The 115,033-nt window shown below is 67.3% G+C and carries 100 protein-coding genes, 2 tRNA genes and 1 pseudogene (2 of these 103 only partly in view); 33 read left to right on the forward strand and 70 right to left on the reverse strand.

Translation table 11 applies throughout. The annotated features are described in order from the left end of the window. The 8 genes from ETO60_RS07025 to ETO60_RS07060 all read right to left on the reverse strand — a co-directional run. Positions 1-250 carry the start of a thioesterase family protein gene (locus tag ETO60_RS07025; protein ID WP_130004057.1) on the reverse strand. 536 nt of this gene lie to the left of the window's left edge, so only the first 250 of its 786 coding nucleotides appear in the window; the start codon lies at positions 248-250; its stop codon lies off the left edge, out of view. Further along, entirely contained in the window at positions 247-2,265 is a 2,019-nt protein-coding gene (locus tag ETO60_RS07030; protein ID WP_130004059.1) for an acetyl-CoA carboxylase biotin carboxylase subunit, read from the reverse strand. The genes ETO60_RS07025 and ETO60_RS07030 overlap by 4 nt, the downstream gene beginning before the upstream one ends. A 329-nt stretch (positions 2,266-2,594) precedes the next feature. Beyond that, a complete protein-coding gene (gene bioB / locus ETO60_RS07035) occupies positions 2,595-3,623 on the reverse strand; it encodes a biotin synthase BioB (protein WP_130004061.1) in 1,029 nt (342 codons plus the stop codon). Positions 3,624-3,705: 82 nt separating this feature from the next. Then, the gene (scpA, locus tag ETO60_RS07040; RefSeq protein ID WP_130004063.1) at positions 3,706-5,859 is read right to left on the reverse strand and encodes a methylmalonyl-CoA mutase; all 2,154 of its coding nucleotides are present in this window, start codon (positions 5,857-5,859) and stop codon (positions 3,706-3,708) included. A 113-nt stretch (positions 5,860-5,972) separates the two neighbouring features. Then, positions 5,973-6,422, reverse strand: coding sequence for a methylmalonyl-CoA epimerase (gene mce, locus ETO60_RS07045; protein ID WP_130004092.1), 450 nt, complete (start codon positions 6,420-6,422; stop codon positions 5,973-5,975). A gap of 11 nt (positions 6,423-6,433) precedes the next feature. After that, a complete protein-coding gene (locus tag ETO60_RS07050) occupies positions 6,434-7,099 on the reverse strand; it encodes a hypothetical protein (protein ID WP_130004094.1) in 666 nt (221 codons plus the stop codon). Further along, a complete protein-coding gene (locus ETO60_RS07055; RefSeq protein ID WP_130004096.1) occupies positions 7,096-8,628 on the reverse strand; it encodes an acyl-CoA carboxylase subunit beta in 1,533 nt (510 codons plus the stop codon). Before ETO60_RS07055 ends, ETO60_RS07050 begins: the two co-directional genes overlap by 4 nt. A gap of 52 nt (positions 8,629-8,680) precedes the next feature. Continuing rightward, entirely contained in the window at positions 8,681-9,424 is a 744-nt protein-coding gene (locus ETO60_RS07060) for a TlyA family RNA methyltransferase (protein WP_130004098.1), read from the reverse strand. A 29-nt stretch (positions 9,425-9,453) separates the two neighbouring features. On the opposite strand from ETO60_RS07060, the gene ETO60_RS07065 reads away from it, so the two are divergent. Continuing rightward, positions 9,454-9,999, forward strand: coding sequence for a hypothetical protein (locus tag ETO60_RS07065; protein ID WP_130004100.1), 546 nt, complete (start codon positions 9,454-9,456; stop codon positions 9,997-9,999). A 385-nt stretch (positions 10,000-10,384) separates the two neighbouring features. Further along, on the forward strand, positions 10,385-11,479 hold the full coding sequence (locus ETO60_RS07070) for a branched-chain amino acid aminotransferase (protein ID WP_130004661.1): 1,095 nt from the start codon (positions 10,385-10,387) through the stop codon (positions 11,477-11,479). On the opposite strand, the gene ETO60_RS07075 is transcribed toward ETO60_RS07070, so the two are convergent. Genes ETO60_RS07075 through ETO60_RS07100 form a run of 6 tightly spaced genes read right to left on the reverse strand, consistent with a single transcriptional unit; the run spans position 11,452 to position 17,982 of the window. After that, positions 11,452-12,567 carry an NAD(P)/FAD-dependent oxidoreductase gene (locus ETO60_RS07075; RefSeq protein ID WP_315850273.1) on the reverse strand — a complete coding sequence of 372 codons (1,116 nt, stop codon included), beginning with the start codon at positions 12,565-12,567 and terminating at the stop codon, positions 11,452-11,454. The genes ETO60_RS07070 and ETO60_RS07075 overlap by 28 nt on opposite strands. Continuing rightward, a complete protein-coding gene (locus tag ETO60_RS07080) occupies positions 12,546-13,232 on the reverse strand; it encodes a methyltransferase domain-containing protein (RefSeq protein ID WP_130004104.1) in 687 nt (228 codons plus the stop codon). The genes ETO60_RS07075 and ETO60_RS07080 overlap by 22 nt, the downstream gene beginning before the upstream one ends. A 4-nt stretch (positions 13,233-13,236) precedes the next feature. Then, positions 13,237-14,286, reverse strand: coding sequence for a type III polyketide synthase (locus tag ETO60_RS07085; RefSeq protein WP_130004662.1), 1,050 nt, complete (start codon positions 14,284-14,286; stop codon positions 13,237-13,239). Positions 14,287-14,346: 60 nt separating this feature from the next. Then, positions 14,347-16,398: an NAD(+) synthase gene (locus ETO60_RS07090; protein WP_130004106.1), complete on the reverse strand. Its 2,052-nt coding sequence runs from the start codon at positions 16,396-16,398 to the stop codon at positions 14,347-14,349. A 7-nt stretch (positions 16,399-16,405) separates the two neighbouring features. After that, on the reverse strand, positions 16,406-16,942 hold the full coding sequence (locus tag ETO60_RS07095; protein WP_234026377.1) for a CinA family protein: 537 nt from the start codon (positions 16,940-16,942) through the stop codon (positions 16,406-16,408). Between the two features lie 23 nt (positions 16,943-16,965). Then, positions 16,966-17,982: a DNA topoisomerase IB gene (locus ETO60_RS07100; protein ID WP_130004664.1), complete on the reverse strand. Its 1,017-nt coding sequence runs from the start codon at positions 17,980-17,982 to the stop codon at positions 16,966-16,968. Positions 17,983-18,083: 101 nt separating this feature from the next. Here ETO60_RS07100 and yghU point away from each other — a divergent pair, with 101 nt between their 5' ends. Continuing rightward, positions 18,084-18,935, forward strand: a complete 852-nt coding sequence (yghU, locus tag ETO60_RS07105; protein ID WP_130004110.1) for a glutathione-dependent disulfide-bond oxidoreductase — start codon at positions 18,084-18,086, stop codon at positions 18,933-18,935. 73 nt (positions 18,936-19,008) lie between these two features. Then, positions 19,009-19,083 (forward strand) — tRNA-Gln (locus ETO60_RS07110). Positions 19,084-19,112: 29 nt separating this feature from the next. Here the strand turns inward: ETO60_RS07110 and ETO60_RS07115 are convergent. The 6 genes from ETO60_RS07115 to ETO60_RS07140 form a co-directional block, all read right to left on the reverse strand. Beyond that, positions 19,113-20,606 (reverse strand): tryptophan halogenase family protein, encoded by a 1,494-nt coding sequence (locus ETO60_RS07115; RefSeq protein ID WP_130004112.1) that lies wholly within the window; start codon positions 20,604-20,606, stop codon positions 19,113-19,115. Beyond that, positions 20,603-22,645 (reverse strand): glycoside hydrolase family 97 protein, encoded by a 2,043-nt coding sequence (locus tag ETO60_RS07120; protein WP_130004666.1) that lies wholly within the window; start codon positions 22,643-22,645, stop codon positions 20,603-20,605. Before ETO60_RS07120 ends, ETO60_RS07115 begins: the two co-directional genes overlap by 4 nt. After that, on the reverse strand, positions 22,642-24,282 hold the full coding sequence (locus ETO60_RS07125) for an alpha-amylase family glycosyl hydrolase (protein ID WP_130004114.1): 1,641 nt from the start codon (positions 24,280-24,282) through the stop codon (positions 22,642-22,644). The genes ETO60_RS07120 and ETO60_RS07125 overlap by 4 nt, the downstream gene beginning before the upstream one ends. Next, positions 24,279-26,099, reverse strand: coding sequence for an alpha-amylase family glycosyl hydrolase (locus tag ETO60_RS07130; RefSeq protein ID WP_199798852.1), 1,821 nt, complete (start codon positions 26,097-26,099; stop codon positions 24,279-24,281). The genes ETO60_RS07125 and ETO60_RS07130 overlap by 4 nt, the downstream gene beginning before the upstream one ends. Before the next feature lie 38 nt (positions 26,100-26,137). Next, positions 26,138-27,664 (reverse strand): tryptophan halogenase family protein, encoded by a 1,527-nt coding sequence (locus tag ETO60_RS07135; protein ID WP_315850280.1) that lies wholly within the window; start codon positions 27,662-27,664, stop codon positions 26,138-26,140. Positions 27,665-27,742: 78 nt separating this feature from the next. Then, positions 27,743-30,517 (reverse strand): TonB-dependent receptor, encoded by a 2,775-nt coding sequence (locus ETO60_RS07140; protein WP_315850274.1) that lies wholly within the window; start codon positions 30,515-30,517, stop codon positions 27,743-27,745. A gap of 212 nt (positions 30,518-30,729) precedes the next feature. On the opposite strand from ETO60_RS07140, the gene ETO60_RS07145 reads away from it, so the two are divergent. Beyond that, positions 30,730-31,770, forward strand: a complete 1,041-nt coding sequence (locus ETO60_RS07145) for a LacI family DNA-binding transcriptional regulator (protein WP_130004122.1) — start codon at positions 30,730-30,732, stop codon at positions 31,768-31,770. Between the two features lie 124 nt (positions 31,771-31,894). Next, positions 31,895-33,339, forward strand: a pseudogene (locus tag ETO60_RS07150) (MFS transporter). On the opposite strand, the gene ETO60_RS07155 reads toward ETO60_RS07150, so the two are convergent. From ETO60_RS07155 to ETO60_RS07180, 6 genes are read right to left on the reverse strand one after another with little or no spacing between them, the layout of a single operon-like run. After that, positions 33,324-34,313 carry a Gfo/Idh/MocA family protein gene (locus ETO60_RS07155; RefSeq protein ID WP_130004124.1) on the reverse strand — a complete coding sequence of 330 codons (990 nt, stop codon included), beginning with the start codon at positions 34,311-34,313 and terminating at the stop codon, positions 33,324-33,326. The pseudogene ETO60_RS07150 and the gene ETO60_RS07155 sit on opposite strands and share 16 nt — an antisense overlap. Continuing rightward, the gene (locus ETO60_RS07160; RefSeq protein WP_199798845.1) at positions 34,310-35,287 is read right to left on the reverse strand and encodes an MDR/zinc-dependent alcohol dehydrogenase-like family protein; all 978 of its coding nucleotides are present in this window, start codon (positions 35,285-35,287) and stop codon (positions 34,310-34,312) included. The genes ETO60_RS07155 and ETO60_RS07160 overlap by 4 nt, the downstream gene beginning before the upstream one ends. Then, a complete protein-coding gene (locus ETO60_RS07165; RefSeq protein ID WP_130004126.1) occupies positions 35,284-36,390 on the reverse strand; it encodes an inositol-3-phosphate synthase in 1,107 nt (368 codons plus the stop codon). The genes ETO60_RS07160 and ETO60_RS07165 overlap by 4 nt, the downstream gene beginning before the upstream one ends. Beyond that, complete coding sequence (locus tag ETO60_RS07170; protein WP_130004128.1) at positions 36,390-37,319, reverse strand: glycoside hydrolase 5 family protein; 930 nt, start codon at positions 37,317-37,319, stop codon at positions 36,390-36,392. The genes ETO60_RS07165 and ETO60_RS07170 overlap by 1 nt, the downstream gene beginning before the upstream one ends. Further along, positions 37,316-38,116: a TIGR04290 family methyltransferase gene (locus tag ETO60_RS07175; protein ID WP_130004131.1), complete on the reverse strand. Its 801-nt coding sequence runs from the start codon at positions 38,114-38,116 to the stop codon at positions 37,316-37,318. The genes ETO60_RS07170 and ETO60_RS07175 overlap by 4 nt, the downstream gene beginning before the upstream one ends. Continuing rightward, positions 38,113-38,709 (reverse strand): histidine phosphatase family protein, encoded by a 597-nt coding sequence (locus ETO60_RS07180; RefSeq protein WP_130004133.1) that lies wholly within the window; start codon positions 38,707-38,709, stop codon positions 38,113-38,115. The genes ETO60_RS07175 and ETO60_RS07180 overlap by 4 nt, the downstream gene beginning before the upstream one ends. A gap of 227 nt (positions 38,710-38,936) precedes the next feature. On the opposite strand from ETO60_RS07180, the gene ETO60_RS07185 reads away from it, so the two are divergent. Genes ETO60_RS07185 through ETO60_RS07215 form a run of 7 tightly spaced genes read left to right on the forward strand, consistent with a single transcriptional unit; the run spans position 38,937 to position 46,619 of the window. Beyond that, the gene (locus ETO60_RS07185; RefSeq protein WP_130004135.1) at positions 38,937-40,052 is read left to right on the forward strand and encodes an NAD-dependent epimerase/dehydratase family protein; all 1,116 of its coding nucleotides are present in this window, start codon (positions 38,937-38,939) and stop codon (positions 40,050-40,052) included. After that, entirely contained in the window at positions 40,049-41,125 is a 1,077-nt protein-coding gene (locus ETO60_RS07190; protein WP_130004137.1) for an NAD-dependent epimerase/dehydratase family protein, read from the forward strand. Before ETO60_RS07185 ends, ETO60_RS07190 begins: the two co-directional genes overlap by 4 nt. A 26-nt stretch (positions 41,126-41,151) precedes the next feature. Next, positions 41,152-42,225: a glycosyltransferase family 4 protein gene (locus ETO60_RS07195; protein ID WP_130004139.1), complete on the forward strand. Its 1,074-nt coding sequence runs from the start codon at positions 41,152-41,154 to the stop codon at positions 42,223-42,225. Further along, positions 42,222-43,334, forward strand: coding sequence for a CgeB family protein (locus tag ETO60_RS07200; RefSeq protein ID WP_130004141.1), 1,113 nt, complete (start codon positions 42,222-42,224; stop codon positions 43,332-43,334). The genes ETO60_RS07195 and ETO60_RS07200 overlap by 4 nt, the downstream gene beginning before the upstream one ends. After that, positions 43,331-44,419 (forward strand): CgeB family protein, encoded by a 1,089-nt coding sequence (locus tag ETO60_RS07205; protein ID WP_130004143.1) that lies wholly within the window; start codon positions 43,331-43,333, stop codon positions 44,417-44,419. Before ETO60_RS07200 ends, ETO60_RS07205 begins: the two co-directional genes overlap by 4 nt. Next, complete coding sequence (locus ETO60_RS07210; protein WP_130004145.1) at positions 44,416-45,543, forward strand: CgeB family protein; 1,128 nt, start codon at positions 44,416-44,418, stop codon at positions 45,541-45,543. The genes ETO60_RS07205 and ETO60_RS07210 overlap by 4 nt, the downstream gene beginning before the upstream one ends. Further along, positions 45,540-46,619, forward strand: coding sequence for an AI-2E family transporter (locus ETO60_RS07215; RefSeq protein WP_130004147.1), 1,080 nt, complete (start codon positions 45,540-45,542; stop codon positions 46,617-46,619). The genes ETO60_RS07210 and ETO60_RS07215 overlap by 4 nt, the downstream gene beginning before the upstream one ends. 24 nt (positions 46,620-46,643) lie before the next feature. On the opposite strand, the gene ETO60_RS07220 is transcribed toward ETO60_RS07215, so the two are convergent. The 7 genes from ETO60_RS07220 to tpiA all read right to left on the reverse strand — a co-directional run bounded on the left by ETO60_RS07220 (position 46,644) and on the right by tpiA (position 51,650). Beyond that, positions 46,644-46,717, reverse strand: a tRNA-Arg gene (locus ETO60_RS07220). Between the two features lie 57 nt (positions 46,718-46,774). After that, complete coding sequence (locus ETO60_RS07225; protein WP_130004149.1) at positions 46,775-47,254, reverse strand: DUF1178 family protein; 480 nt, start codon at positions 47,252-47,254, stop codon at positions 46,775-46,777. A 7-nt stretch (positions 47,255-47,261) separates the two neighbouring features. Continuing rightward, complete coding sequence (locus ETO60_RS07230) at positions 47,262-48,080, reverse strand: carbon-nitrogen hydrolase family protein (RefSeq protein ID WP_130004152.1); 819 nt, start codon at positions 48,078-48,080, stop codon at positions 47,262-47,264. A gap of 4 nt (positions 48,081-48,084) precedes the next feature. Beyond that, a complete protein-coding gene (gene grxC / locus ETO60_RS07235; RefSeq protein ID WP_130004154.1) occupies positions 48,085-48,342 on the reverse strand; it encodes a glutaredoxin 3 in 258 nt (85 codons plus the stop codon). Between the two features lie 328 nt (positions 48,343-48,670). Beyond that, entirely contained in the window at positions 48,671-50,302 is a 1,632-nt protein-coding gene (locus ETO60_RS07240; protein WP_130004156.1) for a CTP synthase, read from the reverse strand. Between the two features lie 76 nt (positions 50,303-50,378). Continuing rightward, positions 50,379-50,762 carry a preprotein translocase subunit SecG gene (gene secG / locus ETO60_RS07245; RefSeq protein ID WP_130004158.1) on the reverse strand — a complete coding sequence of 128 codons (384 nt, stop codon included), beginning with the start codon at positions 50,760-50,762 and terminating at the stop codon, positions 50,379-50,381. Positions 50,763-50,876: 114 nt separating this feature from the next. Further along, entirely contained in the window at positions 50,877-51,650 is a 774-nt protein-coding gene (tpiA, locus tag ETO60_RS07250; RefSeq protein ID WP_130004160.1) for a triose-phosphate isomerase, read from the reverse strand. A gap of 230 nt (positions 51,651-51,880) precedes the next feature. Between tpiA and ETO60_RS11470 the strand changes: the two genes are divergently transcribed. The 7 genes from ETO60_RS11470 to lexA all read left to right on the forward strand — a co-directional run bounded on the left by ETO60_RS11470 (position 51,881) and on the right by lexA (position 59,465). Further along, entirely contained in the window at positions 51,881-53,815 is a 1,935-nt protein-coding gene (locus ETO60_RS11470; protein WP_130004162.1) for a peptidylprolyl isomerase, read from the forward strand. Positions 53,816-53,832: 17 nt separating this feature from the next. Beyond that, positions 53,833-55,344, forward strand: a complete 1,512-nt coding sequence (locus ETO60_RS07260; RefSeq protein ID WP_130004164.1) for an anthranilate synthase component I family protein — start codon at positions 53,833-53,835, stop codon at positions 55,342-55,344. Between the two features lie 109 nt (positions 55,345-55,453). Then, the gene (locus ETO60_RS07265; protein ID WP_234026380.1) at positions 55,454-56,233 is read left to right on the forward strand and encodes a phosphodiester glycosidase family protein; all 780 of its coding nucleotides are present in this window, start codon (positions 55,454-55,456) and stop codon (positions 56,231-56,233) included. Next, a complete protein-coding gene (locus ETO60_RS07270; RefSeq protein WP_130004168.1) occupies positions 56,230-56,832 on the forward strand; it encodes an anthranilate synthase component II in 603 nt (200 codons plus the stop codon). The genes ETO60_RS07265 and ETO60_RS07270 overlap by 4 nt, the downstream gene beginning before the upstream one ends. Continuing rightward, complete coding sequence (gene trpD, locus ETO60_RS07275; RefSeq protein ID WP_130004170.1) at positions 56,829-57,836, forward strand: anthranilate phosphoribosyltransferase; 1,008 nt, start codon at positions 56,829-56,831, stop codon at positions 57,834-57,836. Before ETO60_RS07270 ends, trpD begins: the two co-directional genes overlap by 4 nt. Further along, positions 57,833-58,618: an indole-3-glycerol phosphate synthase TrpC gene (gene trpC / locus ETO60_RS07280; protein WP_130004173.1), complete on the forward strand. Its 786-nt coding sequence runs from the start codon at positions 57,833-57,835 to the stop codon at positions 58,616-58,618. The genes trpD and trpC overlap by 4 nt, the downstream gene beginning before the upstream one ends. Positions 58,619-58,793: 175 nt before the next feature. Beyond that, entirely contained in the window at positions 58,794-59,465 is a 672-nt protein-coding gene (gene lexA / locus ETO60_RS07285) for a transcriptional repressor LexA (protein ID WP_130004175.1), read from the forward strand. Here lexA and ETO60_RS07290 read toward each other — a convergent pair. Further along, positions 59,456-61,558, reverse strand: coding sequence for a ComEC/Rec2 family competence protein (locus ETO60_RS07290; protein ID WP_234026381.1), 2,103 nt, complete (start codon positions 61,556-61,558; stop codon positions 59,456-59,458). The two genes, lexA and ETO60_RS07290, sit on opposite strands and share 10 nt — an antisense overlap. 126 nt (positions 61,559-61,684) lie before the next feature. Here ETO60_RS07290 and gltX point away from each other — a divergent pair, with 126 nt between their 5' ends. Together gltX and ETO60_RS07300 are read left to right on the forward strand one after the other, a co-directional pair. Continuing rightward, positions 61,685-63,145, forward strand: a complete 1,461-nt coding sequence (gene gltX, locus ETO60_RS07295) for a glutamate--tRNA ligase (RefSeq protein ID WP_390612646.1) — start codon at positions 61,685-61,687, stop codon at positions 63,143-63,145. Then, on the forward strand, positions 63,132-64,424 hold the full coding sequence (locus tag ETO60_RS07300; RefSeq protein ID WP_130004672.1) for a citrate synthase: 1,293 nt from the start codon (positions 63,132-63,134) through the stop codon (positions 64,422-64,424). The genes gltX and ETO60_RS07300 overlap by 14 nt, the downstream gene beginning before the upstream one ends. 27 nt (positions 64,425-64,451) lie before the next feature. Here ETO60_RS07300 and ETO60_RS07305 read toward each other — a convergent pair whose 3' ends face one another. The 4 genes from ETO60_RS07305 to ETO60_RS07320 form a co-directional block, all read right to left on the reverse strand. After that, positions 64,452-65,819 carry a sensor histidine kinase gene (locus tag ETO60_RS07305; RefSeq protein ID WP_130004179.1) on the reverse strand — a complete coding sequence of 456 codons (1,368 nt, stop codon included), beginning with the start codon at positions 65,817-65,819 and terminating at the stop codon, positions 64,452-64,454. Between the two features lie 4 nt (positions 65,820-65,823). After that, on the reverse strand, positions 65,824-66,690 hold the full coding sequence (locus ETO60_RS07310) for a hypothetical protein (RefSeq protein ID WP_130004181.1): 867 nt from the start codon (positions 66,688-66,690) through the stop codon (positions 65,824-65,826). Continuing rightward, complete coding sequence (locus tag ETO60_RS07315) at positions 66,653-67,888, reverse strand: hypothetical protein (protein ID WP_130004183.1); 1,236 nt, start codon at positions 67,886-67,888, stop codon at positions 66,653-66,655. Before ETO60_RS07315 ends, ETO60_RS07310 begins: the two co-directional genes overlap by 38 nt. 61 nt (positions 67,889-67,949) lie before the next feature. Further along, positions 67,950-68,258 carry an Hpt domain-containing protein gene (locus tag ETO60_RS07320; RefSeq protein ID WP_234026382.1) on the reverse strand — a complete coding sequence of 103 codons (309 nt, stop codon included), beginning with the start codon at positions 68,256-68,258 and terminating at the stop codon, positions 67,950-67,952. Between the two features lie 75 nt (positions 68,259-68,333). On the opposite strand from ETO60_RS07320, the gene ETO60_RS07325 reads away from it, so the two are divergent. Next, positions 68,334-70,976: a coiled-coil domain-containing protein gene (locus tag ETO60_RS07325; RefSeq protein WP_130004187.1), complete on the forward strand. Its 2,643-nt coding sequence runs from the start codon at positions 68,334-68,336 to the stop codon at positions 70,974-70,976. Between the two features lie 29 nt (positions 70,977-71,005). Here the strand turns inward: ETO60_RS07325 and ETO60_RS07330 are convergent, their stop codons facing one another. The 22 genes from ETO60_RS07330 to ETO60_RS07430 form a co-directional block, all read right to left on the reverse strand. After that, positions 71,006-71,281: a DUF1467 family protein gene (locus ETO60_RS07330; protein WP_130004189.1), complete on the reverse strand. Its 276-nt coding sequence runs from the start codon at positions 71,279-71,281 to the stop codon at positions 71,006-71,008. A gap of 13 nt (positions 71,282-71,294) precedes the next feature. Beyond that, entirely contained in the window at positions 71,295-72,932 is a 1,638-nt protein-coding gene (locus ETO60_RS07335) for a ribonuclease J (protein WP_130004191.1), read from the reverse strand. Next, on the reverse strand, positions 72,929-73,720 hold the full coding sequence (locus ETO60_RS07340) for a type III pantothenate kinase (protein WP_130004193.1): 792 nt from the start codon (positions 73,718-73,720) through the stop codon (positions 72,929-72,931). Before ETO60_RS07340 ends, ETO60_RS07335 begins: the two co-directional genes overlap by 4 nt. Before the next feature lie 3 nt (positions 73,721-73,723). Beyond that, positions 73,724-74,467, reverse strand: coding sequence for a biotin--[acetyl-CoA-carboxylase] ligase (locus ETO60_RS07345; protein ID WP_130004195.1), 744 nt, complete (start codon positions 74,465-74,467; stop codon positions 73,724-73,726). Then, positions 74,464-75,939: an NADH-quinone oxidoreductase subunit NuoN gene (gene nuoN, locus ETO60_RS07350; RefSeq protein ID WP_130004197.1), complete on the reverse strand. Its 1,476-nt coding sequence runs from the start codon at positions 75,937-75,939 to the stop codon at positions 74,464-74,466. The genes ETO60_RS07345 and nuoN overlap by 4 nt, the downstream gene beginning before the upstream one ends. Beyond that, entirely contained in the window at positions 75,939-77,489 is a 1,551-nt protein-coding gene (locus ETO60_RS07355; RefSeq protein ID WP_130004199.1) for an NADH-quinone oxidoreductase subunit M, read from the reverse strand. Before ETO60_RS07355 ends, nuoN begins: the two co-directional genes overlap by 1 nt. Beyond that, entirely contained in the window at positions 77,486-79,546 is a 2,061-nt protein-coding gene (nuoL, locus tag ETO60_RS07360; protein WP_130004202.1) for an NADH-quinone oxidoreductase subunit L, read from the reverse strand. Before nuoL ends, ETO60_RS07355 begins: the two co-directional genes overlap by 4 nt. Positions 79,547-79,553: 7 nt before the next feature. After that, positions 79,554-79,868 carry an NADH-quinone oxidoreductase subunit NuoK gene (gene nuoK / locus ETO60_RS07365; protein ID WP_390612649.1) on the reverse strand — a complete coding sequence of 105 codons (315 nt, stop codon included), beginning with the start codon at positions 79,866-79,868 and terminating at the stop codon, positions 79,554-79,556. Positions 79,869-79,911: 43 nt separating this feature from the next. Beyond that, on the reverse strand, positions 79,912-80,532 hold the full coding sequence (locus tag ETO60_RS07370; RefSeq protein ID WP_130004206.1) for an NADH-quinone oxidoreductase subunit J: 621 nt from the start codon (positions 80,530-80,532) through the stop codon (positions 79,912-79,914). 126 nt (positions 80,533-80,658) lie between these two features. Next, a complete protein-coding gene (gene nuoI / locus ETO60_RS07375; protein WP_130004208.1) occupies positions 80,659-81,144 on the reverse strand; it encodes an NADH-quinone oxidoreductase subunit NuoI in 486 nt (161 codons plus the stop codon). Then, on the reverse strand, positions 81,141-82,196 hold the full coding sequence (gene nuoH / locus ETO60_RS07380) for an NADH-quinone oxidoreductase subunit NuoH (protein WP_130004210.1): 1,056 nt from the start codon (positions 82,194-82,196) through the stop codon (positions 81,141-81,143). The genes nuoI and nuoH overlap by 4 nt, the downstream gene beginning before the upstream one ends. 84 nt (positions 82,197-82,280) lie before the next feature. Continuing rightward, positions 82,281-84,287, reverse strand: coding sequence for an NADH-quinone oxidoreductase subunit NuoG (gene nuoG, locus ETO60_RS07385; protein WP_130004212.1), 2,007 nt, complete (start codon positions 84,285-84,287; stop codon positions 82,281-82,283). A 1-nt stretch (position 84,288) separates the two neighbouring features. Next, positions 84,289-84,909, reverse strand: coding sequence for a hypothetical protein (locus tag ETO60_RS07390; RefSeq protein ID WP_130004214.1), 621 nt, complete (start codon positions 84,907-84,909; stop codon positions 84,289-84,291). After that, positions 84,906-86,198, reverse strand: coding sequence for an NADH-quinone oxidoreductase subunit NuoF (gene nuoF / locus ETO60_RS07395; RefSeq protein ID WP_130004216.1), 1,293 nt, complete (start codon positions 86,196-86,198; stop codon positions 84,906-84,908). The genes ETO60_RS07390 and nuoF overlap by 4 nt, the downstream gene beginning before the upstream one ends. Beyond that, positions 86,198-86,341 carry a hypothetical protein gene (locus ETO60_RS11245; RefSeq protein ID WP_165362137.1) on the reverse strand — a complete coding sequence of 48 codons (144 nt, stop codon included), beginning with the start codon at positions 86,339-86,341 and terminating at the stop codon, positions 86,198-86,200. The genes nuoF and ETO60_RS11245 overlap by 1 nt, the downstream gene beginning before the upstream one ends. Then, complete coding sequence (nuoE, locus tag ETO60_RS07400) at positions 86,341-87,009, reverse strand: NADH-quinone oxidoreductase subunit NuoE (protein WP_130004218.1); 669 nt, start codon at positions 87,007-87,009, stop codon at positions 86,341-86,343. The genes ETO60_RS11245 and nuoE overlap by 1 nt, the downstream gene beginning before the upstream one ends. Continuing rightward, on the reverse strand, positions 87,002-87,184 hold the full coding sequence (locus ETO60_RS07405) for a hypothetical protein (RefSeq protein ID WP_130004220.1): 183 nt from the start codon (positions 87,182-87,184) through the stop codon (positions 87,002-87,004). The genes nuoE and ETO60_RS07405 overlap by 8 nt, the downstream gene beginning before the upstream one ends. Beyond that, complete coding sequence (locus ETO60_RS07410; protein WP_130004222.1) at positions 87,181-88,395, reverse strand: NADH-quinone oxidoreductase subunit D; 1,215 nt, start codon at positions 88,393-88,395, stop codon at positions 87,181-87,183. The genes ETO60_RS07405 and ETO60_RS07410 overlap by 4 nt, the downstream gene beginning before the upstream one ends. After that, entirely contained in the window at positions 88,396-89,313 is a 918-nt protein-coding gene (locus ETO60_RS07415; RefSeq protein WP_130004224.1) for an NADH-quinone oxidoreductase subunit C, read from the reverse strand. Continuing rightward, a complete protein-coding gene (locus tag ETO60_RS07420; protein WP_234026383.1) occupies positions 89,310-89,900 on the reverse strand; it encodes a NuoB/complex I 20 kDa subunit family protein in 591 nt (196 codons plus the stop codon). The genes ETO60_RS07415 and ETO60_RS07420 overlap by 4 nt, the downstream gene beginning before the upstream one ends. Position 89,901: 1 nt before the next feature. Further along, entirely contained in the window at positions 89,902-90,276 is a 375-nt protein-coding gene (gene ndhC / locus ETO60_RS07425; RefSeq protein ID WP_130004676.1) for an NADH-quinone oxidoreductase subunit A, read from the reverse strand. A 108-nt stretch (positions 90,277-90,384) separates the two neighbouring features. Then, on the reverse strand, positions 90,385-91,851 hold the full coding sequence (locus ETO60_RS07430; RefSeq protein WP_390612650.1) for a coniferyl aldehyde dehydrogenase: 1,467 nt from the start codon (positions 91,849-91,851) through the stop codon (positions 90,385-90,387). A gap of 54 nt (positions 91,852-91,905) precedes the next feature. On the opposite strand from ETO60_RS07430, the gene ETO60_RS07435 reads away from it, so the two are divergent. Then, a complete protein-coding gene (locus ETO60_RS07435; protein ID WP_130004228.1) occupies positions 91,906-93,102 on the forward strand; it encodes a thiolase family protein in 1,197 nt (398 codons plus the stop codon). Between the two features lie 78 nt (positions 93,103-93,180). Continuing rightward, on the forward strand, positions 93,181-93,582 hold the full coding sequence (locus tag ETO60_RS07440) for a hypothetical protein (protein WP_130004230.1): 402 nt from the start codon (positions 93,181-93,183) through the stop codon (positions 93,580-93,582). A 58-nt stretch (positions 93,583-93,640) separates the two neighbouring features. Here ETO60_RS07440 and ETO60_RS07445 read toward each other — a convergent pair whose 3' ends face one another. The 7 genes from ETO60_RS07445 to ETO60_RS07475 all read right to left on the reverse strand — a co-directional run bounded on the left by ETO60_RS07445 (position 93,641) and on the right by ETO60_RS07475 (position 102,545). Continuing rightward, complete coding sequence (locus ETO60_RS07445; RefSeq protein WP_130004232.1) at positions 93,641-94,102, reverse strand: SH3 domain-containing protein; 462 nt, start codon at positions 94,100-94,102, stop codon at positions 93,641-93,643. Positions 94,103-94,198: 96 nt separating this feature from the next. Beyond that, a complete protein-coding gene (gene uvsE, locus ETO60_RS07450; RefSeq protein ID WP_130004234.1) occupies positions 94,199-95,362 on the reverse strand; it encodes a UV DNA damage repair endonuclease UvsE in 1,164 nt (387 codons plus the stop codon). Positions 95,363-95,666: 304 nt separating this feature from the next. After that, positions 95,667-97,073, reverse strand: a complete 1,407-nt coding sequence (locus ETO60_RS07455; RefSeq protein ID WP_130004236.1) for an NAD(P)H-dependent flavin oxidoreductase — start codon at positions 97,071-97,073, stop codon at positions 95,667-95,669. Continuing rightward, entirely contained in the window at positions 97,063-97,839 is a 777-nt protein-coding gene (locus ETO60_RS07460) for a class I SAM-dependent methyltransferase (RefSeq protein WP_130004238.1), read from the reverse strand. The genes ETO60_RS07455 and ETO60_RS07460 overlap by 11 nt, the downstream gene beginning before the upstream one ends. Continuing rightward, positions 97,836-98,963 (reverse strand): peptide chain release factor 2, encoded by a 1,128-nt coding sequence (gene prfB, locus ETO60_RS07465; RefSeq protein ID WP_130004240.1) that lies wholly within the window; start codon positions 98,961-98,963, stop codon positions 97,836-97,838. The genes ETO60_RS07460 and prfB overlap by 4 nt, the downstream gene beginning before the upstream one ends. A 109-nt stretch (positions 98,964-99,072) precedes the next feature. After that, entirely contained in the window at positions 99,073-101,595 is a 2,523-nt protein-coding gene (locus ETO60_RS07470; protein ID WP_234026384.1) for a penicillin-binding protein 1A, read from the reverse strand. Positions 101,596-101,669: 74 nt separating this feature from the next. Beyond that, positions 101,670-102,545: an N-acetylmuramoyl-L-alanine amidase family protein gene (locus ETO60_RS07475; RefSeq protein WP_130004242.1), complete on the reverse strand. Its 876-nt coding sequence runs from the start codon at positions 102,543-102,545 to the stop codon at positions 101,670-101,672. A gap of 439 nt (positions 102,546-102,984) precedes the next feature. On the opposite strand from ETO60_RS07475, the gene ETO60_RS07480 reads away from it, so the two are divergent. The 7 genes from ETO60_RS07480 (at position 102,985) to zapE (ending at position 111,254) form a co-directional block, all read left to right on the forward strand. Continuing rightward, entirely contained in the window at positions 102,985-105,750 is a 2,766-nt protein-coding gene (locus ETO60_RS07480) for an Rne/Rng family ribonuclease (protein ID WP_130004244.1), read from the forward strand. Beyond that, complete coding sequence (locus ETO60_RS07485) at positions 105,743-106,579, forward strand: NTP transferase domain-containing protein (protein WP_234026385.1); 837 nt, start codon at positions 105,743-105,745, stop codon at positions 106,577-106,579. The genes ETO60_RS07480 and ETO60_RS07485 overlap by 8 nt, the downstream gene beginning before the upstream one ends. An 18-nt stretch (positions 106,580-106,597) precedes the next feature. After that, on the forward strand, positions 106,598-107,794 hold the full coding sequence (locus ETO60_RS07490; RefSeq protein ID WP_130004681.1) for a sugar-transfer associated ATP-grasp domain-containing protein: 1,197 nt from the start codon (positions 106,598-106,600) through the stop codon (positions 107,792-107,794). A gap of 4 nt (positions 107,795-107,798) precedes the next feature. Next, on the forward strand, positions 107,799-108,809 hold the full coding sequence (locus ETO60_RS07495; protein WP_130004246.1) for a D-alanine--D-alanine ligase family protein: 1,011 nt from the start codon (positions 107,799-107,801) through the stop codon (positions 108,807-108,809). 88 nt (positions 108,810-108,897) lie between these two features. After that, entirely contained in the window at positions 108,898-109,683 is a 786-nt protein-coding gene (locus tag ETO60_RS07500) for a succinate dehydrogenase iron-sulfur subunit (RefSeq protein WP_130004248.1), read from the forward strand. A gap of 6 nt (positions 109,684-109,689) precedes the next feature. Then, positions 109,690-110,145, forward strand: a complete 456-nt coding sequence (locus ETO60_RS07505) for a PaaI family thioesterase (protein WP_130004250.1) — start codon at positions 109,690-109,692, stop codon at positions 110,143-110,145. Further along, entirely contained in the window at positions 110,142-111,254 is a 1,113-nt protein-coding gene (zapE, locus tag ETO60_RS07510; protein WP_130004252.1) for a cell division protein ZapE, read from the forward strand. Before ETO60_RS07505 ends, zapE begins: the two co-directional genes overlap by 4 nt. A 10-nt stretch (positions 111,255-111,264) precedes the next feature. On the opposite strand, the gene ETO60_RS07515 is transcribed toward zapE, so the two are convergent. Both ETO60_RS07515 and ETO60_RS07520 read right to left on the reverse strand, forming a co-directional pair. Then, a complete protein-coding gene (locus tag ETO60_RS07515; protein WP_130004254.1) occupies positions 111,265-112,509 on the reverse strand; it encodes a pyridoxal-dependent decarboxylase, exosortase A system-associated in 1,245 nt (414 codons plus the stop codon). Further along, the gene (locus ETO60_RS07520; RefSeq protein WP_130004256.1) at positions 112,502-114,043 is read right to left on the reverse strand and encodes an AMP-binding protein; all 1,542 of its coding nucleotides are present in this window, start codon (positions 114,041-114,043) and stop codon (positions 112,502-112,504) included. Before ETO60_RS07520 ends, ETO60_RS07515 begins: the two co-directional genes overlap by 8 nt. Positions 114,044-114,166: 123 nt before the next feature. On the opposite strand from ETO60_RS07520, the gene ETO60_RS07525 reads away from it, so the two are divergent. Then, on the forward strand, positions 114,167-114,493 hold the full coding sequence (locus ETO60_RS07525) for an acyl carrier protein (RefSeq protein WP_130004258.1): 327 nt from the start codon (positions 114,167-114,169) through the stop codon (positions 114,491-114,493). Here the strand turns inward: ETO60_RS07525 and ETO60_RS07530 are convergent. Beyond that, positions 114,490-115,033, reverse strand: partial view of a class I SAM-dependent RNA methyltransferase gene (locus tag ETO60_RS07530; RefSeq protein WP_199798846.1) — the 3' portion only. It continues 659 nt past the right edge of the window; 544 of the gene's 1,203 nt are visible here — the last part of the coding sequence; the start codon falls outside the window, past its right edge; it ends in the stop codon at positions 114,490-114,492. The genes ETO60_RS07525 and ETO60_RS07530 overlap by 4 nt on opposite strands.

The raw sequence follows: 115,033 nt of genomic DNA on the forward strand, positions 1-115,033 counted from the left end.
GTGCGTTGCGCCCTTGCCGCAGGATCCGCGGCTTTGCCGTGACGGCGCCTGTGACCGGTCCGACAAAGGCGATCTGCGCCGAGCGCAGCGGCGCGACCTGAGGCAGGAGACAACGCGCCGCCTCGAGCGCCAAGGCCGCGGACAGGCCGCCATAGGCGGTGCGTCCCTGCAGCCAGGTCTCCGGCACCGTCACATCAAGAGCGCCATCATGTCCCCGACGGGCTGACGCGAGAAGCTCGCCGAGGCTCATGCAAGCTCCAGAATGACCGTGTCCACCGCCAGGCTCTCGCCCTCGCCGGCGTTGATCCGCGCCACGGTGCCGCTTTTCTCGGCGCGAAGGATGTTCTCCATCTTCATCGCCTCCACCGTGGCAAGCGGCTGGCCCGGCTGAACGTCCTCGCCTTCGGACACGTGCAGCTTCACCAGCAGGCCGGGCATGGGGCAGATCAGCAACTTGGACGTGTCGGGCGGCGCCTTCTCGATCATGTGCTGCGCCAAGGAGGCCACATGCGCCGGCAGGACACGCGCCGTGTGCCGCGCGCCGCGTGTGGTCAGCGCATATCCGGTGTGGCTCCGCTCCAGCTGAAGCGTCATTTGTTCATCGCCCCACTCCACGGCGACCATCCGGTCACCCGGAGTGTAGGCGAAGCTGATGTCCACCGGATCGCCGTCGACGCAGACGGCCTCCTCTTCCAGACTGACGGCATGATCCGTCTCGCCAAGCCGCACCACCCAGTCACCATTGGGCAGAGTCGGGCTGCCCAGCTGCTGGTCGATCCTCCGTGCCCTGTCCGCGTCCGCCGTGGCGATCACCGCCGCCACCGCGGCGAGCGCCCGTGTCAGTCCGGCGTCAACCGGCGCACCCGCGAAACCTTCGGGGTATTCTTCGGCAATGAACCCCGTCGTCAGATCACCGGCGAGGAAGCGGGGATGCTGCATGATCGCGCTGAGGAAGTCGACATTGTGCCCAAGTCCCGCGATCCGGAACTGGTCCAGCGCCTGCACTTGCAACGCGGCCGCTTCACCGCGGGTCGGCGCCCAGGTGATCAGCTTGGCGATCATCGGGTCGTAGAACATCGACACCTCGCCGCCTTCGGCAACCCCGTCGTCGAGGCGCACATAGGCCTCGTCGGGCGTGGACAGCAGCGGCTCCTGATGCGTGAGGGCCGGCGGCGGCTGATAATGGACCAGCCGCCCCGTGCTGGGCAGGAAGCCGCGATAGGGATCCTCGGCATAGACGCGGTTTTCGATGGACCAGCCGTTGATGCCGATGTCGTCCTGCTTGAACGAGAGCTCCTCGCCAGCCGCCACGCGGATCATCTGTTCGACGAGGTCAACGCCGGTGATGCATTCCGTCACCGGATGCTCCACCTGCAGCCGGGTGTTCATCTCCAGGAAGTAGAAGCTTTCGCCGGTGGGATCCGCGCCGCTGACGATCAGTTCCACCGTGCCGGCGCTGTAGTACCCGACCGCATTCGCCAGCGCGACACACTGCTCGCCCATCGCCTGCCGCATCTTGGGCGTCACGAAGGGCGACGGCGCTTCCTCCACCACCTTCTGGTGCCGGCGCTGGATCGAACATTCGCGCTCATTGAGATAGAGGATATTGCCGTGTCGATCACCGAGGATCTGGATCTCGATGTGACGTGGGTTCAGGATGAACTTCTCGATGAACACGCGGTCATCGCCGAAGGAGTTCAGCCCTTCGCGCTTTACCGCCTCGAACCCTTCGCGCACGTCCTGCTCGGTGTAGGCGAGCCGCATCCCCTTGCCCCCGCCCCCCGCCGACGCCTTCATCATCACGGGGTAGCCGATCTCGGAGGCGATGCGGACGGCGTGTTCGGTATCCTCGATCTCGCCGACGAAGCCGGGGACGACGTTGACGCCCGCCTGCTTGGCGAGCTTCTTGGATTCGATCTTGTCGCCCATCGCCGCGATCGCGCCGACCGGCGGGCCGATGAAGGCGATGCCCTCGCGCTCCAGCGCCTCGGCGAAGCTGGTGCGTTCGGAGAGGAAGCCGTAGCCCGGATGCACGGCCTCGGCCCCGGTCTGCTTGCAAGCGGCGATGATCTTGTCCGCGATCAGGTAGCTTTCAGCGGCGGGGGAAGGCCCGATATGCACCGCCTCATCCGCCATCCGCACGAAAGGCGCGCGGGCGTCGGCGTCGGAATAGACGGCGACCGTCCGGATACCCATGCGGCGCGCGGTACGGATGATGCGGCAGGCGATCTCGCCGCGATTGGCGATGAGGATTTTGGAGAACATTTTAGCCTTTCAAGACGGAATTCCACTCGAGCAGGCGTCGGGTGCCGTGATCACATGGGGACGGCGCACCGCAGGTAATCTAAGGCTTTTCTTCAAGTATCGATCTAACCACGCCTTAGTACCCACTTTTTTGATCTCTAGCTCTATCCATTGTGGTGTACCGGGAGGAAGCATCAAAGTTGAGCGGACCGATTCTTGAATCTTCGGTGCCCAGAAAGACCTTACCTTCCCTTTGTCAATCTTCAACTTGCGCCGCTTAAACTTCACGCGCGGCGTGACATCGAACCCTAAGCCTTTATTCATATTTCGAGAGGTCGTTTTGTACATAGCTAAAGAGCCTCGCTAGAAGTTCTACCAGCATGCATCGGCTCCTCGCCCTTAAGCGCCGTCAGCCCCAACTTTGCGAACAGCGCCGCATCGCTGTCGTCACCCGCGTTCGGCGCCGTCAGCAGCTTGTCGCCGGTGAAGATCGAGTTCGCCCCGGCCAGGAAGCACAGCGCCTGCGTCGCCTCGCTCATGCTCTCACGTCCGGCCGACAGGCGCACCATGCTCATCGGCATGGTGATCCGCGCCGCCGCCACGGTGCGGACGAACTCGATGTCGTCGATCTTGGCGAGCGGGGTGTCGGCCAGCATGTCGCCCAGCACCGTGCCCCTGACCGGCACCAGCGCGTTGACCGGCACGCTTTCGGGATGGCGCGGCAGAGTGGCGAGGGTGTGAATGAAGCCGACGCGGTCGTCCCGCGTCTCGCCCATCCCGACGATGCCGCCGCTGCACACGTTGATCCCCGCCGCACGGACGTTGGCCAGCGTGTCCAGCCGGTCCTCGTAACGGCGGGTGGTGATGACCCGCTCGTAATACTCAGGCCCGGTGTCGATGTTGTGGTTGTAGTAGTCCAGCCCCGCCTCGGCCAGCATATCCGCCTGGCGCGGCGTCAGCATACCCAGCGTCATGCAGGTTTCCAGCCCCATCGCGCGGACGCCTTTCACGATTTCGATGATCGCAGGCATGTCGCGGTCCTTGGGGTTGCGCCAGGCGGCGCCCATGCAGAAACGCTGTGATCCCGCGTCCTTCGCCTGCGCCGCGCGTTGCAGCACCTGCTGCACCTCCATCAGCTTGGTCGCCTGAACCCCGCTGTCGGCCTTCACCGACTGCGAGCAATAGCCGCAATCCTCCGGACAGCCGCCCGTTTTGATGGACAGCAGTGTGCAGAGCTGAACCTGGTCTGGCGGATGGTTCGCGCGGTGAACAGTGGCGGCCTGGAACAGCAGTTCGGTGAACGGGAGGTCGAAGAGCGCGGCGATCTCCTCGCGTGTCCAGTCGGTGCGCACCGCGTCATGCTGAACTTGTTTCAGCATCCATGTATCCCCTCAACCCTCGTTCTCGGCCGTAACATGGACCCTGAAACACGTTCAGGGTGACGATGGTGGATGTCGGCGGTCACTCCGCCGCCTCCCCCATCGTCTCACCCGCAGGCGGCATGTTGTGACCCAGCAGGCGCAGCATGTCCGCCGCGCATTCCACCACGTTGGAACCCGGTCCGTAAATTCCCTGCACCCCAGCCTCGCGCAGGAAGTCGTAGTCCTGCGGCGGAATGACTCCGCCCGCGACCACCTTGATGTCGGCCCGCCCCGCGTCGCGCAAGCGCTGGATCAGTTCGGGGATCAGCGTCTTGTGCCCCGCCGCCAGGCTGCTCGCGCCGACGGCGTCCACACCGTTCGCCAGCGCCATGTCGCAAGTTTCGGCCGGTGTCTGGAACAGCGGGCCTGACAGCACATCGAAGCCCATGTCGGCAAAAGCGGAGGCGATGACGTTGGCACCCCGGTCGTGTCCGTCCTGTCCCATCTTGGCGACCATGATCTTCGGCTTGCGGCCCAGCCGGCGCTCGACCGCCTGCACGCCCTCAACCACCTGGGCATAGCGGGCGTCGGTCGCATACGCCTCGGCATAGATGCCGCGTACGGGCCGGGGCAGCGTGTCGTAGCGGCCGAACACGTCCTCCAGCGCGCTGCTGATCTCGCCCAAGGTCGCGTCGCGGCGGGCTGCCTCGACGGACAGGGCGAGGAGGTTGCCGCCGCTCCGCGCGCCTTCGCGCAAGGCGTCCAGCGCAGCCCGGCAGCCCGCCTCGTCCCGCCCGGCGCGCACCTGCTCCAGCCGCGCGATCTGGCTTTGCCGCACGGCGTGATTGTCAATGTCGAGCGTGTCGATCCGCGCTTCTTCGGGCAGGCGGTACTTGTTGACCCCGACCACCACCGTATCGCCCCTGTCGACGCTCGCCTGCTTGGCCGCCGCCGCACGCTCGATCGCGGCCTTGGGAGCGCCGCTGGCGACGTAAGACGTCATCCCGCCTGCCGCATCCACCTCGGCGATCAGCGCCTCGGCCTGTTCCACCAGCGCGGCGGTCAGGGCTTCGACATAGTAAGACCCGCCCAGCGGATCGGCCACGCGGGTGATGCCGGTCTCCTGCTGCAAAACCAGCTGCGTGTTGCGGGCGATGCGGGCGGAGAAGTCGGTGGGCAGCGCGATCGCCTCGTCCAGCGCGTTGGTGTGCAGGCTCTGCGTACCGCCCAGCACCGCCGCCATCGCCTCCACCGTGGTGCGGATGACGTTGTTGTAGGGGTCCTGTTCCTGCAAGGACACGCCGCTGGTCTGGCAGTGGGTGCGCAGCATCTTGGACTTGGGGTTCTGCGCGCCAAGGTCCGTCATTACATCGTGCCAGATCTGGCGCGACGCGCGCATCTTGGCGATCTCCATGAAGAAGTTCATGCCGATGCCCCAGAAGAAGGACAGGCGCGGCGCGAAATCGTCGAGCGCCAGCCCGGCGGCCATGGCGCGCTTCGCGTATTCCTTCCCGTCGGCAATGGTGAAGGCGAGTTCCTGCACCGCGGTCGCTCCGGCCTCGTGCATGTGGTAGCCGGAGATGGAGATGCTGTTGAACCTGGGCATGTGCGCGGAGGTGTAGGCGATGATGTCCGACACGATCCGCATGCTGGGTTCGGGCGGGTAGATGTAGGTGTTGCGGACCATGAACTCCTTCAGAATGTCGTTCTGAATGGTTCCCGACAGCCTGTCCTGAGACACTCCCTGCCGTTCCGCCGCGACGATGAAGAAGGCCAGCACCGGCAGCACCGCGCCGTTCATCGTCATGCTGACGCTCATCTGGTCGAGCGGGATCTGGTCGAACAGGATCTCCATGTCGCGCACCGTGTCGATGGCGACCCCTGCCTTGCCGACGTCGCCCACGACGCGCGGATGATCGGAGTCATAGCCGCGATGGGTGGCGAGGTCGAAGGCGACGGACAGCCCCTTCTGCCCGGCTGCAAGGTTGCGGCGGTAGAAGGCGTTGGACTCCTCGGCGGTGGAGAAGCCGGCGTACTGCCGGATCGTCCACGGCCGCCCGGTGTACATCGAGGCATAAGGTCCGCGCGTGAACGGCGCGAAGCCCGGCAGGCCGGGGTCGAGGTCGGCGACATCCTCGGCTGTGTAGAGCGGCTTGACGGCGATCCCCTCCGGTGTGTGCCAGGTGAGGTCGCGGCCTTTCACTTCCTTTGCGGCGGCGGTTTGCCAGTCGGCGGGGGTCGGTTTGTCGGTCATGCTATCCCACTACCGTCATGCTGAACTCGTTTCGGCATCCGTTCATGCGGAGACGCAGGTTCCTGCGGCGAATTGGATCCTGAAACAAGTTCAGGATAACGAAGTTTGCACGGTCAGTTCGACCAGTCCGATCCTTCGCGCGGAGTTTCCATGATTTCGGTCAGCACGCCCATCATGTCCTTAGGATGCAGGAAGAAGATCGGCGTCCCGTGCGCCCCGATGCGGGTCGGGCCGAGAATGTGCTTGCCGAGCCCCTCGAACCATGCGCGCGCCTCGTTGATGTCGGTCACCTCGTAGCAGACATGATGCTGCCCCCCGAGCGGGTTCCTGGCGAGAAAGCCGCTCAGCGTGCTTTCCGGCCCCAGAGGCTCAATCAGCTCGATCTGCGTTCCTTCGGTGCCGCTCTGACCCGGCGTGTCGATGAAGCACACCTTCACCCCCTGCTCCGGCAGATCAAACGGCTCGCCGACTGTAGTGGCACCCATGATATCGCGGTAGTAGGCGATGCTGTCCGCGATGGAGGGCGTCGCAACGCCGATGTGATTGAGCCGACCGAGTTTCATAGGCTTCGTTCCTAAGTCACACTGTTGCCAAAGCGGCATCTCTTGCTTTCTTCAGCACTGAGTTCTTCGCCCCAGTGATAAAAAGAAAAATTTGTAACGTGGCTCTTACCAAATACATCGTCGTATCTTATCATGCCATAATGAACAATAGCGGCTTTTCTACTACCAATAGCAGTTCTATGTTCACGCAAACAATCATCTGAGTAGGTTGCGTAAACAAATTGATTGATTCCGGGGCCGATCATTGTTTCCGAAGGTAAGGAGTGATCTTCGCTCCGCCCATATTGCTTAGGATCAAATTCACGCGGTTCACCTTCCACGACTAGAAAATCGCTGACGAACTCAATAGCCGAGGCGGGGGTTGCACCATGATTTATTACATTCAAAGGAAATGTAATACGATTTTTCTCCGGAACGGTAACTCCCATCGGTTCGACCGACAGGTATGCTCTGAGTTGCTTCTCAGCGGAATCAGAAGCAATTTTATTCGCAAGCGTGGCTCTCTTCAAAGCCATTCGCCCTTGTAAAATAGTGGCCAATAGAGCGAACAAGGCAAGTACGCTTAACCCTATCGAAATAATAGATGCATCGACTGCCCGTTTGGCCTGAAGGGCAGACGCTTCTGCAGCTTCAACAGCTCGCACCTCGAGCGCTCGTTGTACTCGAATGACACTCATAGCGGGATATTGTCATGCTTCTTCCAAGGGTTCTCCAGCACCTTGCCCCGTAGCTTCCGCAATCCCAGAGCAATCCGCCGCCGGGTGGAGTGAGGATAGATCACCTCGTCGATGTATCCTCGACTGGCGGCCACGAAGGGGTTGGCGAACCGTTCCTCGTACTCCCGCGTCTTTTCCGCGATCTTGTCCGGATCGCCCCGGTCGGAGCGGAAGATGATCTCCACCGCCCCCTTCGCGCCCATCACGGCGATCTCAGCGGTGGGCCAAGCGTAGTTGAGGTCACCACGCAGGTGCTTGGACGCCATGACGTCGTAGGCGCCGCCATAGGCCTTGCGGGTGATGACGGTGATCTTGGGCGCGGTCGCCTCGGCATAGGCGAACAGCAGCTTGGCGCCGTGCTTGATGATGCCGCCGAGCTCCTGCGCGGTGCCGGGAAGGAAGCCGGGCACGTCGACGAAGGTGATGATCGGGATCTCGAACGCGTCGCAGAAGCGCACGAACCGCGCTGCCTTCTTCGACGAATTGATGTCGAGGACGCCCGCCAGCACCATCGGCTGGTTCGCGACGACTCCGACCGTGCGCCCCTCCACCCGGCCAAAACCGCAGATGATGTTGGCGGCGTGCTTGGGCTGCACTTCGAAGAAGTCGCCTTCGTCCAGCGTCTTCCGAATGACTTCGTGCATGTCGTAGGGCTGATTGGCGTTGTCCGGGATCAGCGTGTCGAGCGACGGCTCCTCCCGGTCCCACGGATCGGCGGTCGGCCGCTCCGGCACGCCTTCCCGGTTGGACAGCGGCAGGAAGTCGAAGAAGTCGCGGGTGGCGAGCAGAGTCTCGATGTCGTTTTCGAACGCGACATCGGCGACGCTGGTCTTGGTGGTGTGCGTCACCGCCCCGCCTAGTTCCTCTTGCGTCACCACCTCGTTGGTGACGGTTTTCACCACGTCTGGGCCGGTGACGAACATGTAGGAGCTGTCCTTCACCATGAAGATGAAGTCGGTCATCGCCGGGGAATAGACCGCGCCGCCCGCGCACGGCCCCATGATCAGGCTGATCTGCGGCACCACCCCGCTGGCCAGCACGTTGCGCTGGAACACCTCGGCATAGCCGCCCAAGGAGGCCACGCCTTCCTGGATGCGCGCGCCGCCGGAGTCGTTGAGGCCGATGACCGGCGCGCCGACCTTCATCGCCATGTCCATCACCTTGCAGATCTTCTCCGCGTGGCGTTTCGACAAGGAGCCGCCGAAGACGGTGAAATCCTGCGAAAAGACGAACACCAGCCGGCCGTTAATCGTGCCCGAGCCGGTGACGACGCCGTCGCCCGGGATCTTCTGCGCGTCCATGCCGAAATCGATGCAGTCGTGCTCGACATAGCGGTCGAGTTCCTCAAACGAACCCGGATCGAGCAGCACGTCCAGCCGCTCGCGGGCCGTCAGCTTGCCTTTGGCATGCTGGGCCGCGATCCGCTGCGTGCCGCCGCCCAGTTCGGCAGCGGCGCGGCGGCGTTCCATTTCGGCGATGTTCGCGGACATCCCGCTCTCCCTCATGTGTTTGCGGGCGGTTACGCGCCGCACCGCCGCGGCGTCAATCGCGCAGCGCCGAGAGCAGGAATTCGCGGTTGCCTTCCGGCCCGGTGATCGGACTTTCGATCACGCCCTGAACAGCCAGCCCCGCCTGCTCCACCCACGCGCAGACTTCCTCGCACACCCGCCGATGGAGCGCAGGGTCGCGCACGACGCCGCCCTTGCCCACTTCGTCCCGTCCTACCTCGAACTGCGGCTTGATCAACGCCACCAGGCGGCAGCGGGCGGCGGCCAGCTGCAACGGCCTCTCCAGCACCTTGGCAAGCGCGATGAAGCTGGCATCGCACACGATCCAGTCGCACGGCCGATCGATCTGTTCAGGCGTCAGCACGCGCGCGCTGGTCTGCTCCAGCACGGTGACGCGCGGATCCTGCCGCAGCTTCCAAGCCAGCTGGTTCGTTCCGCTGTCGACGGCGAAGACGTGCGCCGCCCCGCGCGTCAGCAGAACGTCAGTGAAGCCGCCGGTCGAACTGCCGATGTCCATGGCGGTCGCCCCCGAAGGGTCGAGCGCGAAGTGGTCGAGCGCATGCGCAAGCTTCACCCCGCCACGACTGACCCACGGATGTTCCCGTCCTCGCACCTCGAGCGGCGCGTCTCGCGGCAGGAGCTGTCCCGGCTTGGCGATCCTTTGTCCGGCAGAATGCACGAGCCCCGCCATGACCAGCGCCTGCGCGCGGGTGCGGCTTTCCACCAGACCGCGTGTGACCAGCAGGTGATCGACGCGCTGCTTCGAAGCCGTGGACATGAGGCCGGTTTAGCGCGCATGGTGAGGCCATGAAACCGATTTGCCTGCGCGCCTGCGCTGCCATTGCCCTGAGCTTCTCCATTGCCGCCTGCGTTCCGCGGACAGCGCCGCCGCCACCTGCGCCGCCCGCTCCGCCGCCGCCGGTCGCGGCGCCGGCCCCGCCACAGGCTCCGCCCCCTGCGACCAACTGGATCGACAACCCCGCCACCGCCGGCGACTGGACCTACAGCGCCCGGCCCGTGCCGACGGCGGTGTTCGCCGACTCTTCGGGCGCGGCGCTGTTCACGATGCGCTGCGACCCCGCCTCGCGGCAGATGGCGCTTGAGCGCGCGGCGACACCCGCCGGCGCCGGTCCGCTGGTCATCCGCACCGGCACGCAGGACCGCACCCTCGCGACGCAGGACGTTGCGGCGGCACGCAGCACCCTCGCCGCACAGGTGAGCGCGAGGGACCCGCTGCTCGATGCCATGGCGTTCAGCCGAGGCCGGTTCGCCGTCGAGGCGCGCGGGGCGGCTCCGCTGTATCTTCCCTCCTGGCCCGAGATCACGCGCGTTATCGAAGCGTGCCGCGGATGATCGCGCATCCGGGGAAAACCGCGCCGCCATCTTGCAAACCCCGCGCCCACACCGCAGATTGCGGGACGAGGTCAGCGGTGAACGCTGTCCTTGACCCCCGGTGAATCGGTGCGGGTCTTGGCTCACGAGCGCGAAAGGAGGTGATCCGATGTCTCATGGTTCAGCAGAGGGGTCGGCGAGTTTCCGCGCGAGGCATTACGGGTAGGTTCCAGACAGTCCGTAGAGGCTTCGTAAGCGGCACTTCCGGCCGCTGACCATGCGAAAGGCGGTTTCCGGCAACAGCCGGGGCCGCCTTTCTCATATCCAGATCGCCTCCGATCGGCGCAAACTTGCCCTCGCGCCCGATGCGCCATAACGGCTCGGAGCGAAGGAGCAGGCTTTGACCATCACCGCACCCCTGTCGTTCACGCGCGAGCTCAACCCAGATCCCTTGCCTACGGAACAGCGCGAAGCCGCGCTGGCCTCTCCCGGCTTCGGCAAGGTGTTCACCGATCACATGATCGTCATCGATTTTGACGAGGCGCGCGGGGGCTGGCACACCGCACGCCTCTGTCCGCGTGGGCCACTGCGGCTCGACCCGGCAGCGGCCGTGCTCCACTACGCTCAGGAGATCTTCGAGGGACTGAAGGTCTATCGCCACGACAGCGGCAGGCTGGCCCTGTTCCGCCCGGAGGCGAACGCCGCGCGGCTGAATGCGAGCGCCCGCCGCATGGCGATGCCCACCCTGCCCGAACACCTGTTCCTCCAGGCCTTGGGCGAATTGATGGAGGTCGACGGACACTGGTTCCCCGCCGTGTCCGGCGGCTCGATCTACCTTCGGCCGTTCATGATCGCGACGGAAGCGTTTCTCGGCGTCCGGCCCGCGCGCCAGTACAAGTTCATCGTGATCGCCTCGCCCGTCGGAGGCTACTTCAAGTCGGACGCACCGGCCGTCAGCCTGTGGGTCAGCCGCCAGCATGTGCGCGCCGCACCCGGCGGAACCGGCGCGGCCAAGACGGGCGGCAACTATGCGGCGAGCCTCATTCCCATCGCCGAGGCGACCGAGCACGGCTGTGACCAGGTCGTCTTCCTCGATGCCGTGGAGCGGACATGGGTGGAGGAGCTTGGCGGCATGAACCTGTTCTTCGTGCTGGCGGATGGCCGGGTCATAACGCCGCCCCTCACAGGCACGATCCTGCCGGGGATCACCCGCGACAGCCTCATCACCCTGCTGCGCGACGAGGGAGTGGCCGTTGCCGAAGAGCCGTATTCGATCGACCGCTGGCGTGCCGACGCCGGGAGCGGCGTCCTGTCAGAGTGTTTCGCGTGCGGCACCGCAGCCGTGGTCACGCCGGTCGGGTCGGTGCTGGATGGCGAGCAACGCTTCACCATCGGCGATGGTGCGCCCGGCCCGCTGACGAAGCGGCTCCGCGAGCGGCTGACCCGCATCCAGTCGGGCAGCGCACCGGACCCTTACGGCTGGGTCACCCAGCTCGGCTGAGACACGCGGCTGGCGTTCATCGCCATCGGCAGGAGCCAGGGAAACAGGCGCGCGACCCTTTCGGCAACGACGCCGTGTTCACGCAGCTCGCTTACCCGCCAGAGCAGGGCGGCTGCCCCGACTGGCCGACGGACAAGACGGGCGAAACGCCGCTGAAAGGCGGGCGCGGCTTCGGGGCCACCGCGCAGGTAGGCGGACGCCGCGGCGATGCCGCTGGTCAGGGCGATGGACACCCCTTCGCCGGCGAGCGAAGGGATCACGGCGGCCTGGTCCCCGAGGCGGAAAAGGCCGCAGGATGTCTCGCGCGCGATGAAGCCGTAGGGTACGGCGCCGATGGACTGGATTGCCTCGTGCGCCGGAACATGGTCGAGGCGACGGCCGAGTTGCGGGTTCTGGACTGCGAGCTGGGCAAACAGGCGGTGCAGGTCGCCGCCCGCTCCCGCCAGCCTCGATTTGTGGACCGCCATGCAGATGTTCACGGTGCCATTTTCCTGCCTGACAATTCCGGCATAGCCGCCGGCAAAGCAGTGCAGCTCGACGGCATCCCCGATCACGCGCTGCAATTCGGGGTCGCCGCACAGCCTGACCCGGCATCCCAGCACCGGATCGTCGGCTAGGCGCGGCCTCGGCTGCCCGCGCACATCGTGCTTGCCGGACGCAAGGAAGATGGCCCCGGGCGTGTGCTCGCCGGCACGGGTGCGAACCCGCCCCGGCGCCACGTCGAGCGCGTGGTCGATCCTCTCCTGCGCGCCCGCAGCGATCGCGGCCCGCCGCAGCGCGCTGTCGAGCGCGTGGCGGGACAGGCCCAGGCCCGGTTCCGGCAAGGCGGCCTCGATCGGCTCGCCGTGTCCGAAATAGCGCAGGCGCGTGACGCGGACGGCCCCCGCCCCTTCGGCGTCGACCCCCAGCGCCTGAAGATTGCGCACCGTCCGCCAGCTCAGAAAGCCGCCGCACAGCGCATCGCCGGGCGTTCGGGAGCGGTCCATGAGCACCGGCGCTGCCCCTCCGCGCGCAAGGACGATGGCGGCGGCGCAGCCGGCCGGCCCGGCACCAAGCACGAGGGGCCTCACACCACCTTCTCCACGCACAGGCGGAACGGGAAGATGCGCCGCACACGCGCCCCGGCGACGCCGGCCGTGTCCAGCTGAGCCGCCCAGTCGGACCGGCGGAACGCGCGCGCGATCGACACATGCCCGTCATGCCGGACGATCGGGTGGACTCTCAGGAGGCGCGCGAGCCACGGATAGGCACGGTAGGCGAAGTTGTGGCGATGAAGGTCGTTGACGAACCAGCCCGCCTGCGCCTCGGCATCCATGAAGCGCAGGAACGCGCTCAGCTGCGCCGGGTTCATGTGGTGTGCAACGAGGCTGGAGATGATGCAGTCCCACCCCTCGCCCGCCAGATCGGCGTAGTCACCATGGCGAAAGTCGATGGCGGTGTGCAGCGGGGTCGCCGCCCGCGCCGCGGCGATGCTGTTGCGGTTGAGATCGACGCCGACCAGTCGAACGGCTTGACCCCGCGCGCGCGCGAAGGCGGCGATCCTTCGCAGCATGTCTCCCTGCCCGAACCCCACGTCCAGAACGGAAAAAGCACGTCGGCGACCCACGGCACGTTTCAGGAACTGCAGGGTGGGCCGATAAGCCCACGTGGCCCGGTTCACCCGTGCGAGATCCGCCAGCACGGCTTCATAGGTTTCAGCCGGCAGATCCGGATCGTCCATCAGCTCATCGGCGAAGGCGCGATCCTGAAGCATGGGGTTACGCGTCGTGCCAGCCGAAGACGAACCCCTCGACGGCCAGGCCGGGGCCGAATGCCAGCGCAATCCCGCGCGTCGGCTTGTCCTGCATCAGCCGTTCGAGCACGAACATCAGGGTCGAGGAACTGATGTTCCCGCACTCGCGCAGGACCGCGCGCGACGCAGCAAGGGCGCCGGGCGGCAGGTGGAGGCCCCGCTCGACGGCATCGAGGATGGAGCGCCCGCCGGCATGGACGGCGTAGCTAACGGGTTGGTCGGTGCCGACAAGCGCCGCGATCCGTGCGCCCAGTCCGCCTTCGCCAAGCGCGGCGGCGATGCGCGCGGGGACGGCGCCCGACAGGTGCATGCGAAAGCCCGTGTCGGCGATCTCCCAGGTGATCAGGTCGTCGCTTCCGTCCAGCGTCGCCGACAGGCCGGCCCCGATTTCCAAGCCACGGCCGCAGCCTTCGACCAGTGCCGCGGCGGCGCCGTCACCGAACTGGGCGCCGGCGAGCATCGGCTCGATCTCCGGCTCGTCCTGATGATGCAGGGTCGAGAGCTCCACCGTGACCACGAGCACGCGCGCGCCTGGATCGGAACGCACGATGTGCCGCGCGGTGCGCAGGGCCGTGACCGCTGCGTAACAGCCCATGAACCCGATCAGCACGCGCTCCACCGCGCCGTCCAGCCCGAGCCTGCGGGCGATGATCTGATCGATGCCGGGTGCGACGAATCCGGTGCAGCTGGCGACGACAAGATGCGTGACCGGTGGCAGGGGGCCGAGCTTGCGGATCGCCTGCAGCGCGAGTTCCGGCGCTTCGCGGGCATAGATGCGCATCCGTGCGGAGGTGGACGGCGGCGTGTCGCCGCCGTAGAAGCCCTGCCCTTGGTCGAGCCGCGCGTCTTCGGCTTCGAGGACGGACCATCGATGCTCGATGCCCGACCGTTCCGCCATGCGGGCGTAAAGGCCCGCTCGGCCAGACGGCGCCAGACGCGCGCAAGCCCAGCGCCGGTAGTCGGCCTCGAAGTCCAGCGCGGGAACGGCGCCAGCCAGACCCGTGATGATGGCCATGCTCATCGGCCTTTCATGCACCATGCCGCGCGCCAATGCGACAGCGCATGGGCGCGGGGATCACAGATCGGGCAGGCTGGAGCGCAGGTTGTCCACCCACACCGCCGCCACGGCATCGGATGGCGCCCGCCAGTCGCCGCGCGGACTGAGTGCGCCGCCGGCCGAAACTTTCGGCCCGTTCGGCAATGCCGAGCGCTTGAACTGGCTCGTTTCGAAGAAGCGCACGAGGAACTTCTCGAGCCAGCCGGCGATGGTGGGCAGATCGTAGGCGACCCGCGCGGCCTGCGGAATGGTGTCCGGCCAGCGGCCTGCCGCCGCATCGCGCCAGGCATGCCAGCACAGGAAGGCGACCTTGGCGGGAGAATGGCCGAACCGGACGATGTGGTGAAGGAAGAAGTCGTTGAGCGCGAAAGGGCCGATGATGTCCTGCGTGCTCTGCATCCCCCCGTCCGCGTCTGCGGGCACGAGCTCGGGACTGATTTCCGTCTCGAGGATCGCTTCGAGAACCGCGTCCGTCTGCGGATCGAAGAGATCGGTGCGGGTGGCCCAGCGGATGAGATGCTGGATCAGCGTCTTGGGCACGCCGGCATTGACGGCGTAGTGGCTCATCTGATCGCCCACACCGTAGGTGCACCAGCCGAGCGCCAGTTCGCTCAGATCGCCCGTCCCGATCACGAAGCCGCGATGATGCCCGGCGAGCCGGAACAGGTAATCGGTGCGAAGGCCCGCCTGCACGTTCTCGAACGTGACATCGTGCACCGGTTCGCCGCGCGCAAACGGATGATCGATATCGGCCAGCATCTGCCGCGCGGCAGGCCGAATGTCGATTTCCTCCGCAGTGATGCCGAGCGCGCGCATCAGCTCCCACGCGTTGCTCTTCGTGCCTTCGGAAGTGCCGAAGCCCGGCATGGTGTAGCCGCGGATGGTTGTCCGCGGCAGATCCAGCCGGTCGCACACCTTGGCCGCCACGATCAGAGCATGGGTGGAATCGATCCCGCCAGACACGCCGATCACCATGCTGTCGCCGCTTGTGGCCTGAAACCGGCGCAGAAGCCCGTCGACCTGGATGTTGAACGCTTCGTAGCAGTCGTCGTCCAGCCGGTCTGGACGGTCCGGCACGAAGGGAAAGCGGCGCAGCGGCCGCCGCAGGCCGACGTCGCCGGAAGGCTCGTGGTCGAACAACACGGTGCGGTGGGTGTCGGCGGGATTTCCGGCCGCCTCCGCCGCGTCGGCAAAGGTCTGCATCCGCATCCGGTCGAGCAGCACCCGTTCGGCGTCGACATCCGCCACACACAGGCTCGGGGTCAGGGTGAACCGCTCGCTCTCCACGAGCAGGTCGCCAAGCTCGTAGATCATCCCCTGCCCGTCCCAGGCCACGTCGGTTGTGCTCTCGCCATGGCCGCTGGCCGAATACACGTAGGCGGCCGCGGCGCGGGCGCTTTGCGACCGGCACAGCAGATGCCGCTCGTCGGCCTTGCCGATGGTGATGTTCGAGGCCGAGAGGTTCGCCAGGATGGTCGCTCCTGCCAGAGCGCCATAGGTCGACGGCGGCACCGGTGCCCAGAAATCCTCGCAGATCTCGACGAAGACCTTGAAGCCGCGATGGGTGCGGGCGGCAAAGATGAGGTCAACGCCGAACGGGACGTCGTGCCCCGCAACAGTGATGCGTCCACCCCGGCGGCTCCGCCCGTGGGCGAACCACCGCTTCTCGTAGAACTCACGGTAATTGGGCAGGAAGCTCTTGGGCACGACACCAAGAAGCTGGCCGCCCTTGATGGCCAGCGCGCAGTTGTACACCCTCCCCTGACACCGCAGCGGTGCGCCCACCAGCAACAGCGGCCTCAGCCCGGCGCTCTGCTCAATCAGTTGTCCCGCCGCCGCCTCGACCGCGTCGAGAAGCGCCGCCTGCAGATGAAGATCGTCGATGGCATAGGCGGAAAGACACAGCTCGGGAAAGACGACCAGGTCGACTGCCTGCTCATGCGCCCGATGCGCGTCGGCGAGAATGGCCTCGGCGTTGAAGGAGACGTCCGCTGTCCGCACCTGCGGCGTAGCGGCCGCACAGCGCACGAAGCCATGCGTGTGAAGCGCATAGAACGGGTGACTGCTCATCCCCTGCTCAGGCTCGCCGCTGCTGCAATGCAGCGGTCGCCTCCGCGATCATCTCGAAAGCGGCTGCCAGGGCCTTGGCCCGGACCGCGGCGCGGCCAATCTCTCCGAAATGCTCTTCGCGAACCTGCGTCTCGCGATCCTGCGCGGCACAGCCAATGAAGACCAGACCTTCCTCCTGATCCTCCTCGCACGGCCCAGCGAATCCGGTGATGCCGATCGCGATGTGCGCCTCCGACCTGGCAAGAGTCCTTTCCGCCATCAGCCGGGCGACCGCCTCGTTCACGGCGGCGTTGTGCTGCACGATCTCCTCGGGAAGGTCGAGCATGTCGCACTTTGCCGTCAGCTCGTAGGTGACGAACCCGCGATCGAAGACATGGCCGCACCCCTCCACATCGGTAAGCACGGCCGCGAGCAACCCGGCGGTGCAGCTTTCCGCCGTCGCGAGGCGAAGCTCCGCATCACGCACGCGCTCAATCACGCGTTGCGCCTGTTCACGCGCGCCGGGCTCGAGAACCGCGTCGAGCACCTCAGCCATGTCCGACATTCCCTTGCATTGCGTGTCTTCTCCTACGCGGCGCTCAGCAGTTCCATGGCATCCGGTGACTCTTCGAGCAACGCGATCAATCCCCGCTCGTGGCGACTGAGCCAGCGCGTCGCGCGCGGAAGCCTGAGCTGCGCGCGCCACTCCTCCTGCTGCTCGACCACGCTGAAAACGGCCGGATGGATGTAGCTGCGCCGGGTCACGGCGGGCGTGTTGCCCAGCCGGTCCGCGACGCTCTGCGTGAGTTCCTTGATGGTCAGGACGCGGGTCGACGAGGCCAGCGTCTCGAAGCCAATCACACTTCCGTGCCACGTGCGGAACATCTTGGCGGTGAAGCCTTCTCCCATCGTTTCGCGCAGGTACTCGTTGACGTCCGAGGAATCCACGTCGTGGCAGTTCTGCTCCTCGTCGAGGTAGCGGAACAGACGCTGGCCCGGCAGATCCTGCAGGCCGCGCACCACCTTCGCCAGCCGACGGTCCGTCAGCTGCAGGTCGCGCAGCACGCCATGCTTGCCCTTGAAGCGGATGCGAAGCGTATCGCCCACCACCTTCGCGTGCCGGCCCCTCAGCGTCGTGGCGCCGAAGCTCTTGTTGCTTTGCGCATAGCATTCGTTCCCGACGCGCAGCGCGCCAAGGTCCAGAAGCCGGACCACCCCCGCGATCGCCCGCTCGCGCGTGATCCGTCGCTGGGCCAGATCCTTTTCGACGCGCATGCGCACGAGCGGCAGAAGCTTGCCGAAGGTCGCGCACCCGTCATACTTGACGCTCTCGCGGTGAGCGCGAAACTCGGGGTGGTAGCGGTACTGCTTGCGCCCTTTCGCGTCGATCCCGGTGGCGAGGATATGCCCGTTGGGCGCCGGACAGAACCACGCGTCGCGATAGGCCGGCGGCAGCGCAATCCGGTTCAGCCGCTCGCGCTCGCGGCGGTCGGAGATGAGCCGGCCCTCGGCGTCAAAATAGGCCCAACCCTTGCCGGATCGGCGTCTCGTGATCCCCGGAAGCTCGTCATCCACGAAGATCAGCGGTGCCTTGTCGACGTCCATGGTGTGAGGAACCTCGCGCCCGCCCTTGTTGTTCCTGCTCTCGTCCATCGGATGTGGGTCCGGCGGAAGGGTGGCGCAAATCGAGCACGAAAGGCACGGATGTGAGCGACGATTACCAGCCGCCTGAGGTCTGGGCCTTCGACGACGGGCATGGCGGCCGATTCTCAGCCATTAACCGGCCCACGGCCGGGGCGCGAACGACGACCCCGCTGCCCCGCGGCGAGCACGCGCTGCAACTGTATTCGCTCGCAACGCCCAACGGGGTCAAGGCGACGATCATGCTCGAGGAACTCCTTGAGGCCGGACACGGCGACGCCGAATACGACGCCTGGCCGATCGACATTTCTGCGGGCGAGCAATTCGGCAGCGGCTTCGTCGACATCAATCCAAATTCGAAGATCCCTGCGCTCGTCGACTGGTCGGAAGGAACGCCGCTTCGGGTCTTCGAGAGCGGGTCGATCCTTCTGCATCTGGCGGAGCGGTTCGGCCGTTTCCTCCCGGCGCGCGGATCGGCGCGGACGGAGACTCTGAACTGGCTGTTCTGGCAGGTGGGCAGCGCCCCGTTCATCGGCGGCGGGTTCGGACATTTCTATGCGTACGCTCCGGTCAAGATCAAATACGCCATCGACCGCTACGCCATGGAAACGAAGCGGCTGTTTGACGTGGCCGACCAACGCCTTGGCCAGACGCGCTATCTCGCCGGCGACGAATACACGATTGCCGACATCGCCGCCTTCCCGTGGCTGGCACCGTTCGTGGAAGGGTCGATCTACGGCTCGGCACGCGAATTTCTCTCGATCGCAGAATACGGCCACGTGGCCCGCTGGGTGGCGGAGATTGCCGCCCGCCCGGCCGTGCGCCGCGGCCGCATCGTGAACAAGACTTCCGGCCCGCCCGAGACGCGGCTGGAGACGCGCCACTGCGCGGCCGATTTCGCCGGCAAGGACGTCTGACAGCAGGCAGCGGCGGCGCGCCGTGCTCGCCACTTGGCAAACAGGCGCCGGGCGCTATAGCGCCTGCAGGCCTTGGGGCGTAGCCAAGCGGTAAGGCAGCGGTTTTTGGTACCGCCATGCGCAGGTTCGAATCCTGCCGCCCCAGCCACCTTTAGACCTCCTCGGAGACCCCCTGCGTCAAGACGCCTCAAGAGGGCCGAAGTTGCGGGCGCAGGCGGCGAGCATGGTTTGAACCGTCGCCAGCGCCTCGCCCGCCATGGTCATGTCGTGCGGCACCGGCTGGGGTCGCGTCGGAAAGGTGCCATAGCCCGCGAACAGACAATGCCAGCTGGCGCTGCTGTAGGCGGAATGTGGCCCGTAGATCTCGGCCAGCCGCTGCCGGAGATCGGCGTGGGTGAACCAAGCCGTGATGACCTGCTTCAGCGGTTCGGACAGCGAATGGTTGCTGGCGTTGGCACGCCAGAAGTTGCCTTCCCGCTGATTGAGCCGGTAATGCGCGACGATGTAGTCCCGGATGCCGTCATAGCGGGTGGCAACGGCTTCGTTGAAGGCCCGGAGGCGATCCGGTCCGGCATCGGGCGCCCAGGCGGCGATGAAGCGTTCGACAGTGTGGATGACGATGTGCAGCGCCGTAGCCTCGAGCGGTTCGATGAACCCTTGCGCGAGTCCGACGGCGAGACAATTGCCGCGCCAGCTCTGGCGAACGCGTCCGACCTTCATCCTCAGGCGGCGCGTCTCGCCAGCGGAGAGCATGCCCAAGGCCTGCCTCAATTCGTGCTCGGCCTCGTCATCCGACACGAATGCGGAGGAGTAGACGTAGCCGTTGCCGCACCGCGACTGGAGCGGGATGCGCCAGCGCCAGCCGGCCCGCATGGCAATCGCCTCGGTCAGCGGCGTTGCCTGCCCCGGCGGCGGTGTCGCCATCACCACCGCCCGATCGACGAACAGGTTGTCGTCAAAGGCGATGAAGGGTTCGCCGAGCGTCTTCTGCATCAGCTCCGAGCGGAAGCCCGAACAATCCACGAACATGTCGGCGGTCAGCCGCGTGCCATCGGCACACACGAGCGCGCCGATCCGCTCGTCTCCCGCGCACTCCACCGCCGCCACTTCGGCGCGGACATGGCGAACCCCCCGAGACGTCGCCCAGCCGCGCAGATAGGCGCCCAGCTTGTACGCATCGAAGTGATAGCCATGGGACGGTGCGAAGGGAAAGGAATCGGCCGCGTGCGGCGATAGCCCCGCGAGCGCGAGACGGGAGGCCAGAAACCAGTCGTCAGGATGGGCGAAGTCGACCGCAGCGCCGCGGCGGGCAGCGGCGCAGACGCGGGTGTACGGCGGCTCGGTGTGGAGATCGACCGGCGACGGGAAGGGGTGGATGTAGTGCGAAAAGCCCGGCCGCTTGCTCCACCCGTGGAAGCGAATGCCCAGCTTGAAGGTGGCATCGCACGCGGCCATCCACTCCGCCTCGTCCACGCCGAGACGATCGAAGAACGCCTTGAGCTGCGGCGTGGAGCCTTCGCCGACGCCGATGATCCCGATCTCAGGGTTCTCGACGAGCGTGACCGTGGCGCCGCGCCCGGCGAAGGCTTGGTGCAGCAGACAGGCGGCGATCCATCCGGCGCTCCCTCCGCCGAGGACCACGCAGTCCGGCGCGCGCACTCCGTCAGTCATCTGCGCTCCGGTGTCAGCCGGATTGCCAGCCCGCCCCCCGGCGCAAGCTCGAACGTCCGGGTGTCGCCCGCGCGCAGGGTGATCGTCTCGTAGGCGATGGTGTGGCGGCTCTCGTTCTCGTAGGTCGCGCCCGGCGCATCCTTGAAGACGGTGGCTTCGTATGTCCGGCGCGGGTCGAGGAACGCGAACTGGACCGTAACGTCGCGCCGGGTGGCGTCGTTGACCCCGCCGACATACCAGTCCGCGCTGTTGCGGTCCTTGCGGGCGAAGATCGCGTAGTCGCCCACTTCTCCGGCAACAAGCCGGCTGTCCTCCCAGTCCGCCGGCACCTGCTTGATGAAGGCGAGTTCGCGCGGATGCGCCTCAAGGTTCTCGATGAAGTCGGCCGCCATCTGGATGGGCGAGTAGATGGCGAGGTACAGCCCCAGCTGCTTGGCGAGGGTCGAGGAGAACGGCATGCCGCGGTCTCCCACCAGGCTCAGCACGCCCGGCGTATAGTCCATCGGCCCGGCCAGCATGCGGGTGTAGACAAGCGTCGGATCGTGATCGGGGCCGTTGCCGAAGCGCGACCAGGCGTTGTACTCTTGACCCCGGGCGCCCTCGCGCGCCACCCAGCTCGGATAGGTCCGCCGCAGGCCGGTGTCCTTGACAGGCTCATGGGGGTTGATCGCGATCCGGTGCCGGGCGGCAGCCTCGACAACGCGCAGATGGTGCTGGACCTGCCGTTGGCCGTCGTGCCACTCGAACACCTCTCCCCGGCACGGATCGGCCGCATCGGCATTGCAGGCGATGATCCCGCCGGCGTCCGCCACATAGCCCGTCTTGACCACGCGGACGTTCAGCCGGTCGTACAGCGCCAGAGCGTCATCGAGCTGTTTTTCGTAGTTGGCGATGTTGCCGCCGGTCTCGTGATGGCCGACGAGCTGCACGCCCCGGCTGCGGGCATAGGCGGCAACCTGCTCGAGATCGAAATCCGGATAAGGCTGCGTGAAGCTGTATTCCCGGCCGTTGCCGAACCAGTTGCCGTCCCAGCCGATGTTCCATCCCTCGATCAGGACGCCGGCAAAGCCGTGCCGCGCCGCGAAATCGATGTACTGCTTGGCGCGTGCGGTCGTGGCGCCATGCCGCGGACCCTGGGCCCAGGTCCAGTCGCCGCGGATCATGCCCCACCAGATGCCGATGTACTTCTGCGGCCGGAACCAGCTTGAGATGTCACCGAGCCGGTTCGGCTCGTTGAGGTTCAGTTCGAGATCGCTTTCGACCAGCCCCGCCGCACTGTCGGCGATGCGGATCGCCCGCCACGGCGTCACGAAGCCGCCGCGCCGCACGACCTTGGGTCCGCGGCTTGAAGGAGACAGATGGGTGCGGAAGCGCTGTCCATCGAACCGCTTGAACCAGTAGCCGGCATAGTCCACCAGCGCCGCCTCATGGAACGACAGGTGCGTCCCGTCGTCGAGGCGCATGGTGATCGGGGTGTGGGCCGTGCTGACGCTCCCGATGTCGGTCTTCTGATACAGGTATTCGTATCGGTTCCAGTCGCCACCCTGGATCCACCAGGCGGTTCCCTTCGGCGCGACCACGAATTCGGTCAGTTCCTCGGCGATGTTGACGAGGCCGCCATTCGTGTTCTCGGGAAAGTCGTAGCGGAAGCCGACCCCATCGTCGAACACGCGGAACTGCACCGCCAGGCTGCGCTGTGCCCCGCCCTTCTCCCGGAACGTCACTGTCATCGCGTTGTGGCGATCGGTTACAAACCGGCGTTCGCCCCAGGGCTGTTCCCAGCGCGCATCGGCGCTGCCACGCTCAACGCCGGAAAGGGCGAAGTTGCGGCGCATGGGATCGGCGTCGGTGAACAGGAAGCCAAGCTGGCTGGGCGCGATGAGAACCTGCCCGTCGCGGCTGATCTCGTAGTAGGGAACCCCCTCGCCATCGGTGTTGGCCGTCACCGTGATCCGGCCGTCCGGCGACGAGACCCGCTCCTGAGCCAGCAATGCTGCAGGCGCCGCGCCTGACAGCGCGACAAGGAGAAGCGCCCTCAGAGCTGCACGAGCAGGCCGCCAAGCGGAGGCAGCCCCTCGGGCGAGGCGCCGTTGACCGCCATCAGAACGCGTGCCTCCGGCGGGAGAGACGCGAGGCCACGGGTGTGATGAAGCGACAGGTTGAACAGGCATCGGATCCTCGCGTCTTTCCACAATCGGTCGAAACTGAGCAGGTCGTCGTCGCCGCTGCACCCTTCGAAGGCGCCAAGGCGAAGCGCCGGATGCGAGCGGCGGAGGCGAAGGAGCGCGCGGACGAGATTCAGCACCGACCCCTCGTCCTGCTCCTGTCTGTCGATGGCGCGGACACGGTTGCCCGCGCCGAGCGGCAGCCACGGCGTGCCGGTGGTGAACCCGGCCTGCGGCTTGTCGGCCCGCCATGGGAGCGGCGTCCGCACCCCGTCCCGTGACAGCGTCAGGGGCCAGTTGGCGATCGCCTCCGGATCGCGCAGATCCTCGAAGGCGATCTCGTCCTGATGCAGTCCGAGTTCCTCACCCTGGAACAGGATGATGTTGCCGCGCAGCGCTGTGAGCAGCAGCAGCTTCAGCCGCACTCCCGCTTCGTGATGCTGCTCGTCCCACCAGCGCGAAGCGGCGCGGGGGGCGTCATGGTTCTCGAATGCCCAGCTGGGCCATCCTTCGTCACCCTCCCCGCTCCATGCGGAAAGGGCATCGCAGACGAGCGCGGGCGTGAGGTTCCGCGCATATAGGAAGTCGAACCCGTAGGCTGAGTCCAGACGCCGGGGACCGGCTGTGAACGCGCGCATTTCGGCAAGAGCGTTGTCTCCCCCCACCTCCGCCACAGTGAAAATCGCGCCATAGCGGTCGGTCAGCGCGCGGATCCGTTCGATGAAGGCGATGATGCCCGGATGCGACTGGTTGAAGAGGTGCTGCTGAAAGTCGAACGGCCGGGTTCGCGGGCGTCCGTCGTCGGGCGCGGGCGGATTGTCGCGCAGGCGCGGATCGTGCATGGCGAAGTTCAGCGCGTCGATGCGGAAGCCGTCGACGCCGCGATCAAGCCAGAACTGCGCGACCGAGAGCAGCGCGTCCTGCACCTGCGGGTTGTGCCCGTTCAGCTGCGGTTGCTGAGGCAGGAAGTTGTGCAGATAATACTGGCCGCGGCGCGCGTCCCAGGTCCATGCCGGCCCGCCGAAAACGGATTGCCAGTTGCTTGGCGGCGACCCGTCCGCCTTCGCGTCGGCCCAGACGAACCAGTCCGCTTTCGGGTTTGTCCGGTCCGCCCGGCTTTGGGTGAACCACGGGTGCTGATCCGAGCAGTGCGAGTAGATCTGATCGATCAGCACCCGCAGGCCCAGCTCGTGCGCGCGGGCCACCAACGTGTCGAAGTCGGAAAGCGTTCCGAAGATCGGGTCGACATCGGTGTAGTCGCTGACGTCGTAGCCGAAATCGGCTTGGGGAGAGCGGTAGAACGGGCTGATCCAGATCGCATCCACGCCCAGTGAGGCGATGTGCGGCAAACCACGGGTAATGCCGGGCAGATCGCCAATTCCGTCTCCGTTGGTGTCGCGGAAACTGCGCGGATAGACCTGGTAGATGGCCGCGCCGCGCCACCATGGCTGCGCCTCCGCGCGCTCTTCTGACACCGGGTTTTCGCGGACCGGCAAGGCGGCGTTGGTCATCCCTGGAGTTCGCAGACCAGATGCCCGAACGGCGCGATGGTCACACGCACGCTGCCAGGTGCCGCCACAGCGGGTGGACAGGCGCCGGCAATGGGGCGGAGCCGGCTCGCCAGCCCGTGAACGGCGACGGTGCGCGTGATCGGCTGCGCAGAGGTGTTGAAGGCGACGAGCACCCGCTGACCGCTTTCGGCGTCGAAACGCTCCACGGCGAGCAGCCCCTGGCCCTCGTGGTCGGCCGCACGCACGGTGCTCAGCCCCCGCCTCAAAGCGGGATGCGCGCGCCGGATCTGCGCCAGGTCGCCGATTGCGCGATAGAGCGGGTGGTTGATGTCGAAGTTCGAATCCGCGGGCGTGGCGGTCGTGCCCAGCAGCTCGTTATCGTTGTAAACCGCCGTCCGGCTCGGAAACATCGGTTCGCGGGCAAGCTGGTCGTGGCCGTCCGACACGAACCCCTGTTCGTCACCGTAATAGATGGTGGGCACTCCCCGCAGCGTCAGCATCATGGCATGGCCCAGCATGGTGCGGGCCAGCAGTTCGTCGGCGCCGGCTTCGGGATTGGCGCGCCGGACGAACATGCTGAAGCGGCCGAAGTCGTGATTGCCGAGAAATGTCGGCAGGCTCAACGCCGCCTGTGCACCGCCGGGGTAGATCACGTCCTGCTCGAGCAGATCGGCAAGCGTGCGTGGCGACGCGCGCCCTCCGACGACCCGCTGCGCGGCGCTTGCAAACCCCATGTCGAGGGCCGACGGCAGCCCGCTCTCCCACATGATCTGCGCGGCCAGCGTAGCGGACGGCTCGTCGAAGGCGATCTCGCCGAAAATGTGGAAGTTGGGGATGCCCCGGGCCTGTGCCCGGGCCTGCATGGCCGGGACGAAACGTTGCCAGAAGCTCGAATTGACGTGCTTGGCGGTGTCGATCCGGAACCCGTCGATGCCAAAACGGTCGATCCAGCCGCCGTAGATCTCGATCATCCCTTCAAGCACCCGCGGATGCTCCGTGAAAAGATCGTCCAGCCCGACGAAATCGCCATGGCGGGAGCTTTCCCCGACCCAGTAGGTGTCCCCGCGATTGTGGTAGTAGATCGGGTCGTTCAGCCACGCCGGGACCTTCACGCCGCGCTCGTCCTCCGGCACCACCGGCGTGTAGGCCCAGCGCGGATCGTTGAGGCGGGCGAAGTTCTCCGGGCTCTCGTCCTCGTCACCTGCGAAGCCCACGTTGATCGGCGGACCTTCCACTCCGCCCCGGCGGGTGTACGGGTAGTCGGCCTTGCTGCGATAGGCATAGCCGTTCGCATCGCCCTCGGCGTAGCGGATCACGTCGGCGGTGTGATTGGTGATGATGTCCATGTAGACCTTCATCCCCCGCGCGTGCGCCGCGTCGACGAAGGCGCGGAACTCTTCGTTCGTGCCGAAATGCGGGTCGACCTGGGTGAAGTCTGTGACCCAGTAGCCGTGATAGCCTGCGCTGCGGTTGTCCGGCGGCCCCTGGACCGGCTTGTTCTTGAAGATCGGCGCGAACCAGATGGCGGTGACGCCCAGTCCCTGGATGTAATCGAGCCGCTGGGTCAGACCCTTGAGGTCACCGCCCTGGAAGAACGCCTGGCTTGTGGGATCGAAGCCGGTCACCTCGCGATCGCCCGTCAGACCGCCGCGATCGTTGGTCGGGTCTCCGTTCTCGAACCGGTCGGGAAGGACGAAGTAGATGATCTCGTCCTGCGGCAGGCGTTCGCGCATTGCCCTTGTCACGGAGGTTGCCGGCGCCTGCGCCCCAGACAGACGTTCCTCCCCGGCCGCCCATGTCGGCGTCGCCGCCAGCATCATTCCGGCGGTGAGGAGTGCGGCGAATACTCCACTGGTCATGCGCGTTTCCTCTGCGGTTCAGTCATCATCGCTTGGCGAAGAGCGGCCGCATGGGTCGGCATGCGTTCAACCGCGGCGGCATGGCGGGCGAGAATGGCGTCGAGCCGGGCGCGCAAGGCCTCCGGTTCCGCCCCGGCGGCGAGCGGATGCACGCACGCGGGCAGGATGTTCTGGCCGATCAGCACCTGCGACCACCCTTCCAGCGTGAAGAGATCCTCGTCGCGGCGCGAGACAGTCGCGGTGTGACGCCAGAGTTCGAGTTGCTCCACCAGCGTGTCGGGCAGTGCCGCTGCGCGCCGTTCATCCCAGAACGGTTCTCCCTGCCGCCCGTTGGCATGGTAGTGGAGGATCAGGAAGTCGCGGATCCGGCACCACTCCGACTGCGCCTGCCGATTGAACTCAACCGCACAGCAGGTCGCGCGCGGGTCCGAGGGCAGCAGTTGGAGCAACCGCGCGATTGAGGATTGCACCAGATGGATGCTGGTGGATTCGAGCGGCTCCATGAAACCGGCCGCCAGCCCGAGCGCGACGCAGTTGCCGACCCAGTGGCGGCGGCGCGTGCCGGTGGTGAACGAGAGCAGTCTGGGGTCCGACTCCGGCTCGCCATCAAGGTTGGCGAGCAGCACGCGACGCGCGTCCTCCTCGTCGCAGAAGCGGCTGCAGAAGACGTAACCGTTGCCGATGCGGTGCTGCAGCGGGATGCGCCACTGCCATCCGGCCTGCCGCGCCGTGGCGCGGGTATAGGGCGTGAAGTCGCCGGCAGCCGCACACGGCACCGCCCATGCCCGGTCGCACGGCAGCCAGTGCGACCAGTTGTCGAACTCGCGGGGTGCGAGTGCCTCCAGCAGCACGGCCCTGAACCCGGTGCAGTCGACGAAGAAATCCGCTGGGATGCGGCTACCGGATGCCAGGACAAGAGCCTCGACCGCCTCGCCGTCGGAGGAGAGAACCACATCGACGATCCGCCCCTCGACCCGGCGCACCCCGGCAGCCTCGGCATGGGCGCGCAGCAGCTTGGCGTAGAGTGCGGCATCGAAATGGTAGGCATAGGGGCTTTGCGGCTCGTCACCCCTGCCAAGTGGAGACGGCACGCGCCCTGCGGTAGCGGCAACCCGATTGAGCGAGTAGGCGCCGAAATCCCGCGCAAGGCCGGCGGAGCGGGCGTGGAGCCAGTGGTGGTGAAACGGCAGGACGCCATGCGCCGCGCCGGTGGGGCCGAAGGCATGCATGTAGCGTGACCCCTCGCCGCTCCAGCCCTCGAACATGATGCCGAGCTTGTAGCTCCCTCGCGTCGCGCGGAAGAACTCGCCTTCGTCAAGGCCCACCGCGGCGTTGAACAGGCGGATCTGCGGGATCGTCGCCTCACCCACCCCGACGGTGCCGATCTCCTCGCTCTCGATCAGGGTGACTTCAAGATCGGAGAGCACGCCGAGCGCGGCCGCAGCCATCCATCCGGCGGTGCCACCACCGGCAATCACGACATGTCGCAAGCCGCGCTCGCTCACCCCCGCACCCCTTCGCACCCAGCTACCGTGATTGCACCGGGGAGACGCGGCGACGCCGGCCCGCACGTTGCGGGACGGCGCCATGCCCGCCAGACCTCAGAAACGATAGGTGAACCCTGCAAGAAACCGGCGTCCGAATGTCTGATAGTCGAGCACCTGCCGGGTGAGACCCTCCCCCGCGATCGACACGAACGGTTCATTGGTCAGGTTCTGCCCCTGAACGTAAATGTTCAAACCCTGCAACGCCGTTCCCTGGGGGAATTCATAGCCGATCTGCGCGTCGACGATCGTCTCCCCGCGCGCCACGCGCCGGGTGGGCGATCCCCCGAACCCGGTGAAGTCGCCAAGGAAACTGGACCTGTGACGCACGCTGGCGCGGGCGTTCAGACCGAACGCTTCGTAGAACAGGGTGCCGTTGGCAACCCACTTCGAGTAGCCGGGAATGCGTGTCTCGTTGCCCGACGCGTCGGTGACGGAGGTTTCGGTATAGCTCACCCCGCCCGTGATCCCGAACCCGCTCAACAGGCTCGAGATGGTGTCGAAGGGCAAGGTGGCGGCGAGTTCCGCACCGTAAAGGTCGCCGCCGCCGGTGTTCACCGGCGCATCGAGATTGCCGATCGTGGTGACCGGCGCCGGTCCGGGCGGCAGGGGCAGGCCCGCATAGTCGAAGACGAAGCGACCGCCGAAGATGAAGCTCTTGATGTCCTTGTAGAACAGCTGGAGCGCCAGCACGCCGGCATTGCCGAAATACTTCTCGATGTTGAAATCGACGGCGTTGGCCCGGTACGGGCGAAGGAACGGGTTGCCGCCCCCGCCGCTGATGAAGGGCGCCTGACCCGTCGGACTTTCGGCCGGGTTGTTGTTGATGCCGTAGCCGAGCGCGATGCGCATGTCGTCAAGACGCGGGCGCATGATCTGTCGCGACGCCGCGAACCGCAGCACCAGGTCACTGTCGAAGCGCATCGACAGGTTCAGGCTCGGCAGCACATCCCAATAGGACGCGCCCCGCGTGATCACCTGCGGACCGGTGGGCGTGAAGGCGAAACCGGTCGATTCCTGGTCGGTGCTCACGGCCTGCACGCCGATGTTGCCGGTCAGGACGCCCCCACCAAGCCGCTGCTCGATGTCGGCCTGAAGATAGAGCGTCATCAGGTCTTCGCGCACCGAGAACTGCTTGGCGAGCACGTCCTGGTCGCCGCCCCCCGTGCCGTCGCGGAACTGAAGCACCAGCGCGCCGGCATCGATCAATTGCCGAGGATCGTAGCTGACGATCGGTCCGAGCCCCAGATAGGCGAGGTTCGTGGGCGCGAGCAGAAGTTCCGAAGGCACGCGCGCGGTTCTGGCTCCGCCGGGCAGCCGCACGAACGCCTCGTTCGGCGTGAGCGACTTGTCCCGGTTGGTGTAGTTCATGCCGAACTTGACGGCCGAAATGAACGAATCGATCTCCCGCTCGACATGCACCCGGTACTGCATCAGCTCGTCATCGATGATGCGGTTGTTGTAGTAACCGGCCTGAACGCTGTCGCCGCCCCAGCCGAGCGGATCGGTGAGCAGCACCAGTGACGGGTCGCTGTAGTTCAGCGACGGGCTGAACACCGTGCCGCGCTCGCCGGTTCGGAAGCCGATGGTGGCGGCGGCACCGATGCCGGTGTCGTCACCGTTGTAGCCCGTGCCGGCATAGCTTTCGAGATTGAGTTCGTTGCGGTCGGTGCGCGAGTAGCCGAAATCGAAATAGGCCTTCCACCCGTCGGCGCCGTCCCACTTCGCGTTGAACCCTCCGGCGACGAGTTCGGCCTGCCGCTGGAACACATCGTTGCGCACCACGCCGCGCACATTGGTGAACTGTCCGGCGGTAATCACGCCGTTCTCCACCGTCGCACCGGCGGGATTGAAGGCAACGCCAAAGCCCCCGCCAAAGCCGAGCGGAAGCTCGATCCCGCGCCGCAGCTGGTCATCGTCGAAGTCGGAGTAGAACCCGTCGACCGTAAGTGTGAGACCGGGCGTCGGCTCCCACTGCACCGTTCCGGCAAGACCCAGCCGCTTCAGGTTGGTCGACTGCACGAAGCTCTTGTTGCCGCCGATGACCGCATTGCCGCCCACGTCGGCATAGCCCCACGCGTTGAACTCCTGGACCTGGTACGGCTCGTCGACATAGGAAGCCGCCAGCGAAATCCCGATCGTGTCGTCGGCGAACTGGTCGACGAAGGTGGCGCTGGCGCGGTAGCCGAATTCCTCGGAACCCGCGTTCAGCCGACCGAGATCCGTGTAGGAGCCGCGCCCGCCAATCGCCAAGACGCGCCGGCCGTAGTCGAGCGGCCGGATGGTGCGGATGTCAATGGTTCCGACCAGCCCCTGTCCGACCAGCTCGGCGCTGGGAGATTTGTACACGACAACCTGGTTCACCAGCTCGCCGGGATATTGGTCGAACTCGACCGCGCGGTTGTCTCCGAGCGACGTCTGCTCGCGTCCGTTCAGCAGCGTCTGCGAGAAGTCGGGGCCAAAGCCGCGGATCGACACCACGTTCGCACGGCCGTTCAGGCGCTGCGCCGTCAGGCCCGGCAGGCGCGCGATCGCCTCGCCGATCGAGTTGTCAGGAAGACGTCCGATGTCTTCCGCAGTCACCGACTCGACGATGAGGTTCTGGGTGCGCTTCTCCGCCACCGCGCTTTGCAGGCTGGCGCGGAAGCCCGTCACGACGATCGCCTCCGCCCCCTCTTCCACCGGCTGCGCCGCGTCCGCTTCACCAGCGGGCGGGGTTGCAGCCGGGGGCTGCGGCGTGGCGCCCTGCTGGGCGAAAGCGGCGGCCGGCATCAGTGCCAACGCCATCGCGGAGCCGGCGAACAGCGCTGCGCCGCGGGTGCGCTTGATCATGGTCATCTCCCCCTCGCACGCCGGCAATCCGGGCGTGCCGTTTTCATCGCCTGACAATGAACTGAAACAATTCACCCGCCCAGTTCGCATACGTATGCCCGGCTGCCTGGGAACAGCCTCGCCCGGAATCCGCCTGAGGCGATCACCGGCGATGACGGATGCGCAGCGATGCGTTAGGCAGGCGGGACGCAACCTCTGGGCAGTGCCGCGCTATGCCTTCACGACCGCCGGACAAGGTGACAAGCTTCGACATCGCGTACCGCGCCGGCGTGTCGCAGCCCACGGTCAGCCGCGCCCTGCGCGGCGACCGGGCCGTGAGCCGCGAAACCCGCGAACGCATCCAGCAGATTGCGCGCGAGCTGAACTACACCGTCGACAAGAACGCCTCTGCGCTCCGCAGCCAGCGCGCCAACACCCTGGCTCTGCTGTTCTTCGACGAGGCGGCCACGGCCGGCAGCCGCATCAACCCGTTCTTCCTCACCATGCTCGCCGCGATCACCCAGGCGTCCGGTGCCCGCGGCTTCGACCTGCTGGTGTCCTTCCAACGCCCCGACGACGACTGGCTCAGCCGCTACGAGGACAGCCACCGCGCCGACGGGCTCATCCTGCTCGGATATGGCGACAACCGCACCTATGCCCGCTGTCTCGAGCACCTTGCGCGGCAGCAGAGCCACTTCGTGCGCTGGGGCCCGATTGGCGACACCGTGGCCGGCGCGGTGGTCGGCTCGGACAACGAGCATGCCGGGTTTCTCGTCGGGCGGCATCTGGCCGCCGCCGGACGCCGCTCCGTGGTGTTCTGCGGATGCGCGGACTCCGGCTACCCGGAGTTCAGCGACCGCTGCCGGGGGCTGATCCGCGGCTTCGTCTCTCCGCCCGGAGGCGTGCCCGTCCGCACGATTGACGCGCTGAGCAGCGAGGCGGACGGCGAGAAGGCCATCGATCAGCTGCTGTCGGCGGGAGCCAGCTTCGATGCCGTGTTCGCCGGCAGCGACCTCATCGCGATCGGCGTTCTTCGTCGCCTCAAGGCGGCCGGTTTGAGAGTTCCGGAGGATGTCCATGTTGTCGGGTTCGACGACATTCCGGCGGCGGCACTCACGTCTCCGGCGCTGACCACCGTGGCGCAGGACACGGAAGCAGCCGCCGTGCTCCTCGTCGATCTTCTGGTGCGGCAGATCGAGGGAGAGAAAGTTGAGAACGCCGTTCTGCCCCCTCGCCTGGTGATCCGCCAAAGCTCGCCCGCAGCAGCGGGTTGAGCTGCGCCCGCTGACCGTCGGCCGCATTCGTATGCAGCTTGCGCGCAGCGGTCCCGGGGTGGCACTCCGCAGGCACAACGACAAGCCGGATGCAGGCGGCGACCGCATTCGGCAGGGAGCAGGGATGGACAAACCGCGGCAGAGTGCGGCCGGGCTGTGGAATATCAGCTTCGGCTTTTTCGGTATCCAGATCGGCTTTGCCCTGCAGAACGCCAACATGAGCCGCGTCTTCCAGTCGCTCGGCAGTGCCATCGATGATCTGCCGGTGCTGTGGATCGCCGCCCCGCTCACCGGCCTTCTCGTCCAGCCCATTGTCGGCCACCTGTCCGACCGGACGTGGCTCGGCCGACTGGGATGGCGGCGATGCTGCTGTGGGTGCTGGACGCCTCGCTGAACATCAGCATGGAGCCGTTCCGCGCCTTTGTCGGCGACATGCTGCCCAAGTCTCAGCACACGGCCGGCTATGCCGTGCAGACCGCCTTCATCGGCAGCGGCGCAGTCGTCGGCTCCATCTTTCCGTGGCTGCTGGACCATTTCGGGGTCGCCAATGTCGCGCCCGATGGCGGCATTCCCGACACGGTGCGATTCAGCTTCTGGGCCGGGGCGGCGGCGCTGTTCGCGGCGGTTCTGTGGACGGTGCTGACGACGCGGGAATATTCTCCCGAACAGATGGCGCGGTTCCACAGCGATACCGCCCAGCCGGACCCGGCAGGTTTGACGCGTGCACTGGCAAGCCGTCCCTTCACGGCGCCAATCGTCTGGCTGGTTGCGGGCGTGACCGTGATGCTCGCGGTGCGGGTGTTCGCCTTCAAGCAGGAAGTGCTGCTGCTCGGCGCGCTGATGATGACCTACGGGCTTCTGAGCGCCTATGTCATTGGCCGCGCCCGCGGAGGGGCTGCGCCGGGCATGCTGGGCAGCATCATTGGCGACTTCTCAGCCATGCCGGAGGTGATGAAGCGGCTGGCGCTGGTGCAGTTCCTCAGCTGGGCCGCCCTCTTCATCATGTGGATCCACACCACGCCGGTCGTGAGCCAGTACTTCTTCGGTTCGGACGATCCCGCCAGCGCCGCCTACCAGAATGGCGCCAACTGGGTCGGCATCCTCTTCGCCATCTACAACGGTGTCGCCGCGGTCGCTGCGCTGACACTTCTGCCATGGCTGGCGCGGCGGATCGGCAAGGCGGCAACGCATGCCGCCTGTCTGCTGTGCGGAGCCGCAGGGTTCGCCGGCTTCTTCGTGCACCGCGACCCGCATTGGCTCATTGCCAGCGAGATCGGCGTGGGAATCGCCTGGGCGTCCATCCTGGCGATGCCGTATGCCATTCTCGCCTCCAGCCTGCCGGCCGGCAAGCTTGGCGTGTACATGGGCCTGTTCAACGTGTTCATCGTGGTGCCGCAGCTGCTGGTCGCGACAGTCATGGGCACGATCATGGTGTCCCTGTTCCCGACGGAGCCGATCTGGACGATGGCATTTGCCGCCGGCGCGCTGATCCTCGCGGCGGTGGCGACCCTGCGCGTGCAGACCGAGCCTGATCCGCTGCCGACAGGCGCGTCTCAGGCGGCGGCGTAGATCCTGTCGAGGACGTGCGCGACGGTCCCGACGCCATCCACGGCGGGATCGAAGCGATTGTCCTGCGCGAGGCGCAGCGCCCAGTCCGCAGCAACCCGTCCTCCCCACGCATCGGGCGCCGAGGCGATAATCTCGCGCGATGTGCCGCGGTCAACGAAGGCTTCGAAGTCGTAGAAGCTGCCGCCCACGTTACGAAAACCGGCGCTGGCCTCTGTGCCGTAGAAGGTTGCCGAAATGACCGCATCGGCGCCGGCGTTGAGGTTCCAGGAACAGGCCAGGTTCAATGCCGCTCCGGAGTCGAGATCGATGCGGGCAACCGCATAATCCTCGACCCGCACATCGTCTCTGGCCAGCGGCTGGCCACCGGCGAAGAGCCGCGCGCTCACTTGCCGAACCTCGAGCTGCTCGAGCAGGAAAAGCGCAAGGTCGACGAGGTGCACGCCAAGATCCATGACGCAGCCGCCGCCGGACTGTGCCCGGTCGAAGAACCACTCCCGCCCCGGCCCGTAGGCATTGTGGAAGACGAGATCGACAGCGAAGACGGTGCCGAGGCTGCCCTTGCGGATCGCATCACCGATCGCCTCCACCGCCCGGGTGCGGCGGTACGAGAAGTCGACGGCCAGCAGCCGGTCAGCCCGCCGGGCGGCGGCAATCGCGGCTTGCGCCTCGTCCGCGTTTCGTCCGAGCGGCTTCTGGCAGAACACCGCAGCGCCTTGATCCAGCGCCGCGATCGTCTGCGCGGCGTGGTGCGCGCTCGGGGTGGCAACAACGATTCCGTCCAGACCCATGGCGAGCATGGCGCCCAAGCCGTCCACGCGCGCCGCCTGCGGCGCCAGGAGCAGCGCTTCGCGGGCACTGGCATCGTCCGGGTCGCACACCGCCGCCGCCTCGACCACTCGCGTGGCGAGCATGGCCTCCATGCGGTGCCGGCCAATCCAGCCGGTGCCGAGGAAGCCGAGCCGGGGACGAGTCACGAGAACGCGACCAGCGCCTTGACGAAGCCGCCGGGCTTGTCCCGCGTGGCAATCAGCGCCTCGTCCAGCTGTTCCAGCGGATAGGTGGCTGAAAAGAGGGGTGAGGGATCCAGTCGCCCGCTGGCCACGGCATCGATTGCCTCGCGCAGGCCACGCATCTGGACGGCAGGATCGCGCTCGTGCGCGTTGACCACGTCGATGCCCTTCCAGTTCCAACCCTGCATGTTGACCTGTCGGGGGCCATCCTGATGATAGCCGGCGACCGCCAGCACCCCGCCCGTGCCGACGAGTTCGCCGGCGAGGTCCAGCGGCCACTGCTTGCCGACACACTCGATAACCCGTTCGCACATGGCGCCGTCGGTCGGTCCGCTCACCTGTGCGATGATGGCGTGGTGGTCGTGCATGGCGATGGTGTGCGTCGCCCCGAACCGGCGCGCCAGGGCGAGCGATTCCTCCCGGCGCGAGATGGCGATGACCCGCGCGCCCGCCTCGCTGGCCAGACGGCACAGCACTGCGCCAAGGAAGCCGATGCCGATGATCGCCACCGTCTGCCCCGCTTCGATGCGGCTGCGCCGGAAGATGTTAAAGGCACAACCCAGCGGTTCGCCCGGAAAGGGCGTGCCCGCCAGCGCGGGCGGCAGCACCGCGGTGGCGGCGGCAGGAACAACCTCGTACTCGGCGAACGACTGCGCGCCGAGAAAGGCAACGCGGTTTCCGGCCGCTGGCGCAGCAACGCCGGCTCCGACCGCATCGACCACGCCCCAGCCTTCATGCCCCAGACCGCCCGGAGCCGTGGGGAAGCGCATCCATTCCGGTCCTTCCCAAGGCTCGATGTTCGAGGCGCAAACGCCGCAGCCCTCGAGACGGACCCGCACCTCGCCCTCGCCCGGCTCGGGAACGGCAACCGATGTGACCGCGAAGCGGCGCGGGCCGGTCAGAACCGCCGCGCGCATGGCACCGTGAGCAACCGTCATGCCGCGCCTATAAACCTCTGAAGTTCCGCGTGCGCGTAGTCGTCGCTCACCTGCCGCGGCGGATGCTTGCAGAAGTAGGCCGAGGCCGGGTTGATCACCCCCCCGATCTTCCTGTCGAGCGCCAGCTTGGCGCAGCGGATCATGTCGATCGCCACCCCGGCCGAGTTCGGGCTGTCCTCGACCGAGAGGCGGAGTTCGAGGTTCATCGGCACGCCCCCGAACAGCTGCCCCTCCATGCGCAGGAAGCACACCTTGTTGTCGTTCTGCCAGGCCACATAGTCGGAAGGCCCGACATGGATGTTCTCGCTTTCGAGCCGCCGCGCCGCCACCGACTGCACCGCTTCGGTCTTGGATCGCTTCTTGGACGCCAGCCGGGTCCGTTCAAGCATGTTGAGGAAGTCGGTGTTGCCGCCCGTGTTCAGCTGGTAGGTACGTTCAAGGCGCACGCCGCGCTTGGCAAACAGGTCCGTCAGCACGCGGTGAACGATCGTCGCCCCAAGCTGCGCCTTGATGTCATCGCCGATGATCGGCACGCCGGCCTCCTCGAAGCGGCTCGCCCACGCCGGATCGCTGGCGATGAACACCGGGATCGCGTTCACGAACGCAGCACCGGCCCTTAATGCGCATTCCGCATAGAACTCCGTCGCGGCCTGCGAGCCGACCGGGAGATAGTTGACCAGCACCTCGACACGGGCCTCGCGCAGATGCTCCACCACCTCGTCCATCGACGGCTCGGCCGCCTCCGCGACGACGAAGCTCCGCTCGGGCGGATGGGCGCGCATGTGTTCGGCGACGCCGTCGAGCACGCGGCCCATGCGCACCCTGGCTCCCGTCGGCTTGACCGCATCGCAGAAGCGGGTCGTGCAGTTCGGGCTGGCGAAGATGGCCTCGCTGACATCCGTGTCCAGCTTGCGCTTGTCCACGTCCCACGCGGCAACCACCCGGATGTCGCCGGGAGCGTAGCCGCCGATGTCTGCGTGCATCAGGCCCGTGTGATCGTTCGACCCCCGCCCGTAGAGCGACAGGCCCTGAACAAGCGAGCTTGCGCAGTTGCCCACGCCGACAAGGCCCACCCTGATTTCGCGTGCGGCGCTTCCGCCCATCACTGCACCCCTCGCGCGGCAGTCCGGACCTGAGCACTGGGCGGAGCGTAGCGGTCCGTCATCCAGGCGCAGAAGTCGGCAAAGGCCTGAGGCTCCCTGGCAAGGCTGGTATGATGCGCTTCGAGGCCGAGATGTTCGGGCGTGAAGCAATACGTCACCAGCAGTTCGAAATCCTGCAACGCCTCCATCTGCCGGTCGAACCAGTCGAGCGCGCCCTCGCGGAAGCTGTCCGCCCAGCTCAGCCCGGTGCGCAGCTTGCGCACGCCCAGATCCTTCATCCACCGCACGGCATCGTCCAGGCGCGGATCCTCGAAATGGAACCATTGCATGATGCCCATTTGGGCCGCATGCCGGCGATAGTGTTCGAGCGCGAGCTTGGGCGTGCCGTCCTCGCGGATCAGTCCCATGTAGAAATGCCGGTAATAGCTGGATCCCTCCGCCTCGCGGTGCCGTGTTTCAGCGCCCCAGCTCTGCGGCAGGTCGAAGAGGGAATACCAGTACACCTGCGGCACGCGCCCGATGAGCAACTCGGCCGTCCGGTTCAGCCCGAATACCTGCACCTCCTCGGCGCCGAACGAGCCGACACCGACCTCGGTCGCCCAGACGGGCTTGTCAGGGACAACGGCTTCGATCTCGGCGATACGGTCGGGCCAGGAGTGGATCGGCCACAGGTTCCAGTCGAGCGGAAACCCGTGCACCGCGACCACGTCGACGGCTTCCAGCGCCCCCTGGTCGCGCATCCGGCTCACCCAGTGCGGATCGATGGGCGACATCCCGCCAAGGACGCGGGTCAAGCCGGGCCGCACGGACTGAACGGCGGCACCCGCCCGGATCACGGTGTCGGCATAGCCCGCCCATTCTGGATCAAGTTCGGGGTTCCAGTGCGACTTGTTGTTCGGCTCGTTCCAGAGCATCACCGCTTCGATCATGCCGCCCCCTCTTTCGCGGGATAGACCGCCATCGGCCCCATGTCCGCAAACGGGACCGGCGCGGTCCGGCACAGGTAGACTTCCGCTTCGATCTGCGCCTCCACGCGGAACCCGGCGGCGCGCAGCATTGCCTGGCTGCAGGCGCTGTTGGGTGCCCACCAGTTCGTCCAGTCGTCGGCGTATTCATGCTCGATGAAATGCATCTTGGGGTAGCCCGGTTCGTCGAAATAGTCCGGCGGGTCGAAGGTGCCCGGCTTGTGAAACGGATGATTACGCGGCGGATCGAAGACGTGCTCGCTGCCGCGCTGCATCGTCTGGAACAGCAGCCAGTCCCCGGCCACATGTTCGCGAATGAGGTCAAGCGCCAGCAGCGGGTGGCGCAGGTGATAGAGCACTCCCATGAAGATGACCCAGTCGAACGTCTCGCGAAGAGCCGCGACGTCGTAGACCGACAAGTTGCGAAACTCGACGTCGCCGACCCCGCGCGCATCCGCCGCGAGCCGCGCCTGCGCCAGATAGCGGTCGTCGGTGTCGATCCCGAGCACGCGCCCCGCACCTCTCGCCTTCATCTCGAGCGCGTAAAAGCCGGCGTTGCAGCCGATGTCGAGAACCGACCGGCCCTCCAGATCAGCCGGAAGGCTGCCGGCGAAGCGGGCGAACTTGAACGCCGGATAATCGCCGAGGAAATGTTCGGGCGCGGTCCGGATGCCGCCGCCAAGGTCGATGTTCTGAAACCATGGTGCGAGTTCCCGCACCCGTTCCTCGAGATCGGTCACGGTTCCTGATGCGGGTTTCATGCCGGAGTCTCGTTCAGGCTGATCACTCTTGCTCCCCAAGTCCCGACGGCGAGGCGGCTGATGGACGCAGGATCGATATCGAACCGGAGAAGATGGTCGAGCGAGAGCCCGAGCGCCTTGGCGACGACTGCCCGGATGACGTCGCAATGGCTGACCATCACCGCCAACCCGCCATCATGGACGGTCGCGGCGGCTTCGACCGCCCGCCAGGCGCGACCCTGAACCTCCGTCATGCTTTCGCCGCCCGGAGGCCGCGCGGTCGCGCGGCGCTCGTTCCAGGCGCGCCAGTCCGGCTCATGATCGAGCTCCGCGAAAGACCTGCCGCGCCACGCGCCGAAGTCCACCTCATCCAGAGCTTCCACCACATCGACCGTGCACGATGCGGCCTCGGCGATGGCGGCTGCGGTCCGCCGCGTGCGAAGCGATGGGCTGGCGAGCACGCGACGAGGTTCCAGCCGGGCCACGCACTTCGCCAACGCCTGCGCCTCGCGCGTTCCCTCCGCGGAAAGGTCGGCACTGTCGCTTCGCCCCGTCAGCACGCGGCCGTAATCCGCATGGCGCGCGTGCCGGATCAGCAGAAGGGTGATGCTCATCGGCCATCGCTCGGCGCATAAGCTATGTAGAAGCAAGGAACAACCCCGGAACGGTCGGCCAAGCGTGCCCTGCGCGCGACAAGCCGTTCAACTGCTTGCTGTCGAGAGGGATCACGACCCTGTGCAAGCCTTCAAGAGCTGCGGGAAACCTTTCGTTGAAAGAGCGTTCATCTTCATCTACTTGCCTTCTGCGGCAAGACGACGACCATCTGCTTGGGGGGAAGCCATTGTCAGAAACCGTTTTGGTCACCGGCGGAGCCGGGTTCATCGGCCGGCGCGTCTGCCGCGAACTGCTTGATCGGGGTCATCGGGTGCGGGTGCTCGACGCCCTGATCCCTCAGGTGCACGGCGACGGCAGCCGCCCCGCGGACCTGCCCGCGGACGTCGACCTGGTCCGCGCCGACATTCGCGACGGCGACGCAGTTGCGGATGCGCTGCGTCAGGTCGACAGCGTGGTCCACCTTGCCGCCGAGGTCGGTGTCGGACAGTCGATGTACGAGGTGGAACGCTACACCTCCGTCAACGACGTCGGCACCGCCGTTCTCTTCGAACGGCTGATCGACCATCCGGTGCGCCGCGTGGTGACCGCATCGTCGATGAGCATCTATGGCGAAGGGCTGTACCGGAACGCCGACGGCGAACTGGTCCAAGATGCCGCCCGGGCCCCGCTGCGCGACGGGCAGGCGCAGTGGGAGCCGACAGACGCGCAGGGACGCGCGCTGGAGCCGGTGGCTACGCCCGAATGGAAGCGGCCTTCGCTCTCGTCCATCTACGCCCTCAACAAGTACGTGCAGGAGCGCACGACACACATCATGGGCGCCCCGTACGGCATCGAGTCCGTCTGCCTGCGGCTGTTCAACGTGTTCGGACCCGGCCAGGCGCTGTCGAACCCCTATACGGGCGTGCTGGCCATCTTCGCCTCCCGCCTCCTCAACAAGCAACCGCCCCTCATCTTCGAGGACGGTCAGCAGCGGCGCGACTTCGTCCATGTGGATGATGTGGCGCGTGCCTTCGTGGCGGCGCTGTTCCTGCCGCAGGCCGCCGGTCAGACCTTCAACGTCGGCTCCGGACAGGACCGATCCGTGTCGGAGGTGGCGCGGGAACTCGCCCGGGCGATGGGATGCGAGGGGCTGGACGCGCAGATCGTCGGCAAGGCGCGCACGGGCGACATCCGCCACTGCTTCTGCGACCCCCGACTGGCCCGCGAGCAGCTTGGCTTCACCGCCACGGAGAATTTCGCCGAGCGCCTGCAGGAGCTTGCCGAATGGGTGGCGACGCAGACGGCCGACGACCGGGTCGAGACCGCCCGCCGCGAACTGGAACAGCGGGGGCTGGTGGCATGACGCTGGGTGCGGGTGATCACGTTCTCGTCACCGGGGGAGCGGGCTTCGTCGGCAGCAACCTTGCCGACCGCCTCGCCACCCTTGGCTGCACGGTGCGGGTGTTCGACTGGCTGAAGCGGCCGGGCGTCGACGCCAATCTTCGCTGGCTTCTCGCCCGTCATGGCGAACGCATCCAACCGATCATCGCGGACATCCGCGATGCCGCGACGCTCAGCACAGCCGTTCAGGGTGCGGCAGCGGTGTTCCACTTCGCGGCACAGGTGGCCGTCACCACCAGTCTCGACTCGCCGGGCGACGATTTTGGCATCAATCTGCACGCCACGTTCGGGCTGCTCGAGACGATCCGCAAGCACAACCCCGCCGCGGCCCTGCTCTTTGCCTCGACGAACAAGGTGTACGGCGATCTTCTCGACCTCGAGATGCCGCTCAGCGACGGTCGCTATGCGCCGGCGGATGCGGCGCTCGCCCGGCACGGAATCAGCGAGGCAAGGCCGCTCGACTTCCACACACCCTACGGCTGCTCCAAGGGGGCGGCGGATCAGTATGTGCTCGACTACGCCCGCAGCTTCGGCCTCAAGGCGGCGGTGATGCGCATGAGCTGCATCTACGGTCAGCGCCAGTGCGGATCGGAGGATCAGGGCTGGGTCGCCCATTTTCTCATCCGCGCCTTGCGCAAGGAGCCGATCACCCTGTTCGGAGACGGGCGCCAGGTCCGCGACGTCTGTCTCGTGACCGACACCTGCGATGCCTACCTCGCGCTGCACGACCGGATCGGCACCCTCAGCGGTCAGGCCTTCAACTGGGGCGGCGGTCCGGCTAACGCGGTGAGCCTGCTCGAGGTGGTGGAGGAGATCGGCCGCCTGACGGGTGTTCCTCCTCAGGTCGAGTTTGCCGACTGGCGGCCGGGTGACCAGCGGTGGTTCGTCGCCGACACGCGGCGGGCGGATGCCGCTCTGGGTCTGGCACCGCGCACGTCATGGCGCGAAGGCCTCAAGCAGTTGCACCGGTGGCTGACCGAGGAGGTCGGTGAAGGCGCCAGCGAGGCTCTGCCGCGATCCACGGCCGCCGCTTGAGCAGCGGTCCGCCACGAGTTCTGTTCATGACGGCGGACGCCGTCGGCGGCGTCTGGCGCTACGCTCTGGAGCTCGCCACGGCGATGAAGCCGCTTGGCTGGCACACGGTGCTTGCAATCATCGGCCCGGTGCCGGACTCCGCGGCGGCGGAGGCGGCTGCGGCATTCGCCGGCATCGACCTTCGCCTGACTGACCGCCCGCTCGACTGGCTGGCGCGCACGTCGGACGAGGTGACACACACGGCGACGGCGCTCGCCAGTCTGGCTGCCGACTGCGGCGCGGACGCAATCCTGTGCAACAGCCCTGCCCTTGCAGGTTGTGCGCGCTGGCCCGCTCCGGTCATTGCCGTTGCCCATGGCTGTGTCACGACATGGTGGGCGGCCGTTCGCCAGCAGCCGCTGCCGCCGGAATGGCAGTGGCACCACCGCCAGATGCGGCGCGGCCTCCTGCAGGCGGATGCAGTCGTCGCGCCCTCGCACGCCTTTGCCCTCGCCCTGCAGGCGGCCTATGCCCTCCCCGCCTTGCCGCAGGTCGTGCACAACGGACTGGCAGGCGCGCGCACGCGCGATGTCGAGGCGTCAGGCGTGCAGGTCGTGACCATCGGCCGGCTTTGGGACGAGGCCAAAGGAGCCGCGGTGCTCGACCGGGCCGCGGGCGAGGCGGGCGCTCGCCTCACGGCGATCGGCGCCCTCGACGGACCGGGCGGCGAGCATTTTCGCCCCCGCCACCTCCGGCCCGCCGGCGTTCTCTCCAACACCGAGGTGCAGGCTCGGCTGCGCGCCCGGCCCGTGTTCGTCTCGGCCGCATCGTTCGAGCCGTTCGGGCTGGCTGTCCTCGAAGCGGCCATGGCGGGGTGTCCGCTCATCCTGTCCGACATTCCCACATTCCGCGAATTGTGGGACGAAGCCGCGCTGTTCGTCGCCAGCGACGACGCGGCTGGCTTCGCAAGGGCGATCGACCTTCTTGCGGGGCGACCAGACCTGCGCCGGCACTGGGGTGAGGCCGCCGCCGAACGCAGCGGGCGCTACACTCCGGAACGCTGCGCGTCGGGCATGCAAGCCGTCATCGGGCGGGCGGTGGCTTCAAGGGCGGCGGCATGAAGATCGTCTACTTCACCCATTCGCTGCGCTCGTGCTGGAACCACGGCAACGCCCATTTCCTGCGTGGTCTGCTGCGGGTGTTGCAGAGACGCGGCCACGAGGTTGTCGCGGCCGAGCCGCGGGCGCCTTGGTCCTATACGAACCTCGTCGCCGATCACGGCGCGACGGGCGCTGCGGCCTCTTTTGCCCAACACACCGACCTGCGCATCGCCCACAGCGACAGCCCGCAGGACCGCGAGGCGCTGCTCGATGGCGCCGATCTCGTCATCGTGCACGAATGGAACGAGCCGGCTCTGGTCGCCGCCGTGGGTGCCGCGAGGCGCGCGGGAGCGGGCTTCACCCTGCTGTTCCATGACACGCATCACCGGGCGGTGAGCGCGCCCGAAGAGATGCGCGCCTTCGATCTTGACGGCTATGACGGCATTCTGGCCTTCGGCGAGACGCTGGCCGAGGTGTATCGTGGCTGGGGCTGGAACGGCCGCGTGTGGACGTTCCACGAAGCCGCTGACGTGTCCCATTTCCGCCCACCGTCCGCGCCTCAGCAGAGGCACGGCCTGGTGTGGATCGGCAACTGGGGCGAGGACGAGCGCAGCGCGGAACTCGAAGCCTTCCTGCTTGCGCCGGCACAGGCGACGGGTCTGCCATTGACCATCCATGGCGTCCGCTATCCGGCACGGGCGCAGGCGCTGCTGGAGCGTTACGGCGCGCGCTACGCCGGCTGGGTGCCCAATGTCGAAGCGCCGGGAATCTTCGCCCGGCATCTTGCCACCGTTCACGTGCCGCGGCGGTTCTACACGACGGTGCTGCCCGGAATTCCGACCATCCGCGTGTTCGAGGCGCTGGCCTGCGGGATCCCGCTTGTTTCCGCGCCCTGGAGCGACACGGAGGGACTGTTCCGCGTGGGCACCGATTTCCTCATGGCGGAGACGGGCGACGCCATGCGGCAACACCTCGCCGCCATCCGCGAGGACGCCGGCCTCCGCGACGCGCTGGTCGCCCACGGCCTCGAAACGATCCGGCGGAGCCACACCTGCGAGCATCGTGCTGGCCAGCTGTTGCAGATCGCCGCGCAGCTCGGCACGTCCCGAACGATGAAGGAAACCGCGTGAAGATCGCCTTTTACGGATCGAGCCTCCTGTCCGCCTACTGGAACGGCGCGGCCACCTATTACCGCGGGATCATCCGTGCCCTTGCCGCGCGGGGCTGCACCGTCACCTTTTACGAGCCGGACGCCTTCGACCGGCAGAGCCACCGCGACATCGAACCGCCATCCTGGGCCAGGAGCGTGGTCTATCCCGCCACCGAGGCCGGCCTGCGCGAGGCCCTTGCCGGAGCGGGCGAAGCCGATGTCGTCGTCAAGGCGAGCGGGGTCGGCGTGTTCGACCATGCGCTGCTCGAAGGCCTGCTCCGCCATGCCCGACCGGGTGCGCTGCGCATCTTCTGGGATGTCGATGCCGCCGCAACGCTGGACGAAGTCGACGACCACGCCGAGCACCCGATGCGCGCGGCGATCCCCCGTTACGATCTGGTGTTCACCTACGGCGGCGGCGAACCGGTGGTAAGGGCCTACGAGGCGCTGGGGGCGCGTCGCTGCGTGCCGATCTACAACGCCCTCGATCCGTCAACCCACCATCCAGTGCCGCGGGAGGACGCCTTTGCCGCTGACCTCGCGCTGCTCGCCAATCGTCTGCCCGACCGGGAGGAGAGGATCGCCGAGTTCTTCCTGCGCCCGGCGGCCATGCTCTCGCAGAGGAGCTTCCTGCTCGGCGGAAACGGCTGGCCCGGCGCCGATCTGCCGGAGAACGTGCGCGCCATCGGCCATGTCGCGACCGAGCATCACAACGCCTTCAACTGTTCGCCGCTGGCGGTGCTCAATGTGGCGCGCGACTCCATGGCGAAGGTCGGCTTCTCGCCCGCGACGCGCGTGTTCGAGGCGGCCGGAGCCGCAGCCTGTCTGGTGACCGACGCGTGGGAAGGGATCGAGCTGTTCCTGCGTCCGGACGAGGAGGTTCTGGTTGCCCGCGACGGGCAGGATGTCGCCGAAATCCTCCGCTCCCTCACGCCCGATCGGGCGCGCCGCATCGGCGAGGCGGCACGGCGGCGCGTGCTGGCCGAGCACACCTATGACCTGCGCGCCGAGACGGTCATGCAGGTGCTCAACGAGCACCGGCAGAAGGGCACGGTGACGGCATGAGGCTCGTCGTCCTTGGCCTCAGCCTGTCGTCCTCATGGGGCAATGGCCACGCGACCACTTACCGCGCCCTGCTGTCGGCCTTCGCGGCGCGGGGTCACGACATCGTGTTCCTCGAACGCGACCAGCCCTGGTACGCCGCGAACCGCGACCTCGCCGTCCCCGATTTCTGCGCCCTGCATCTTTACCCGGACGTGCCGTCGCTCGACGCCTGGCGGGACGAGGTCGCCGCCGCCGATGCGGTGATCGTCGGCTCCTATGTCGCGGGCGGTGTGGCGGTCGCTGAATGGGTGCATCGCCATGCCCGCGGCGTGACCGCATTCTACGACATCGACACGCCTGTCACCCTCGCCAAGCTGGCACAGGGGGACCACGAATATCTGTCGCCCGCCACGATCCCGCTGTTCGACCTCTATTTCTCGTTCACCGGGGGACCGACGCTCCGCCAGCTCGAGCGGGACTACGGCGCGGCCTCCGCCCTGCCACTCTACTGCTCGGTCGATGCGTCGCATTATCAGCCGCTGGACGTGCCCAAGCGCTGGGATCTCACCTATCTCGGCACCTACAGCGACGATCGCCAGCCAACGGTTCAGGAACTCCTGATCAAGCCGGCCCGTGCGCGCCCCCACCTGCGGTTCGCGGTGGCCGGGCCGCAATACCCGGCCGGGATCGACTGGCCCGCGAATGTGGAGCGGATCGAGCATCTTCCGCCCGCCGACCATCCCGCCTTCTACGCCGCGTCGCGGGCGACCCTCAATGTCACGCGCGCCGACATGATCCGGGCGGGCTGGTCCCCGTCGGTGCGCCTGTTCGAGGCGGCGGCCTGCGGCACGCCCATCATCTCGGATCACTGGCCGGGTCTTGACGAGCTGTTCGCGCCCGGCCGGGAAATCGTGATCGCCCGCACGCGCGACGACGTGATGCGCGCGCTTGGGGATGACCTGAGCTCGATCGGCAAGGGCGGACGAAAGGTCGTGCTGAGAGGTCACACGGCGAAGCACCGCGCCGCCGAGCTCGAGCGCGACCTGCGCGCGGCTGCGGGCCGGAAGCAGACGCGTTCCCCGCACACCGCCGCACAGGCCAGCGGGGCTGAACCAAAGCACGCCTCGGACATTTTGGCAGGATGATCCCGCCGCGTCCGCAACCGCTTCCCGCCAGCATCGTCCTGCGCAACGCAGCGATCTGGATCGGCCTCGTCATCTTCGTCCTGCTCGTCTGGCAGATCCGTCACGTGCTTCTGCTGGTGTTCGCGTCGATCCTGTTCGCGCTGCTGTTCCGCGCGGGAGGCTCGTCGCTGTGCCGGGCGACGGGAATGCCGTACAAGGCGGGCGTCAGCATCGTCATCGTGCTGTTTCTTGGCGTCATCGGGCTGTTCGGCTTCCTGTTCGGGAGCGAGGTCAGCCGGCAGGTGCGCGAGATCGAGTTCAGCCTTCCCCTCGCGTGGCGGACGATCGAAAACCTCATCGGCGACTACAGTTTCGGTGAACAGCTCCTCGCCCAGATCGAGGATGCGCTTCCCTCCGGCTCGGCCATATTCAACACCTTCAGCAGCATCGTGGCACAGGTCGTCGGCGCCCTGTCGACGCTGCTCCTCGTCCTCGTCGGCGGCATCTTTCTTGCCCTTCAGCCCCGGATGTACCGCGCGGGCATGCTCAAGCTCGTCCCGCGACCGCAGCGCGAACTGGCGGGGGACGCGGTTGAGAACGCCGGCAATGCGCTCAAGCTGTGGCTGCTGGCGCAGCTCGGCGTCATGGTGATCGTCGGGGTTCTGACCGGCCTTGGCCTGTGGCTGCTCGGCGTGCCGGGCGCCCTGGTCCTCGGTCTGCTGGCGGGGGTGCTCGAGTTCGTTCCCTATGCCGGCCCCATCCTTGCCGCCATTCCGGGACTGCTGATCGCCTCGACGCAAGGGTGGGACACCTTGCTGTGGACGCTCGGCCTCTACGTCGTCATCCAGCAGCTGGAAGGCAACGTCATCATGCCCTTGATCCAGAAATGGGCCGTGGAGCTGCCGCCGGCGCTCACCCTGTTCTCGCTGGTCGCTTTTGGCGGCATCTTCGGCGTGGCCGGGCTGCTGCTGGCGGTGCCGCTGACCGTGCTGCTTTTCGTGTTCGTCAAGCAGCTTTACGTGCGTGAAACGCTGAACGAGGAAACCGAAATCCCGGGCGAGGACACGGAACCGGACGCCGCCGAGCCCGCCGGCTGAGCGGACGGCGTGGAGAAAAGGACGTGCGCCCGACAGGATTCGAACCTGTGGCCCCCAGATTAGGAATCTGGTGCTCTATCCTGCTGAGCTACGGGCGCCTGCGGCATCCTTAGAGCGCGGTCACGCGCAAGACAATGTGCCCGACACCGCCTTCGCTACTGAAGTTCGTCCGGGGGAGCGACGGGGCAAGGAAGCGGCAACACGGCAATCCCCTCCTCGTGCAGGGCGCGCGCGTCGTCGAGGCTCGCCGTGCCGTGGATCGGTTCCGCTTCGGTCTCGCCATAGTGCATCTGCCGCGCCGTTTCGGAAAACGCCGTGCCGACCCAGCGGCTTTGCGCCAGCAGCGCCTGTTGTGCCGCGACAAGGCGCTGCCACGCCTCCGCCGCTGCCCGCACCTCGGTCGCTTCGCGTCTCCTCCGGCCACCTTCCGCCGACGCTGGCCTCGCCTCGGCGTGAGACGGCTGTGAAGACCGGGTTCTTACCGCGGGTGCCATCGGCGCCTTGGCGATGTTGCGGGAGTTGCACACCGGACAGACGAGCAGCCCCTCCTGCTGCTGCGTGTCGAAGGAAGCGGCGGACGCGAACCACCCGTCGAAGGGATGCGCGCGCTCGCAGTGAAGGGCATACACGATCATGGCGCGTCTATGTCGGGATTGTTCGCCGGTTGGCAAGGCTCGGCAGGCGGCGCCTGACAGCCGCGACCCGCCCGAGATCGATGTCGATGACGGCAAGCCGCGCCTCCTCCCCGCCCATGTCGAGCAGGACCTCGCCCCACGGGTCCACCACCAGCGAATGTCCATAGGTCCGGCGACCATCTTCATGAGTGCCGACTTGCGCCGCGGCGAACACGAAAGCGGTCGCCTCGACTGCCCGCGCCCGCAGCAGCAGGTGCCAGTGAGCCGCACCGGTCTCCAAGGTGAAGGCGGACGGTATCGCCAGAGCATCGCATGCACGTCGTCCCAGCGCCTCGAACAGCGCGGGGAAACGGACGTCGTAGCAGATGGTCAGACCGAGGCGGCCGACCGGCGTGTCATCGGCGTGCACGACCGCGTCGCCGGGTGTGAAGGCCGCGGACTCCTGCCAGGTTTCCGCCGACGACAGCTCGACGTCGAACATGTGCATCTTGTCGTATGTCACTGGAGGCCGACGGTCCGGAGCGAACAGGAAAGACCGGTTCGCAAGCCGCCCGTCCGGCCGTTGCACCGCAGCCGATCCGAGAGCAAGCCAGATGCCGTGCCGCGCGGCGCATTCGCGCAGACGTCTCTCGTATCGCCGGTCCTTCGCCTGCTCGAGCGCTGACGCCGCGCGGGAACGATCGCGGTCGAGCATCAACGCCATTTCCGGCGTGAACAGCAGGCGCGCACCTTGCGCCGACGCGTCCATGATGGCGCGCTCGATGATGCCGCAGTTCGCCTCCGGATCGACCCCGGAGGTCATCTGCAGCATGGCCACCGCGACCACGCGATCAGCCTTCGAGCAAGGCGTCCAACCGGCCTGAACGTTCAAGAGCAGCAAGGTCGTCCGAACCGCCCACGTGCCGATCGCCGATGAAGATCTGGGGAACCGTGCGCGCGCCGGGCGCACGGCTGAGCATCTCGTCGCGCCGTTCGCCGCCGAACGTCACGTCGTGCTCCACGAAGGGAACGCCCTTCTGCTCGAGCAGACGCTTGGCGCGCACGCAGTACCCGCAGCCCATTTTCGTGTAGATGACGACCTCTTGCATGCGACTACTCCCGGAAGCAGCGGATAAAAGCCCGCTCTCGCGTGCGTGTGTAGACAGCACGCACCTCACCCCGCCAGAGGTTGCGGCGCTTTCCCGGCAAAAAAGGGGACAGGCCATCGCTGGCCTGTCCCCGCGACGCCGAAGCATCGCCAATCCGGAAACGACGACCAGGGTCGCAGTGGATCGCCGCCTGCCGGATCAGCCGGGCCACCTTCGCCGGTGTTCCGGAAAAGGCGGAAGCTGAGGCGGCAAGCGCTATCGCAGAGGTGAACGCGCAGCCATGGCGCTCTGGCGCATGTGTCAGCGCGGGACGCGCGGAGCGGCGATGCTAAACGAGCCGCGCCTGCTCGAGCGCCGCGCCGATGAACCCGGCGAACAGGGGATGCGGGGCGAAGGGACGCGACTTGAGTTCAGGATGGAACTGCACGCCGACGAACCAGGGATGGTCCGGACGCTCGACGATTTCCGGCAGCAGGCCATCGGGGGACAATCCGGAAAAGATCAGCCCCGCGCTCTCCAGCCGCTCGCGATAGGCGACATTGACCTCGTAACGATGACGGTGCCGCTCCGAGATGCGGGTCGTGCCGTAGATCGCGGCCGCGTGGCTGTTGCCGAGTAGCTGCGCCTCGTAGGCGCCGAGACGCATGGTCCCGCCAAGATCGCCCGCCGCGGCGCGCGTCTCCAGCCCTTCCCGCCCCAGCCATTCGGTGATGAGGCCCACGACGGGTTCAGGGGTGTCGCCGAACTCGGATGACGATGCGTGAACCAGCCCGGCGGCGCGGGCGCCTTCGATGCAGGCCATCTGCATGCCGAGACAGATGCCAAAGAAGGGGATCGAACGCTCGCGCGCGAAGCGGATGCTGGCGATCTTGCCTTCCGATCCGCGCTCGCCGAAGCCGCCAGGCACGAGAATGCCGTGGAGCGGCTCCAGCTCTGCCACGATGTCGCCGTGCGGCTGCTCGAACATTTCGGCGTCGATCCAGCGGACATTCACCCGCACCCGGTTGGCGAGGCCTCCGTGGACCAGCGCCTCGTTCAGCGACTTGTAGGCGTCCTGCAGACCCACATACTTGCCCACGACACCGATCGTCACCTCGCCTTCCGGGTTGAAGTAGCGCTGGGTCACATCCCGCCACGCATCGAGCACGGGCGCCGGCGGCTCGTCGATGCCGAAGCCGCGCAGGACCTCGCGATCGAGCCCCTCGGCATGGTACTGGAGAGGGACGCTGTAAATGCTTGGCGCGTCGAGTGCCTGGATGACCGCGCTCTCCCGCACATTGCAGAACTGGGCGATCTTGCGCCGGTCGCTTGCGGGCAGCGGGTGCTCGCACCGGCAGAGCAGGATGTCCGGCTGGATTCCCAAGGACGCCAGCTCGCGGACCGAATGCTGCGTCGGCTTGGTCTTCAGCTCACCGGCCGCCGCGATGTAGGGCACCAGAGTGACATGAACGCTGAGGGTTTGTCCCGGGTCCATCTCGTTGCGCATCTGGCGGATGGCTTCCATGAAGGGCAGCGACTCGATGTCCCCCACCGTTCCGCCGATCTCGCACAGAATGAAATCGTGCTCATCCTCTCCGACCCGGGCGAACTGCTTGATGGCGTCGGTCACATGCGGGATGACCTGGACCGTCGCGCCGAGATACTCTCCCCGCCGCTCGCGCGCGATGATCTGCTGGTAGATGCGCCCCGAGGTGATGTTGTCGGACTGCTGCGCGCTGACGCCCGTGAACCGTTCGTAATGCCCGAGGTCGAGGTCCGTCTCGGCGCCGTCGTCGGTGACGAACACCTCGCCGTGCTGATACGGGCTCATCGTGCCCGGATCGACGTTGAGGTAGGGGTCGAACTTGCGGATCCTGACGGTGTAGCCGCGTGACTGAAGAAGCGCGCCCAGACTGGCGGCCATCAGGCCTTTGCCAAGGGATGAGACCACGCCGCCGGTGATGAAGATGAACCGCGCCATGGGAGCCGGCCCTTAAAGAACCGGCGGGATTCGGAGCAAGCGCTAATCTCTGGCGGGAGGCCGCGACCCTTGCCGCTTAGCGCTGCGGAGCGGCGCCGTCTGCGAGCGGATCCGCGGCGGCATTGCTCGGCGACGCAGGTGCAGGAGCTGTGGCGGCCGGCGCCGCCAGCGGATCGGCCGGGGCACCCGCCGGCGCCACGTTCCGGTCCAGCGTCGTGTCGATCGCCTGATCTCCCGTCACGTTGACCGCCAGTCCCGCCAGGACAATCGACAGACCAACGAACAGAATGGCCAGGATCCGGGTCGTGCGGGTCAGGAAATCGGCCGCACCCCGGGCGCTCAGCATGCCCGTCGGGCTGCCGCCGATGCCCAGTCCCCCGCCTTCGGACCGCTGCATGAGAATGACACCGACAAGCGCGGCGGCGACGATGGCCTGGACGACGGTCAGGAAGAAGAACATGGAACGGTCCGGTGCAGCGAGGGCAGAACAGCCCAGCCCCTTAGCGGTGCGCCGCGCGTCCCGCAAGCGCTGGCACGCGCGCTCTGCCCGGGATCAGTGCCTCGGACGCCACCGTCATCCCGCGTCGTCTGCACCGGCCGCCAGCACGATGCTCATGAAGCTTTGCGAGGTCAGGCTCGCTCCGCCGACCAGCGCGCCGTTGACCTCCGGCAGCGCGAGGATCTCCCGCGCATTCGTGCCGTTGACCGATCCGCCGTACAGGATCCGCACGGAACGGCCGCCCGCCTCTCCGTAGCGCCGGACCAGCAAGTCGCGGATCACCCGGTGCATGGCGCTGATCTCCGGCGCGCTCGCCGACCGGCCGGTGCCGATCGCCCACACCGGCTCGTACGCCACGGTCACCACCTCGCCAATTTCCGGACCAGTTGCCGCCATGTCGGGAAGCACGGCGTCGAGCTGGGCGAGAACATAGGGTTCGGCTTCGGCGGCATCGCGCACGTCGAGCGGCTCGCCCACGCACAGGATCACCGACAGCCCGGCATCAACGGCGCGCCCGCACTTCGCGACGAGCGCCGCATCGTCTTCGCCATGGCGGCTGCGCCGTTCGCTGTGGCCGATGATGACGAACTGCGCTCCGGCGTCCGCCAGCATCGACGCCGACACTTCGCCGGTGAAGGCGCCGCATTCCTCCGTGCTGAGATCCTGGGCGCCCACCCGGATGTGCTCCACCTCGGCGTGGACGGGGTACAGCAGGGTGAAGGGAGGCGCGAGGGCCACGTCCGCCCACGCGAGGCGCTGCGCCGCGCGGTCGATGGCGCGCGCCTCCGAAAGCGAGGCGCGGGTGCCGTTCATCTTCCAGTTACCGACAATCAGGGGCCGCAATGACATGATCGATCCTGCATGGTGACAGCCGCGGCGGTGCCCGCCGCGTCAGGGGCGCTCCGCTAGCGAAGCTTTGCCCGAGCGTCAAAAGTTGATGTGGCGAGGTTGCCGATTTGGGGCAGGCTGGTTATGCCGCCGCCGACCCTCCCGCCGCGCTCTGCCCTGCTGTTGCCGGGACAGCGGCCCGTGCGGGACCGCACCGACAGGCGCAGCGCAGCAGGACAGTGGCCCCGGACATGAAGTTTTTCAGAACCTTCTTCAAATCCAAGGTCGGGCTGGGCATCACGCTGGGATTTCTCGCGCTCATCGCGTTCGCCTTCACCACCAGCGATGTGGCCAACACCTCGTTCTTCGGCGGCGTTGCCGGCGGAGACCGCGTGGCGGTGGTCGGGGACCGTCGCATCAGCACCAGCGATCTCACGCGCGCAGCCAATGACGCCTTGCAGCAGCGGCGACAGGAGGAGCCCACCGCGTCGATGCCCGCCTTCATCGAGCGCGGCGGCCTTGAGCAGGTGCTGGAGCAGCTGCTCAGCCGCGCCGCCATCGGCGAGTATGCGCGCAGGCTGGGGCTCAGGGCTGGCGACAACCTCGTCAACAGCGAGATCAGGCAGATCGGCGCCTTTCGGGGTCCGGACGGACAGTTCAGCGAGTCGGTTTATCGGCAGGCGCTCGCCGCTCAGGGGCTGTCGGACGCCACGGTCCGCGAGGATCTGCGCACGGGACTGCTGGCCCGGCAGCTGCTGATCCCGGCAACCTTCGGTGTGACCACTCCCGAGGCGCTCGCACGGCGGTATGCCGGCCTGTTCAAGGAACGCCGCCAAGGGGCCATCGCCTTCGTGCCCAGCGCTGCGCTGGCGCCGGCAGGACAGCCGTCCGAGGATCAGCTTGCCGCCTTCTACCAGGCCAACCGCGCGCAGTTCATCCGGCCCGAGCGGCGGGTGATCCGCTACGCCTTCTTCGACGAGGGCGCCGTCGCCGCGCAGGTGGAACCCACTGCCGAAGCCGTAGCCGCCTTCTACCGCGACAATTCTGCCCGCTTCGGCCCCGTCGAACGTCGATCGCTGAACCAGTTGATCGTCCCGACCCAGCAACAGGCCGAAGCCGTCGCCCGTGCGGTGGCGGGTGGACAGACGCTCCAGGCTGCTGCGGGAGCGAGCGGACTGCGCACCAGCGCGCTGACCCGGCTGACCCGGGACGAGCTTGCCAGCCAGACCTCGGCCGCAGTCGCGGATGCGGTCTTCGCCACCCAGCAGGGTCAGGTGAGCAGACCGGCGCGCGGTGTGCTGGGCTGGCACGTGGCACAGGTGACTGCAATCGAACGCACCCCTGGCCGCTCGCTGGAGCAGGCCCGGCCCGAGATCGTCACCGCGCTTCGCGAACAGAACCGCGCACGGGCGCTCGAAACGCTTAGCCAGGAGGTCGACGACACGCTGAACGATGGCGGCTCGCTGGCACAGGTGGCGCAGACACTCGGCGTCCAGGTGCAGACCACGCCGCCGCTGACGACCGACGGGCGGATCTACGGCGGCGCCGGAGGAGAGGTCGACGCCCGCCTCCGGCCTGCCCTGCCGACCGCGTTCCAGATGGACGAAAGCGCGCCGCAACTGGCCGAGATCGAGGCAGGACGGACGTTCCTGATCTTCGATGTCGCCCGGATCGAGGAAAGCGCTGCCGCGCCGCTGGCGGAGGTGCGGGATGACGTCGTGGCGGCGTGGCGGCTGGCACAGGGGCTGGCTGCGGCCTCGCGTGCCGCCGACGCCATCGCCGCACAGGCGCGTGGCGGACGTGACCTTCGCGAGGCGGTCCGTCTCGCAGGCGTGGCGAACGTGCAGATCGAGACGATCGACCTGACGCGCGAGCAGCTTGCCCAGACCGCGGGACAGCGAGTTCCGCCGCCCCTGGCGCTGCTGTTCAGCATGGCGCAGGGCACCGCCAAGAAGCTTGAGGCGGAGCGCCGGCTCGGTTTCTACATCGTCGATCTTCAGCGGATCGAGGCCGGAACGGTCGAGGCGAACGACCCGCTGCTCGCGCAGGCGCGCACCGCCCTGGCGCCGGTCGCCGGCGAGGAATACGCCCAGCAGCTCGTCACGGCCATGCGTGCGGCAGTCGGCACGTCGCGCAACGAGGCGGCCATCGCCGCCGTGCGGCGACAGCTAGCCGGCGACAACTGAGTCGATCCGGCAAGGCAATGGACCTTCAGGGGGCTGCACACGCCGCGTCCGAACTCGCCGGCGGACGGTCAAGCTGCGTCTGGCTCCAGATCGTGGCCGACACGCTGACCCCGGTGGCCGCCGCGCAACGTCTGCTGCGGCCGAACAGGGGCGATTTCCTGCTCGAATCTGTGGTCGGCGGCGAGCAGCGGGGTCGTTACTCTGTGCTGGGTCTCGATCCGGACCTGTGCTTCCGCGCCAAGGGCGACCGGGCGCAGATCAACTCCCGCTGGCAGGTCGATGACGCGGCCTTCGAGGAGTGCAACGCGCCGGTCCTTGCCGCCTTTGAACGGCTTCAGGCCCAGTGCCGCTTTGCCCGGCCGGAGGAATTGCCCGCGGCGCTGGCCACGCTGGTCGGGTATTTCGGGTTTGAAACCATAAGGCTCGTCGAGCGCATTCCTTCTTCGGGACCGGATCCGCTCGGCCTTCCCGACGTGCTGTTCTTCCGCCCTTCGGTCGTGCTGATCTTCGATCATCTGCGCGACGATCTGTTTCTCGTGGCGCCTGTCTGGCAGGACCGGCTCGGCGACTTCGGGAGCAGCGAGGCCGCCCTTGCGGCCGCGGAGGCTCGCCTGCGCGCCTGTGTGGAGGCCCTGCGAGCGGCGCCCGTCCCACACGCGATCACAAACACGGCCGGCGCCGCTCCGCTCGTGAAGCAGGCGGTCATGGAGCCTGACCACTACCAGTCTCTCGTGCGGCGCGCGCAGGCGATGATCGCCGCCGGCGACATCTTCCAAGTCGTGCTCGCCCAGCGTTTCGTGGCGGCCCTGTCCTGTTCGGCCTTCGCGCTCTACCGCGCCTTGCGGCGCGTCAATCCCTCGCCATTCCTGTTCTTCCTCGACTGTCCCGGCTTTGCCCTTGCGGGTTCGAGCCCGGAGATTCTCGTGCGCCTGCGTGACGGGAGGGTGACGATCCGCCCCATCGCCGGCACCCGGCCGCGCGGCCGCGATCCGGACGCGGACATCGCGGCGGAACGCGCCCTGCTGGCCGATCCGAAGGAACGTGCCGAGCACCTCATGCTGCTCGACCTGGGACGCAATGACCTGACCCGCATCGCGGCACCCGGCAGCGTGGAGGTGACGGAAAGCTTCGTCGTCGAGCGCTACAGCCACGTCATGCACATCGTCAGCAATGTGTCCGGCCGCGCCGCGGACGGTCTGAGGGCCTTGCGCGCGCTGCTTGCCGGCTTTCCGGCCGGCACGGTCAGCGGAGCGCCCAAGATCCGCGCCTGCCAGATCATTGCCGCGCTTGAACCCGAGGCGCGGGGGCCATACGGAGGCGCAGTCGGCTACTTCGGTCCGGACGGAGCGATGGATAGCTGTATCGTGTTGAGAACGGCGGTGGTAAAGGACGGCATGATGCACGTCACGGCGGGAGCGGGGGTTGTGGCCGACAGTGATCCTGACGCCGAACAGCGGGAGTGCGAGGCCAAGGCCGACGCCCTGTTCGCGGCCGCACGCGTCGCCTGCGAAGAGACCACCCTTTTCTGACCCGAGACGCGACACCATGGTGATCGGACCCGTCGGCCGTCGAACACTCCTTCTTGCGGCATTGTGCGCTGTCTCTGCCTGCGAGCAGCAGCCGGCCGGCGACCCGCTGGTGAGGACCACGATCCGCGCCGACGCGGAAGGCGCCGTTTCGTCGAGCGAGCCGGCGAACGACGTGCCGCCCCCCCTCAACGCGCAGGTCGAATCCTCGTGCCGGCCGATCATCTTCGAAAACACGCCGTTCACCCATTGTCTGGCGGTGCCGGACCGGCATCGCATCACCACCGCCCTCAACGGCCCTGCCGGCCCGTTGCGCGGGTTCGAGGCGCTGGCGGCGAGCCGCGCGCCGGACGCGCCGCCGGTCGCCTTTGCCATCAACGGCGGCAGTTTCGACGACCAGGGCGTCCCCGTCGGCTACTTCGTCGAAGCCTCGCAGCGACTCCAGCCGCTCAACACCGAAACGGGAGAAGGCGACTTTTTCATGACGCCCAACGGGGTGTTCTTCGGGTCCGGCGAGAAGTGGGAGGTGCGCACGACGACCGATTTCCTCGCCAACGTGTCGCAAAGGCCCGAGTTCGGCACCCAGTCAGGACCGATGCTCGTCATCGCCGGCCGCCTGCACCCGCGCATGGCGGCGGACGGCCCCGACCGCCTCGTGCGCAGCGCGGTGGGCACGGACAAGGACGGACGCGCGCATTTCGTCATCAGCAACGCTCCGGTCAGCTTCGGCAAGCTTGCCCGTCTTTACCGCGACAAGCTCGCGGTGAGCGATGCTCTCCATCTCGACGGCCCGGTTTCGGCCTTGTGGAGCCCCGCCAACGGGCGTCTCGACGCCGGCGCGCCGCTCGGCCCCATGATCGTGGTCGAGCGCCGGCAGGAAAGCGGCGAATGATCCTGGTCATCGACAATTACGACAGCTTCACCTTCAACCTCATCCACTACCTTCAGGAACTGGGCGCGGCCGTCGAGGTCGCGCGCAACGACGCGCTCACCGCGGCGCAGGCGCTGGGCAGCGGGGCTGCGGGCATCCTCATCTCTCCTGGGCCCGGTACACCCGACGATGCCGGCATCACGCTGGATGTCGTGGCCGCCTGCGCCCAGGAGTCCCGCCCGCTCCTGGGCGTGTGCCTCGGGCATCAGGCCATCGGCCAGGCGTTCGGCGGCACCGTCGTGCGCGGGGCGCTCATGCACGGCAAGACAAGCGCCATCGCCCATGACGGGACCGGTCTTTTTGCAGGGCTGCCGAACGGCTTCACCGCAACGCGCTACCACTCGCTTGTCGTCGATGCCGTTCCCGACGAGCTGGTGGTCAACGCGACGAGCACCACGCCCGGCCTTCCCGGCGAAGCCGTAATGGGGCTTCGTCACCGCACCCTGCCGATCCACGGGGTGCAGTTCCACCCGGAAAGCATTGCCTCCGAGCACGGCCATCAGCTGCTCGCCAACTTCCTCGCCCTGTGCGGCGAGCAGCCTTGTGGCGTCTCGGGGTGAGCAGTCTCCCCGATCCTGGCGAGCACTTGGACGTGGAGCAGGCGGAGGATGTCTTCGGCCGCCTGCTGGACGACGAGTCGATCCCCGAGGACGAGATCGGCGCCTTTCTGATCGGTCTGACCGAGCGAAGCGAGACCGCCGCCGAGATCGCCGGCGCAGCCCGGGCGCTGCGGGCACGCATGATCCGCATCGCTGCGCCGAGCGGGACCATCGATGTCTGCGGGACGGGTGGCGACGGACACCACACCCTGAACGTGTCGACCGGGGTGAGTCTCGCCGTGGCGGCGGCGGGCGTGCCGGTGGCCAAGCACGGCAACCGGGCTGCCTCGTCGCGATCGGGCGCGGCGGACACTCTCGAGCAGCTTGGTCTGGACATGGATGCCGCCGGTCGCTCTGCCGAACAGTCGCTGGCCAGCCTCGGCATCTGCTTCCTGTTCGCCGCCAACCATCACCCCGCGATGCGCCGCATCCAGCCGATCCGCCGCCGGCTGGGCCGCAGGACGATCTTCAATCTCATGGGTCCCTTGTCCAACCCGGCCGGGGTCGAGCGGCAGCTGATCGGCATCGCGCGCCCGGCCTATGTGCCCATCTACGCCGAAGCGCAGGCGCAACTGAACAGCGCCTTCACCATGATCGTGTCGGGCGACGAGGGGCTGGACGAATTGAGCCTTGCCGGTGGCAACGAGGTTGCCGAGGTCCGCGGCTCCTCGTTCGAGATGCGACGCCTCGACGCCGGCGTCGTCGGCCTGCCCCGAACGCCGGTCACGGCCATCAGGGGCGGCGATCCACGTCACAACGCCGAGCGGCTGCGCGCGGTTCTGGCCGGAACGAAGGATGCCTTTCGCGACGCCATCGTCTTCAACGGCGCGGCCGCCCTCGCCGTCGCCGGACGCGGAGACGGCTGGACCGAGCGGCGCAGCATGATCGAGGACGCTCTCGACAGCGGAAGAGCCGCCCGGCTGCTTGACCAGTGGATCGATCTGGCGCGGGATGTCGCGCCATGAACATGCTGCGCGAAATCTGTGCGACCAAGCGCGAGGAGGTTGTGCAAGCCAGAGCGCGGCAGCCATACGGCGAACTCGCTCGGCGGTGTGCGGACGCCGATCCGCCGCGGGGGTTTGCCAGGAGGCTCCGGGCGGCTGCGCAGGACGGCTACGGCCTCATTGCCGAGATCAAGCACAAGAGCCCTTCGAAGGGCGTAATCCGCGAGCGTTTCGACCCCGCAGCGCATGCAAGGGAGTATGAACGGGGCGGAGCGGCCTGCCTTTCGGTGCTGACCGACCGTTCCTACTTCGGGGGCGCGGACGACCACCTGCGCGGGGCGCGGGCGGCATGCGGTCTGCCGGTTCTGCGGAAGGACTTCCTCGTCGATCCGTGGCAGGTGGCGCAAAGCCGCGCCCTCGGCGCGGACGCGGTCCTCATCATCGTCGCCGCTCTCGACCAGACGACCATGCACGAGATCGAAGATGCGGCGGAAGAGCATGGGATGGACGTGCTTGTCGAGGTGCACGATGCGGACGAGCTTGCCCGCGCGCTTGATCTGCGCAGCCCGCTGATCGGCGTCAACAACCGCGACCTGCGCACGTTCAAGACGGATCTCTGCGTGACGGAGCGGCTGGCGCCTCTGGTTCCATCCACCCGCACTGTGGTCGCGGAGAGCGGCATCGACGCGCACACCGACCTCAAACGCCTGGAAAATGCGGGTGTCCGCACCTTCCTCGTCGGGGAAGCGCTGATGCGCCAAGCGGATTTGGCAGCCGCAACCACCCGCCTGCTGCGCGGCTAAGGACGCACGGCAGCACGCGAGGCCAATGCAGCCGATCTTTGGCTGCGGCAGTCCGGCCCCGTTTCGTTGCTTTGTCTTGACCTCACGCCGATGGTTGCTTAGTTGTTCTTCATTCGTTCGCATGATGGTGCGTGTGGGCGCACAGTCCTGGCCGGACGACTGGAGATCACGACTGATGTTGACCGCCAAACAGCACCAACTTCTCCTCTTCATCCAGCGTCGCCTAGACGCGACCGGCGTGTCGCCGTCGTTCGAGGAGATGAAGGAGGCGCTCGACCTCAAGAGCAAGTCGGGAGTTCACCGCCTCATCACCGCCTTGGTGGAGCGCGGATTCATCAGACGGTTGCCGAACCGGGCGCGCGCGCTCGAGGTGCTCAGGATGCCGGAGATGTCCCGCGCCGGAGCGGCCACCCCTGCGGCCGTGCTGAAGGGTGCAAGGGACATCCGCCACGAGCCGGCGAACGACACCATCGAACTGCCGCTGCACGGGCGGATCGCGGCCGGCGTGCCGATCGAGGCGATCGAGGACCGCCAGAGTCTGAGCGTTCCGGCAGCGCTGCTCGGCCCCGGCGAGCATTTCGCCCTTGAAGTCGCCGGAGATTCCATGGTCGAGGCCGGCATTCTCGACGGTGACTATGCTCTCATCCGGCGCACCGACACCGCGCGCGACGGTGAAATCGTTGTGGCGCTGGTGAACGACGAGGAAGCGACGTTGAAGTATCTTCGCCGCGAACGGGGCCGGATCCGGCTTGATCCCGCCAACGCCAGCTATTCTCCGCAGGTCTACGAACCGCATCAGGTGAAGGTGCAGGGACGGCTGGCAGGGTTGCTGCGGCGCTACAATTGACCTTGTGCGCTTGGGGGCGCACTCCATCCGTGAGCGGCGCCGGGCGTGCGGACCTGAACGATCCGCTTCTGCGCGAGGTGCACGGCCACGCCGCCGGTGCGCTCAAGCATGCGCCGGTCGATCGTCAGCCAGCGGGCCTGGCAGGAGCGCGGCAGGCGTCGGGGCGCGACAACGATGTCCGCTGCGCCGCAGGCGGCGGCAAGCGCGTCGGCGTCGACGCGGTGGTCCGAGCGGGCGAGCAGCATCGTCCACACGCGTCCGTCGCGGCGCAGCTCGGCGGCACAGAAATCCGCATTGCACCGCGCGCCCGGCCACTGCGTCAGGGACGACATCGTGCCGTCCACAGCCGCGAGACGGGTCAGATGCTCGGCAACGTAGTCGGACCGCGTGTTCCGCAGCGTAAGGAGTTCCCCTGTGTCGCTCCGCACCGCGACGTGGCGGCCATCGCCCGTGACCACCAGGTCGGGCGGCGACATCATCACGGTCGCTGTGGCAGCCAGCGCCACCGGCAGCAGACCGAACAGCCGGACCTTCCCCTGCCACAGGGCAAGCCACGCCAGCCCTGCCGCGAAGGTCAGGGCCACACCAACGCCCATGTGCGGGTGCAGGCGGGCGGCGCCAGGCTGCGCGGCGGTGAAATGCGCGAGTCCGAGCAGCGTGTCGAGCGACCACTGCACGAGCGGCCATGTCACCCCGCCCAGCCCCGCGACGTCGAGCAGCAGCGAGAGCGCGATGAACGGCATGGCGCAGAATGTCACCAGCGGGATCGCCACGACGTTTGCCAGCGCGCCGTAAAGGCCGGCGCGCTGGAAATGGAACAGCACGATCGGCATTAGTGCCAGTTCGATCACGAGGCCGGTGGTGAACAGCGCGACCATGTTGCGCCCCGCCCGATGATGCAGCGGCTCGGCCCGCGGCGCGAGCCATGCCCGGGCGGGAGCGGATCCGTGCAGGGCGACGATCGCAATCACCGCGGCAAAGCTCATCTGGAAGCTCGGCGTGACCACCTGTTCGGGCCACAGCACCATGACGACGGCGGCGGCCATGGCCACCATGCGCATCGACAGCGCCTGCCGCCCCAGGATCAGCGCGACCAGCACCAGCAGGGCGGCAAGGCAGCTGCGCACCGTGGGCACCTCGGCTCCGGTGAGCAGGGTGTATCCCACGCCGCTCACCGCGCCCCCGAACGCCGCCACAAGCGGAACCCTGATGCGCAGCGCAAGCGGCGGCACCGCCGCCAGGACACGCGCGATCACGAAGTAGGCGGCCGCGATGGTGGCGCTGACGTGAAGGCCGCTGATCGAGAGCAGATGCGTCAGGCCGGCGTCGCGCATGGCCTCGTCATCGGCAGCGGCGATGCTGCCGCGGTCCCCGCTGGCGAAGGCGGCGGCGATCGCGCCGGACGAACCCTCGACCCGGCTTCGCACATGGGCCGACAGGGCGCGCTGCGTTTCCGCCAGTCTCCTCGCCTGTCGGACTGGGGGCGGCTGCACCTCCATGATCTCCAGCGCGGTGCCGGTTGCGGCCAGCCCCGCAAACCACGCCGCGCGGGCGAAGTCGTACGCACCGGGGAGCATCGGCTCGGCGGGCGGCATGAGGCGCGCCCGGACAGTGACGCGCGCGCCTTCGCGCAGGAGTGGCTGATCCATCGCCTCCGGAACATTCAGCCGGACCTTGATCAGCCGCCCGTCGCGTGCGTCTCTCGTCGCCAGGGTCAGCCGGACGCGTTGCTGCGCCGGCTGCTCTTCGCGGGTCAGGACGCTGGCCGCATAGATGCCCACCTGCGGAGCCCCGATAGGTGCGGCGCCGACCACCTCCGAACGCAGCCACATGAGACCCGTTCCCGCGGCACAGAGAAGCGGCGCGCTGACCCCGGCGAGCAGCAGCGCGCGGCGGTTCTCGCGCCCGCGCCAGTGCAGCCACGCCGCACCTGCACCCCCTGCAAGGGCCGCACACCACAGCAGCCACGCGGCGCGGTCCGGCAGGAGAAACCACGCGGCGATGCCCGCCGCCACCATCAGCACCAGCCATGGTCCCCGCGCCGTGTCCTGCCTGAGGAGGAAGTCGTCGACCGCGTCGGCGCATCTGGACAAAGAGTCCGGCGTCGGCCAAGAGCGCTGCAATGCAGCATGATGCCCCGCTTCCGCCGATTGGATCATGACCATGACCGGGGTTCTGAACTGTCGCGGACGAACAGACGGTAAAGATTGGCGCCCATCGTGACACTCTCGTCCCGCAGGGTGGTGACGCGGTTTGCCCCGTCACCCACCGGCTTTCTCCACATCGGCGGCGCGCGGACGGCGCTCTTCAACTGGCTCTTTGCGCGCCATCACGCGGGCACGGCGCTGTTGAGGATCGAGGACACCGATCAGAAGCGTTCGACGCCCGAGGCGGTCGACGCCATCATCAACGGTCTGGCATGGCTCGGCCTCGACCACGACGGGCCGGTCGTGTTCCAGTCGACGCGCAGCGAGCGGCACCGGGAGGTGGCGCTGAAGCTGCTGGAGCATGGTCACGCCTACCGCTGCTATGCCACGCCCGAGGAGCTGGCCGAAATGCGCGAGCAGCAGCGCGCGGCCCGGCAACCGATCCGTTATGACGGCCGCTGGCGCGACGCCGACAGCGCGCATGTCGCCCCGGACACCCCGTTCACCGTGCGGATCAGGATGCCGCGCTCGGGCTGCACCACCATCGCCGACGCCGTGCAGGGCGAGGTCACGGTCGCCAACAGCGAACTGGACGACTTCGTGCTGCTCCGCGCGGACGGGACGGCGACCTACATGCTGGCCGTCGTGGTCGATGATCACGACATGGGCGTGACCCACGTCATCCGCGGCGACGACCACCTCAACAACGCGTTCCGCCAGCTGCCGCTGTTCAGGGCCATGGACGCGGTCGAGGGCGGCTGGCCCGATCCGGTCTTCGCCCACATCCCGCTGATCCACGGCAGTGACGGTGCCAAGCTGTCGAAGCGTCATGGCGCCCTGAGTGTCGAAGCCTATCGCGACGAGTTCGGCATCCTTCCGGAGGCGCTCTTCAACTACCTTCTGCGACTTGGCTGGGGGCATGGCGACACCGAGGAGATCAGCCGCGAGGACGCGATCCGCCTGTTTGATCTCTCGGGTGTCGGCCGCAGCCCGTCACGCTTCGACCTGCGCAAGCTCGAACATCTCAACGGGCATTACCTGCGCGAGGCCGACGATGCCCGGCTAGCCGCGCTCGTGGCAGAGCGGCTCGAGCTGCCGGTGGCCCGTGACCTGCTGGTGCAGGCCATGCCGTTCATCAAGGTGCGCGCTAGGAACCTCAACGAACTCGCCGAAGGCGCCCGCTTCCTTGCAGCCGGCGAGCCGCGCGACCTGACCGACAAGGCTGAGGCGCTGCTCTCGGGCGACGGTCGGCGGCATCTCGGCATCGCCGCGGAGGCGCTCGCCAGCACGCACTGGGACGGCGCTTCGCTCGAGGCGGCGCTCGTCGCGGCGGCCGCCGGAGCCGGCCTCAAGCTCGGCCAGCTGGCGCAGCCGCTGCGCGCGGCGCTGACCGGCACGACGTCCTCGCCCGGCATCTTCGATGTCCTCGTCCTGCTGGGCCGCGAGGAGTCGATGCGCCGCATCCGCGCGCATCTTGCGCCGGGCGCCCCACAGAACCACCTCGCAACGGATGGAGGAGATGCTCGTGTCTGAGAACAAGGCCACGCTGACTGTCGGCGGCAAGGAACGCACATACGACGTTCTGTCGGGCAGTTGCGGCCCCGACGTGATCGACATCCGAAAACTGTACGGCGACACGGGCTGCTTCACCTACGATCCCGGCTACAAGTCGACGGCGAGCTGTGAAAGCGCCCTCACCTACATCGACGGCGAGCAGGGGGTGCTGCTGCATCGCGGTTATCCCATCGGCCAGTTGGCCGAGCATTCCTCCTTCATGGAAGTCGCCTATCTGCTGCTGAACGGCGAACTGCCGTCGCAGCAGGAGCTGGACGAGTTCACCTGGACCATCACCCGCCACACCATGCTGCACGAGCAGCTGGCGACCTTCTACCGGGGTTTCCGCCGCGACGCGCACCCGATGGCGATCATGTGCGGGGTTGTCGGCGCGCTGAGCGCCTTCTACCACGACAGCACCGACATCTCCGATCCCGAGCACCGGATCATCAGTTCGCACCGGCTGATCGCCAAGATGCCGACCATCGCCGCGATGGCGTACAAGTACTCGATCGGACAGCCGTTCCTCTATCCCGACAACTCGCTGAGCTACACCGGCAACTTCCTCCGGATGACGTTCGGCGTGCCCGCAGAGGAGTACGACCTGCACCCGGCGGTGGAGAAGGCGGTGGACCGCATCTTCATCCTGCACGCCGACCACGAACAGAACGCCTCGACATCGACGGTGCGGCTGGCCGGTTCCTCCGGCGCCAATCCCTTCGCCTGCATCGCGGCGGGCATCGCCTGCCTGTGGGGTCCGGCGCATGGCGGCGCAAACGAGGCCGCACTCAACATGCTGCGCGAGATCGGCACCCCCGACCGTATCCAGCACTACATCGACCGCGCCAAGGACAAGAACGATCCGTTCCGCCTGATGGGATTTGGCCATCGCGTGTACAAGAATTATGACCCCCGCGCGACAGTGATGCAGAAGACGGTGCGCGAGGTCTTCGACGCGCTGAAGGTCGACGATCCCGTGTTCGAAACGGCGCTGCGGCTTGAGGAAATCGCGTTGAACGACGACTATTTCCGCGAAAAGAAGCTCTTCCCCAATGTGGACTTCTACTCCGGCATCATCCTGTCGGCCATCGGCTTCCCGACCACCATGTTCACGGCGCTCTTCGCGCTTGCCCGCACGGTGGGCTGGGTGGCGCAGTGGAATGAGATGATTTCCGACCCGGACCAGGTCATCGGCCGTCCGCGTCAGCTGTACACCGGCCCGACGGAGCGGGACTACGTGCCGATCGGCTCGCGCTGACGCCGCACGGCCGCCGGCTGGCGACTGTCAGCCGGCGTGCGGGAGCGGCAGCGTCAGGGTGAAACGTGTGCCGTTTCCGCCCGTCTCGTCGATGGCCAGTCTGCCGCCCATCTCTTCGGCCTGGCGGCGTGACGCGAACAGCCCCAGCCCGCTGCCCGGCTGATCCTGCCGACCGAGGCGCTCTCCGGGGCGGAAAAGACGTTCCTTCGCGCTCGCGGCGAGTTCCGCCCCCTCGTCCGTCACGCTGACCTTGGCGACACCGGCGGCCCGTGCGACCGAAATCTGCACAGTCGACCGGGCGGGACCATACTTGATCGCGTTGGCGAGCAGGTTGAGGACGATCTGCCTCACGCGCCGCTCATCGCCTTGTGCCACGAGCGAAGGGGATGAAGCGGCCACCGCCAGCCTGATGCCGCGGCGGTCTGCTTCTCCAGCGAGCATCTGCGCCGCGCTTTGGCACACGGCGAAGAGATCCACCGTGGCGCCCTGCGGCAATTCCCCGCTGTCGACCTCATCCGGCAGATCCAATGCGGCGAGCATGGAGCGCAGATGCTGCACCGCCTCCACGATGTTGGCCGCATACTGGCTGTAGGTGTCCGGCAGGGGGCCGCGCAGGCGCCGCGCGGTGAGAGCGGCATTGGCCGCAATGCGATCCACCGGCGTCGCCAACGCGGGGACGAGCAGGGATCCAATCGCCTCCCGATCGAACCCGTCCTCCGTGTCGCTCTCGTCGACGAGCGCCGTCTGCGGCACAAGGTGCAGGTCGAAACCCTTTGCGACCCCGGCAATCGTGATTTCATCGAGCCGGATCGTCCAGCGACGCTCCGAGCCCGGGATCTCGCATTCGGCGCCGTCAAGAACCTGCCACGGCGTGAGGAGAGGATCCTGTCCGTGAACGAGGCGCACGAACCGGAACCAGGGCTGCCCGATTCCGCCGCGCATCGCCGCGGCGACGGCGCGCGTGTCCCTGCCCCGTGCGGTCACTGCGCACAGGTTCTGCTGCGGATCCAGCCTCGCGGACACTTCCGCGAGCGTCATGTCGACCCGGCGCCGCACGGCGTCGGCGTGCGCAGTCTCATCGAAGTGCCGAGCGCCGTGCGAGACCGAGTACACGCGGATCTTGCACCCGTTGCCGTCGGCGAGCGGTTCGCACTCTGCCCACAGCTTGATGCAGCGGTCCCCGGCATAGGCCCGGACCGTGCGGCTGAGACGCACGCCCAAATCGACCGCCTGATCGGCAAGCGCCGCCAGATCGGGCACCGCGATTGCGCCGGGGATCACGCCGCCATGGTCCCGCTGAAGCGAGGCGATCAGCGGATCGGCGCTGAGCAGCAGACCGCCGCGGTCGCGCAGGCCTTCGGCAAGCGGCACCCGGCGTGTTGCTGCGGTGGTCATGACGCTACGCCGCCCGCAAGGCCAGCGGCCAGCGCCCATGCAGAAGGAGCATCGTCCTGATCTGCGTCTCGTCGGCTGCTCCCGCAGCCTGCATCGCGGCAAGCAGATCGTCCGCATGCTCTTCCATCAGGAGAGGTGCGGCTTCGGCGTGCGGAATGCGGCGGAGGGCGGCAAGGTGGGCGACGAAGCATGGGGCGCCGGCAAGTTCCAGGCGCTGCTTCGCCGAAGCAGTCCCGCACACGGGCTCAAGCCGGTCAAGGAGGGCAAGGCGCGTGCTGTTCCCGTCGTGGCGGGCGCGGCAGTGACGTTCCACCGCGTCGGCGGTGCCGTCGCATCCGGCCACATCGCGCACAGTGTTCATGAGAAGGGCGAGCAGCGGCTCCGGCAGCTGTGGAAATGGCAAGCGCATGCGACGCATGTTCCCAAGAAACTCCGCCTGTGCCTGGACAAATTGCGCGGCAAGGCGGGCGACGTCGCGCTCCTCCGTGCCCAGCGCAGTGCAGATCAGCGGCGGCATCAGCGCATCGACGTGTCCGGCCTCGCTCAGACGCACGCTGCCCAGGTACTCAACGGTCAGGCCGAAACAGTGGGTGACGAGAGGTTCACATGAGAGAAGCCCGGACGTCATCGCATCCAACTTGTCGCCACGTAGCCCTCCGCCCCGTGCGTCCTCTGCGGCGTCGATCATCTGTGTCGCGAGGTCGCTGATCAGGGCCAGAACATGTGCGGCGATCTGCTCCGGCACAGGTGGCGCCCCCATGGGCGGACGCAGGGCACCGGCAGGAGCGAAGCCGCGACCTTGCGGATGCTGGCGATCCGATGCGCCGACGTCCTCAGCGCCAGCCGAGGAAGATCCTGTGAACACGGCCATGATGCGGACCGTTAGCATGCGACCGGGTGCCCGTCGTCATTTCATGCGCACCTGTCCTGTAAGCGTACATGGCGATCAGCAAAGCCGATCCGAGCAGGGCCACGGCGGGCGCGAGCAGACCGGTGAGATAGGCTCCACTGGCCAGCAGGCCGAGCAGCACCCGATCCTGCACCACGCGCACCGCCGGCGGAAGGGAGGCGAGCGCGGTGGCGAGATGAATCAGCACCACTGTGCTGATGGCGAGATAGGCCGCAAGAACGCCGCCCGCGTCGGGAAGCAGCGCCCCTGCAAGACCAGTGGCGAACACAAGATCGAGCACGAGTGTGTCAAACAACGCCGCTTGTGCAGGAACCGTCTCCCCGGATTTGCGCACGGACGCGCGCGCCAAACTCCGCAATGTCGCCAAGGCAAAGGCGATCGTGCAAAGAAGCAGAGCGGCAAATGGCGAGCCGACCGCAACGGCGGCGAGGCTGCCGACACCGGCAACGACGAGCGCGACGGTGAGGTGCTGCGCCGCCTGCGCCCCGTGCCAGCCGGACAGCATGGCGCGGAGCATCAAGGCTCTGAGCATTCGCTGCAGCGGGGCCGTATGGCCGCCGTCATGGCTCAACCGTTGCAGCCGTGCCTCCGCGAGAGCCGCCACCTCTCCCGCGTTGCGCGGCATGTGCAGCTGGCCAAGTTCCAGCCACGGGTCGACCGGCGCATCAGGAGTTCCGCCAATCAGGGCGAGGCGCAGCAATGCCGACGCTGCGTCGCTGTCGGGCGGGAGCGCTGCGAGACCTGCCACGCATGTGCCCGGCACGGTCATGATCCCGGCCCACGCACGGCGCGCGTCGATGCGCTCGAACCCCAAGGGAATAGCGGCAGCAGCGTTCGCGGTCAGGATCTGGTTGTGCCTGGCGTCCACCCTGGCAAGCAGCTCGTCGGCGATCCACAGGTCGGAAGCAAAGACCATCAGCCGCTGGTCCGCCGTCACCATGTCGGCGATCGCGTGCGCTCCGGCGACGGAGAGGCAGGTGAGGCCGGTGCGTTCACGGATCAGGCGGGCCTGCCCTGGCGTGCCGTTGACCAGCAGCACCCTGCCGCATCCGCTCGCCGCAGCACACGCCGCCTGACGCAGCAGCAGCAGGGTGGAGGCGTCTTCCTGCGCCGCCGGCGCATGGAGCGAGCGGTTCGGCGACAGGAGCGCGATCAGCATGCAGGCGGTCCGCGGCGTTGCCGGATCATGCCCGAGGTGTATTGCGGCCAATGCCTTGGCGTCAACCGGGGATCGGTTCCTCGCGGGTCTGCTCGATCCAGCGCGTCAATTCGTCGATGACCACCGGCTCGCCCGGTGCGGAGAGCAGAGCCGCATCCGCCACGGTCGTCAGATCCTCGTCCATGAAGCTCACCGCAAGACCCCGGATCCGGGCAGACACCGTGTACCAGTGCGCATCGCCTCGCGCCTGCCTGAGCAGGTCCACCTGCCGCTCGACGCTTTCGAGCAGGGCGTCGCGAAGCTCCCGATGAAGGGCCGGATCAGGGCCAACGGCGGTGGCCAAGGCCGTGTCCAGCGATCGTGGCAGCATGCGCATGAGGACGCCGCTTAACGGCGAATGGTTAAAACAGGTTTATCGGCCCCGCATCCGTGATAGCGTCGGCTCATGAGCAGCAGCGGCCCTTTTCGCACCGTCACCTCCTATGACGACTCCGCGGCCGAACCGGCACCGGATGCCGCCGGCGGCGACGGGAATGCGCTTCCGCTTGCGTCCGAGGTTCCGTCCGACGACACGCACTGGCAGGCGCCTGATCACGACGACACACCGTCGGTCCGCGCCGCCCGCCGGCGGGTTGCCGTTGTCGGCGCGTTGGGCATCCTCCTCTGGACCGCGCTGTTCGCCTACCTTCAGCGCGAGGTGCTTGCGGGAGGCATCACCGCTCCGCAAGTGACGGCCCTGCTGCGCGACTGGGCTGTCCCGCCCATGCTGGTGCTGGTGTGCTGGCTTCTGCTGATGCGCACCAGCACTCGCGAGGCGAGCCGCTTCCGGAACATCTCGCTGAGCCTGGACACTCAGGCCGTGCTCCTTGAACAGCGTCTCGCCTCCATCAACCGCGAGCTGAGCCTTGCCCGTGACTTCCTCAGTCACGAGACGCGCGAACTCGATTTCATCGGGCGTAGCGCGGTGGAGCGTGTCACGTCGCATGCCGGGGCCTTGCAGGAGGCCGTGGCGTTCAACGCCGCGCATGTCGACACCATCGCCACTGTCGGCGCGGCCGCGCTCGAAAACATGAACCGGCTGCGACAGGATCTGCCTGTCATCGCCGCCGCCGCCCGCGACATGAGCAACCAGATCGGCAATGTGGGCCGCAGCGCGAGCGAGCAAATCGACCATCTCGGGCGGGAACTAGAAACCCTTCAGGAGGCGGGATCAGCCGCGGCGGCGCGTTTCGACGAGGTGCAGTCGCACGCCGCCCGCCTCTTCTCTGACGCGCGCGAGCAGGTCGGGGAGCTGGCCTCGCTGGCCGAACAACGGCTCCGGACGATCGAGGCCGAGGCATCGGCCCTTCACCGTTCGATGGCGGCTCACGAGGACGAGGCGATCGCGGCCCTGACGCTGCGCACGGGCCGGCTCACCGACGAGCTGGTGCGCCACCACGAACGCCTGATCGAAGACGAGAACGCGCACAGTGCCCGGCTTGCCGAACGGATGGACGCGACGCGGGAGCAGATCGGGGCGCTCAACCGTGCGCTGAGCGAGGAAGCGGAACGCGCCGAGCAGCACGCGCAGCAACGTCTCGATCAGCTCAGGGACTCGACGACCGGGCTGCTGGCCGAGCTGGCGGAGCTGGAGCGGCAGGCCGGTGCCGAGAGCGCTCAGCGGATGAGCCGCTTGCGGCAGGCCGTGGCGGACTGCGACAGCGCCTTGAAGCTGCGCGAACAGCGTGTGCAGGAGCAGGCCGAAAGTTTCGCCGCCCGTCTCGCCGAACAGCAGGGGCTCTGGAGCGATGCGCTGCGTGAACAGGCCGCCACGCTCGACCACGACCTCGGCGCCCGCCAGGCACGCTGGGAGCAAGGTCTGGCCGGGCTCACCCGCGAAGCCGAGCGGGTCCTGCACGCGGCCGAGCGCACCGAGCAGACGCTGCATCATGTCACGCAGGAGGCAGGCGCCGCCCGTCACAGCATGGACCTGTCGGTGCAGGAACTCATCGAAAGGCTCGGTGCCCTGCGCGAGCTGGTCGAGGAGGCTGACGCCGCTCTGTCGGTGACCGCCCGGACCGGGCAGGAGACTCTCGATCTGGCCCGCAGCACCGCCACCGTTCTCGGCGAGCAGGTCGGCAGCCTTGCGCCGCAAAGCCTCGAGGTTGCCACGTCCCTCAGGCAGGTTGCCGATGACGTGGCCCGCCGCCTCGACACCAGTGCCGACGTGGCAGGCCGGCTGCAGGAGCAGCTCGCGGCCGTTCACTCTGTGTCCGGCGCGACCGGAACCGGTCTGAAGGCGGCGAGCGGAGAACTCGCTGCGCTTCTGGAGCAGCATGCGCAGGCGCGTGAACACCTCGACCATCATCTGCACCAGCTCCGCGCAACCCTGAATGACTCCGCGCAACTGCGTCTTGCCGAGGTGGACGCCGAAGCGGAGCAGCTGGTCCGGCGGTTCGACGAGCGGCTGAAACAGGAGCTTGACGCCCGCTCGGGTGGGATCGCCGCCGCGTTCGCCGATCTGGCGCGCCGGGCACAGGAGGACCTCTCCGGTACGCTCGCCGACGCGGGCGAGGATGCGGCCCGGCACATCGAGACGACGCTGGCGCAGGCGGCGGCGCGGAGCCACGATGCGTTGAGCGCCCTTCGCGACCAGCTGGCGCGCCTGAACGAGCTGACGGCGAATCTCGAAGCGCGCGTGAGCCGGGCGCGCGAGCAGGCCGAGGAGGAACAGGACAGCGGCTTTGCGCGCCGGGTCAGCGCGCTGACCGAACAGCTGCAATCCGCCTCGATCGACGTGGAGAAGTTCCTCGCCACGGAGGTGAGCGACCTTGAATGGCAGGCCTACCTGAAAGGGGACCGCGGCATTTTCAGCCGCAAGGCCGTGCGGCTGCTGGCGCAAAAGGAGGCGCGGGAAATCGCCGACCTTTACCATCAGGATGCGGATTTCCGCGAGACGGTGAACCGCTACATCCACGACTTCGAGAGCATGCTGCGGCTTCTGCTGTCGACCCGCGAAGGGCACAATGTGGGCGTCACCATGCTCAGTTCGGACATCGGCAAGCTTTACGTCGCGCTGGCTCAGGCGATCGAGCGCCTGCGGCGCTGATCGCGCTGACCGGCTCGTTCGCTTCGCGCTCAGTCGAGGGCAGGCGGATTGTACAGGTTGAGGTCCTCGGCCACGATCCAGCCGTTGACGTAGTTGGCGACATAAAGCCCGGTCAGCACCGCCGCGAGCAGCGTTGCCCGCAGGACCAGACGTCCGGGGCGGAAATTGGCCGGCGCACTGTCGGCCTGGCCGGGGGTCTTGCGCAAGTTTAGCTCGTCATGGGTGCGCACCCCGAAGGGGAGCATGAGGAAGGCACAGGCCGTCCACACCAGAATGTAAATCGCGACGATGGAGGTCCACTGCATCAGCGACGCCGCCTCAGATCTGGATCACATGCACCTGCGGGTTCTTGCCGCTCCACCGACGGGCGGCCTGCCGGACGGCAACCCGCATCGCCTCCTGCAGCGCCGCTGCATCGCTGCGCCTGATGTCGCGTCGACGCGCCGCCTTGCCGGCGTCAGCCACCGCCTCCTCGACGAACTGCTCGTGATCTTCGTCGAGCGGCAGGCCGAAGCTGTGCACGGCGAGGATCGCATCCTCCTGCGCGACGACGACCACGAGGCCGTTCGCGGCCAGCCGCCGCCGCGCCGTGACGGCATCGCCATCGGCAGGGATGATGAGGTCGCCATCGAGCACCAGACGGCCGGTCCGCACCCGCGCGATCACCTCCGGCGTGCCGGGCGCAAGCCGCACAATGTCGCCGTTCTTCTGAAGGAGACTGTGCGGCACGCCGCGCGCCTTTCCAAGGCGTGCGTGCTCGACGAGGTGACGCAGCTCCCCGTGGACCGGCACGAGGATGTCTGGCCGCAAGCAGTCGATGAGGGTGTTCAACTCCGGCTGTCCGGGGTGGCCGGAAACATGGATGCGGCGCTGATCGTCCATGACCATGCGGATGCCGCGGCCCGCCAAGGCGTTCTGGACCTGACCGACGGCGACTTCGTTGCCGGGGATCTGGCGACTGGAGAAGAGCACGACGTCGCCTTCTGCCAGCTCGACCGGATGCGTTCCTTCGGCCATTCTCGCGAGGGCCGCCCGCGGCTCCCCCTGCCCGCCGGTCGCCAGCACCATGACCTGCCCCCGCGGCAGCTGCATGGCTTCCTCGGCGCTGATGGGGCGGGGAAACCCGACGAGATAGCCGCGTTGCTGCGCCACCTCGATGATGCGGTCGATCGACCGTCCCGCGACACAGATCTGCCGCCCCGTTTCGCGCGCCACCTCGCCGAGCGACTGAAGCCGCGCCACGTTCGAAGCGAAGGTGGTGACCACGATCCTGCTGTCCGGATGACGACGCACCTCCTCGAGCAGGCCCTTGTACACGGCACCCTCGGACCCGCTCGGGGTTGGCTTGAAGACGTTCGTGGAGTCGCTGACCAGCGCAAGCACACCTTCGTCGCCAAGCGCACGCAGCTCGTCGAGATCAGCCGGTTCATCGATGATCGGCTCGGCGTCGAATTTCCAGTCGCCGGAGTGGAACACCCGCCCGTGGGCCGTGTCGATGAGCAGCGCATTCGCCTCGGCAATGGAATGCGCCATGGGCAGGAAGGTGAGCGTGAACGGCCCGAGCCGGAACGGCTCGCGGAGGGCGTCGATGACGTGAACCTCCACCCGGTCGCTCAGACCCGCCTCGGCGAGCTTGCGCGCGATCAGCTCGGCGGCGAACGGCATGGCGTAGATCGGCAGGTGGAGTTCGTCCGCCAGATAAGGGATGGCGCCGATGTGGTCCTCGTGACCGTGCGTGATCACGAGGCCGACCACCTCGGACAGGCGCTCCTCCACGAACTCCAGATCGGGGAACACCAGATCCACGCCCGGATAGCGTCCGCCGGAGAACGTCATCCCGAGGTCGACCATCAGCCACTTGCCGTCGCAGCCGTAGAGGGTGACGTTCATCCCCACCTCGCCGGAGCCGCCCAGCGCCAGGAAAAGAAGCTCGTTCTCGGGTGTGCCGTTCTTCATCGCCGGTTCCGTCTTGCCATCAGGGCGAGCCCTTTCAAGGTGAGGTCTCCATCCACCACGTCGAACAAACGCGTGTGTTCCTGAAACAGCACCGCAAGGCCGCCTGTTGCGATGACGGTGCAGGGGCGGCCGATCTCGTTCCGCATGCGCGTCACCAGCCCCTCGATCATGGCGACATAGCCCCAGAACAGGCCGACGCGCATCTGCTCCTCCGTCGTGCGGGCGACGATCTGTGCTCCGGCGGGTGGTGACACCGGCACCCGCGGCAGTTTGGCCGTGTTGGCAACCAGCGCTTCAAGCGAGAGATTGATGCCGGGCGCGATGATCCCGCCCTTGTATGCTCCGTCGGCGGCCACGTGATCAAAGGTGGTGGCCGTGCCAAAATCGACGACGATGAGGTCGCCCGGATGCTCGGCGTGCGCCGCCACCGCGTTCAGCGCCCGGTCCGCGCCCAAGGAGGCAGGATCGGGCAAATCTATCCGCATCGGCCATCCCGTCTCCCCCTCGCCTGCAAACTCGGCGGTGACACCGAAATAGCGGCTGGCTAGCTGCGCAAGGTTGTGCCGTGCGCGGGGCACGACGGTGCCGATGATGCACGCATTGATTTCGGTCCGCGCGTGCCCCTCGATGGCGAGCAGTTGCAGAAGCCAGACCGCGTACTCGTCCGCAGTGCGGCGCGGGTCGGTGGCGATGCGCCAGCGTGCGCAGATGCGGGGCGCGGCGCCCCCTTCGGCGGCGATCAGGGCAAACACCACGTTCGTGTTGCCGACATCAACGGCGAGAAGCACGGTTCACACCTCCGTCACGAGCGAAACGTCGCCAGCGGTGATCTGGCGCACGGTCCCATCCGCTGTCCTGACGAGAAGCGCGCCATCGGCTGTCAGCGACTGAAAACGGCCGGTCTCCTCGCTGGCACCGGCGCGGAAACTGAGCGGCGTTCCGGCCGGATGCGCCCTGTCCAGCCAGTCGCGGATGATCGGCCCCAGTCCGTGCGACCGCCAGCGCGCGACGCACTCGGCCATGTGCTCGGCAAGCGCGGCGGCAAACGTGTCGCGATCCGGTGAAGGTCCAAATTGCGCCAGAGCAACCGTGGGGCGGTCAGGCAGGGCCGGCGCCGAGGCAAGGTTCACGCCGATGCCGACGACCACCCATTGCTGCTGCCGTTCGAGGAGTATTCCCGCCGCCTTGGCCTTGCCGATCAGCAGGTCGTTCGGCCACTTGAGCATCAGCGGTAGTTCGGGGGCGAGACACGGGCGCACGGCTTCGAACAGGGCGAGACCCGCTGCAAGCGAAAGGCTGGCCGGCGCGGGGTCGGTAGCCGTGACGCGCACGGCCGTCGACCCCATGAAATTGCCGCTGCCGTCATGCCAGTGCCGCCCGAGACGCCCGCGACCGTCCGACTGCCGGTCCGCGATCAGCCACTCCCCCTCCGCAGGCGGATCACCGGCAGCGATGCGGGCGAGCAGGTCCGAATTCGTGGAACCGGTTTCGCGGACGGTGCGCAGCGAGATGGAAGGTCCAACCCTCCCGCTCATGCCGTCAGGAACAGCGCGCTCGCCGCCGCCGCCGCCCAGCGCTCCATCGCCGGAGTGAGCAGGAATCCGAGCGGCGAGAGGAGCACCGTCGATGCCGCGAGCACCGACCAGTGGCCGGCCGGGTTGCGGGCCACTTCCGCACGCGCGTCGGATGACGGGCGGGCGTCGAAGAACATGACCTTGACGAACTTGATGTAGTAGAAGGCACCGATCACGCTCGCAGCAATGCCCACAGTTGCCAGCGCGATCAGCCCGGCGTCGACCGCCGCCTGGAACACGACCAGCTTGGCGTAGAACCCGAACAGCGGCGGGATGCCGGCCAGGCTGAACATCAGCACCAGCAACGCCCAGGCGAGCGCCGGCTTGCGCTGGGCGAGGCCGGCGATGCTGCCGAACGTCTCCATCGGCACCCCGTCAGCGTCGTGCAGCATGAGCAGCGCGACGAAGCTGCCCAGGGTCATGACCGCATAGATCGCCAGGTAGATGAGCATGGCGCTGACCCCGGCGGCCGTTCCTGTCGCCAGCCCGATCAGCAGAAAGCCGACATTGTTGATCGAGCTGTAGGCGAGCACCCGCTTGAGGTTTTCCTGCCCGATCGCGCCCAGGGCGCCGACGACGATGGAGGCCAGCGCGACAAAGGCGACAATCTGCTGCCAGGCGGCGAACTGCTCCCCGAAGGCGCTGAAGGACAGCCGCGTCAGGATGGCGACAGCGGCGATCTTCGGCGCACCGGCGAAGAAGGTCGTCACCGGCGTCGGCGCGCCGTCATACACGTCGGGCGTCCACATGTGGAATGGGACGGCCGAGATCTTGAACGCCAGCCCGGCAAAGACGAGCACGATCCCGAAGAGCGCGCCGGTGCCAAGCTCGCCGGCTAGGGCAGTGCGGATTGCATCAAAGTTCGTGCTGCCGGCGAATCCGTACACGAGGCTCATCCCGTAAAGCAGAATGCCGCTCGCAAGGCCGCCGAGGATGAAGTACTTCAGGCCCGCTTCGGCAGACCGCATGTCACTGCGGGCGAAGCTTGCGAGGATGTAGGACGAAAGGCTGGACAGCTCGAGCCCGATGTATAGCGTCATGAGGTCCGTGGCCGAAACCAGCAGGCTCATGCCCACGGCGTTGAACAGCAGCAGGACGGGATACTCGCCACGATACTGTCCGCGCCGCTCGAAGAAGCTCGGCGTGACGACGAGGCAGGCGAAGGTGCTCAGGTAGATCAGCAGCTTGGCGACGGCGGAGAAGGCGTCGAGCCGCAGCAGCGCGCCGAAAGCATTCGCGTCCGGACCCGCCGTGCCGTTCAGCAGCAGCGCGAGGGTGTAGATCGACGCACCGGCAAGCGCGGACGCCGCCGCAATCGTGAGCACACGTGCGGCCGCTCGCGGCAACCATGCCGAGAGCAGCAGCAGCACGAGAGCGACCAGACACAGGCCGAGTTCGGCGCCGATCAGCATCAACGAGGTTGCAAAGTTCATCAGTGGTGCCCTTCACCGGTCGCCGCACGGTGAGCAATCGCGTTCGCCGGAAGCTCGCGCGGCTCTCCGATCACCGGTAGGGCATCTCCGGCAGGTGCCGCACGGGCAAGTCTTGCCTCGAGAGCGGCGATGTCGTTGCGCATCGGGGCGAGAAAGGGTTCGGGATAGACGCCCATCCACAGCACGGCTGCCGCAATCGGTGTGAGAAGCGTCCACTCGCGCGCCGTCAGATCGGGCATACGTGCGGCTTCCGGCGTCCTGTGACCGCCATAGGCAATGCGGGCGTAGAGGTAGAGCATGTAGCCCGCACCAAGAATGATGCCCGTCGTCAGGACAAGGGCAGCCCAGCTGGAAATCTGGTACACCCCCGCCAGGCTCAGGAATTCGGCCACGAAACCGCTTGTGCCGGGCAGCCCGATCGCCGCCATGGTGAAGAACAGGAAGAACACGGCGTAGCGCGGCATTGTGTCGGCAAGGCCGCCATAGCGCGCGATTTCCCGCGTATGCAGACGGTCATAGATCACGCCCACGCACAGGAACAGCGCGCCCGACACCAGACCATGCGAGAGCATCATGATCATGGCGCCCTCGAGTCCCTGGACGTTGAAGGCGAACAGTCCGGCCGTGACGATCGCCATGTGCGCGACCGAGGAGTAGGCGATCAGCTTCTTCATGTCCTCCTGGACCAGCGCGATCAAGCTGGTGATGACGACCGCCGCCATTGACAGGCCGAGGATCAGCCAGGTGAACTGCGCGCTCGCCTCTGGGAACATCGGCAGGCTGAAGCGGATGAAGCCGTACCCGCCCATCTTGAGCAGAACGCCTGCAAGGATCACCGATCCCGCAGTCGGCGCCTGCACGTGCGCGTCGGGCAGCCAGGTGTGAACTGGCCACATCGGCATCTTGACGGCGAAGCTGGCGAAGAACGCCAGCCACAGCCATGTCTGCGCGCCGGCAGGGAAGTCCGTCTGCATCAGGTCCGGGATGTAGGACGTGCCGGCCGTGGTGATCATCCACAGCATGGCGATGAGCATCAGGACGGATCCGAGCAGCGTGTAGAGGAAGAACTTGTAGCTTGCGTAGATGCGGTTGTCGCCGCCCCAGATCCCGATGATCAGATACATCGGAATCAGCCCGGCTTCGAAGAACACGTAGAACAGGATCAGGTCCTGTGCCGCGAACACCCCGATCATGAGCGTTTCCATGAACAGGAAGGCGGCCATATACTCGCCCACGCGCGTGTCGATCGCGCGCCAGCTCGCCAGAATGCACAGCGGCATGAGGAAGACGCTGAGAAGGATCAGCATGAGCGCGATGCCGTCGATCCCGAGCGCCCAGGCAAAACCGGAGAACAGCGGCGCGTATTCCTGGAACTGCCACTGCGGCCCGCCGACCTCGTAAAGCCTCCACAGGAGCACGCCGCCGGCAAGGTTCACCAGCGTCGCCCCCAGCGCCAGCTGGCGAGCCGCCGCAGCCTGCAGGAACAGGCACGCCAGCCCTGCGACCAGCGGCACGAGCATGAGGAGCGAGAGCAAGGGATAACCGGTCATCGCACAAGCACCCAGCTCACCGCCGCGACCACGCCGAGCAGCATGACAAAGGCGTAGTTTGCCAGCTGGCCGTTCTGCAGGTGACGGACCGCGCGGCTTCCGCGCCGCACCACCCAAGCCGCGCCATCAGGCCCGAAGCGGTCGACCAGGCCGACATCCCCGCGCCGCCAGAACAGCCGGCCGAGCCAGAAGGCCGGGCGCACGAACACGGCGTTGTAAATTTCGTCGAAGTACCATTTGCGGTACACGAAGCGGTAGATCGGGCCGAGCTGCTCGGCCGCCTGTCCGGGCAGGCGCGTATCCCGGAGGTATGCCTGCCAGGCCAGTGCCAGCCCCGCCAGCATGGCGATCGTCGCCGCCAGCTTCACCAGCAGGGGCACCTCGTGCATCGCATGCATGAGCGGCGCGTTGTAGAAGATGGAGCCGCCCCAGAACTCCTCGCGGTCGAGGAAGGCGCCGGAGAAGACGAACCCCGCCGCCACCGCGCCGACCATCAGCACCCCCAGAGGAAGGAGCATCGAGGCCGGGCTTTCGTGCGGATGGTAGCCGCCGGTGCCGGCCTCGTAATTGGGTGAAGGGACGGCATGCGGCCCCTTGGGCTGCGCGTCTTCCTGGCTCGGCGGATTGTCGGCACCACCATGGTGAGCATCGTCATGCGCCGCGTGAGCGATGTGCGGGCTGTCGGCCCACCGCGGCCGCCCGAAGAACGTCAGGAACATCAGGCGCCAGCTGTAGAAGCTTGTGAGGAAGGCCGCGAACGCACCGACCCAGAACGCGAAACGCCCCATCTCGCTGCCGCGGGCAAACGCCACCTCGAGGATCGCGTCCTTGGAATGGAAGCCCGCAAAGCCGCCGATGCCGTAGATGCCGACGCCTGTGATCGCCAGCGTGCCGATCAGCATCGCCCAGAACGTGACCGGAATATCGCGCCGGAGGGCGCCGTAATAGCGCATGTCCTGCTCGTGATGCATCGCGTGGATGACGCTGCCCGCGCCGAGAAACAGCAGGGCCTTGAAGAAGGCATGGGTGAACAGGTGGAACATGGCCGCCCCGTAGGCGCCGACGCCAGCGGCAAAGAACATGTAACCGAGCTGGGAACAGGTCGAATAGGCAATCACCCGCTTGATGTCCCACTGGGTCGTACCGACCGTAGCGGCGAAGAGACAAGTGGCGGCACCGATGAAGGTGACGAGCGCAAGCGCGACCGGTGCCGTCTCGAACATGGGCGACAGGCGGCACACCATGAACACCCCGGCCGTCACCATGGTGGCGGCATGGATCAGCGCCGACACCGGCGTCGGGCCTTCCATCGCGTCGGGCAACCAGGTGTGCAGCCCCAGCTGCGCCGACTTGCCCATCGCGCCGATGAACAGCAGGATGCACAAGACGTCCATCGTCTGCAGACGCATGCCGAGGAAGGTGATGGTCGCCCCGCTCATCGCCGGCGCGGCGTCGAGGATCTGGCCGATGGAGGTGGTGCCGAACACCAGAAACGTGCCGAAGATCCCCAGCATGAACCCGAGATCGCCGACGCGATTGACCACGAACGCCTTGATCGCCGCCGCATTCGCGCTCGGCTTGCGGTACCAGAAACCGATGAGCAGGTAAGAGGCCAGCCCCACCCCCTCCCAGCCGAAGAACATCTGCACGAGGTTGTCCGCCGTCACCAGCATGAGCATGGCGAAGGTGAACAGGCTGAGGTAGGCGAAGAAGCGCGGCTGGTCCGGATCCTCGGCCATGTAGCCCCAGGAATAAATGTGCACGAGCGCAGACACGCTCGTGATGACGACCAGCATGACCGCCGTCAGCGTGTCCACCCGCAACGCCCAGTCGAACACCAGCGTCCCCGACTGGACCCAGGGCGCGACCGGCACGAGAGCCGGAGACGCCTCGCCCGTCAGGAAGCCGAGGAAGATCGGCCAGGACAGGGCACACGCAACGAGCAGAGCGCCGGTCGTCACCGCCTTGGCAAAGACCGGCGGCGCCGCCTTGTTGACGATGCCGGCCGCCAGCGCCGCCAGCAACGGCAGGAACACGATGATGGTGATGGGTTGCACCGCGGCCTCAGTCCTTCAGCCTGTCGACATCGTCGATCGCGATCGTCCCGCGACCGCGATAGTAGATCACGAGGATCGCCAGCCCGATCGCCGCTTCCGCTGCCGCCACGGTCAGCACGAACATGGCGAAGATCTGCCCGGTGAGATCGCCGAGAAACGCGCTGAAGCCGACCAGATTGATGTTCACGGCGAGCAGGATGAGCTCGATCGCCATCAGGATGACGATGACGTTCTTGCGGTTCAGGAAGATGCCGAGGACGCCGAGGACGAACAGGATGGCGCTGACCACGACGTAGTGTTCGATGCCGATCACGACACGCATCTCCTCGCCCAGCGGAGAAAATCCGTCTTCGAACGAGGTCCGATCACAGCTCGACCCCCTCTCCCACCTTGGGCCTGGTCATCACTGTGGCATCGACCGGCTTGCGCCCGATCTGCCGCGCGATGTCCTGCCGCGCAGCCGATCCGCGGCGGTCGCGGTGCGTCAGCACGATCGCCCCGATCATTGCCACGAGAAGGATGAGACCGGCCATCTCGAACAGGAACACATACCGCGTGTAGAGCAGCGCCCCCACGTTCTGGATGTTGCTGAGCCCCGGCAGCGCCTGCGAGGGCGCGGCCGGCGTGCCGAGCGCCAACCCTCCTGCACGGTAGGCGCCGAAGCCGAGCACCATTTCGGCCAGCAGCACCAGCGCGACGGCGAAACCCAGCGGGGCGTTGCGCACGAACCCGGCCCGCATGCTCGCCACATCGATGTCCAGCATCATGACGACGAACAGGAACAGCACCGCAACGGCGCCGACATAGACGATGACGAGCAGCACGGCGACGAATTCGGCACCGACCAACACCATCAGACCGGCTGCGTTGAAGAAGGCGAGGATCAGCCAGAGGACGGAATGAACGGGGTTGCGCGCGAGGATCACCATCACCGCAGCGAGGATGACGATGGTCGCGAACATGTAGAAGGCAAAGAGCTGGATCATGCTGTTCGTCGCCCCATGCCGTGGCCGGGCTTTGCTCCCCTAAGACAGTCCCGTGGCCGTTTGGACACCGGCGGATCGCACCGGCGCTCCGCTCGTGACTCGTGCGCGGTCGTGTTGCTGCCGCCCCTAGCGATAGCCGGCGTCGGCTTCAAGGTTGGCCGCGAGCGCGCGTTCCCACTTGTCCCCGTTCGCCAGCAGCTTGGCCTTGTCGTAAAGCAGCTCCTCGCGCGTCTCCGTCGCGTATTCATAATTCGGCCCCTCCACGATCGCGTCGACCGGGCAGGCCTCCTGACAGAACCCGCAATAGATGCACTTGGTCATGTCGATGTCGTAGCGCGTCGTGCGCCGGCTGCCGTCCGCGCGGGGCTCGCTCTCGATGGTGATCGCCTGGGCCGGACACACCGCCTCGCAGAGCTTGCAGGCAATGCAGCGCTCCTCGCCATTGGGATAGCGCCGCAGCGCATGCTCGCCGCGGAAACGGGGCGAGATCGGGTTCTTCTCGTAAGGATAGTTGATCGTCGCCTTCGGCTTGAACAGGTAGCGCAGCGTCAGCGCGTGGGCCTTGAGGAATTCCCACAGCGTGAACGACTTGATCAGCTGAGCCGCGTTCATGAACCCGCTCCGAAATGTCCGGTCGCCATGAGCCAGCCGGAGTTGATAACGATGAAGAACAGCGACAGAGGCAGGAACACCTTCCAGCCCAGACGCATCAGCTGGTCGTAGCGGAACCGCGGAACCGTGGCCTTGATGAGGCTGAAGACGAAGAAGAAGAAAAAGATCTTGGCGAACAGCCAGATCCATCCGGGGACGAGGTAGAGCGGCGCCCAGTCCACCGGCGGCAGCCACCCGCCGAAGAACAGGATCGCCAGCAACGCGCACATGAGGAGCACGTTGGCATACTCGCCCAGCCAGAACAGGGCGAAGCTCATGGAGCTGTATTCGGTCTGGTAGCCGGCGACCAATTCGCTCTCCGCTTCCGTGAGGTCGAAAGGCGCCCGCGCCGTTTCCGCCAGAGCGGAGATCAGGAACATCACAAAGAGGGGAAACAGCAGCGGATTGACGACAAAGGCGTTGATGACGCCAAGGCCGTGCCCCTGCTGCGCGGCGATGATGCCGTTCATGTTGAACGTCCCTGCCCACAGGATGACGCACACGATGATGAAGCCGATCGACACCTCGTAGCTGATCATCTGCGCGGCGGCCCGCAGAGCCGAGAAGAACGGGTATTTTGAGTTCGACGCCCAGCCCGCGATCACCACGCCGTAGACGCCGAGCGACGACACCGCGAGGATGTAGAGCAGACCGACATTGATGTCGGCCAGAACCGCCTCGGGTCCGAACGGCACCACCGCCCAGCCGAGCAACGCGACGGTGAAGGTGATGATCGGGGCGATGAGAAATAGGCCGCGGTTGGCGGCGCTGGGGACGATGGTCTCCTGAAGGAAAACCTTGAGCCCGTCGGCAAAGCTCTGCAGCAGCCCGAACGGCCCCACCACATTCGGTCCGCGCCGCAGCGCGACGGCCGCCCAGACCTTGCGGTCGACATAGATGACCATCGCCACCGCCAGCATGAGCGGAAGGGCGATCAGCAGAATACCCAGAACGGTCGCCAGGAACCACGCGGCACCGTAGGCCATGCCCAAACTGACGAAGAACTCAGTCACGATCACCCGCCTTCATTATGCCGCGCCCACGGCTGACGCGCCCGCGCTCCGTGAACGCGAGGCCGAAACCCTGCCGCTCTCCGCTCACTCGGCAGCCTCCAGCATGTCTGCGTTGCCGAGCAATTCCGCCGAGCACCGCTGCATCGTCGGGCTGGCACGGCAGATCGCGTTGGTGAGGTAGAAATCGGCGATGGGATAGGAGATGACGCCGGCTGCGCGCGCGCTGCCGTCCCCGCGCGGCAGTTCGCCCAGATCGATCAGACCGGGCGACGACAGAGCCGGCACTTCGGCAATCATCGCCTCCCTCAGTTCGGCAAAGCTGTCGAAGCCGACGTCGACGCCAAGCACATCCGCAAGCGCGCGCATTATCGTCCAGTCGGCACGTGCGTCACCGGGAGGGAACACGGCCGCCTCGGCAGTCTGCACCCGCCCTTCCGTGTTGACGAACGTGCCGTCCTTCTCCGCATAGGAGGCCGCCGGAAGGATGATGTCGGCGGCGTGCGCGCCCCGATCTCCGTGATGGCCGACATACACCTTGAGGCTCCCGGCAAAGGGCTTGTAATCCATCTCGTCGGCGCCAAGCGAAAGCAGCACCCGCGGCCGTTCCTCGGCCACGGCGCGGATCCCCCCGGCCTGCGCGAAGCCGAGCAGCAGTCCGCCCATCCGGCTCGCGGCCATGTGCAGGACGTTGAAGCCGTTCCAGCCGTCCCGCACGAGGGTCCAGTCCTGTGCCAGCGCCAGAGCCGGGTGCAGAGCTCCCTTCGCCAGCCCGGCTGCCCCGACGATGATTGCCGGCCGCTGCGCCGCGGTGAAGACATCGCCCACCGCGTCCGGCAGATCGTGCAGAACGGCCGCGTCCTCTCCGAGAAACTCGGCCGGGTAGGTCGTATCCCAGTGTGGCCCGATGATGAAGATGCGCGCCCCGCGCTTCCAGGCCTTGCGCAGACGGCTCTGGACCAGCGGCGCCTCCCAGCGCACGTGACTGCCGACGATGAGAATGGCGTCGGCGTGCTCGATTCCGGAAAGGCTCGAGTTGAACGCGACTGCGGCAAGGCTGGACGTGTCGTAGACAAGGCCGGTCTGCCGCCCTTCCAGCAAGTCCGACCCCAGAGCCCGTAGGAGACGGCGCGCCGCAAACATCGTCTCGCAGTCGACCAGATCGCCCGCAACGGCGGCGATGCTGCCACGCGGATCGGCCGCCGCGATGGCGGCGAACGCCTGCTCCCAGCTTGCGGGCTGAAGCCGTCCTTCCTTGCGCACCCACACCCGGTCGAGGCGGCGGTGCATCAGCCCATCGACCTGATAACGCCCCTTGTCCGACAGCCACTCCTCGTTGACCTCGTCGTTCACGCGCGGCAGCGCCCGCATGACCTCGCGCCCGCGGCTGTCGAGGCGGATGTTCGCGCCCACGGCATCCGACACGTCGATGGACAGCGTCTTGCGCAGCTCCCAGGGCCGCGCCTCGAAAGCGTAGGGCCGGCTGGTCAGGGCGCCGACGGGACACAGGTCGATGACATTGGCCGACATCTCGTGCCGGACCGCCTGTTCGAGATAGGTGGTGATCTCCATGCTCTCGCCCCGGCCCACCGCGCCGATTTCGTCCACGCCCGCGATCTCTTCGGAGAACCGCACGCACCGTGTGCAGTGGATGCAGCGGGTCATGACCGTCTTGATCAGCGGACCCATGTACTTCTCGGACACCGCCCGCTTGTTCTCATGGTACCGCGATGCGCCGCGACCATAGAACATGGCCTGGTCCTGAAGATCGCACTCGCCTCCCTGATCGCAGATCGGGCAGTCGAGCGGATGGTTGATGAGCAGGAACTCCATCACCCCTTCGCGCGCGGTCTTCACCATCAGGCTGTCGGTGCGGATCTCCTGCCCCTCGGTCGCAGGCAGAGCGCAGCTGGCCTGCGGCTTGGGCGGACCCGGCTTCACCTCGACGAGGCACATCCGGCAATTGCCCGCGATGCTCAGCCGCTCGTGATAGCAAAAGCGGGGGATCTCCTTGCCGGCAAGTTCACACGCTTGCAGCACGGTGGCGCCATCGGGCACGTCGACCTGCTGGCCGTCTACGGTGACTGTTGGCATGTCAGCTTTCCTGCGCCTGCAGAAGGCGGAAAGACGCGGTTGCGAGCATCGAGCGCATGCCCATAGCCGACGCCTCCACGGGCCGCCCACCTTGGCGCGCGCAGATGTCGAAAACCGGCTTCACGTCGGCAAGCGCATGGACTTCTTCCGGTGAGTTGATCGGCGTTTCAAAGAGCGCGGCGACGACGTGCGGAGCGCCCCGTACGGCGCACATGGCGACGGCATCGGTGTACGAATAGGTTGCGGGCGCCTTGCCGGCGACGGCGCGCGACAGCCGCAGCACCAGCGGATCGGGATGCGTCTCCAGCAGACGCTCGGCCAGGCCACCGGCGAAGGGCAGTCCGCCAAGCTCAATGCGGCGATATTTCGCTGGCATGGCGTTGAAGCAACGCCCGGACCCGCGGGTTTGGGCCAACTTCGTCATTTCGCGTTGATATTCGGCCGACGTGAAATCCCGCGCCAGTGTCCGGGCTACGCTCTCCCGGTTCTCGTCGGCAATGCAGGCGGTCCATGCCTCGATCGCGGCGCGCTGTTTCGCGACATCCAATTCCTTTCGGGGCATCTGAGCGGACAGTCCACTCGCCGCCAGTACCGACAGCGCCAGGCAAATTGCAAATCTCATTCCGCCGCCTCCGCATAGGTGCGTTGCCGCTCGACGATACGCCGCTCGAGTTCCGGGCGGAAGTGGCGGATCAGCCCCTGGATCGGCCATGCGGCCGCATCGCCCAGCGCGCAGATCGTGTGGCCTTCGACCTGCTTCGTGACCTGTTGCAGCATGTCGATCTCGTCGATGGCCGCATCGCCTTCGCGCAGCCGCTCCATCACCCGCCACATCCACCCGGTGCCTTCGCGGCAGGGGGTGCACTGGCCGCAGGACTCGTGCTTGTAGAAATAGGACAGGCGGGCGATTGCGCGCACGATGTCGGTCGACTTGTCCATGACGATGATGCCGGCCGTGCCCAGCCCGGAGCCAAGCTCCTTCATGCCGTCGAAGTCCATCGGCGCGTCGATGATCTGCTCGGCGGGCACCAGTGGGACCGACGACCCGCCGGGGATCACCGCCAGCAGATTGTTCCAGCCGCCGCGGATGCCGCCGCAATGCTTCTCGATCAGCTCGCGGAACGGGATGCTCATCGCCTCCTCCACGACGCAGGGCCGCTCGACATGGCCGCTGATCTGGAACAGCTTCGTGCCCTTATTGTTATCGCGCCCGAACGAGGCGAACCAAGCCGCGCCGCGCCGCAGGATGGTCGGGGCGACCGCGATGCTTTCCACGTTGTTGACGGTCGTGGGGCAACCATAAAGCCCGGCGCCGGCCGGGAAAGGCGGCTTGAGGCGCGGCTGGCCCTTCTTCCCCTCAAGGCTTTCGATCATGGCGGTTTCTTCGCCGCAGATGTAGGCGCCCCCGCCGCGGTGCATGAAGATGTCGAAGGCGTAGTCCGATCCGCAGGCATCCTTGCCGATCAGCCCGGCGGCGTAGGCCTCGTCGATGGCGGCCTGCAGGGTTTCGGCTTCCCGGATGTACTCGCCGCGGATGTAGATGTAGGCTGCTCGCGCACGCATGGCGAAGCCGGCGACAAGCGCGCCTTCCAGCAGCTTGTGCGGGTCGTGCCGGATGATCTCCCGGTCCTTGCAACTTCCCGGCTCGGACTCGTCGGCGTTGACGACGAGAAAGCTGGGCCGCCCGTCTTTCGACTCCTTGGGCATAAACGACCACTTCATCCCGGTCGGAAACCCGGCCCCGCCCCGCCCCCGCAGACCGCTGGCCTTGATCTCGTCGATGATCGCGTCCGGCCCGCGGGCGAGCAGCGCCTTGGTGTCGTCCCAGTCGCCCCGCATCCTCGCGGCGGGAAGGCGCCAGTCCTGGTAGCCGTAGAGATTGGTGAAGATGCGGTCCTTGTCGTGGAGCATCACAGCATCCTTCCGAACACGACAAGGGCGGCCAGAGCCAGGATCGCGACGAGAGCGACCGTCTTTGCAACGCCCTTGAACAGCTTCCACGCGATCACCACCGCGATCAGCGCCACCACGAGCAGGAGGACGGATGCGTCCATCACCACTCGCTCCGGTAGTCGTGGTTGGCATCGACCATCGCAGTCAGCGTCGTGGGACCGCCAGCTGGCTCGCTGGTGTGACGTCCGGGTTCCTGCGTGCCGGTTTTCGGCCTCTGTCCGGCGGCAAGCGCGTCAAGGATGGCGTCGAGCCGCTCTGGAGTCAGATCCTCGTAGTTGTCGTCATCGATCTGCGCCATGGGTGCGGTGGCGCAGTTGCCCATGCACTCGACCTCGGTGAGCGACCAGAGCCCGTCCGCGGACACCTGCCCTTTCTTCATCCCGCGCCTGTAGCAGGTCTCGAACAGGGCGTCCGAGCCGCGCAGCATGCACGGCGTCGTGCCGCACACCTGGACGTGATGGCGCCCCATGGGCTGAAGGTTGTACATGAAATAGAAGGTCGCGACCTCGAGCGCGCGCACCACCGGCATGTCGAGATAGCGGGCCACGTATTCGATCACCGGCAACGGGAGCCAGCCGGCTGTGCCCAGTTCCTCCCCGACCTGACGCTGGGCGATGAAGAGCAGCGGCATGATGGCCGACCGCTGCCGCCCTTGCGGATAGCGGGCGATGGCGCGGTCGGCTTCGGCCTTGTTGGCAGGCGTGAACGCGAACCCGCCCCAGCGCTGGCGCAGTTCGGGAGTGTCGGGTGCCGGGGAACGATCAGCCACGCGCGAGCCTCCGCTCAAGATGGCGTCCCGCGTAGAAGCCGAGCAGCGCCGCAACAGCAGTGGACAGGACGTCCTTCACCGTGGCCTCGCCATGGAACACGGCCAGATAGGCGGCGATGCCGGACGCAAACAGCGCAAAGGCGCCGAGCACGATCAAACCCTCTCTCAGGATCACCGGTCGCACTCCCCGAACACCACGTCGATCGCCCCGAGGATCGCCGTGGCATCGGCCAGCATGTGCCCGCGGCACATGAAGTCCATCGCCTGAAGATGGCTGAAGGCGGTCGGCCTGATCTTGCAGCGATACGGCTTGTTGCTCCCGTCACTCACGAGATAGACGCCGAACTCGCCCTTGGGACTTTCCGTCGCGACGTAGACTTCGCCGGCTGGCACATGGAACCCTTCGGTGTAGAGCTTGAAGTGGTGGATCAGCGCCTCCATCGACTGCTTCATCTCGCCGCGCCGGGGCGGCACCACCTTGCGGTCTTCGCTGGCAACCGGTCCCGCCGGCATTTCCGCCAGACACTGCTTGATGATGCGCGCACTCTCGTACACTTCCTTCACCCGCACCATGAAGCGGTCGTAGCAGTCCGAGTTGGTGCCGACCGGCACGTCGAACTCCATCCGGTCATACACGTCGTAGGGCTGGCTCTTGCGCAGATCCCACGGAATGCCCGCGGCCCGGATCATCGGCCCGGAAAAGCCCCAGGCGAGCGCATCGTCCTTGCTGACCTTCGCGATGTCGACATTGCGCTGCTTGAAGATGCGGTTGTCCATGACGAGACTCATCGCATCCCCGAACAGCTGCGGCAGCCGCGTCTCGACCCACTCCCCGATGTCGACGAGCAGCTTTTCCGGCACGTCCTGATGCACGCCGCCCGGCCGGAAATAGGCCGCGTGCATCCGCGCTCCGCTGGCGCGCTCGTAGAAGTTCATGGTGTCTTCGCGCAGCTCGAACACCCACAGGTTCGGCGTCATCGCCCCGACGTCCATGACGTGACTGCCGATGTTGAGCATGTGGTTCATGATGCGCGTCAGTTCGGCGAACAGCACCCGCAGATACTGTGCGCGGAGCGGCACTTCGATGTTCAGCAGCTTCTCGATGGCCAGCACCCAGCTGTGCTCCATGCACATCGGGCTGCAGTAGTCGAGACGGTCGAAATAGGGCAGCGCCTGCAGATAGGTCTTCGTCTCGATGAGCTTTTCGGTTCCTCGATGGAGCAGGCCGACATGCGGATCGACACGTTCGATCACTTCGCCATCCAGCTCCATCACCAGCCGCAGCACGCCATGGGCTGCGGGGTGCTGCGGCCCGAAATTGATGGTGTAGTTGTTGATGACGCCATCGCCCGTCGTGGGCGACTGCTCCGCCTGCAGCCCGCTCATCTACGCGCCCTCGCCCTGTTCCTTGCCGTGCGCTCCCGACACATCCGGCTTCGTGGCCGGAGCGGTTCCGGCGGTGCTGCCCGCGCGAGCGGGACGCGACGGCCTGTCTTCGGTCGGATCGGGCGACGACGGCTCGTCGACCTTGGTTTCAGTGGGAACGGGCTGCCCGCTCCCCAGCGTGCTGCTCGAAGGTGCGAACCCTGCGGGTGCGACCGGCTCGGCGGCCTTGCTGTCGGCCTGACGGCCGGCGCCGGTCTGTCCGGCCTGTTCGGTGGTCTTGGGCTCTGCGACCGGCGGGTGGGTCGCCTTCTCGTCACCGGGCAGCGGATAGTCCGCGCCTTCCCACGGCGACAGGAAGTCGAACGTGCGCAGGTCCTGAGTCAGGCGGACAGGCTCATAGACAACCCGCTTCTCGTCCTCGGAGTAGCGCAGCTCGATGTAGCCGGTCAGCGGGAAATCCTTGCGAAACGGATGCCCTTCGAAGCCGTAGTCGGTCAGGATGCGGCGAAGATCCGGATTGCCGGCGAACACGACCCCGAAAAGGTCGAAGACCTCGCGCTCGAGCCAGCCGGCATTCGGCCACAGGGTCGTGACGGTGGGAACCGGCGTGACCTCGTCCGTGCGCAGCTTCACCAGCACCCGCTGGTTGCGCGTGACGGAGAGGAGCATGTAGACGACCTCGAACCGTTCGCGGCGCGAGGGGAAGTCGACTCCGGCGATCTCCATGAGCTGCTGGAACTCGTGCCGGTCGCGCAGCACCCTCAGCACGTCGGCGATGCTCTCGCGCCGCACCTCCAGCACCATCTCGCCATGCGCGAACCGGGTCGAGAGCACGTGCGCCGCCACGCTGTCGGCAAGTTCGGCCAGAGCCTCGGCCGAAGTCCGGACCCGGGGGGCGGAATGCAGCACCGCGCTCATCGCTCGATCGTTCCTGCGCGCCGGATCTTCCGCTGCAGCTGCATGACGCCGTACAGCAACGCTTCCGCACTCGGCGGGCAGCCGGGGACATAGATGTCGACAGGCACGATCCTGTCGCAGCCGCGCACCACCGAATAGCTGTAGTGGTAGTAGCCGCCGCCGTTCGCGCAGCTGCCCATCGAGATCACGTACTTGGGATCCGACATCTGGTCATAGACGCGCCGAAACGCCGGAGCCATCTTGTTGCACAGCGTGCCGGCGACGATGATCACGTCCGACTGCCGCGGAGACGCGCGCGGCGCGACGCCGAACCGCTCCATGTCGTAGCGCGGCATGTTGACGTGGATCATCTCCACGGCGCAGCAGGCGAGGCCGAAAGTCATCCACCACAGGCTCCCGGTCCGGGCCCACTGGAACAGGTCCTCCGTCGAGGTGACGAGGAATCCCTTGTTGTCGACTTCCGTGGCGAGCGCGTTGAAGTAGTCCTGATCCGGCAGGCGGACCTCCCCGCCCTGCGCGGTCGGCAGGCGTTCAGGGCTGACCCGGCCGTCGCGGCCAGCCGGACTGATTGTCGATGTCGTGTCCATGTCAGTCCCAGTCCAGTGCGCCGATCTTCCACTCGTAAGCGAGCCCGATGGCGAGGATGCCGAGGAAGATCATCATGCCGGTCCAGCCGACCCACCCAGTCACGCCGAGGCTGACCGCCCAGGGAAACAGGAATGCCGCCTCGAGGTCAAAGATGATGAAGCTGATCGCCACGAGATAGAACTTGACGTCGAACTGGCTGCGCGCATCCTCGAACGCGGGGAAGCCGCATTCATACTCGCTCAGCTTCTCGGCGGTGGGATTGTACACCCCCGTCAGCCTCGCCGTCGCCATCGGCAGAAAGACGAACAGCGTGGAAAGGCCCAGCGCGATCACCAGGAAGATCAGAATGGGCAGATACTGCGACAGGTCGACCACGAGCGATTCCGGTTCGGCTGGATGTGCTGCTGGCATCTACGCCGCAGACCGACGGAGCGCAAGGCCGCTGCCAGCGCCGCCCGTTCCCCCTTTGTCCCGGCCGAACCCCTACTTCATCGTCATGCGCACCGTCCGGTCGGTCGCCGGACCGTACGGCGGCTTGAACCCGGCCAGCTTGGCCACGTCCACCCGCGCCTGATGATAGATGCTGCGGGCGTGACTGAACTCGCGGAACCCTTCCGGCCCATGATAGGATCCGATCCCCGACGCGCCCGTGCCGCCGAACGGAAGATCGTCCATCGACACGTGGAACAGCACGTCGTTGGTGGTGACGCCGCCCGATGCGGTGCGGCCCAGCACCACCTCCTGCTCGGCGCGGTCGTTGCCGAAATAGTACAGCCCAAGCGGCCGGTCGTTGGCGTTGATGTGGTCGATCGCCTCTTCGGTCCGGGAATAGGTTTTCACCGGCAGCACCGGACCGAAGATCTCCTCCTGCATGGCGCGCATGTCATCGGTGACCTTGCGCAGGATTGTGAGCGGCATCTTGCGCGCGTTGCTGTTGGCAAAGTCCTCGTCGGCAGGGTTGACGACGACTACCTCCGCTCCCTTGTCGCGGGCGTCTTCCACCAGGTCCTGCAGACGCTGATGATGCCGGTCGGTGACGATGCTCGCATAATCATCATTGGCGAGCACCGTCGGGTAAAGCGTGCGGGCACCAAGCTCGACGGCGGCGACCATCGCGTCCTCCTGGCTCTCGTGCACCAGCAGATAGTCGGGTGCCAGGCAGATCTGCCCCGCGTTCATCATCTTGCCCAGCGCGATGCGCTCGCCCGCCTTGGCAAGGTCGGCGGAACGGCCGACGACGACCGGCGACTTGCCGCCGAGTTCCAGCGTCACGGGGACGAGATTGCGGGCGGCTGCCTCCATCACCTTGCGTCCGGTCTGGGTCGAGCCGGTGAACACCAGATGGTCGAACGGCAGTTCCGAGAACGCCTGCGCGACGTCTGGGCCGCCGGTGATGACCGCCACTTCCTCCTCGGCAAAGGTGCGCTCGACAAGCTGCCTGAGCAGTTCGGATGTCCGCTCGGTGAACTCCGACGGCTTGAGCATCGCCCGGTTGCCCGCGGCAAGAACCTGCATGAGCGGACCGAAGGACAGGTTCACCGGAAAGTTCCAGGGGCTCAGAATGCCCACCACCCCCTTGGGTTCGTAGCGCACCTCGGCACGGGCACCGAGAAGCGGCAGGGGGAAGTCGAGGCTGCGCCGGCTCGGCTTGGCCCAGCCCTCCAGATGCTTCAGACAATACTTGCCGAACCGCACCGTGCCGGCGATGTCCGTCATCATGGACTGACGCTGCGACCGGCTGCCGAAGTCCTCGGCCATGGCCGCGCAGAGCGCCTCGGCATGGTCCTTCAGCAGCCGCACGGCCCGCTCGATGCGGTTGCGCCGCACGGCGAGCCGTTCGGGGCGCGAGGCCACGAAAGCGCCGCGCTGCCGCTCAAGCACATGCTGCATTCTCGCCGCCTCTCCGCTCATCCGCTGCACCTCCGCATTGTCAACATCTGCCGGGGACATTAGCTACCCGCCACTGATTTACCAGCCTCCGCTGCCACCGAAAGGTTCCCGTTCATGCCGTCCTTCAGTCCGTCCGATCCTGTGGTTCTCCTGTCCTATGCGCGCACGCCGATGGGCGGGATGCAGGGCGTGCTGGCCGATGCGTCCGCCACGGATCTCGGCGCAACCGCCGTGCGCGCGGCCGTGGACCGGGCGGGCGTGGCCGGAGACACGATCGACCGGATCTACATGGGCTGCGTCCTGCCGGCCGGCCTGGGACAGGCGCCGGCAAGGCAGGCGGCGATCAAGGCGGGGCTGCCCGTTTCCGTCCAGGCCAGCACCGTCAACAAGGTGTGCGGTTCGGGCATGCAGACCATCATCATGGGCGCCGAGGCGCTCGCCACCGGCAGCGCGGACGTCATCGTCGCCGGTGGCATGGAGAGCATGACCAACGCGCCCTACCTTCTGAAGAAGCACCGCTCCGGCGCCCGCATCGGACACGACACCGCCTATGACCACATGTTCCTCGACGGGCTGGAGGACGCCTACGAGGCCGGCCGGGCCATGGGCACATTCGCGCAGGACACGGCCAACGAGTACCAGATGAGCCGCGAGGACATGGACGCCTATGCGGTGGAGTCGCTGCGCCGTGCCAACGCGGCAATAGAAACGGGCCGCTTCGATGACGAAGTGGTGCCGGTGGTCGTCTCCGGCCGCGGCGGCGAGACGCGCGTCACCACCGACGAGCAGCCGGGCCGCGGAAAGCCCGACAAGATCCCGTCGCTGAAGCCGGCCTTCGCCAAGGACGGCACGATCACCGCCGCCACCTCCTCGTCGATTTCCGACGGCGCGGCAGCCGTCGTTCTCACCCGCGAGAGCGTCGCCCGTGCCAGGGGGCTGGCGCCGGTTGCCCGCATCGTGGCCACGGCCGCGCATGCACAGGAGCCAGCCCGCTTCACCACGGCGCCCATCGGGGCGATCCGCAAGGTGCTGGACCGCGCCGGGTGGCAGGTGGCCGATGTCGATCTGTGGGAAATCAATGAAGCGTTCGCCTGCGTCGCGATGTTCGCCATGCGCGACCTGTCGATCCCGCACGACCGGCTGAACGTGAATGGCGGCGGGACCGCGCTCGGTCACCCGATCGGCGCGAGCGGAACCCGCATCGTCGTCACTCTGCTCAACGCCCTGAAACAGCAGAACAAGCGCCGCGGCGTGGCCAGCCTGTGCATCGGCGGCGGCGAGGCAACGGCCCTCGCCATCGAGATCTGCTGACAGGCGGAAAAGAACGCGCCCTTCAGGAACATCGCACCGCGCGGGGCGCTTGGAAGCTTTATTCGTGGAGATTCCGAGATGAAGCGAACCGCGCTCGCCTGCATGACTCTGGCTCTTGCGGCCTGTGGGCAGAACAACCGCACGGCACAGGAGCAGCAGGCGCAACCGACCACACCGGCCACCGGCGCGATGGCGCCCGCTGCTCCGTCCGCCAGCGCCGGCGTGTACGAGGTGACAACCACGGACAACCAGCGCCTGACCAAGCGCCTGAACGCTGACGGTTCGTATCTAATCTCGCGCGACGGCACGCAGACCGAGAGTGGCCGCTGGCGGGAGTCGGGACAGCAATTGTGCCTCACTCCGCAGGGCGGAAGCGAAACCTGCTACACCGGTTCGCAGCCGGACGCGTCAGGCGCGTTCGTGATGCAGGGCAGCGGCGGGGCGCTGAACGGGGCGAGCGTGCGGCGAACCGCAGGCTAGCATTGTCGGAGCCGCTGCGGATCCGCGCGCCCATGGCGCGCGGCCCTGCGCGCTGAAGTCAGATGCCCCAGAGGTGATTGGCAGGAGCCCAGCCGCGGCGCTTGCCGATCGCGATGCGGCACCAGCCCTCCGCGCAGGTTTCGAGCCGCGCGATGACGTCGCGTTCGAGCCGCCACAGCAGACGGGCACCCGCGTCCGGCTCTTCGCGCATCGGCGTCAGGCCAGGCTGCACGACCATCACGGTACGCTCCTCCGTCAGCAGCCGCGCCGCCACCCAGCCGCGCGCGCCGTCCTTGTCCTCGACGAGGCGCCACCCCTCGCGCACGCGCACGACCCGCAGTGGCACGCCGACGCGCTTGTAGATCCAGGCGATCCGGAACTCCGGACTGGGCCCCACGCGCATGTTCACTTCGTTCACCCGGGTCGAGGCCCAGTAGGGAACCGTTCTCTGCTGCGCCTCGAGCCGTTCAGGAAAGGCGAACGCCGCGAGGAGGAGAAGCACACAAGCAAGTGACCGCATGCGCGAGCAGTAAGACGGTTGGCGCGTGCCTCGCAAGAGAGGTTCAGCAAGGCGCACAGGCAGCGGAGCGTCCCCCTGGCCCTGCGGCGGCGGCGCCTATGCAGCCGCGTCCTGCAGCCCTTCGTCGACGTCGGCGCTCTCATCCCGGGCAGCGCCGGCCTCCAGCCGCACCTCGTCGGCAGCAAGCCGGGCCGCATCGTCTTCGGTGATTCCGAAGCGGGCGGCGACATCCGGCGCGAAGCGCAGCAAGTCCGGCCTCAGGCGCAGCAGGCTGATGTCCTTTGCCTTGCCTTCCAGCATGACGTCGAAGATCAACCCTTGAGCCATCCGCATGAAGGTGGCGAACTCGAACGGATTGGTGAAGTCGGAATGGCCGGTCCAGACCGGCGCCCTCAGCACCGTCTTGATACGCGCGCCTGCCTTGACGGGTGTTTTCAGCATCTCGCCCTTCGGGGCTGAAGGCGTTCCGCTTCTCGCCGCGTCCCGCTGCCTGGCGGTGAGTTTCACCTTGACCTCGCGCAGTTCCGTACGCGGGGAGGAAAAGTGGATCTTCGGGCGGCATCCGTCCGGCCACGTGGCGAGGAACCGCTCAAGCGTGCTCCGCATGTCCACCCGCTCGGGGTTGAGGCACCAGAAATGCTGGTAATCGAACACCAGCCGCACACCCGTGCGCTCGTGGATCCACAGAACGTCCGCGGCAGAAAAGCGGATGTCGTCATTCTCCAGCACCAGGCGCCGACGAACATGTTCGGGACACCTCTCGAACCCGGAAATCCACCGCGCCCGGCTGGCTTCGTGATCGCCGTAAACGCCGCCCACGTGCGTGACGAGCACCGCCTCGTCATCAAGCTCCATGCGGTCGAGCATGTCCGCCTGGCTCGACAGATCCCAGATGCTCTTGGCGGTCAACGCGTCGTCGGGCGAATTCAGCAGCACATACTGCGAAGGGTGGAAGGACAGACGGATGCCAAGCTCCCTCGCCCTGCGTCCGAATGCCCTCAGCTCCGCGTCGCTGTCCGCCACCTGATTGTGGAACTGCGGAAGTTCCGGATGGGTGGCGTACGGCGCGATGTCCGAGGAAAGCCGGTACATGCGGATGTCCTCTTCATCGAGATAGTCGAGAACGGGGTGAAGCAGATCGAGCGAGCATTTGAGATGCGGGTTCTTCTGCCAGCGCCGGGTGTCCTGCGTCCTGAGCCCCGCCCGCCCCATCACTTTGACCGGAAAGCCGAGCCGCAGGGGCTGCCGCTGATCACTCATGCCCGCTCCCCGCCTCCCCGTTTGGCAGACGCGTCCACGATCCCTGCGGCCGCTCTACGGGCAAGTGGCTGGCGGCGATGCCCGTCTGGTTTGCGTGCGGGTGTGGGCCGGTCATGGCAGGGAAATGCAGTCCGGCCGCAAAGGGTCCGCGCCGGCTGATCGCACCGCATGATGCACACGGACAGAAGGCGGACGACGCATCCGCCGTGCCCCCGCGGCGCGTCGCAGTCCCTTTCCTTAGAGACATCCCTTCGTCTGGCGCCCCTAGGCAGCCGGACAGCCGCACAGGCTGGCCGGCGGCGGCTCAGTCGCCGGTCAGGATGCGTTCCACCAGCTGCTGAACAGTCGGGGTGAAGTTGTTGGAGTAGAAGGGATCGTCACGGAACCGATAGGCGGCATGTCCGGCGAACATGAGGTTCTGTTCCACCGGTCCGCCATGGGCGATGTCCTGAAGCGTCTTCTGGATGCAGAAGCTGCGCGGATCGGCCAGCCGGCCGGTCGTGTAGTCGTCATGATCCTTCCAGGAGGAAAACTGGCAATGCGACAGACAGCCCATGCAGTCCTTCTGGTCCTGGCGGATCATGTCGCGGCTTTCCGGTGTCACATAGACGATGGTGTCGTCCGGCGTCTTGAGCGCCTCGGTGTAGCCTTGCGCAAACCAGGCCTGCGCGCGGCTGTAGTCGCGCGGCGCGACCCAGAAGTTCCTGCCGCGCACGCCGACGTCGAGCTGCATCGTGTGTTCGCCGGCAGGCACCTTGCTGTAGGGGATCTGCCGCTCCGAGCGGTGGATCAGATCGAGCAGAAACGGGTTCTTGACCGCGCTCGAATAGAAGCCTGTCGGCGAGAACTTGTGCAACAGCACGTCACCCGGGGCGATGTGGCGCAGGGCATCCTTCCAGCCTTGCGGGATCGGGCTTTCCTCGGTCAGCAGCGGACGGGTTCCGAACTGGAAGGCGATCTCGCCCAGCTCGGGATTGTCGATCCAGTCGTTCCATTCGCGCAGGAACCACACGCCACCGGCCATGACGATGGGCACAGTCTCCGCCACCCCTTCGGCCCGCATCGTTGCGCGCAGTGCCGCCACGCGGGGATAAGGATCTTCCGGCTTCAGCGGATCCTCCGCGTTGGACAGTCCGTTGTGTCCCCCCGCAAGCCAGGGATCCTCGTAGACGACCGCGGCCATGAGGTCGGGAACCTTGTGGTACGACCGCTTCCACAGGGCCCGGAATGCCCGCGCCGAGCTGACGATCGGCAGGTAGTGAACCCCGTGACGCTGCGCGATTTCCGCGAGCCGGTACGGCATGCCGGCGCCGCAGGTGACCCCGGCCACCATGCCGCGGGTGCGTTCCAGCACGCCTTCGAGCACCTCCTGCGCGCCCCCCATCTCCCACAGCACGTTGATGTTGATGGCGCCGCGCCCGCCGGCGATCTCGTGCGCGCGGCGGACCTGTTCGACGGCGCCGTCAATGGCATAGCCGATCAGCTGCCGATGCCGCTCGAGGCGGGTCATGGCATCATAGACCTGCGGCACGATCCGGCCTTCGGCATCATAGCTGTCGGCGTTGACGGCACTGATGGTGCCGATGCCGCCCGCCGCAGCCCACGCTCCGGAAGATGCGTGGTTGGTCGCGGATACGCCCTTGCCACCCTCAATCAGCGGCCACACCTCGCGGCCGCCATAAAGGATCGGCTTCAAACCCTTAAATGCCATTGTTCATACTCACTCGCTGTGCCGCAGGCTTTGCCGCCGAAGCGCGCCTCGTGTCGAGGCGGCAGGGGCGGATGGCCCGCGGTTCGGGCCGCGACGCGGCGGGGCGGAACTTGGCGAAGAAGCCCGCCAGTTTCGGCTTGTCGCTGAACTGCACGAGTTCGAACCCCACGGCGCGGAACTCGCATTGAAGAAGCAGCGGATCGATGCCGTGCTCGTCGGTCGGCCGGTCAGTGTCGACCACGATCACCTCGCCGCCCGGCTTGAGCGCGCCCCACAACCTCCACAGGAAGGCATAGGGTTCAGCGACTTCGTGGTACATGTGGACGAGAAAGATGCGGTCGAAACTCCCCGGGGGCAGGCGCGGATCGTCCGGAGCGCCAAGCTTGATCGAGACGTTGTCGAGCCGCTCCCGGCTGACCCGCTCACCAAGCCTGCGCAGGGCGTCGGCGTCGATGTCCTGCGCCAGAACCCGGCCTTCCGGTCCCACGCGTTCGGCTAGACGGACCGTGTAGTAGCCTTCGCCCGCGCCGATGTCGGCGACGGTCATGCCGGGGCGGATGTTGGCAAGGTCCATCACCACCTGCGCCTCGTTCACGCTGTCGCGGGCCGTTTCCGTCGAAAAGCGGTTGGCGCCGAGATTCGATACCGGCCGGTCAGCCCGCGGGAACTCGCGCGCCGTCTCGGGACGGTCACTCGCCCGCCCGTCGCATGCCGCCAGGGTCGACGATGCGGCCGCCAAAGCCAGCAGGAACACCGTCCGGATCATTCAACGTCTTCAACCTGCGCCTTGTCCCCGGTGACCCGCTGCGCGAGCGCCGCCGAGATGAACGGCTCGAGCGCGCCGTCGAGCACCGCGTCGGGCGCGGTGGAGGTGACGCCGGTCCGCAGATCCTTGACCATTTGGTAGGGTTGCAGGACATAGGAGCGGATCTGGCGGCCCCAGCCGATCTCGCTTTTCTCCTGGTACTCGCCGGACGCCGCCTCCTCGCGGGCGGCCATTTCACGCTCGTAGAGCCGCGCCTTGAGCATGCCCATGGCGGTGGCGCGGTTCTTGTGCTGGCTCCGGTCGTTCTGGCTGGCGACGACGATCCCGGTGGGCACGTGGGTGATCCGCACTGCGCTGTCGGTGGTGTTGACGTGCTGCCCTCCGGCGCCGGACGCGCGGTAGGTGTCGATCTTCAGGTCGGCCGGGTTGATCTCGATCTCGATGCTGTCGTCGATCACCGGATACACCCAGACAGAGCTGAACGACGTGTGGCGGCGGGCGGCACTGTCGTACGGGCTGATCCGCACCAGCCGGTGCACCCCGCTCTCGGTCTTGGCGTATCCATAGGCGTTCTCTCCCTTGAGGAGCAGGGTCGCCGACTTGATGCCGGCCTGTTCGCCCGCCTGGTATTCCACCGTCTCGACCTTGAAGCCGCGCCGCTCGGCCCAGCGCACATACATGCGCATCAGCATTTCGGCCCAGTCCTGGCTTTCCGTGCCGCCGGCACCGGCATGAATTTCCAGATAGCTGTCGTTCGCGTCCGCCTCTCCCGACAACAGCGCCTGCACCTTGTCGGCGTCGGCCCGGTCGGCGAGCTGCGCCAGCGTGGCGAGCCCCTCGCTCACGGCCGCATCATCCCCCTCGGCCTCGCCCATCTCGATGTACTCGACCGCGTCGGCCTGCTCGGCCTCGATCTGCCGGACCGTGGCGACGGCGGTCTGCAGCCGCTTGTGTTCCTGCGTCAGCGCCTGCGCCTGCCGCGGGTCGTTCCAGAGGTCGGGATCCTGCACCCGCGCATCGAGTTCGTCGAGGCGCCGCAGCGCCTGCTCCCAATCGAGCGATCGGCGCACGAGCGCCAGCGCCGCCTCGATCCGCTCAACATGTGCCTGGCCCTCGGCCCGCATCGGTCTTCAACTCCGTCCGTTTCGGCAACGCGCCTATCCGAGCACGGCAAGAGTGGCAATGTCGCAGAACAGCCGCGCATCCGATCCCCGGTGACAGGGAGGAGCCTGTTCAGTACAGGCCGCCCTGCTCCTGCACGAAGTCTTCGGTGTCCGCCGTCTCACGTCCGGCGGGGACGCGCGGCGCGGCCGCCGAGCCGCCGGAATGCGCGAGGCGGATCAGCGAGAGAAGCTCCTCCCGCCGGGCGGCAACCTGGCTCTGCCGTGTAGCGACCGGCGGTTCGGTATCCGGCTTGAATGCTTCCCAGATCACCGCCGCCTGCGGCTCGTCCGTCGGCCAGGCATCGAACACCCGTCTCCCCGACCGGCGGTCAATCCGCACCATCTGCACGCCGGGCGGCGCGACGATGGGCTCGCGCGTCCAGTGGTCGCGCGTCTTCTGCACGAACTCCTTGAAGATGGGCGCGGCAACGCGGCCGCCCTGCACCCAGCCACCCATGTTCCGCGGCTGATCGAAACCGAGATACACCCCGGCGACGATGTCCTTGTTGCCGCCCACGAACCAGACGTTGGTCGGGCCGTTGGTGGTGCCGGTCTTGCCGAACAGCGGGAGGTCGAGGTCGCGCAGCACCGTCGCCGTGCCGCGTTCGATGACGCCTTCGAGCATGTGCACGACCTGATAGGCCGTGCGCGCGTCAAGCACCTGCCGTCCGCGCAGGCCGAAGCGCGGCATCGGCTTTCCGTCCCACTGCGCCATGTTGCAGCCCCGGCACTCGCGTGAGTCGCTGCGCCAGATCACCTTGCCGTTGCGGTCCTGCACGAAATCGATGACGGTCGGCGGGTTCAGCCGCCCGTGGTTCACCAGCGCCGCATAGGCGTTCACCATCCGCAGCACGGTGGTGTCCCCGGCGCCAAGCGCGAAGGCCGGATAGGGCTGGTAGTCGCCGATGCCGAGATTGCGGATCGTGCCCACCACGTTCTGCATGCCGGCGTCGTTGGCGATGTGGACGGTCATGAGGTTGCGGGACTGTTCCAGGCCCCAGCGCATGGTGTGCACGCCGCCGCCCTCGCCGCCGAAGTTGCGGAAGCATTTCTCGCCAAGCCCCGCGCCCTGATAGAAGCAGAACGTCTGGTCCGGGACTTCGGAAGCAGGCGTGAAGCCGTGATCGAGGCCGGTCGCGTAGACGAACGGCTTGATGGTGGAGCCAGGCTGCCGCGCCGCCTGGGTGGCCCGGTTGAAATCGCCAAGTCGGCTGTCGAAGCCGCCCTGCATGGCCAGAACACGACCATAGTATGGCTGCTCGGCGAGGAAGCCGCCCGACACCTCCGGCACACCCTGCAGGCGGAAGCCCGCTCCTTGCGGCGACACGACCACCACGTCGCCAGCGCGCACCGCGGCCTGTCCGGCAGCAAGCGCGCCGGTGCGGCCGTTGGCGAAGGCGATGGCCGGCGTCGGTCCCGCCTGGGTGACGACGGCGACACGCCAGTCGCGGTAGCTGATGCCAAGATTGGCCGAGGCGAGCTGCGCGACGAGATCGCCATTGGCCGGATCGAGCGTCGACACCGGTCCGGCATAGCCGCGCCCGCCGTGATAGCGCAGGAGACCGGCCCGCAGAGCGTCGCGGGCCGCGTCCTGAAGTTCGGTGTCGAGCGAGGTGCGCACCCAGAGACCGCCGGCATAGACAGAGTTCGGCCCGTCCTCCGCGACCTCGCCGAACCGTCCTATCAGTTCCCGCCGCACCTCCTCGAAGAAATAGCCGGCATCGGCCGATCGTTCGCGCGGCCGCTCCTGGATGAGGCCCAGCGGGCGCGCCTGAGCCGCCCGCGCCTCGGCCTCGGTGACGAATCCGTTGCTGGCCATGAGGCCGAGTACGGCGTTGCGGCGCGCGAGCGCGCGGTCGGAATACCGCTCGCGGCTGTAGGTTTCCGGCGCCTTGGGCAGGATGGCGAGGAAGGCCATCTGCGGCAGATCAAGCTCGTCGACGTCCTTGTCGAAATAGGCGCGCGCTGCCGCCTGGACACCGAAGGCGCGGCGGCCCAGAGCGATCTCGTTGAGATAAAGTTCGAGGATCTGCTCCTTCGTCAGCACGCTTTCGATGCGTCGGGCGAGGATCATCTCCTTCAGCTTGCGGGTGACGCTGTACTCGTTCGACAGCAGAATGTTCTTGGCCACCTGCTGCGTGATCGTCGAACCGCCGACCGCCCGTTCGCCCGAGCCGAGTTTGCTGGTGTAGTCGATCACGGCTTTCGTGAGCCCGGCCAGGTCGATGCCGCCATGCGAAAAGAATGTCCGGTCTTCGGCGGCAAGGAACGCCTCGATCAGCTCTGGCGGCAGATCGTCATAGCGCAGCTGCACCCGCCGCTCGCGTTCGAAGCGGTGCACGATCTCGCCGTCGATGCCCCGCACGACCGTCGGCAGCGCCGGCTGATAGCTCAGCAGCATGCGCGCATCGGGCAGATCGCGCGCAAGCACGGCCCAGCCGACCGAGAAGAGGAGGAACGCCGAGGCAAGCAGCACCGTCGCCCACCGGAACGGGCGGCTGTTCCGCCAGCGGGCGGCGATCCAGCCCGCTGCGGCTGTGAACGAGGCCTGGGTGGTGCGCAGCGCGGAGCTCATCGGACGGGTCATGTTCATGGGATCCGCGCTGCCTTAGCATGAGGTCTCTTGCCGCTGCCAGAACGAAACGCAGGCTGGACCCCGGTGCGGCTTCAGCTCCGGTCGCGCCGGGCGAGATAGGCGCGGATGGCCGACGCCGTGACCCTGGCGATCTGCGCCTGTCCTTCGGGTGAATGGAGACGCGCCGCTTCTCCCGCATTGGTGATGAAGCCCACCTCGAACAGGGCGGAGGGGACATCCGGGGCTGCCAGCACGATGAGGGCTGCCGACCGGGTCGGAGGCTGCCGGAAGGTCAGTTCCCCTGCACTCTCGCGCACGAGCAGGCGCTTGAATTCGGCGGCATCGGCGCGCGTGCCGCGACGGGTCAGGTCGGCAAGGATGTCCTGAACGGCCGGAGCCGCATCCCCGGCGCCGTTGTCCCCCGGCAGGCCCGAATTGTTCTCCCGCTCCCCGAAACGGGCCGCTTCGCTGCTCGAGGCGCGCGGAGCGAAGGTGTAGACGCTGGCACCCAGAGCGTTGGCTTCCGCTCCGCCGGAGTCGGCGTGAAGGGACAGGAACAGGTCGGCGCCCAGCCGCCGCGCCAGCGCCGGCCGCTCCCTCAGGGAGATGAACCGGTCGTCCGTCCGTGTGAGAGCGACGCGGATGCCGCCCCGCGCGACGAGTTCGTCGCGCAGCGCGAGGGCGATCGCCAGCACCGCATCCTTTTCGCTGCGCCCGTCGGGAGCCGAGGCGCCGGGGTCGAACCCTCCGTGACCCGGATCGATGACGACCAGCGGCAGCGAGGGGTCAGGAGGTCCAAAGACGGTCGTCGTCTCTGCCGACAGGCCGCGCTGAAGCAGAACCCGCTGCACCGGCGCCCCCTGCCCCGCGCCGGCCATGGTGAACACCGCCACCACAGCCAGCAGGGCGGCCAGTCCCGCAGCAAGCCACCAGCGCCCGCGCGCGCTTCCGGTTTGCGACCCTCGCATCCTGCTGCCGGGGTGGCCCGCGTCCATGCAAAAAGCAATATAGTTGCTGTTGCGCCGCAGGGGTGCTAGCCTGCCGATGCCGGCATGAACCGCCTTCGGGTCACGGTGCCGCCGGCCGGAGTGTGGGCGGGCGTCCCTTGTCGACGCTTTCTTCGCAGGCTCCGATTGCTAGCAGGTTGATGCACACCGATGATGATTTCCTTCATGGCTGAACGCAGGGACGCGCGTGCCGCTGCCCTGCCTTCGCCTGCGGCGCCCGACGGATCGCGGCGCCGGTCATCGCGTGCAGACACATCCGGCCGGACGCTCCGCGCTCCGCTCAAGGCGCCGCGGCGGCCACGCTTCACACGTTCCGTCGCTGTGCGACCGGAACCCTTCACAACACGACGCGAACCCGCGCGCGCCCCGGCGCCGCGCCTTCGCGGATGGAGACACGCACATGACCAAGCGCATGCTGATCGATGCGCGCCACGCCGAAGAAACTCGGGTGGCCGTTCTTGACGGACAGCGGATCGAGGAATTTGATTTCGAATCTGCCGAACACAAGCAGATCAAGGGCAACATCTATCTCGCCAAGGTAACCCGCGTCGAGCCGAGCCTGCAGGCGGCATTCGTCGACTTCGGCGGCAACCGGCACGGCTTCCTCGCCTTCAGCGAGATCCACCCGGACTATTACCAGATCCCCCACGCGGACAGGATTGCCCTGCTCGAAGAGGAGGCGCGCGCCGCCGAGGAGGAAGAGCGGCTGCGGGCCGAGGACGAGGAACGCGGCAACCTGCCCGGCGAGGAGTATGACGCCGCCGACGACACCGGCGAGCAGCTGGTGGAGGAATTCGCGGAAGACGGCGTCGAGGAGGTCGACACCTCCGACAAGGACGACGTGGCCACCATCGAGGAAGGCGTCATTGCCGGCGATCGCGCGGCCACGGGTGACGAGGAGGCGGAAGAGAACGGCGAGGAGGGCGAGAACCGCCGCGGGCGCGGACGCAACCGCAAGGCGCAGCCTAAGGCGATCGACGAGGCCCGGGAGCGGCGCCTTGCCCTGCGCCGCCGCTACCGCATCCAGGATGTCATCCAGCGGCGCCAGGTGCTCCTCGTCCAGGTGGTGAAGGAGGAGCGCGGCAACAAGGGCGCCGCCCTCACCACCTATCTCAGCCTTGCCGGACGTTACACGGTGCTCATGCCCAATTCGGCGCATGGTGGCGGCATCAGCCGCAAGATCAGCTCGGCCGGCGACCGCAAGCGTCTCAAGCAGATCGTCGCGGATCTGGAACTGCCCCGGTCCATGGGGCTGATCGTGCGGACGGCGGGCCTGTCGCGAACCAAGCCCGAGATCAAGCGCGACTTCGACTACCTCGCCCGCCTCTGGGACGAGGTGCGGGAAAAAACGCTCAAGTCAACGGCGCCGACGCTGATCCACTCGGACAGCGACCTCATCAAGCGCGCCATCCGCGACCTGTACCATCGCGACATCGAAGAGGTTGTCGTCGAAGGCGCGGAAGGGTTCCGTTCGGCGCGCCAGTTCATGAAGCTGCTCATGCCGAGCCACGCGCGGCGGGTGAAGCCCTACACTGATCCCGTTCCGCTGTTCCAGCGGCACGGAGCCGAGGACCAGCTGCGGGCGATGTACGAGCCGGTGGTGCAGCTGAAATCGGGCGGATATCTCGTCATCAATCCGACCGAGGCGCTGGTGTCGATCGACATCAACTCCGGCCGCTCGACCCGCGAACACGGGATCGAACAGACCGCCGTCGCGACCAATCTCGAGGCGGCGGAGGAAATCGCCCGCCAGCTGCGGCTGCGCGACATGGCGGGCCTTGTGGTGATCGACTTCATCGACATGGAGCGGTCCGGAAATGTGCGCAAGGTCGAGCGGGCGCTGAAGGAAGCGCTCAAGAACGATCGCGCGCGCATCCAGATCGGCCGCATCTCGAGCTTCGGCCTGCTGGAGATGAGCCGCCAGCGGCTGCGCACCGGGGTGCTGGAAGCGACCACGCGCGAGTGTCCGCACTGCGACGGCACGGGACTGGTGAGAACCGCCTCCTCTGCTGGTCTGACCGGGCTGCGGCTGCTGGAGGAAGAAGCGGCACGCGGCCGGGGCAGCCAGATCGTGCTGTCGGCCAGCACGGAGGCTGCCATCTATCTGCTCAACAGCAAGCGCGCCGATCTTCAGGAAATCGAGCAGCGTTACGGCGTCACGGTCGAAGTTCTGCCCGAAGGCGAGAACGAGGGCGCGAAGATGAGCGTCGCGAGCAAGGGGCCGAAGCCGTCGCGGCCGCCGCAGCCGCTGGCCGCACCGACGGTCGATCTCGACGACATCGACCTTGATGCGGACGACGAAGACGACACGTCCGCTTCGCAGGACGAAGCGAGCGGGGCCGGGGCAAGCAGCAGCGAGGACGAACGCCGTCCGCGCAAGCGCCGGCGGCGCGGCGGCCGCAACCGCAACCGGGCACGGCACGACGAGGCGGACGCGAACGGCGCCGATAACGGCATGACGGCACTTACGGGTGAGGCATCTTCTGACCGGAGCGCGGATGAGGAAGGCGACGCGGCCGAGACTGCTGCCGCGGCGCAGCCCGGCGACGGCATGAACGGTGAAGGCGAGGCGCGGCCAGCGCGCCGGCGGCGGCGCGGCGGGCGCGGACGGCGCGGCCGCGACGGCGAGGCGTCCGGCCTCTCCGCCGACGGGCGCGATGAGGATGGCGATGGCAGCGCAGGTTCGGAGTCCGACCTCGCGGACGCCGCGCCCGCCCTTGCCGAGGCTCTCCCTGCTCTCGACGAGAGCCTTGCCGTGGTGGCCGGACCCGAAGATGTGCCCCACGCCGCCGAAGCCGCCGCGGCCGAACCCGCGACGGACACCGGCTCTGCGGGTGAAGGCGCCGCAGCTCCGGAGCCGCGCAAGCCGCGGCGCCGCGTGCGCCGTGCCGGCACGAAGCTCCGCGAGGATCGAGGCGACGATGCGGCCTTGCCGGCATCGCCGATGACGGCCGGCGACGAAGCAGACTCGTCGGCGGCGGCGCTGCTCTCCCCGGAGGCGGACGACGCGCCGTCGGCCGCCGAACAGACAATGGAGGATCCGGCAAACAGCAGCGATCGTCCGGCAGGTGCCGGCGACATCGCCGGCGCCGTCGCCAACGACGTGGAGCCGGTCGCATCGCCGCCGGCGCGCCGGGGATGGTGGCAGCGCACCTTCGGTGACTGACCCGGCGGTGCGCGGTGCGGCGGTGTCCGGCGCTGCCGGCGGTCCGACCACCTTCGTGGTGCTGGCCGGCCAGCGCGCCGGTGTCGTCAATCCCCTGGCGGCTCGGGCCGGTGTGTCTCACAAGTGCCTCGTGCCGATCTGCGGCAAGGCGCTTGTCTGGTGGGTGGTCGAGGCGCTGCTGGATGCCGACGCCGAGGCAGAGATCAGGCTGGTGCTGGAGGAGGACGGCATTGCTCAGGTGTCCGCGCAGCTGCCGCGGCTGGGCGCGTCCGCAGCCCGCGTCCGGTTCGTGCCCGGAGCCACCAGTCTCCTCGACAGCGTTCTCGCGGCGACTGCCGATCTGGCCGGGCCGGTGATCGTGACGACTGCCGACAACGTGCTGCTGACACCGGAGGCGGTGGCGCAGGTCCACGGCGCACTGGCGCACGGCGAGGCCGTTTTCGCGCTTGCCCGCCGGGAGGCGGTCCTCGCCGCCCATCCCGACGGACAGCGCAACTTCTACCGCTTCCGTGATGGCGAGTATGCCAACTGCAACATCTACGGACTGGCCGGCCCGCATGCGTTGCGCGCGGCAGAGGCGTTCCGCGGCGGCGGGCAGTTCATGAAGAGCCGCAAGCGGATGGTCGATGCCTTCGGCCTGCTGAACATCGCCCTGCTCGCACTCGGACTGCTGGACCTGAAGAGCGCGGCGCGGCGCCTCAGCCGCCGCTTCGGGGTAACGATCACGCCAACCGTCTTCCGCGACGGGGCGCTGGCGATCGACGTCGACAACGAACGGACCTTTGCCGTGTGCGAAGAGCTGCTCGCCCGGCGCATCCGCGCCACCTGATCCGCGCGATTGCGGTCCATGGCAGGCGGCTACACCCCACTCTACTTCGCCAAGAAGGCGTTCAGCCTCTATCCCGGCATTCTCGCGCCACGCTCGGCACGCTTCCTTGAAGAGCACTACGCGACGCGCCGCCGTCGCCGTTCCGTCACCCGGACGGTCCTCGACGCGGCGATCGGCTGCGCCTTCCTGCTCTGGGTGCCGCTGCGCGCCGCGGCCGTGGCCCGCCGCCACCGGCTCGGGCGCGGCTGGGCGCGCGAGGCGACGCGCATCGCCTGGCAGCGTTTTGCCGATCCCAACGATCTGGCGCTGTTCCGCATCACCCGTGCCGAGGAGCTGGACCTGTTCCTGCGCCGCTTCGAGGATGCCGGGATCAACAAGATGCTCAACCCGCTTGGCTGGAGCGACGCCTGTGCTCTCGCCGACAAGCTGCGCTTCCACGACCGCGCGAATGGCGCTGGTCTGCCGACGGCCATGCTGATTGCGCGAGCCGACAACGGGCATGCGATCGTGATGGAAGAGCCGGCGGGCCGCGACCTGATCCTGAAACCCGCCAGGGGCGAAGGTGGCGGCGGGGTGATCCCGCTGGAACGCGTTGCCTCTGCCGCAGAGCTGCATGCGCGGCTGGCCGGACTGCCAAGCCTGCGCAGGGGCCGCTGGCTGGTCGAAGAACGCGTGCGGCCGGACCCGGACCTTCGCGACATTGCACTGACTGCCCTGCCGACCGTCAGGATGGTGACGATCCTCGATGAACAGGGCGCCGCCGAACTGGTCAGCGCAACCTTCCGCTGCGCCAGCGATCCGGCGGCGGTCGTCGACAACATGAAGGCCGGCGGACTGATGGCACCGGTGGAGCTTGCCACCGGGGTCCTGGGCCTTGCATGCACCGGCTACGGAGGAGGCGATCACCGGACTCATCCCGTGACCGGCGGCGCCATCGAAGGACGCGTGCTCCCGCACTGGAACGCGGCGACGGCCCTCGTGAAGAAGGCACACGACCGGGCCTTCGGCGACTACGTTATCGTGGGCTGGGACGTCGCGCTGACGCCGGACGGTCCGCTGCTGATCGAGGGAAACGGAAAACCCGGCGTGCTGATGCCCCAGCGCGCCGCGCGGCGCGGCATCGGCGCTGGACGCTATGGCGAACTGCTGCGTCACCATCTACTGCGCCGTGCGAACGCAGGCGCGCCGCATCGGCGCGCCGCCAGCACAAGGTGATGCCATGCGGCTTCTCAAGATCCTGCCGGAGGACAAGCGGCGCCTCAAGGTCATGTTCCTCGCCAAGCACGCGCTGGCGGACGGGACACCGGATCCTCAGGACGGCAACCATGCCGTTTATCACGTGGAGATGCGGGAGACGCTGCGCGGGATCGGGTTGCACGTCGAGGCGCGCAATGATTTCGACGCGCTGTTCACCCCGACAGGGGCGGATTTCGTCGTCACCCTGCTGAACCGGGCCGGTTTCCTGAACAGCGAGATGCTGGCACCGCTGCTGCTGACGCGGGAGGGAACGCCCTTCCTCGGCGCCTCGCCCATCATCCGCGGCCTCGGCGATGACAAGCACCTGATGAAGACCGTCGCCCGTCAGCGCGGTGTGGCGGTGACCGAGTGGAATGTGCACCGGCGCGGCGCGCTTAGCCCGCCGGCGGAGCCGCATTTCGCGTGGGAGCGGCTGGTGGTGAAGCCCAACGCCAGTTCCGCCTCGTGGGGCGTCGGCATCTTCGACCAGTGGGACACCGCCGCCGCCCACATCGCGGATCTGCACGCCCAAGGGCACGACGCCATCGCCGAGCCGTTCTTCGGCACCGGCGACGTCGTGCTTCCGGTGGTCGGCGGGGATGGTCCCGTGCTGTTGCCGGCGATGCGCTTCGCCATGCCGGGCGCCGGCGACAATTTCCGCTCCTACGAGGAGAAGCGGGCGCTCGTCGATGCGCCGCGCGAAAGGCTGGAGGCGATCACCGACGAGCTCCTCGTCGATCGGATGCGGGCGGACGTGATGCGCCTGCTCCCCGAACTATGGCCGTTCGACTATGGCCGCTTCGAATTCCGCCACGACGCGCAGTCGGGCACTTTGCGGTTCATGGAAGTGAACCTGTCGTGCAATCTGTGGTCGAAGAAGACGGTCTCGGGTGCCGCGCGCTTGCTGGGCGTGAGCCACGCCGAGCTGGTCGAGACGATCGTTGCCCATTCCATGCTGCGCCAGGGCGTCATCGCCGCGGTTGAGCGGGTGTGAGGGATCCGCTGCGCCGGAGCCGCTTTGTGCTTGTCCGGTGCGGCGCGGGCATTAGATAGGGCAGGAAACAGCAGGAACTGCACCAACGATGGCGACCTTCACCCTTCCCAAGAACTCGCGCATTTCGCGTCAGGGCCGCAATCATCCGGCGGTCGGCACGGGTGGACGGATCAAGACGTTCAAGATCTACCGCTACGACCCGGACAGCGGCGAAAACCCCCGCTACGACCGGTTCGCCATCAACCTGGACGAATGCGGGCCGATGGTGCTGGACGCCCTGTTCAAGATCAAGAACGAGATCGACCCGACCCTCGCCTTCCGCCGCTCCTGCCGAGAGGGCATTTGCGGTTCGTGCTCCATGAACATGAACGGGCGCAACGGGCTGGCCTGCACCACGGCGATCGCCGACCTGAAGGGCGAGATCAGGATCACGCCCCTTCCCCACATGGAAGTCGTGAAGGATCTGGTGCCCGACTTCTCCCACTTCTACGCGCAATACGCCTCGATCCGCCCGTGGCTGCAGACGGTCACGACGACGCCCAGCGGCAAGGAGCGGCTGCAAACGCCGGAGCAGCGGGAAAAGCTCGACGGGCTGTATGAATGCATCCTGTGCGCATGCTGCTCGACGGCCTGTCCGTCGTACTGGTGGAATTCGGACAAGTTCCTCGGTCCGGCCATCCTGCTGCAGGCCTATCGCTGGCTGGCCGACAGCCGGGACGAGATGACGGGCGAGCGGCTCGACCAGCTCGAGGACCCGTACCGGCTCTACCGCTGCCACACGATCATGAACTGCGCCAACGTCTGTCCCAAGGGCCTGTCCCCGGCCAAGGCCATTGCCGAGACGAAGAAGATGCTGGTCGAGCGGCAGCTTTGACAAGCGATGCGGAGCCTGGCGGTCTTCTTCGATCATCAGCCTGATCCCGACCATCCGGGCTGGCACACCTGGGATCTCAAGGACGAGACCCGCTTCAACGGCGCCGTGATGGGCAAGCTGCTGGTCCGGCGGGAAGGCGATCATTGCCGGCTGCGCATGTTTCCCGAGCGGCGGCACACCAACCTGCAGAACATGGTGCACGGGGCGGTCACGCTCGGGCTGATCGACATCGCTCTGTTCGCGGCCCTGCGGACGCTGAGCGACAACGATCCCGGGCGCGCGGTGACGCTTGAGCTGTCGAGCCAGTTCATCGGTGCCGGAAAGCCGGACGAACCGCTCGACGCCGTGACCGAGCTTCTGCGCGAAACCCGGCAGTTCGTGTTCCTGCGCGGGCAAGTCGTTCAGCGCGACCATCTCGTCGCCTCGTTTTCCGGCATGATCCGCAAGGCACAGCCCTCTTGAGCACATTGCTGGCGCGCTACGAGGCGCTGATCGCCGGAGGCGAGCTTCGCCCCGACCCTGCCCAGACGGATGCGGCACGCATCCTCCAGGACATCCAGGATCGCCTCGTCGCGCAGGTGCTGCCGCGCTGGCGCTGGCCGGCCCGGCGCCGTCGCCGGGAGCACGCCGGCGGCGCCTATCTCTGGGGCGGCGTGGGCCGCGGCAAGTCGATGCTGATGGATCTCTACCATCAGACGCTGCCGCTGGCTGGCAAGCGCCGCGTCCACTTCCACGCCTTCATGCAGGAGGTCCATGCCCTCCTGCGGCAGGAGCGTGCCAAGGCGGCGGGCGACCCGATCCCCGCGGTTGCCCGCCGCATCGCGGACGGGCTGCACAGCCTTGCCTTCGACGAGATGATCGTCACCAATTCTGCCGATGCGATGATCATGTCGCGGCTGTTCCGGGCCCTGATGGTCGAGGAGCAGGTGACGGTCGTCACCACCAGCAATCGGGCGCCCGGCGACCTCTACAAGGACGGGCTGAACCGCGAGCATTTCCTGCCGTTCATCGATCTGCTCGAGCAGCGTCTCGCGATCGTGGAACTGAACGGGCAGGTGGATTACCGCCTCGCCCGCATGGCCGGCCTGACCGTCTGGCACACGCCGCTTGGCGACGCGGCCACGCAGCGCGTGCGTGAGGCGTTCTTCCGCCTGACGGACTTCGCTCCGGAGGACGCGGCGCATGTCCCGTCAGAGGATTTGCCGGTGGGCGGTGGCCGCAGCCTGCATGTGCCGAAGAGCCTGAAGGGCGTCGCCGTCTTCAGCTTCCGCCGGTTGTGCGGGGAGCCACGCGGCGCCCCGGACTATCTCGCGGTCGCCCGCACGTTCCACACGGTCATCGTGGTGGGCATTCCGCACCTGACTCCGGACATGCGCAACGAGGCCGCACGCTTCACCGCGCTCGTTGACGCGCTCTACGAGTACCGGGTGAAGCTGTTCGCGACTGCCGCGGCGGAACCGGATGACCTCTATCCGTCCGGCGACGGCACCTTCGAGTTCGCCCGTACGGTCAGTCGGCTGCACGAGATGCGCAGCGACGCCTACCTCGCCCTCGGTCACGGAAGCGGATGACGCAACCCGTTCACACCAGCAGCTCGGCGGCCGGCCCATGGCCGAGAAACGCCGAAGGGGACGCCGTCGCGCCATAGGCTCCGGCGCAGAACACCGCCACGATGTCACCGACCTCCGCCCGCGGAAGCCACGCGGAATCCGCCAGCCGGTCGAGCGGCGTGCACAGACGGCCCACGACCGAGACGACCTCGCTCGCCGGGGTGTCGAAGCGGCTGGCGATCGCCACGGGATAGTTGCGCCGCACCACCGTGCCGAAATTGCCTGATGCGGCGAGCTGGTGATGAAGTCCGCCGTCCGTGACGAGGAAGATCTGTCCGTGGCTTGTCTTGCGGTCGACGATCCGCGCGAGATACACGCCGGCCTCCCCGACGAGATAACGGCCGAGTTCGATGGAGAACACGGTTCCGCGCAGGCGCGGCGGAACCTTGGCAAGCTCGTTCTCGAGCGCGGTGCCCAATGGTCGGAGATCGAGCGGCCGGTCGCCATGGAAATAGGGAATGCCGAACCCGCCGCCGATGGTCAGTTCCGGCACGTCCGTATCCGCTGCGTCGCCCAGAGCAGCCGCCAGGCGCAGCACGCCGGCCTGCATCGCCGCCAGCGCAGTGCCGTCGAGCGACTGGCTGCCGGTGTAGATGTGCAGCCCGCGAAATTCGGCGCCCTCCGATACGACCGTGCGGATGGCGGCGGGAACACGCTCGGCATCGATGCCGAAGGGCTTCGGCCCGCCGCCCATCTTCATCCCCGACCCGCGAAGGTCGAAGGACGGATTGACGCGGATGGCAAGCCGCGGCTGCCTCCCGAGCGTCCGCCCGCAGGCCAGGGCGCGGGCAAGCTCGCCCTCGGACTCGACATTGATGGTGACACCATTCGACACTGCCAGCGCGAGTTCGTCGTCATCCTTGCCAGGACCGGCAAAGCTGATCCGCGCCGGCGCCATGCCTGCACCAAGCGCCAGACGCAGTTCGCCTCCCGACGCGACATCAATGCCGTCCACCAGCCCGGCCATGAGCCGGAGCAGGGGCGGGAACGGGTTGGCCTTCATCGCGTAGCGCACGCGGAGCGGCGCAGGCATGGTGTCACGCAGATAAGCCACCCGTTCCCGCAGCGCTTCGGCGCTGTAGACGAACAGCGGCGTGCGTCCCGCCCGGTCGATGAGCGCGTTCACGTGCCAGCCGCCGATCGTCAACGCTCCGGCTTCGGTGCCGAAGCCCGGCGGGATCGGTCCGAGCGGTTTGGCCTGCGGGGCGTCAGCCATCCTGCACCGCCGCTGCGGCGAGGCGCCGCAGCGCGTCGCGATCATATTTTCCGTTCGCCGTGCGGGGCAGGCTGTCCGCGCGGTGGATCTGCGCCGGGTGCATGAAGCCCGGCAACTCGGCCGCCAGCCAGGCAGCCAGCTTTCGCTCGAGGTCCGCACCTACCTCCGGCGGGGGACGGATGAACAGGTGGATGGCGTCCCCGATCCGTTCATCGGCAACGCCGACGGCAACGGCCTCGCGGATCATGCCGCTGCGAACGGCGGCATCTTCGATCTCCTCCGCGCTGACCCGGTGACCGCGGCTCTTGATGAGCGAGTCCCGGCGCCCGACGAAATAGTGCAGACCGTTTTCGTCCCGGCGCATCAGATCGCCGGACCACACGGCGACACCGCCACTGCGCGACCATGGCGGCGCGGGACGGAACACCTCCCGCGTGCGCGCCGCGTCGCCCCAGTACCCTTGCGCCACGAGAGGCCCGCAATGCACCAGTTCGCCCGGCTCACCCGCGGGCGCCGGTTCTCCGTCCGCGCCCACCAGCAGCACTTCGGCATACGGCACCGCGCCGCCGACGGAACCGGGGTGCCGAGGCAGGAGGGCGGGCGGCAGATACAGCGACCGGAACGCCTCCGTCAGCCCGTACATGGCGAAGACGGCGGCGTCGGGAAAGGTGGCGGTGAGGGTCTCGACAAGGCGGGCGGATAAGGCGCCGCCGCTGTTGGTCACGCGGCGCATGCGCATACGAGCGGCCGGCGGCCAGGGCGCTTCAAGCAGCTGCGTCCACAGCGGCGGCACCGCGGCGAGCGTCGTCACCCGGTGCCGCTCGCAGGCTTTGCCGACATCCTGCGCCACAAGGTAGTCGAGCGGCACGACCCGTCCGCCGGCATACCACGTGCTGAGCAGCTGGTTCTGCCCGTAGTCGAACGACAGCGGCAGCACGGCGAGCGTCACGTCGTCCTCCGCAAGCTCCAGATAGTCCGCGACGCTGGCCGCTCCGAGCCAGAGATTGCGGTGGGACAGCATGACGCCCTTCGGCCGGCCGGTGCTGCCGCTGGTGTAGAGCAAGCACACAAGCGCGTCCGGGTCGTGATCCGAGGGGGGCAGCGGCGCGCCGGCGGCGCACGCAAGCGGCAGCACCTCATGATCGGACAGCACCGTGCAGGCGGCAGGCACATCCCCCGGCTCGAGCTGGCTTCCACGCTGTCCACCGGCGACAAGCAGACTTGTGTCGCAGTCGGCCAGCACATGCGCCACCTGAGCCCGCCGGAGCATCGGGTTCAGCGGGACGTGAACGACACCCGCGCGCGCCGCGGCCAGCGGCAGGAGGCAGGTCAGCCGCGACTTGGCCGCCCAGCTCGCCACCCGCGCGCCCTGCTCCACCCGGCCGACAAGCCAGCCGGCGAGCAGAGCCACCTCCCGCTCCATCGCGGAATAGGTCAGCGCCTCTCCACCGATCTCCAGCGCGCAGGCCTCGCCCGCGCCGCGCAGATGGACATGGTCGAGCGGGAGAACGTCTGAGACAGGCGGCGGCGTCATCGCCCGACCCGTAGCGCGCACCTGTGATGAGGTCGAGATCGTCCGGGGAGCCTCCTTGCTTCGACACCACGCGGCAGGTAAGGCGCCGCTGCCAACCGATTGACGCAAAGGCTCGATCTCACCATGCGCTCCCACAGCACCAGCACAGCGGCCGATCTGCGCGCACTGCCCGAGGATGCCGCCCTGAAGGGACGCGGGATCGATGCCCGGTTGCGGATCGTCCTGGAAGAGGCCCTGCACCTTCGGCCCGGGTCGACCGCCGACTTCGGGGAGGAGACCGAACTGTTTGGCGCGCTTCCGGAACTGGACTCCATGGCGGTCGCGACCCTGTTCACCGCCATCGAGGACACCTTCGACATCGTGGTCGACGACGAGGATGTGAGCGCCGACCTGCTCGCGACCTATGGCGCTCTGCTCCGTTTCGTCGAGGAGAAGGCGAGCAGCCGCTAGCGGGTGAACAGGCTGAACAGTTCCACATGCGTTGACCAGCGGAACTGTCCCACGGCCCGCAGCGCCGCCAGCCGGTATCCGCCCGTGGCCAGCCGCGCGGCATCGGCGGCCCAGCTTGCCGGGTTGCAGCTGACATAGGCAATCTTCGGCACCGCACTGGCGGCAAGCTGTTCGACCTGCTGCCGGGCTCCGGCGCGGGGCGGATCGAGCACGGCGAAGTCGACGCCGGCCAGCTCTGCCGCACTGACGGGCGAACGGAATAGGTCGCGGTGGCTGGCGGTGGACCCGTTCGCCGCCGCGTGAAGCGCCTCGCGACCGGCCTGCCAGGCCGCCCGATCCCCCTCGAACGCATGCACCCGGATCCCGCTGCCCGTCAGCGGCAGACCGAGTGTCCCGAGGCCGCTGAACAAATCCACGGCGCGCCGGGCGCCGCCGGCGGCTTGGCGCACGTCGTCCTGAAGAATGCGCTCGCCGTCCGTCGTCGGCTGGAGAAAGGCTCCCGGTGGCAGGGTGACACGCACGCCGGCAAGGGTCACGGAG

The sequence above is a fragment of the Qipengyuania thermophila genome, from assembly GCF_004153605.1.
GTDB lineage: Bacteria > Pseudomonadota > Alphaproteobacteria > Sphingomonadales > Sphingomonadaceae > Qipengyuania_B > Qipengyuania_B thermophila.

What these genes read in the sequence shown, in the direction of transcription:
- ETO60_RS07030 (WP_130004059.1), bottom strand. Translation starts at nt 2,265, where the DNA reads ATGTTCTCCAAAATCCTCATCGCCAATCGCGGCGAGATCGCCTGCCGC.
- bioB (WP_130004061.1), bottom strand. Translation starts at nt 3,623, where the DNA reads ATGCTGAAACAAGTTCAGCATGACGCGGTGCGCACCGACTGGACACGC.
- scpA (WP_130004063.1), bottom strand. Translation starts at nt 5,859, where the DNA reads ATGACCGACAAACCGACCCCCGCCGACTGGCAAACCGCCGCCGCAAAG.
- mce (WP_130004092.1), bottom strand. Translation starts at nt 6,422, where the DNA reads ATGAAACTCGGTCGGCTCAATCACATCGGCGTTGCGACGCCCTCCATC.
- ETO60_RS07050 (WP_130004094.1), bottom strand. Translation starts at nt 7,099, where the DNA reads ATGAGTGTCATTCGAGTACAACGAGCGCTCGAGGTGCGAGCTGTTGAA.
- ETO60_RS07055 (WP_130004096.1), bottom strand. Translation starts at nt 8,628, where the DNA reads ATGTCCGCGAACATCGCCGAAATGGAACGCCGCCGCGCCGCTGCCGAA.
- ETO60_RS07060 (WP_130004098.1), bottom strand. Translation starts at nt 9,424, where the DNA reads ATGTCCACGGCTTCGAAGCAGCGCGTCGATCACCTGCTGGTCACACGC.
- ETO60_RS07065 (WP_130004100.1), top strand. Translation starts at nt 9,454, where the DNA reads ATGAAACCGATTTGCCTGCGCGCCTGCGCTGCCATTGCCCTGAGCTTC.
- ETO60_RS07080 (WP_130004104.1), bottom strand. Translation starts at nt 13,232, where the DNA reads ATGCTTCAGGATCGCGCCTTCGCCGATGAGCTGATGGACGATCCGGAT.
- ETO60_RS07085 (WP_130004662.1), bottom strand. Translation starts at nt 14,286, where the DNA reads ATGGCCATCATCACGGGTCTGGCTGGCGCCGTTCCCGCGCTGGACTTC.
- ETO60_RS07090 (WP_130004106.1), bottom strand. Translation starts at nt 16,398, where the DNA reads ATGAGCAGTCACCCGTTCTATGCGCTTCACACGCATGGCTTCGTGCGC.
- ETO60_RS07095 (WP_234026377.1), bottom strand. Translation starts at nt 16,942, where the DNA reads ATGTCGGACATGGCTGAGGTGCTCGACGCGGTTCTCGAGCCCGGCGCG.
- ETO60_RS07100 (WP_130004664.1), bottom strand. Translation starts at nt 17,982, where the DNA reads ATGGACGTCGACAAGGCACCGCTGATCTTCGTGGATGACGAGCTTCCG.
- ETO60_RS07115 (WP_130004112.1), bottom strand. Translation starts at nt 20,606, where the DNA reads ATGACTGACGGAGTGCGCGCGCCGGACTGCGTGGTCCTCGGCGGAGGG.
- ETO60_RS07125 (WP_130004114.1), bottom strand. Translation starts at nt 24,282, where the DNA reads ATGACCAACGCCGCCTTGCCGGTCCGCGAAAACCCGGTGTCAGAAGAG.
- ETO60_RS07130 (WP_199798852.1), bottom strand. Translation starts at nt 26,099, where the DNA reads ATGCTGGCGGCGACGCCGACATGGGCGGCCGGGGAGGAACGTCTGTCT.
- ETO60_RS07140 (WP_315850274.1), bottom strand. Translation starts at nt 30,517, where the DNA reads ATGATCAAGCGCACCCGCGGCGCAGCGCTGTTCGCCGGCTCCGCGATG.
- ETO60_RS07145 (WP_130004122.1), top strand. Translation starts at nt 30,730, where the DNA reads ATGCCTTCACGACCGCCGGACAAGGTGACAAGCTTCGACATCGCGTAC.
- ETO60_RS07160 (WP_199798845.1), bottom strand. Translation starts at nt 35,287, where the DNA reads ATGACGGTTGCTCACGGTGCCATGCGCGCGGCGGTTCTGACCGGCCCG.
- ETO60_RS07165 (WP_130004126.1), bottom strand. Translation starts at nt 36,390, where the DNA reads ATGGGCGGAAGCGCCGCACGCGAAATCAGGGTGGGCCTTGTCGGCGTG.
- ETO60_RS07170 (WP_130004128.1), bottom strand. Translation starts at nt 37,319, where the DNA reads ATGATCGAAGCGGTGATGCTCTGGAACGAGCCGAACAACAAGTCGCAC.
- ETO60_RS07175 (WP_130004131.1), bottom strand. Translation starts at nt 38,116, where the DNA reads ATGAAACCCGCATCAGGAACCGTGACCGATCTCGAGGAACGGGTGCGG.
- ETO60_RS07180 (WP_130004133.1), bottom strand. Translation starts at nt 38,709, where the DNA reads ATGAGCATCACCCTTCTGCTGATCCGGCACGCGCGCCATGCGGATTAC.
- ETO60_RS07190 (WP_130004137.1), top strand. Translation starts at nt 40,049, where the DNA reads ATGACGCTGGGTGCGGGTGATCACGTTCTCGTCACCGGGGGAGCGGGC.
- ETO60_RS07195 (WP_130004139.1), top strand. Translation starts at nt 41,152, where the DNA reads ATGACGGCGGACGCCGTCGGCGGCGTCTGGCGCTACGCTCTGGAGCTC.
- ETO60_RS07200 (WP_130004141.1), top strand. Translation starts at nt 42,222, where the DNA reads ATGAAGATCGTCTACTTCACCCATTCGCTGCGCTCGTGCTGGAACCAC.
- ETO60_RS07210 (WP_130004145.1), top strand. Translation starts at nt 44,416, where the DNA reads ATGAGGCTCGTCGTCCTTGGCCTCAGCCTGTCGTCCTCATGGGGCAAT.
- ETO60_RS07215 (WP_130004147.1), top strand. Translation starts at nt 45,540, where the DNA reads ATGATCCCGCCGCGTCCGCAACCGCTTCCCGCCAGCATCGTCCTGCGC.
- ETO60_RS07225 (WP_130004149.1), bottom strand. Translation starts at nt 47,254, where the DNA reads ATGATCGTGTATGCCCTTCACTGCGAGCGCGCGCATCCCTTCGACGGG.
- grxC (WP_130004154.1), bottom strand. Translation starts at nt 48,342, where the DNA reads ATGCAAGAGGTCGTCATCTACACGAAAATGGGCTGCGGGTACTGCGTG.
- ETO60_RS07240 (WP_130004156.1), bottom strand. Translation starts at nt 50,302, where the DNA reads ATGGCGCGGTTCATCTTCATCACCGGCGGCGTGGTCTCATCCCTTGGC.
- secG (WP_130004158.1), bottom strand. Translation starts at nt 50,762, where the DNA reads ATGTTCTTCTTCCTGACCGTCGTCCAGGCCATCGTCGCCGCCGCGCTT.
- tpiA (WP_130004160.1), bottom strand. Translation starts at nt 51,650, where the DNA reads ATGTCATTGCGGCCCCTGATTGTCGGTAACTGGAAGATGAACGGCACC.
- ETO60_RS11470 (WP_130004162.1), top strand. Translation starts at nt 51,881, where the DNA reads ATGAAGTTTTTCAGAACCTTCTTCAAATCCAAGGTCGGGCTGGGCATC.
- ETO60_RS07260 (WP_130004164.1), top strand. Translation starts at nt 53,833, where the DNA reads ATGGACCTTCAGGGGGCTGCACACGCCGCGTCCGAACTCGCCGGCGGA.
- ETO60_RS07270 (WP_130004168.1), top strand. Translation starts at nt 56,230, where the DNA reads ATGATCCTGGTCATCGACAATTACGACAGCTTCACCTTCAACCTCATC.
- trpC (WP_130004173.1), top strand. Translation starts at nt 57,833, where the DNA reads ATGAACATGCTGCGCGAAATCTGTGCGACCAAGCGCGAGGAGGTTGTG.
- lexA (WP_130004175.1), top strand. Translation starts at nt 58,794, where the DNA reads ATGTTGACCGCCAAACAGCACCAACTTCTCCTCTTCATCCAGCGTCGC.
- ETO60_RS07300 (WP_130004672.1), top strand. Translation starts at nt 63,132, where the DNA reads ATGCTCGTGTCTGAGAACAAGGCCACGCTGACTGTCGGCGGCAAGGAA.
- ETO60_RS07305 (WP_130004179.1), bottom strand. Translation starts at nt 65,819, where the DNA reads ATGACCACCGCAGCAACACGCCGGGTGCCGCTTGCCGAAGGCCTGCGC.
- ETO60_RS07310 (WP_130004181.1), bottom strand. Translation starts at nt 66,690, where the DNA reads ATGGCCGTGTTCACAGGATCTTCCTCGGCTGGCGCTGAGGACGTCGGC.
- ETO60_RS07315 (WP_130004183.1), bottom strand. Translation starts at nt 67,888, where the DNA reads ATGCTGATCGCGCTCCTGTCGCCGAACCGCTCGCTCCATGCGCCGGCG.
- ETO60_RS07320 (WP_234026382.1), bottom strand. Translation starts at nt 68,258, where the DNA reads ATGCTGCCACGATCGCTGGACACGGCCTTGGCCACCGCCGTTGGCCCT.
- ETO60_RS07325 (WP_130004187.1), top strand. Translation starts at nt 68,334, where the DNA reads ATGAGCAGCAGCGGCCCTTTTCGCACCGTCACCTCCTATGACGACTCC.
- ETO60_RS07330 (WP_130004189.1), bottom strand. Translation starts at nt 71,281, where the DNA reads ATGCAGTGGACCTCCATCGTCGCGATTTACATTCTGGTGTGGACGGCC.
- ETO60_RS07335 (WP_130004191.1), bottom strand. Translation starts at nt 72,932, where the DNA reads ATGAAGAACGGCACACCCGAGAACGAGCTTCTTTTCCTGGCGCTGGGC.
- ETO60_RS07345 (WP_130004195.1), bottom strand. Translation starts at nt 74,467, where the DNA reads ATGAGCGGGAGGGTTGGACCTTCCATCTCGCTGCGCACCGTCCGCGAA.
- nuoN (WP_130004197.1), bottom strand. Translation starts at nt 75,939, where the DNA reads ATGAACTTTGCAACCTCGTTGATGCTGATCGGCGCCGAACTCGGCCTG.
- ETO60_RS07355 (WP_130004199.1), bottom strand. Translation starts at nt 77,489, where the DNA reads ATGACCGGTTATCCCTTGCTCTCGCTCCTCATGCTCGTGCCGCTGGTC.
- nuoK (WP_390612649.1), bottom strand. Translation starts at nt 79,868, where the DNA reads ATGCGTGTCGTGATCGGCATCGAACACTACGTCGTGGTCAGCGCCATC.
- ETO60_RS07370 (WP_130004206.1), bottom strand. Translation starts at nt 80,532, where the DNA reads ATGATCCAGCTCTTTGCCTTCTACATGTTCGCGACCATCGTCATCCTC.
- nuoI (WP_130004208.1), bottom strand. Translation starts at nt 81,144, where the DNA reads ATGAACGCGGCTCAGCTGATCAAGTCGTTCACGCTGTGGGAATTCCTC.
- nuoG (WP_130004212.1), bottom strand. Translation starts at nt 84,287, where the DNA reads ATGCCAACAGTCACCGTAGACGGCCAGCAGGTCGACGTGCCCGATGGC.
- ETO60_RS07390 (WP_130004214.1), bottom strand. Translation starts at nt 84,909, where the DNA reads ATGAGATTTGCAATTTGCCTGGCGCTGTCGGTACTGGCGGCGAGTGGA.
- nuoF (WP_130004216.1), bottom strand. Translation starts at nt 86,198, where the DNA reads ATGCTCCACGACAAGGACCGCATCTTCACCAATCTCTACGGCTACCAG.
- ETO60_RS11245 (WP_165362137.1), bottom strand. Translation starts at nt 86,341, where the DNA reads ATGGACGCATCCGTCCTCCTGCTCGTGGTGGCGCTGATCGCGGTGGTG.
- ETO60_RS07410 (WP_130004222.1), bottom strand. Translation starts at nt 88,395, where the DNA reads ATGAGCGGGCTGCAGGCGGAGCAGTCGCCCACGACGGGCGATGGCGTC.
- ETO60_RS07415 (WP_130004224.1), bottom strand. Translation starts at nt 89,313, where the DNA reads ATGAGCGCGGTGCTGCATTCCGCCCCCCGGGTCCGGACTTCGGCCGAG.
- ETO60_RS07420 (WP_234026383.1), bottom strand. Translation starts at nt 89,900, where the DNA reads ATGGACACGACATCGACAATCAGTCCGGCTGGCCGCGACGGCCGGGTC.
- ETO60_RS07430 (WP_390612650.1), bottom strand. Translation starts at nt 91,851, where the DNA reads ATGTCCCCGGCAGATGTTGACAATGCGGAGGTGCAGCGGATGAGCGGA.
- ETO60_RS07435 (WP_130004228.1), top strand. Translation starts at nt 91,906, where the DNA reads ATGCCGTCCTTCAGTCCGTCCGATCCTGTGGTTCTCCTGTCCTATGCG.
- ETO60_RS07440 (WP_130004230.1), top strand. Translation starts at nt 93,181, where the DNA reads ATGAAGCGAACCGCGCTCGCCTGCATGACTCTGGCTCTTGCGGCCTGT.
- ETO60_RS07445 (WP_130004232.1), bottom strand. Translation starts at nt 94,102, where the DNA reads ATGCGGTCACTTGCTTGTGTGCTTCTCCTCCTCGCGGCGTTCGCCTTT.
- uvsE (WP_130004234.1), bottom strand. Translation starts at nt 95,362, where the DNA reads ATGAGTGATCAGCGGCAGCCCCTGCGGCTCGGCTTTCCGGTCAAAGTG.
- ETO60_RS07455 (WP_130004236.1), bottom strand. Translation starts at nt 97,073, where the DNA reads ATGGCATTTAAGGGTTTGAAGCCGATCCTTTATGGCGGCCGCGAGGTG.
- ETO60_RS07460 (WP_130004238.1), bottom strand. Translation starts at nt 97,839, where the DNA reads ATGATCCGGACGGTGTTCCTGCTGGCTTTGGCGGCCGCATCGTCGACC.
- prfB (WP_130004240.1), bottom strand. Translation starts at nt 98,963, where the DNA reads ATGCGGGCCGAGGGCCAGGCACATGTTGAGCGGATCGAGGCGGCGCTG.
- ETO60_RS07470 (WP_234026384.1), bottom strand. Translation starts at nt 101,595, where the DNA reads ATGAACATGACCCGTCCGATGAGCTCCGCGCTGCGCACCACCCAGGCC.
- ETO60_RS07475 (WP_130004242.1), bottom strand. Translation starts at nt 102,545, where the DNA reads ATGCGAGGGTCGCAAACCGGAAGCGCGCGCGGGCGCTGGTGGCTTGCT.
- ETO60_RS07480 (WP_130004244.1), top strand. Translation starts at nt 102,985, where the DNA reads ATGACCAAGCGCATGCTGATCGATGCGCGCCACGCCGAAGAAACTCGG.
- ETO60_RS07490 (WP_130004681.1), top strand. Translation starts at nt 106,598, where the DNA reads ATGGCAGGCGGCTACACCCCACTCTACTTCGCCAAGAAGGCGTTCAGC.
- ETO60_RS07495 (WP_130004246.1), top strand. Translation starts at nt 107,799, where the DNA reads ATGCGGCTTCTCAAGATCCTGCCGGAGGACAAGCGGCGCCTCAAGGTC.
- ETO60_RS07500 (WP_130004248.1), top strand. Translation starts at nt 108,898, where the DNA reads ATGGCGACCTTCACCCTTCCCAAGAACTCGCGCATTTCGCGTCAGGGC.
- ETO60_RS07505 (WP_130004250.1), top strand. Translation starts at nt 109,690, where the DNA reads ATGCGGAGCCTGGCGGTCTTCTTCGATCATCAGCCTGATCCCGACCAT.
- ETO60_RS07515 (WP_130004254.1), bottom strand. Translation starts at nt 112,509, where the DNA reads ATGGCTGACGCCCCGCAGGCCAAACCGCTCGGACCGATCCCGCCGGGC.
- ETO60_RS07520 (WP_130004256.1), bottom strand. Translation starts at nt 114,043, where the DNA reads ATGACGCCGCCGCCTGTCTCAGACGTTCTCCCGCTCGACCATGTCCAT.
- ETO60_RS07525 (WP_130004258.1), top strand. Translation starts at nt 114,167, where the DNA reads ATGCGCTCCCACAGCACCAGCACAGCGGCCGATCTGCGCGCACTGCCC.